This window comes from Paraburkholderia sp. FW306-2-2C-D06C, from assembly GCF_058781505.1.
Genome location: NZ_JBYSWU010000012.1, coordinates 1 through 115,343, shown reverse-complemented (window position 1 = coordinate 115,343; position 115,343 = coordinate 1). Strand labels below are relative to the sequence as shown.

Sequence of the window (115,343 nt, the reverse complement as noted above, 5' to 3'; positions counted from 1 at the left end):
CTGACCAATCCGTCCGACCTCCGCGCATCGGTGCGAGGAAGGAACATGGTTGGCAATTTTTATTTCGCGACGGTTGCATCAGCGTCGCTGGCCTGTCCTGCATGATCACGGCGAGCCATCGGCTGAATCTGACACTCTTCGGGCTTCTGACGTATGTCGAGCCCGTGCTGCTTGTTCTGGTGTCGCTTGCTCTCGGCGAGCGGATCGCCCATAACCAGTGGCTCACATACATTTCGATCTGGGTTGCGATCGCGGTGCTGGTCGTCGAAGGCGTGTTGAACTTACGATACAGGCAGGCGCTATGATCACCTTTCCCCAGCCGGGCGATCATGCAGATAATGAGGCCAGTAGTCGATACGAGTAGCGCGTTGGCGTGTGGAAGCCGCCGGCGCGCGTTCGCAGTCGACAGACGGACGTGGCGGCTTAGAGCGTCGCGTAGCTACTAACGGGTCCCAATACGCAACCCCAGCAGCCTGGGATAGCAGCGGCACTTCGCTGAAGGATTCCAGCCTGAATTCCACGCTCTTCCGCTTCTTCGCAGCCGAGAATTCCCCACTGAACAAATCTGCCGCCGACGAAGCGGAACGGTTCAGGTCGCAACGATGGTACTCAAACGACCAGTGACTTTGTGGCGGGTCATCACGACTACCTCAGTCGCTTGAAAGCGAAGAAGACCTGGCGCCGTCGAGATGATCTTAGAAAGAGACTATTTACGTCACAGTCTGGTGCATCCGCTTACATCAAATAGGCTGAAGCGGTTCGCGAAAAAACATCCCGTGAAATAGTCGCGTCTCTGCTCTTCTATGGCGTCTGCGATTCCGAGTGATATGCAGCAAGGTCACTATGCGTTCGGTGAGGCATTCGCCAAAAACCCTTGATGCAGAACACTCGTGCACCCGGTGCAGCAATCAACTATTCCCCGACGGGCATTAAACAAGCAAACTGCAGAGAAGGGTGGCTGCAAAGCTCTACGACGACGGAAAGGCGGAGCGAACCACTGTCGCAGAGTTCGCGAGCCTGAAGCGGGCCACCGACTGCCGGGAAGGTTCTGCATACCAGCGTGCAGTGTAAAGCGCGATTTCCGGGTGATTGAAGGCGTCTTATAGCTTTGCGACGTTTGTAGCAACATTCAGCAGGTCTAGCGCCATTTGATTATGCCCATCTTGCGACGGGCGGAACCCCTACCTACTTCTCCCCGGATGCTTCTGCGTAACGAAAATGTTCTGCCTGATGTGTGCTTTGGCCCGTGGCAAACTTATGGAGAAATCTGCTGCGGACAAAACGCACACCCCCCAACTGGACCTTATGGTTGCCTTGGTCTGATCATGATCGCGAGAGCAGGCGCCGCAGATGTGGCTCCGCATCATCTGGATCATGATGTTCTTTATATAGGAGCATCGCGCTACGTCGATAGATGCGGGTACTCCCTACGCGTGCCGTTGCAGTCTTACAGGAAGCGCGGTGAGAATCACGACATCGATCAATTGCGCATATCTGTCTGGTTGTCAGAATGGACTTCATTCGGGAGAAGAGTTCAACCCTCCGACTGGGCGACGCTGCAGTTATGCGAAAGTCTGGTTATCTTTGAGTATGTAAAGCGATTCGGACGCTATCCGATGCTGAACTAGTCACTCCACGGTGAAGAGGACCATAATAGGCGGCCGCCGCGGCGCATGTACCGCAGCGCGAGCCACCGGTGTTGCAGTTGGGATCTCATGGGTTGCGGGTTACTCCGTGGTAGGTCGAGACACCGGAGACAAGCATGCCGTATTCGGAGATTGTCTTGCGGGCAACGAAGACTGCCCGCCGGCCTCGTGGATGCATGTGATCGGCGGGCAGTCTTCTGTGTCGGTGGAAGGTTTGACGCATGTGAGGCCAATCGGCGATTTGTGTCCGGCAATCTCCAGGTTGTTCTAATCGTGATGGGTATCCCGTCTAGCTCGCCGCATGGCGTGTTCTGAGCCCATCTGCGCTCGGAGTCACGAGCCATCTCCGCATCCCAGGTCAAAGGTGGCGTTGACTATCGGTTTCCACGCCACCATCTGCTCCAGTACTGCTTGCGTGACCTCAACAGGGGAGACTTCCCGGTCTTTATAGAGGCGCCTGAGGGTGGTTGCAGAAAGCGCGTGAAGTGAGGTCATGTCGATCCTGGGCTTGTTGAGCAATATGCGTCCGAGTTGAAGGCGACGCCAGCTCGGGCCACAAATTTTGAAAATGACACGGCGTCGATCTTGAATTTGCTAGCCGATCAGTCGGTAAAGAGACCTCATCCCGCACGATAGTCAACGCGAGCTAGCAACATCCCATGTTCAGATTCTGAGGAGAAATCGCCAGGCAAAAATTCCTAAAAAGCCTCACGTTCCCGACTCATGCATTCGATGCAGGAATGTTGTGCATGGAACGCTTTCATACTCCAACCGATCCGGAAGATACTATTAATTCCATGCTCGCAGTGTGATTTCAACGTAGCTGTGACGCGATAGTCTGCGTAAAAATACAGATCTCCGACGAACGCTTGCGTTTTTACTGCATTGGAATATGTACTCGGTGCAGTTTCCCACGCGCGCGAAGAATTGGAGGCCAAGGTACCTGAGAGTGAGTCGCCTGACCCAAGGCGCGACGTGTTGATGCTGGTCTCAGTATCGGCGAATGGTTGGTTCTTCCAAACGGGATAGTCCTTTTTCCTGAAAAGGAAGCTCATGCCGCGTGCGAGGAACTTGGAAGACGGGAGGAGCAGATATGACAGGGACGATAGTGCACGATGTCGATACGCGTCGGCGCGCATTGACCTTTGGACTCGCGTGGTTGGCGTCGCCAGCAATCTGAATCAAGAATGAAAAGCCACTGCGGGACAGATCATCCTCAATTCTCCAGGCGCTTATGAGGCGAATGCGCGCGAACACATCTGGCAGCCTTTTGAGGCCGAGACTGGAATTCGGGTGCAGCCCATCCCCGTCACCACCGAAAAAAATTCATGCGATGGTGAAATCAGGACGGCCAGAACTCGATGTTATTGTCAACGTCACAGGCGTGCTGCTGAATTTCGCGCGCATGGGTTTTGGATACAGCAAGAAATCCTTTGGCAATAAGAAGGTTCCTCAGAACTGGCACCAGTTCTGGGACATTAAGGCATTCCCGGGTCCGCGATCGTTGAGCAGTATGGCGCCCGGGGGAGCGCCACTGGAAGTGGCACTCATTGCAGAGGGCGTACCCTTTGAGAACTTTAGAAGAGGTGAATTATGAATGCATCCCGCGATACATCGCGTGAGTCCGCTCCGTCGGTGAAGCTGCTGATTAACGGTAGCTTCGTCGATTCTGGAACGCAGCACTGGCGCGACGTCGTGAATCCGGCCACGCAGGAAGTCCTCGCCCGGGTGCCTTTTGCGACCGAAGGCGAAGTGCGTTCAGCGATCGAGGCAGCGCATAGCGCGTTTGCAAAATGGAAGAGCACTCCGGTCGGCGTGCGCATGCGGATCATGCTCAAGCTTCAGGCGCTGATTCGGGAGAACCTGAAGGGCATCGCGCTCACGCTCAGCCAGGAACAGGGCAAAACTCTCGCAGACGCCGAAGGTGACGTGTTCCGCGGGCTGGAAGTCGTCGAGCACGCAGCGTCGATCGGTACGTTGCAACTGGGCGAGTTCGGCGAGAATGTTGCGAGGGGCGTTGATACCTATACGCTGCGCCAGCCGATCGGTGTTTGCGTCGGAATCACGCCATTCAATTTCCCGGCCATGATTCCGCTTTGGATGTTTCCGATGGCCATTGCATGTGGGAACACTTTCGTTCTCAAGCCATCGGAACAGGATCCGCTTTCCACGATGCGACTAGTGGAACTTGCCATCGAGGCCGGCGTGCCGGCGGGCGTTCTGAACGTAGTACACGGCGGGAAAGAAGTGGTGGATGCCTTGTGTACACATCAGGATGTAAAGGCTATCTCTTTTGTCGGCTCAACGGCCGTCGGTACCCATGTGTACAGGCTCGGCAGCGAGCATGGAAAACGTGTGCAGTCCATGATGGGTGCCAAGAATCACGCAGTTGTGTTGCCGGACGCCAATCGCGAGCAGACACTGAACGCGTTAGTCGGCGCCGGGTTTGGTGCAGCAGGTCAACGCTGCATGGCGACTTCCGTCGTCGTGTTGGTTGGAGAATCGGGTCAGTGGCTGCCGGACCTTGTTGAGAAAGCCAAAACTCTCAAAGTGAACGCTGGTACAGAGCCGGATACAGATATTGGCCCAGTCGTATCCCGGTCTGCGAAAGATCGCGTTCTGAGCCTCATCGAGATGGGGGCGCGGGAAGGTGCAACGTTGTTGCTGGACGGACGGGGGGTGCAGGTAAAAGGATTTGAAAGCGGCAATTTTATCGGACCAACGATTTTCTCTGATGTCACGACCGAGATGGGCATCTACAAAGAGGAAATCTTCGGTCCGGTTCTCCTCGTTTTGCAGGTCGACTCGCTTGCGAAGGCAATTGCCCTAGTAAATCGCAATCCGTTCGGTAACGGCGTGGGGATTTTCACTCAAAGCGGCGCGGCCGCTCGCAAATTCCAGAGCGAGATCGATGTTGGACAGGTCGGCATCAACGTTCCAATTCCGGTTCCTGTTCCGCTCTTTAGTTTCACGGGTTCCCGTGGTTCAAAATTGGGCGAATTGGGGCCGTACGGCAAACAAGTAGTGCAGTTCTACACGCAGACGAAGACCGTTACTGCTCGTTGGTTTGACGACGAGACCACAGTGAAAGGCGTCAATACCACGATCAGCCTGACTTGACAAGTGTCCATGTGGATCCAGCGCGTGCGTTTGCCTCCTGGGGCGTAGGGCAATCGGGCCCGCGGTAACAACGAAAACTGGAGTGCTCAAGTGCCAAAAGGATATTGGATATGCTCGTATCGTGAGATACGGGATGCCCAGAAGCTCGCTGCATATGCAAAACTCGCGGCGGAGGCGGTCGCAGCCGGCGGAGGACGTTTTCTCGCCCGAGCTGTTGCCTCAAAAGTCTACGATGCGGGGCAAATGGGACGAACCACGGTCGTAGAATTCGCGAGCCTACAGCAGGCTCTCAACTGCCGCGAAGGTGCCCCGTATCAACGTGCTGTCGCAACGCTCGGCGATGCCGTCGAACGTGATTTCCGGATCGTTGAAGGCGTCTGATCGCTTTGCGAACCTTGTAGCCTAAAGCAAAGGACCGCTGGTGGTTCAATGGCTCAATGCTTGGATCGGGCAGCTGCCTTTCTGGTGACAGTCCTCTCGCGCGACGAGATGCTGGCCTGGGCTGGCGGCTCCCTTCCTGTTTGGCCTGATTTTTGTCGATTATTGGAGCCTTCATCCGTTGCTTGATTGACGAGACACTCGCATTCGAATATTTGACCAGAGAAGGGAGGGCGAATGCTCGGAAATCTGGTCGAAAGTATGGTGGGCTTGCGATTGGTTACACCTTCTTCTGGGCGGTTACGTATTACATTCTGCTGGTTCGGATGCCGAGTCGTTTCAGGTGGTTCCAGAAAGAAATTGAAGTGAGCTCGTGTCGACTCAGATTCTCAGATTTGCATTAAGGAAGGTCTGCACAAGCTGTTTCGTGCACGTCGCGCGGTTTGCTGCCCGCGTTGTAGTGTCGGCGAAGATGCTGGGACCTTGATCACAGTTTTATTCGAACCATGGCGACACGCGTTTGAGACTCATGGCGTCTGTGGAGCGTGTCTTAGGCTTTGCGCAGTGCCTTGCGCGTCATCCACAGATTACCCAGCGCAAACAGCGTCGTGATCTGGGCAGTGTTTTTCATCAGGCCACGGCATCGTGTCTTCGTATAGCCAAACTGGCGCTTGATGATCCGGAATGGATGCTCCACCTTGGCGCGGGCACGGGCCTTCAGGCGTTCGATCTGATCGTATATCGCCTCCAGACGGCCAATCAGGCCCAGTTTTCTGCGTTTGCCGGGTCCCATTGCGGCATGCCCGCGCACCGAACCGCCCGCGCATCGCTTCTGAATACCCTGATATCCGGCATCAGCCTACACATCCGCCTCTTCGCCGTGTAGCAACGCTTCGGCCATATTGATGTCCTGAGCGTTGGCAGCTGTACCGACGACCGTGTGAACCAGTCCAGATTCCGCGTCCACGCCAATATGCGCTTTCATCCCGAAGTACCACTGATTTCCCTTCTTCGTCTGGTGCATTTCCGGGTCCCGCGTACCTGTGGCGTTCTTCGTCGAGTTGGGTGCAGAAATCAACGTGGCGTCGACTACCGACCCGGCCTTGAGCATCAGACCTTTGCCGCTCAGGATCTCATTGACCAGCGCAAGCATCTGTACAGCCAGGCCGTGAGCTTCGAGCAGGTGACGAAACCGCAGGATCGTGTTCTCGTCGGCAATCGCGTCGTGCCGTCGTCAAGCCCCGCAAAGTCGCGATACAGCTGTACGTCATAGAGCGCTTCTTCGATCGCAGGGTCCGACAGACCAAACCACTGCTGCATGAAGTGAATCTGCAGCATCGTGGCAATCGGAAAGGGCGGCCGTCCCGTTTTACCCTTCGGATAGTGCGGCTCAATCAGGGCAATCAGCTGCGACCACGGCACCACGCGCCTTATCTCTTCGAGAACTTCCCGCTTGCGTGCGGATGAACAAAAAGAAGTTATTGCACCATCTGCTCTAGGCTGCTTCGTGCGGTGGGGGGGCGAGCGACCGTCGATGACGCTACACTCCTAGTTGTGCCTAAAAATCCGATTCTGGATATTTTCATTTGACCATCGAGTCAAGTGCGAAGGTTGATTGCCCGGCGCGGTCAAGAACACCTTGCGAAGAAATGGACCGGCCTGTACCAACACCATACGCGATGACCGATTCATTCGCATCAGGCAATTCGGCAGTGGATGCCTTGTGGGGAAGCGATGAGCAAGGGATGTAGGTGCACGCTGCAGGTTGCCTGTACATTGCATCCGTACATGTCCTCGTGGACGCGCTAGCGCGGTGGAAAACTATCCAAGTTGAAAATTCAGGGACCGGGACGTGGCTACAAGCCAGGTCAGCATCTTGGGACCCGCCGGGACGACGAAATGCGATGGAGCGCACGGCTTCGCCAAAAATGTCCATTTGGGTAGCTAGGTCCGTCAATGGCGCCCCCTTCGCTTCTTCGTCATCTTCTTTCCACGTCAGCCTTATCGAGCGTAACCAGCACTCGACTGGACCTTCATCGAGACGCCTGGTCGACGTGCAATGCAAGGCGATATGGAATCCTATCAATAATTAAGACATGAATTGTGATTGACGCGCCGCAGGTGCAGATCGGTCGAGGTCACTACCCAATGCTTTTGGGGAATGGGGTCATGAGAAAGAATCACTTCGCATGGAATTTTTTAATTTTTACCATGGACTCAATCTAAGCCATCGGTCCGTGCACTTCTGGTGACGGCGCCGATGCGAGCACTACGTATCTATCGGAGGATGAATTTGGAACAGTTGATAGTAAGAAATGGCCGCGTTCTTGACCTCGTCAAAGGAAAGTTATCAGAGCCGCTCAACATCCGCGTCGAAGGGCACCGGATTACCGAGATTTCGAATCGACCAGTGGACGAAAAGGTATCCAAGGTCATAGAGGCGAGCGGGATGACGGTCATGCCGGGCCTGATCGACTGCCACGTGCACGTTGTGGCTTCGCACATGAATCTTGGAATAAACGCCCGCCAGCCAAATGTGCTCGCAACAATCCGGGCGCTGCCGATTCTTGAAGGAATGCTTAGACGCGGCTTCACGAGTGTTCGCGATGCTGGGGGAGCCGACTGGAGTTTGATGCAGGCAATCGACAGTGGACTGATCCGGGGACCGAAAATTTACCCGTCTGGCCGCGCACTTTCGCAAACGGGCGGCCATGGTGACTTCCGCAAACGCGGAGAGACATTCGAAGCCTGCTCCTGCTCGTATCACGGAGGTGCGATTGCACGAATTGTTGACGGCGTCGACGCAGTCAGACTTGCCGTTCGCGAGGAAATTCAGAATGGTGCGACGCAGATCAAGATCATGGCGTCCGGCGGAGTTGCGTCACCCACAGACCCTATCGGCAATACCCAGTATTCGGAAGAAGAAATAACAGCGATCGTGCGCGAGGCCGAAGCGGCGCAGACATACGTCATGGCGCACGCCTACACACCTCGCGCAATCAGCCGAGCAGTGCGGTGTGGAGTAAGGACGATTGAGCACGGGAACCTGGTTGACAAAGACACCGCAGAGTTGATGGCGGAGCACGGCGCGTTCGTTGTGCCGACGCTAATTACCTACGAAGCGACCGCCGAAATGGGGGCACGTTACGGAATGGATCCTGAGTCGCTGCTGAAGGTCGGTGTCGTCCGTGAAGCGGGGCGTCGTTCACTGGAGCTTTATGCTGCAGCGGGGGTCAAGATGGGATTCGGATCGGACCTTCTTGGAGAGATGCATCACATGCAACTGCGAGAACTGGAGATCAGGGCGTCCCTGCTTGGCAATCTGGAGGCATTGCGATCCGCCACGAATGTTGCGGCACGCATCGTAGCCCAAAACGAGAAGCTCGGCGTGGTCGATGTGGGCGGCGTCGCTGATCTCATCGTAGTGGAGGGTAATCCGCTCGATAACATTCGTGTACTTTCAGACGGCGAGAGAAACATTAAGCACGTGATTCAGCAGGGCCGGCAGGTGGAAGGCCTTCACTAGTCGGATTCGGCGGGGGCCTTAGCTCTGCAAACCAGGGGAAGGCCGCGGGTGCAATGGGGTGTCCAAGACTTGATGGAAGTAACGATCGTGGATGCTGAGAAAAAACGACTGCGTTTCTTTGCTTTAACCAATTCGGAATCCATAATGAAAAATCGTATTGGAATAAGTGTTGCGGTTGCGGGGATGATTGCACATCCGGCGTTTGCTCAATCGCAGGTTACGTTGTACGGTGTCGCTGATGACGGATTCTCGTTTACCAACAATCAGGCTGGCGGACACGCCTACCAGATGGTGAACGGCGCTCTTGGTAGCAGCAAGTTCGGATTTCTCGTCAAGGAGGACATTGGTAATGGCTACAAGGTGATCTCTGTCCTCGAGAACGGATTCGACATCAACAGTGGGAAGCTTAACAACGGCGGCCGACTGTTCGGGCGCCAGGCGTATGTGGGCGTAGACGGACCCTACGGTCAGGTGAGGCTGGGACGACAGTACGACCTTGTGCTCGACTCTCTGATCCCGCTCGCGAGTGGCGCGAAATTCGGTGGCATTCTTGCCACCAGGGCAGGCGATGTCGACAACGCCTGGGGTGACTATTCGTTCAGCAACTCAATCAAGTATCTGTCGCCCTCGCTTGGCGGCGTTCGGCTAGGGGCGCTCGTAAGCTTGGGGGGTGTATCGGGTGACTTCGGAAATGGACTGAAGTATTCATTCAACGCCGGATATACCGGAGGGCCCGTAACTATCAATGCTGTCTTTTCCCGCGTAAATAACCCGGCCACCTCAATTTACGACGCGACAGCCGGCCCAACAGAGAACGGCACGTTTGCTAATCCTATAACGAATCCAATCTACAGCGGCTACGTGTCGGCTAGGCGTTATCAGACGATAGGCGCCGGCGGGAACCTGGCGCTAGGCGACGCCACCTTGGGCGTTGTCTATACCAACGTTCAGTTCATTGACGTGGTACGGACCAGCAGTACGCCGTTTTCCGGGACCGCTCATTTCAACACGACCGAAGTAAATGCGACGTACCGGATAACACCGGCGCTACTTGTCGGAAGCTCATACAGCTTTACGTTTGCGGGCGACGCGGATTACGGTCAATTGAACGCAGGCGCGCAATATTCCCTCTCCAAACGGACGAGCCTTTATCTGGTGTCTGCATGGCAACACGCGATCGGCATCAACTCGTTAGGCAAGCGGGCCGTCGCGGCGTTGACTTTTGTTTCACCATCGAGCAACCAGAATCAGGTTGCGGTGAGGCTGGGTATTCGACAGACCTTCTAAAAACTACGCAATCTGATTGGCTATTCATTGAGGACATCATGTCTACCGTTGCCGCGCGTTTGGAACGCCTACCGTTCAGCAGATTCCACCTGAAGTTACTGGTCATGGGTGGCCTTGGATTTACGTTTGAGGCCGCCGATGCCGGTCTTATCGCATTTGTTTTACCGGTCATCCGCGCGAAGTGGCATTTAACAAGCTTCGAAACGGGCATGATCGGCAGCAGCACCTACATTGGATTCCTTTTTGGTGCGCTCTTTGCGGGCATGTTGGGCGACAGATTCGGACGTCGAGTTGTCATGTCGTGGGCCCTCTTGATCTTTTGCGCGATGACACTCTGCAATGCGTTCGTCAACGATTGGCACACGTTCTTCGTGTTCCGTATGCTGGCAGGCGTCGGGATGGGGGCGGAAGGTGCCATCATCGCGCCCTTTTTGTCGGAGTTTGTAAGTCGCCGTTACCGCGGAACGTTTACCGGCGCACTGGCCGGCTTCTTCTCGTTTGGTTTTGTTTTGTCGGCAGTAGTCGGGTACTTCTTGATTCCGAGCTCTCCGGACGGATGGCGCTACGCATTGATTCTCGCGGCCTCACCTGTTTTGATGCTTCTGTGGTGGAGAAAGTCTTTACTCGAGTCCCCACGCTGGTTGGAGTGCCGCGGTCGCGAGAGCGAAGCCAACAGCATTGTGGAGAAAATTGAGATCGAGATCGAACGCTCCGGGCGTACGTTGCCGCCGATCGACTACTCAGCGGTCGCCATGCAACGACCCGCTGCGCCGCTCGGATTCGTCGCCGTGCTGAAGGCTCTTTGGACTAGGCCATTGGCGTACACGACAGCAATGATCTGGATCTTTTGGCTGGCAATCACCTTTTGCGCCTACGCTTTTCTCACCTGGATACCGGGTTTGCTGGTGCAGAGCGGCTTGACAATGTCCAAGAGCTTTTCCTACACCATAGCGATCTACCTGGCCCAAATCCCGGGCTACTATTGCGGCGCCTTTACGAATGAGAAGCTGGGACGGAAACGCTCCATTGTGACGTTCATGGTGTTGGCGTGTCTCTCGGCAATATGGCTGTCGACAGCGAAGGACGCTCACACTATGCTCTTTGCGTCCATGGCGTTGTCGTTTGCAATGAACGGTGTGGTAGCCGGTCAGTATGCTTACACTCCGGAGGTTTTCCCCACCGAAGTCCGCGCTACCGGGATGGGCGCTGCCTCGTCATTTGGCCGGATAGGTGCCATCGCCTCCCCAATGCTGGTGGGCTATATTTTCCCGATTTTGGGCTTTGCAGGTGTGTTCGGGATGACGACCGCCGTGTTAGCAATCGGAGGGCTGGTCGTCCTCATCTTTGGAAAGGAAACGAAGGGATTGAGCCTTGAGACAATTGCGGTTGAGGAGTTGTCAGTTAACAGTGGCGTTCCGGGCAACGAGGCACTACGAAAGGTCGATTGAGTTATGCATACCGCTATTCAACATCGCGTGATTGGTGCGTTCTCGCAGCAGCTTCAAAATGAATTGTTCGAGCCCGGTCTTATCTGGCCAGCGTTGGATGAGGCGATGAAACAGGCTCTCGGGCATATCATTTTCAGCGTGCTCGCTTATGACCAGGATGGGCAACGCATGGTGCGCCTTTATAGCAATCATCCAGATCGGATTCCTGTGGGCGGCATAAAAAGCGTGACCGACAGCGAATGGACTCGGCGAGTTCTGATGGAAGGTACGCTGTTCGTGAACTCTAACGAAGGCGATATAAGACGCGTATTCCCGGATCACGAACGTATCCTGTCATTCAGATGCGCGAGTGCCTTGAACATACCAGTCAAGCTGAGGGGCGTCGTTGTGGGTTCGATCAACCTCCTCGACCGGCAGGAATTCTATGACTATATAGATCCTGACGTTGCATGGACCTTCGCTCAGTTGATAGCGCCGGTGTTGGCCGAGGCGGTGCGGAGCCTTCCACCGGGCACGGCCGAAGCGGGAAGTGTCGAGCGCGTTTAAAGAGCGTTGAAGCGCGAGAGAGCCGCGGCGGTGAGCCCTCTCGTTCGGTGACCGTCTCAGGCTCAACGTTCTTGTGTTTGTCCCGCAGCATCGAGAACCCAGTCCGTGAACATGCGGGTCGCTCGATTCTGTCGTCTTTCTTTCGGTGAGACCAAATGATAGGCCCCGCCGAATGAATACGACTCATGTGTCGCCCGCACCAATAATCCTTGGCTGATGAGCCCGTCGCTTATGTGACGCCACGCCAGAAGCACGCCAGCTCCATAAATTGCCATCTGCACCAGGTGTGTGTACTGGTTGCTGGTCACCGAGTCCGAGGTGTGGTCGAGCTTCACATTGAATGCACTCAGCCAGTCCGACCAGGACATCCATTGCCGCTGAATATCTTCGTGAATCAGAAGGCAGCAGTTCGTCAGTTCGCTTGGTGCGACGATTCTTCCGCCAAGATAGGCCGGCGAGCAGATAGGAAATACTTCTTCTTCGAATAGTGGGCGAGCGTTGAACGCGAGGGGTGTGTCCCGTCGCGCATAATAAATACCGACATCGAACTCGGCGGCGGTTAGCGTGTTGAGCCCGTCCTTCACAATCATCCGTATTCGAATATCAGGATGAGCTTGTTTGAAGCTGTTAAGGCGAGGCGTCAACCATAGCAAAGCAACTCCCGAGGAGCATGCGATAGTGATTTCGCTCTCGCCCGAGTATTTCATCACGTCTGACGTTGCGTCTGAAACGCCATTGAGCAGCCCGGTGACTTGGCGTGCGTACTGCTCGCCGGCCATGGTCGCCTTGACGGTTCCCTTTTCGCGTGTAAACAGACTTCGCCCGAGAAATGCCTCGAGTTGCGAAATCTGACGACTCACTGCGCTTTGGGTGATGTTGAGCTCAGCGGCAGCCTTTGTGAAGCTTCCCAACCGCATGGCGGACTCAAATGCGACAAGGCTGTGAAGCGGGGGAAGTGGAGAGATTTTCACTATGCCAACCTTTTGCTTACAGGTGCTGGCTGCCATGCGCGTCCGCAGCCTCTCATGGCAACGCCAAAGGATCAGCGTATCAGATAATATTCAATACATTTAGTATACGAAAAACATGGCCCGTACTCTGATCATAGTCTTGTTCCACGCGGTGAGCTGCTTCGCTATAGCGAACGTCGCGGTGCTCCGTCTCATCTTAGCGTCCTCGCATCTGTACCTTCAGCGCCATTCTACGTCTACGACATCGCACAAAATAGTATACGAAACGCAAATATGGTATCGTATGCGTTAGCGCATCTGAATCGTCTTATCGACTAGAAGGAGTGAACCTATGCCTATCGTACGCATTGAACTGTCACCGGGCCGCACCCACGAGCAAAAGGCGAAGTACGTCGAAGAAGTGACGCGGCTGACGTCTGAAGTATTGAAATGTCCGGTCGAATCCGTCGATGTGATGTTCATCGAAATTCCTCCGGCCGACTGGGCCCACGCAGGCAAGTTCTACGCGCAGCCAAAATGAGATAGTTGTCTCGATCCGAGATTGACTTGTGGGGGAGCCCGTCTTCGCGCCCCGATCCGGGCGCTACATGCGGGCTCAGGACGCCTTGATACCGCGTTGATTGTTGCGGAAATAGCCTTGCACTTCGCGTTGCGTCTGCTCAATATGTTTACGCAGCAATCGCACGGCATTTTTCACATCACCACCCTCGCACGCTTCAAGGATGTTCAGGTGTTCGTCGTGCGAGCGATCGTGCTGCGCGGCCATAGTCACGCGGAGTCGCAATAGACGGCCCATGTGCTCCTGAACGGAGCGAATGGTTGCTAGCAGGCGCGGACGATCTGACGGCGCGTAGAGTGTTTCATGGAACTGCACGTTCAAATCGCTCCACTCTTCGTTGTTCATGGCCGAGTGGTACGCTGACAGCAGTTCACGCGCGCGGGCAAAGTCCGACGATGCCATATTGGGCACTGCGAGTTCGAGCGCTCGACATTCAAGTGCAAGTCGCATGTCGAGCATTTCGATGTAGTCCATCACCGTGAGAGTCGCAACGACCGCGCCGACATTCGGCGTGAACTTTACGAGCCCCTCCGACTGAAGCCGCATAAGCGCCTCCCGCACCGGGATCTTGCTCACTCCGAGTTGAGCTGCAACCTCGTCCTGACGAATCGGCGAGCCCTCGGCAAGCTCGCCGTCAAGGATTCGGCGCTTCAGTTCAACGTAGGCGCCTTGAGTAGCGCTCATAGTTTTTTTGAGTACTTTTGTCTGGGCCATGTTCAGCTAGTCCTATCTTTTTCCGCCTTGCTTCGGATCGCGCGTTTCACGCCGCTGGGCGGATGCGACTTCTCACCTGGATACAGCGCTGTGGGGGGGATTTCATATACGATAATTATACTATCGGATACCCGTTGGCGTATGCTAGCGTGCGGTCTCTGAATTTGCCTGGCAGCCGGCCGACGGCCGCTAACAAATGAGTGCGGTGATGTGGCGAGTGCTCTGGGAGCGCCGCGCGAGGCGCAAATGGACGAGACATCCGCCGCGGAGCGATAGGTGGGCGCTTTTGTCAGACATGCGTCCGCATCAGCGGACCAGTCGGCGTGGGAGCATGCATTTAACTTCGCAAAGAAGGAAAATGCGGCGCGCCGGGCTCCGAGGCGCGCCGTCAAGCGTGCGTTCAGCCGTTCACAGGCGGCAGTTGGCGTTCGGAAATCATCTTCGTACGGAGATAAGCCTCCAGCCCCTCTACGCCGCTCTCATGACCGTAGCCAGATTCGTTGACACCGCCGAATGGCGTTTCAACTTCATGCACTGAAGTGCTATTGACGCCGATTTGCCCGGCATTCAGAGCCTCGGTTGCTCGCGCGGTCGTCGAACCATCCCGGCTAAACACGTAAGCTGCGAGTCCAAGCGTCAGGGAGTTTGCTCGCGCAACAACTTCGTCAAACGTATCGAAAGGGGAAATGGGGGCGATTGGACCAAACGGTTCCTCTTGCATAACCCGTGCGTGATCCGGGACGTCGCGCAGCACTGTCGGCGCATAGAAGTAGCCCGGGCGCTCAACCCGCTGCCCGCCAGTCACCACGCCTGCGCCATTCGAGACGGCGTCACGGACCAGCGCATCTATCGTATCGAGGCGGCGTTCGGTAATCATCGGACCTACCTGCACGCCGTCTTCGAGTCCATTGCCAATCACCAGTTGTTTCGTTCGCTCGGCAAACTTGGTGATGAACTGCTCGTATATATTGCGATGAACGTAGAAGCGCGTTGGCGACGTGCAGACCTGTCCGGCGTTGCGGAACTTTGATGCGACCAGCGCGCTGACCGTGTAGTCGATGTCGGCATCCTGAAACACCAACACCGGAGCATGGCCTCCCAGTTCCATTGTGCAACGCTTCAAGGTCTCCGACGCGAGACGCTGCAAGAGCTTGCCGACGGGAGTCGAGCCGGTCAGGGAGACTTTCTTCGGAATCGGCGACCTGATCAGATGTTCCGAGATGGGAGCGGGTGATCCAAAAACGATATTAAGTGCGCCGGCCGGCACGCCTGCATCTTGGAAACAGCGTCCGATTGCAACGGCCGTACCGGGTGTTTCATCGCTCGGCTTGATAATGACGGTACAGCCGGCGGCCAAGGCAGCACTAACCTTCAGGGCGACGTTGCCGGCAGGAAAGTTCCAGGCCGCGAACCCGAGCGCAGGGCCGACGGGTTCTTTGAGCGTCAGCTGGCGAACTCCAGGTGTGCGAGCTGGAATGACGCGTCCATAGGCACGGCGAGCTTCTTCGGCATACCAGCGCACTGCATCGGCGGAAAATTGCACTTCACCGGCCGCCTCATTCAGGGGCTTGCCGTTTTCCTGGGTCAGCGTGCGCGCGATCTCAGATTTCCGTGCCTCCATGAAGTCTGCCGCACGGTTAAGCACTTCATAGCGCTCAACGGCAGTCAGCAGCTTCCACTGTAGGAACGCGCGCTGGGAACTGGCAAGCGCGCGATCGAGATCTGCTGGGCTTGCATTGGGGACGGACGCGATGATTTCGCCTGTCGCAGGGTTGTAAAGCGGAGACGTTTGGCCATCGCTACCGGCAGTCCATTCGCCGTCGATGAGGAGCTGAAGTTTTTCGGAATACATGGGCAATCTCGCTGAATGGCGCGCGGCGAACATTCACCCGCCGTGCAATGGGTCGATAGGTTGAAGTGGTTATGCGGCGGCCCGCTCAGTCGCGGAGTTATACCAAGGGGCGGCGGAGGGGGCGAGCGGTGTTCGGCCACGCACGTCATCCGCAATCTTCTCTGCCATCATCAAAACACAGGCACTCAGATTGCCCGTGACAATACGGGGCATGATCGATGCATCAGCGACGCGAAGCGCGTCGACGCCCCGCACGAGCCCTCGCGGGTCTACGACTGCGTTGTCGTCCACACCCATTCTGCATGTACCAGACGGGTGATAGGACGTTCCGGTGCTGGACCGCACAAATGCTCTCAACTCGCCATCCGTCTGCGCGTGTGCGCCCGGTGCGAGCTCTTCGCCGCGGACAGCGTCCCATGCGCTCTGCTTGATAATCCTGCGCGCCAGGCGGATGGCATCAATCATGTCTCTCATGTCGTCGGCTTCGGCCAGATGATTGAAGACAATGTCAGGGGCCGCGCCAGGATCACCTGAGCGGAGACGTACATGCCCGCGACTCTTAGGTCGCGACAGATCCAACCAGAACTGAAAGCCTGGAATTGCCACCAGCCGGCCATTCTTCAAGAGGCGCGTGAGCGGCAGGAATTCGAACTGGACGTTCGGATAGTCGAAATGCTCGCTGCTGCGCAGGAAAGCCCCGCTTTCGAAGAAGTTTGTAGTGCCAAGACCGCGCTTGAACAGAATCCAATCCAGACCAAGCTTGACCTGGCCTAGTGGGCCAAGTTGAGAAACGAGTGAATTTTCACGCGTTGTCGCGTACTGAAGATTGACGCCAGGGTGATTTTCGAGATTTTTGCCGATCTGAGGCAGATGGATCTTCACATCGACACTGTGGGTGCGAAGCTCGTTGCCGTCGCCGATGCCGGACAGCATCAGAATTTTTGGCGAATTAAATGCCCCCGCACAAAGAATTACCTCGCGGCTAGCGCGCGCAACCGTACGCTCATCTCTGCGCTGATATTGCACCCCGGTGGCGCGATTGCCTTCGAGCAGGACGCGCTCAACCAATGCGTCGGTCGCTATGTGCAGATTGCTACGCTGGCTCGCTGCATCGAGGTAGCCCCGCGCTGCTGACCAGCGACGACCCTCGTGAATATAGGCCTGCGCGACATGCAGTCCTTCCTGCCGAAAACCATTGTGATCGGGCGTGATTGCGAAGCCAAGCTGCTCACCTGAGCGCATGAAGCACTCGTGGAGCTTGTGGTCGGCCTTGCAGCGGGAGATCCGCATCGGACCATCGCCGCCTCGCCAATCGTCTGCGCCACCGCTGAAACTCTCAAGGCGCCGAAAATAGGGAAGGCAATGTGAATACGACCAGTCGCCGAGTCCATCTGCCGCCCAGCCTTCGTAGTCGAGCGGATTGCCACGGTTATAAATCATCGCGTTGATGGTCGTGCTGCCGCCAATACCGCGACCCCGCTTTTCGTCAATCGAGCGCCCATCCAGATAGGGCTCCGGCCCGGCTTGGTAGTGCCAGTTCAGACGCTTGCTGGCATACGCGAAAGGGAGCGCAGCAGGCATGTCCACGATCAGGGAGCGGTCAGAGCCGCCGGCTTCGATTAGCAGCACCTGCACTGAAGCGTCTTCCGACAGCCTTGAAGCCATCACACAACCCGCCGCACCTGCTCCGACAACGATGTAGTCGTATTCCATTCTCTAACCTTTCAATGGCATTGCCGCCTCCGCCGGACACCTGCGCGGAGCTCTGCTCAGCAGCCTTCCAATTTTGTCGGGCTGTGCTTCTTAAGTGAAGTTATAGTATTCTTATATCCAGAATCGTATACCAAACAAATCTTCGGGGCTACACCGGAGAGCTAAAAATGGCAAGGGTAATCCAAGGACTCAGTGTCACGCATCGCTCCCATCGCTGGTCCGGCAACCGATTAGCTTCGATCGCCGTTGGCAGCGGAGCGTCACTGCTAACGATGCAGTCGGCCGAGGGTTGCGTGCGCTTGTACTTTTGACCCGCTTTGCCGAGGCAGCGGAGACATATCAAGGAGGAACTGCACCAATGTCGGATTTTGGACATTTCAAGAAGACCCTGTCGCTCGTCGATCTCACAATGATCGGTATGGGTACGGTATTTGGCTCCGGCTGGCTATTCGCCGCTAGCCACGTGGCGTCGCTAGCTGGACCAGCGGGGATTTTTTCGTGGGTCATCGCGGCAATAGCCGTGCTCACGTTAGGGGTCGTCTATTGCGAACTTGGAGCGGCGTTGCCCCGTACCGGCGGCGCCATCAGCTATTTGCACATTTCGCACGGACCGCTGATGAGCTACCTCATTGGCATGATTACGGTGATTTATCTGTCCAGCATGGTCGCGATCGAGGTCGTGGCTGCCCGTCAGTATGCTGCTGCCTGGATACCGGCGCTTAGCGTACCGGGAACCGGCAATGCAACGGCGCTCGGGTGGCTCGTGCAGTTTGCCTTTGTCTCGCTGTTCTTCTGGCTGAACTTCTCGAGCGTGAAAACGTTCGCGAGGGCCAACAACATCATCAGCGTTTTTAAGTTCGCAGTACCTGCGCTCATCGTCGTGATGCTGCTCTTTCATTTCAAGGCCGCTAACTTCCACGCTGCGGGATTTGCACCCTCCGGAATGTCGGGCGTTGAAACTGCCGTTTCGTCAGGTGGCGTCATTTTTGCCTTCCTTGGGCTCACGCCAATCGTCTCGGTGGCGAGCGAAGTACGCAACCCTCAACGCACGATTCCATTCGCGCTCGTCTTTTCGATCATATGTTCGGGGGTCATCTATGTCCTGCTTCAGGTTGCGTTTCTTGGCGCGATACCGACCAATCTCCTCGGCAACGGCTGGGCAGCTCTTGGTAAAACGTTCACCCTGCCGTTCCACGACATCGCGCTGCAATTGGGACTGACATGGCTGAGTTTTGTGGTGGTTTTTGATGCCATCATATCGCCGGCAGGTTGCGGGAATATCTTCTTCAATGCTACGCCCCGAGCAATCTATGCATGGGCAAAGTCTGGAACGTTCTTCCGGCTATTCACCCGGGTCGATGCGGAGTCTGGAATTCCGCGTCCAGCTATGTGGCTCGCTTTCGCCCTCTCGATCTTCTGGACCCTGCCGTTTCCCTCGTGGGAGGCAATGATCTCGGTCGTGTCCGCAGCGCTTGTTGTGAGTTACGCCGTTGCACCCGTGTGTGTAGCGGCGCTGCGGAAGAGCTGCCCGGAACTGAACAGGCCGTTCAAGGTAAAGGGGCTGGCTGTATTCGGCCCCCTTTCCTTCGTCGTGGCGACGTTGATTGTCTATTGGTCTGGATGGAGCAATCTCTACTGGCTTTTGGGTGTCCAGATCGTGCTGTACGTGGGCTATCTGTTCGTGATGCGTCGTATGCCCGTCGGCAATCTCAGCATGTTGCAGCAAGTACGGTGCTCACTGTGGCTTGTCGGTTATTACGCTCTCACGTTATTGGCCTCGTATCTGGGACCGTTCGGTGGAATCGGCGTCGTACCGCATCCGTACGATTTCCTCATGGTATGCGCGGTTGCTCTCACAGCCTATTACTGGGGCGCCAATACGGGCGTTCCACGTCAACTTGTTCGTCTCGAGGAAACCCCCGATGACCAAGAGATTGGCAAGCGCGCATCCCGTGGGTTCGCCCACAACTGGTCGTCATAAGCGGAGCCGCCCGTGCGGACGCCGTAATTTTAGGCACCCTTTCCCGTGCCTGATTTTCTGATTTTTTTTGGATCTATTCGAGGTAAATAACCATGCCAGATTTACAAGCGCAGAAATTCGACGTTGTCGTCATAGGCGGCGGCATTCTCGGATCCAGCGTCGCCTATAACCTTCTCGTGCAGGCGCCAGCGATGCGCGTCGCGGTAGTCGAACCGGACCCGACATACGAGTTCGCGTCTGCGCTGCGCTCTTCCGGTGGCTGCCGGGTGCAGTTCTCCTCGCCAGAGAACATCGCCATGTCGCTCTACAGCATTGATTTCATCAAGAATTTCGAGAAAACGATGACGGCTGGCGGCCGTCCTGCGCCGGTGGACTGGGTGCAAGGCGGGTACCTGTTCCTGGTGCCCCCGGAACGGGTCTCGCTGCTTGAGGGAAATGTCGAAATCCAGCGCAAGAATGGAGCGAAAGTCGATCTGCTGTCGCCTAGCGAGCTCAAGAACCGTTTCCCGTCGATCAACATTGAAGACCTCGGCGCCGGTGCACACACGCCGGACGATGGGTGGTGCGATCCCAACGGATTGTTGTGGGGTTTCCGACGTAAAGCGGTGGAGTTGGGCGCCGTCTACATCAAAGATAAAGTGGTGGCCGCCGAAGTCGCCGGGAGCAGCGCAAAGAGCGTCATGCTGGAGAGCGGTGCGACGCTCGCGGCCGACGCTTTTGTCAACTGCGGTGGAGCGTGGTCGGGCGCGATTGCAGAAATGTTCGGCATGGTGCTTCCCATTGTCCCGATGCGCCGGTTCGAACACTACTTTACCTGTGGTAACCCGATTGAACATCTGCCCTACGTTAAAGACCTTAGCCGTCTGGCGTTCCGCTCGGAGGGTAATGGATTTTCCGGCGGTCTCGTCGACAGTAACGAAAAGCGCGGCTTCAACTTTGAGGTGGACCACGACTACTTTGAGAACGTCGTTTGGCCGGCCGTCGCCCATCGCTTCCCGCCGCTCGAAGCTGCAAAGTGCCATCGGACGTGGTCAGGCTTGTATGAGCAGAACGACCTTGATGGCAACCCGGTTATTGGTGCATGGAATTCCCGGCTGGAAAATCTTTACACAGTAGCGGGCTTCTCGGGTCACGGAATGATGCACTCGCCTGCGGCCGGTCGAGGCATTGCAGAATTGATTGTGCACGGAGCATATCAAACCATAGATCTCACGCGGCTTGGCTATGAACGCGTCGAAACGAACACACCTTATCGCGAGGTCGGCATCCTTTGATTCGACTGTCTCAGCGAGTCACCGTCAGCGCTGATGGCTGGCTCGCCCTCCCTTGTCGAATCGATAGCGTAGCCCGGCCTACCTTGCGCACACAGCCCTGTCCGCGAAATGGTCTACGCCGTGTCGATGATATTTCGCAAACGCGAACCTGGGTGAGCGTCGTCCTTGATGCGCCGCAAATCTGGCGGCCATCGCTGGCGCAACCCCAGGGGCCTGAAAGGATGGCTATGGCTTACCGGTAGGTAAGCCTTGAACGAGATGACCTCATCGTTGAATGATGGTCGACCAAAACGTACTTGATTTAGGAAGAATGCAATGAATGATGTGGTGATTGTCGGTGCCGGAGCAGTGGGCTCCAGCATCGCCTTGTTTTGTAAGCGGCTGGACCCGGCATTGGATGTCACAGTGATTGATCGTGCGCCGTTGGGCGCCTTCTCATCAACAGCGACTTCCGGGTCAGGCGGCGCGCGACGCCTATTTCGCTGCCCGGAAAACATCGCGATGTCCAGCTATAGCATCGAGTTTGTGAAGCAACTCGATTCGCAGGCGGCCGATGATCTGGCGAAAGTAGACTGGCGTGCCCAAGGGTATCTGTTTATCGTTCCGCCGGAAGGTTTGAATCTCCTCGAATCGAATCTCGAAGTGCAGCATCGAATGGGCGTAAATGCGGAGTTACTGACCCCAGAACAGATTGCTACGCGATTCCCGTTGTTACGCGCCGATGATCTCGGTGCCGGCGTGCATTCACCTGAAGACGGTTGGTTTGACGCTCAAAAATATCATTCGGTTATCGTGCAGCGAGCCCGCGAGGCGGGTGTCAGGTTTGTCAAAGATGAAGTGACTGGATTCGAAGAAAACGGGCTGAGCGTAACGGCAGTGCGTCTGGCATCGGGCAACGTGATGTACAGCGATCATTTTGTGAACGCCGCAGGACCTTGGGCGCAGGAAGTCAGCCGCATGGTCGGCATGGCATTGCCTGTCAACCCGATGCGGCGCTTCGAGCACGTATTCACTGCTGACGTAGCGCAGCCGGACATGCCGTATGTGAAGGATTTGAAGGGGCTCGCGATACGTTCCGCCGGTGACGGATTTTCGGGGGGCCTGGTCAGTACCAAGGTGGAGCGCGGCTTCTCGTTGGCAATGGATGTCGAGTGGTTCGATCGCGTGGTGCGGCCGGCCGTAGCGTGGCGATTCCCTGGGATAGGGCGACTCGAACTTGCGAAATCCTGGTCAGGTCTCTACGAGCAATGCGACTTCGACGGTAATGCGATTATCGGCAGGTGGACCGACCGTCGTGAGAATTTCATTGTAGCCGCGGGCTTCTCTGGGCATGGCCTCATGCATGCGCCGGCAGCTGGACTTGCTGTCGCGGAGCTCATCGTAAAGGGGCGCTTCGAGACTCTTGACCTCGAGCGCTTCGGTTACGAACGCGTACAGCGCAACGAGCCGTACCGGGAGCGTGGCATCATTTGACGGGAATATGCGCCCGCCCTGCAAATGAAGCAGGGTGAGGCGCGATTAAAATGCTTCAGTGGATTCTTGGAGCATCAGTCATATCCAAGGATCGCGAGATGAGAAACATCAGGTCGCGTTTCCCGACTGTCCATCAGCGACGCCGTTGGTTCCTTCAACGCATCTGCATAGCGTGACCTCGACCCTCTAGCATTACTTCCGACCAGAGCCGTTGATGCGGAGGAGGTGCCTTCGATGCCGTTGGTGCGCTGGGCGGCTTTAAATGCAATATCAGTTTGCTTCACCTGGATTCCTTTTGGTAGGTCGAGGGCTGAATTTTCGAGCTCAATCATTGAGGTTCATGCTGTGTATCCCGTCGCTGCGTGACACGTTCCCGTTTAGCACGCGGCGACGGGCGCGTTTTGTAATGCCGATGACCATCAGAACGACCGGCGCTATCAAAAGGCCCTCAGCGAGCTCCGGAGCCACCGGTAAATGCAGTTCATGCATGGCGCGAAACGCTGCACCGGCGAGCGACAGGACGTAGTAGGAAATAGCCGCGACCGAAAGTCCTTCGACCGCGTGCTGTAAATGTAGCTGATGGCGTGCGGTTCGCTCCATCCCAGCAAGCATGGTCGTAACGTCCTTTTCCTGACTGAGGTTCACGCGTGTGCGCAATAGGTCCACGGCCCGCGCGACGCGTTGCGCAGTTTGTTCGTGCCTGTTCCAAACGCTGCGGCACGTCTGCATCGCCGGCGCGAACCGACGCTCCATGAACTCTGCAATCGTTGGCATGCCTTCAATACGTTCTTCACGCAACTCCTGAATCCGAGTGTGAACGAGCATCTCGTACGCGCGGGAGGCGCTGAAGCGGCTGCCATGACCTGCCAGCGATTCAATGCGAACGGCCAGATGTGTGAGTTCCACGAGCAGTCCGGCATCGTCGGTGAGTGCGCCGGTCTCCTCCATGCGCCGCATGAGCGCTTGTAGCAACGAGTTTATGTCGTCCAGATCGCGAGCCATCTTTCGCGCAACCGGTAACGCGAGCAGTGCCATCATCCGATAGGTTTCGATCTCGTGGATCCGCTGCAGCAGTCGACCACTCTGCGCTTCACGAAAATCGTCGTCGACAACAAGAAAACGCATGAATCCGTCTGAGCGAACAGTCCAGTCACAAAATACCTTGCCGCCGCCCATTACTCTGCTTCCGACGACGATCGGACCGTCGAACCAGCGAGACAAATCATCGCGTCCGACACCAGCCTCGCCAGAGGTGAGCAGTTCCATTCGCACAGCGACGATGCGGGTTCCAGCCATCCTCTCTAGCCACGCGCTCGGTAGGGTCGACGAAGTTTCCCCAACGAAATAACGGTTGTGATGTCGTGGAGCGACGAATGTGAAGGTTGAGAACTCCGTATGGCGCTCCCACTTAAGCTGACGGCCACACCTTAGCTGTGCCGCGTAGTGCGTGACGCCGTCAGCGGGGCTCGGTATGCCTGCGTCGTGGCACAAGGTTTGGAGCAACGCTTCGTGAAATTGGGTATGCGAGTCGTGTTCAACGAGCACCGCAAAGTGCTCAAGCGAAACCGCGGTTGATATTTTGAGAAAGGGCCGGGCGTGCAATTCTCCGGAGAGCGTGCTCCGAAGTGGATGATCCATCTCGGAACCCTCACGGGTGTGCAGGCCAGGTCGCTGTTGCGTCAGCAATTGCATTGGCGTACTTTAAAGTATACGATTGATATAAATAGTAGTCTAATAGATGAATCCTGTCTGATGTTTTTTTGAGACACCAGAGCGCTCAAGTTTGAATTGGTATAAGTCATGTCCTTGAAGCATCAAGCCGTCCTGCTGGAGCAGGTTGGTCCCCGAGAGTCGATGGAATACGACGTTGTGATCGTCGGCGGCGGCCCGGCTGGCCTGTCCGCAGCGATCCGCCTGAAGCAGCTGGCGGCGGAGAAAGGCGTCGAGCTTGGTGTGTACGTACTGGAAAAAGGCTCGGAGATCGGGGCGCATATCCTGTCGGGCGCGGTGATGGATCCGCGCGCCATCACCGAACTGATCCCCGACTGGAAGGAAAAAGGCGGGCCACTGACGGTGGAGGTGACGGAAGACAAATTCCTGTTCCTGACCGAAACCGGTTCGAAGAGCGTGCCAGTCTGGGCGCTGCCGGATAACTTCAAGAACCACGGCAATTACGTGATCAGCCTCGCGAACGTCACGCGCTGGCTGGGTCAGCAGGCCGAGGCGCTGGGCGTCGAGATCTTCCCGGGCTTTCCGGCCGCGGAAATCCTCTATAACGACGATGGGTCGGTCAAAGGCGTCGCCACCGGCAATCTGGGCATTGGCAAAGATGGTCAGCCGACCGAAAACTTCCAGCTCGGCATGGAATTGCACGCGAAGTACACGCTGTTCTGCGAAGGCGCGCGCGGGCATCTGGGCCGCCAGTTGAACGACAAATTCAAGCTGCGCGAAGGCGTCGATCCGCAGGTCTACGGGATCGGCATCAAGGAACTGTGGGAAATCGATCCGTCGAAGCACAAGCCGGGTCTGGTGATGCATACCGCCGGCTGGCCGCTCGAAAACGACACGTACGGTGGTTCGTTCCTGTATCACATGGACAACAACCAGGTGGTGGTGGGCTTTGTCGTCGGCCTCGGCTACACAAATCCGTATCTGTCACCGTTCGAGGAATTCCAGCGCTACAAGACGCATCCGGCGATCCGCGCGATTCTGGAAGGCGGCAAGCGGGTATCGTACGGCGCGCGGGCGATCACCGCGGGCGGTCTGCTGTCGCTGCCGAAGCTGGTGTTCCCGGGCGGCGCGCTGGTGGGTGACGATGCCGGCTTCCTGAACGCATCGCGGATCAAGGGTTCGCACGCGGCGATCAAGACCGGCATGCTGGCGGCTGAGGCGGCGTTCGATGCCGTGCAGGCAGGCCGCACCAGCGACGAGCTGACGGCCTATCCGAAGTCGTTCAAGACCTCGTGGCTGCACACGGAACTGCATCGTGCGCGCAACTTCAAGCAGTGGATGAGCAAGGGCCTGTACCTCGGTACCTTGATGGTCGGCATCGAGCAGAAGCTGCTGGGCGGCAATGTACCGTGGACGCTGCACCACCAGCACTCGGACCACGAAATGCTCAAACCCGCTTCGCAATGCAAGCAGATCGCGTATCCGAAGCCGGACGGCAAGCTGACGTTCGACCGGCTCTCTTCGGTGTTCATTTCGAACACGAACCATGAAGAGAACCAGCCGGCTCACCTGACGCTGAAAGATCCGTCGGTGCCGGTGAACGTGAACTGGCAGACCTATGCCGGCCCGGAAGCGCGTTATTGCCCGGCCGCGGTGTACGAGTTCGTGAAGAACGACGACGGCAGCGAGCGGCTGTTGATCAACGCTCAGAACTGCGTGCATTGCAAGACCTGCGACATCAAGGACCCGACGCAGAACATCGTGTGGGTCACGCCTGAGGGCGGTGGCGGTCCGAACTATCCGAACATGTAGTGACCGCCCACCGGCACTTACAGGACATATCTGACTGCAACTGAGGTTCTACACCGGGCGTCTGCGCGCCGAGGCACAAGCGTGGCTCGTTGTCACCGACTTGCTGGCAGCCTTGCATCAGGCCTGTCACATACCCGGCTTGTCGCGTGAATGGAACTGTAACCATAGGCGGATGGCTCACGACGCGGTGACCAGCGCGGAGGGGATCAATTTATAGGAATTGGATTCCTTCCGCGCGTAGTCCTCATGTCAGCGTGACCTATGCAGATTTGCCGAACTCTTCGCCCATTTCGATTGCTCGCGAATGCGCTGCGAGGGCGCCCTTCACGATTGCCGCCTTGATGCCGGAAGAATTGAAGGAATCCAGAGCCGCTGCCGTTGTCCCGCCTTTCGACGTTACCCGTTCACGCAGCACGCTTGCCGGTTCCCTCGATTGTGTCGCCAGCTCTGCAGCGCCAGCGAAGGTTGCTAGAGCCAGCTCTCGTGCTTGGGTTTCGTCCAGCCCCAACTGAAGGGCAGCGTCCTGCAACGCCTCAATGAAATAAAACACGTATGCGGGTCCGCTTCCTGAGATAGCGGTCACTGCGTCAATTTTGCTTTCATCATCGACCCATACCGTCCTTCCGGCACTGTCGAGGACCTGTGTCGCGAGTGTCCGACTGCATTCATCCACGCCCGCGGTTGCAGCCAGGCCGGTTACGCCTTTTCCGATTAGCGCCGGTGTATTGGGCATGGTACGAACGATACGGGTGTGTCCCTGAAGCCAGCGAGATAAATCAACCGACCGGATGCCGGCGACCACACTGATGACCAGCTGATTGGCAGAGATCAAAGGCGCGAGCGATGTTGCGACATCGCGCACGATCTGGGGCTTTACTGCGAGCACGATTGCATCGAAATCGGCAATCCCCGCGTCCGGGGCAGCTGCGGTCGCAATACCCAAAAGCTGGGCGTTGCGTTCACGCACGTCGTCGTTGGGGTCAAACGCGCACAAGTCTGCACTTGATACGCCCCGGTTGATGAGTCCGGCAATGAGGGCTGACGCCATATTGCCACCACCGATGAAAGCGATTTTCATAAGTTGCGCAAGATCCAGATTAAAAGTTCTTTGTCAGCCTAATGCTGCAATCAGCTCGGGCACGCAGGCGAACAGATCGTCGACGAGACCGTAGTCCGCGACGCTGAAAATAGGCGCTTCCGGGTCCTTGTTGATCGCCACAATGACCTTCGAGTCCTTCATGCCGGCCAGATGCTGGATCGCACCCGAGATGCCGACCGCCACGTACAGTTGCGGCGCAACGATCTTGCCGGTTTGCCCCACCTGATAGTCGTTCGGCACGAAACCAGCATCGACCGCAGCGCGCGATGCGCCCAGCGCTGCGTTCAGCTTGTCTGCCAGCGGTTCGAGAACCTTCGTGTAGTTCTCGCTACTGCCCAGCCCGCGACCACCCGACACAATGGTCTTTGCCGATGCCAATTCCGGGCGGTCCAGCTTCGTAACCTCGCGGCTAACGAATTGCGAAATCCCGACGTCTGCCGGGGCTTCAATCCTCTCGACAGCCGCACTGCCACCTTCGGCGGCAAGTGCGTCGAAGCCGGTCGAACGCACAGTGATGACCTTGATGGAATCTTGAGATTGAACCGTCGCGATTGCGTTGCCTGCGTAAATTGGGCGTTCGAACGTGTCGGCGGAATCCACAGCCATGATGTCGCTGATCTGCGCGACGTCGAGCTTCGCGGCGATGCGAGGCGCGACGTTCCTACCGTAAGCGGTCGCCGGCGCGAGAATGTGGGTGTAGTCCTCCGCGATGTTCAGAACGGTGGCCTCAACGTTCTCTGCAAGACCCGCTTCAAGTTGCGGTGCGTCGGCGAGCAGCACTTTGCTCACGCCTGCAATCTTCGCTGCCGCATCCGCAGCAGCCTGTGCGTTGTGACCCGCGACCAGCACGTGAATATCACCGCCGATCTTCTGAGCCGCTGCAATCGTGTTCAGCGTCGCGGCCTTGATCGACGCGTTATCGTGTTCAGCAATTACCAGATTCGTCATTTCGTCCGTCTCCTCACAGCACCTTGGCTTCGGTCTTCAGCTTCTCGACCAGCGTTTTCACATCCGGCACCTTCACACCGGCGGAGCGCTTCGGCGGCTCAACGACTTTCAGCGTCTTCAGGCGCGGCGTCACATCAACACCGAGGTCTTCCGGCTTGATGACTTCCAGCGGCTTCTTCTTCGCCTTCATGATGTTTGGCAGCGTCACGTAGCGCGGCTCGTTCAGGCGCAGATCGGTCGTGATCACGGCCGGCAGGCTCAGCGACAGCGTTTCCGCACCGCCGTCCACTTCGCGCGACACCGTAGCCTTGCCGTCAGCGACGACAACCTTCGAGGCAAACGTTGCTTGCGGCAGGTTCGCCAGCGCAGCCAGCATCTGACCGGTCTGGTTCGAATCGTCGTCAATAGCCTGCTTGCCGAGGATGACCAGTTGCGGCTGTTCCTTGTCGACCAGCGCCTTGAGCAGCTTGGCGACCGCCAGCGGCTGCAGCTCTTCGCCCGACTCGATCAGGATCGCGCGGTCCGCGCCGATTGCCAGCGCCGTGCGCAGCGTTTCCTGCGACTGCGTCACGCCTGCCGAAACGGCGATCACTTCGGTCGCCACGCCCGCTTCGCGCAGACGAACGGCTTCTTCAACCGCGATTTCGTCGAAGGGATTCATCGACATCTTTACATTGGCTGTTTCCACACCGGTGTTGTCAGCTTTTACGCGTACGCTGACGTTGTAATCAATGACTCTCTTTGCTGCGACCAGTATCTTCATTTCGGGTACCTTGACATGTGATGCCTTTACCAGGGTTCAGTTGACGATTTAGATCGTCATCAAGCGATAGTCATGAGGTTTGCATTGCCGCCGGCAGCGGCAGTGTTGACGCTCACCGAGCGCTCTGTGAGTAGGCGCTCCAGGACGTAGTCGGCTTCGGTTCCACTGCCAAGGTTTGATGGAACTGCTTGAACTGAGAGAATCGGGCCGGGCCGCTTGGCAATTTCTTGTGCCAACGTGATGAGAGTGTCGCTATCGCCTTCAAAAAGGACGGCGTCGCAAGGTGCGTCCACCTGCTTCGTGGTTGCTGCGAAGGACTTCAACGACGAGGGCAACACGGCAAACAGTTCTTCGCCAGCTTTCCCGGAAAACACGCTGCGATTGCCAGTAGCAAGAACCGCGGCGAACTGCTTGAGCGCGCCTGTTCTGGTCGAGGGGATGCAAAGCACTGTGCCGCGGCTATGAAGGCTGAAAGTATTTCGCTCACCTGTGGGGCCTAGGAGCTCGACGGAGGCTCCAACTACAACGTTGTCCAGATATGTGTCACAACGGGCGGCCAAGGCTGGTTCATGCTCCGCGATCAACCAATCGCGCAACGTCGATAATGCATATCGAGCTGCTTCTGTGGATACTGCCCCGTCGCGACCGCCTTTGACAGGCAACATGTCGCCTAACGACTTTGGCAATCCTGCAGGACGCGTAGCCAGCAGACGCTGCAGATACAACGCGCCACCCGCTTTCGGACCCGTGCCCGACAGACCTTCACCACCGAACGGCTGAACACCCACCACCGCGCCGATCACATTGCGGTTCACGTAAATGTTGCCGACATGCGCACGGCTGATCACGTGAGCGATCGTTTCGTCGATCCGCGTGTGAATGCCAAGCGTCAGGCCGTAGCCGGTTGTGCGGATCTGTTCGAGCAGCTTGTCCAGCTGGCTGCGGCGGTAACGCACCACATGCAGCACCGGGCCGAACACTTCACGCTTCAATTCGTCGATGCTGTCGAGTTCGATCAGCGTCGGCGGAACAAACGTGCCTTGTCCCGCACCTTCCGGCATCGGCAGTTGCTCGACCTTGCGGCCTTTCTCGCGCATCGCCGCGACGTGCGCGTCGATACCGCGCTTCGCGTCGAGGTCGATCACCGGGCCGACGTCGATCGACAGGCGATCCGGATTGCCCACCGACAGCTCGCGCATCGCGCCCGTCAGCATTTCGAGCGTGCGGTCCGCAACATCTTCCTGTAGACAAAGAACGCGCAACGCGGAACACCGTTGACCGGCGGAGTCGAACGACGACTGCAGCACGTCCGCGACCACCTGCTCAGCGAGCGCCGACGAATCGACGATCATCGCGTTCTGGCCGCCGGTTTCGGCGATCAGCGGGATCGGCTTGCCTTCCGGATCGAGACGGTTCGACAGCGTCTTGTTGATCAGACGCGCAACTTCGGTCGAACCGGTGAACATCACCGCACGGGTGCGCGGATCGGCCACCAGCGCTGCGCCGACCGTTTCACCATTGCCCGGCAGCAGTTGCACCGCGCCCGCCGGCACGCCGGCTTCGCGCAGGATACGCACGGCTTGCGCGGCGATCAGCGGCGTTTGTTCGGCCGGCTTCGCGAGCACGGTGTTACCAGCCGCCAACGCTGCAGCCACCTGGCCCATGAAAATCGCCAGCGGGAAGTTCCACGGGCTGATACAGACCACCGGACCAAGCGGGCGGTGCGTGTCGTTGGAGAACTCGTTGCGGATCTGCGTCGAGTAGTAGCGCAGGAAATCGATTGCTTCGCGGATTTCCGCGACCGCGTTCGCCAGCGACTTACCGGCTTCACGCACCACAAGACCCATCAGCGTGTGCATCTGGGCTTCGAGCAGATCGGCCGCACGCGCGAGGCAATCGGCGCGGGCATCGACCGGCGTCGCTTGCCAGATCGGCGCGGCGGCGACTGCGTGGGCCATTGCGGCGCTCACATGTTCCGAGGTCGCTTCCACCACAGTGCCGACGAGGTCGCGATGATCGGCCGGGTTGCGCACATCACGCGCGACGCCCACGGCGATCTCGTTGTCTTCGAGCATCGGCGCGGCGCGCCACGGATGATGCGCGCTCGCCAGCAACGCCGACGACAGCGAGGCCAGACGATGTTCGTTCGACAGATCGAGGCCCATCGAATTGAGACGCTCGGCGCCGAACAGATTGCGCGGCAGCGGAATTTTCGCGTGCGGTGCGCCGAGCGGGACGATCTTCGAGGCTTCGTCGACCGGGTCGGCAATCAGGTCCTTGATCGCGACGTTTTCATCGGCGATGCGGTTCACGAACGACGTGTTCGCGCCGTTTTCCAGCAGGCGGCGCACGAGGTATGCGAGCAGCGTTTCATGCGTGCCGACTGGCGCATACACGCGGCACGGACGGTTCAGCTTGTCGCGGCCGGTGACTTCCTCATACAGCGGTTCACCCATGCCGTGCAGGCATTGGAACTCGTACTGGCCGGGGTAGTAGTTATTGCCCGCGAGGTGATAGATCGCCGACAGCGTGTGCGCGTTGTGCGTGGCGAACTGCGGATAGACCGCGTCCGGCGCGCTGAGCAGCTTCTTCGCGCAGCCAAGGTAGGAGACGTCCGTGTAGATCTTGCGCGTGTAGACCGGATAGCCTTCGAGGCCGTCCACTTGTGCGCGCTTGATTTCGGTATCCCAGTACGCGCCCTTCACGAGGCGGACCATGATGCGGTGGCGGCTGCGGCGCGCCAGATCGATCAGGTATTCGATCACGAACGGGCAGCGCTTCTGATACGCCTGCACCACGAAACCGATGCCGTTCCAGCCAGCCAGTTCCGGATCGAAGCACAGCGCTTCAAGCAGATCGAGCGAGATTTCGAGGCGGTCGGCTTCCTCAGCGTCGATGTTCAGGCCGATGTCGTAGCGGCGCGCGAGGATCGCCAGCGAACGCACGCGCGGCAGCAACTCGCTCATCGTGCGTTCCTGCTGCGAACGCGAGTAGCGTGCGTGAAGCGCCGACAGCTTGATCGAGATGCCCGGGCCTTCGTAAATGCCGCGGCCGCCGGCCGCTTTGCCGATCGCGTGGATCGCCTGTTCGTACGAGGCGTAGTAGCGTTGCGCGTCGGCTTCGGTGGTCGCCGCTTCGCCGAGCATGTCGTACGAGTAGCGGAAGCCGCGTGCTTCGTACTTGCGGCTATTCGCCAGCGCTTCGGAGATGTTCTCGCCCGTGACAAACTGTTCGCCCATCAGGCGCATCGCCATGTCGACGCCCTTGCGGATCAGCGGCTCGCCGCCCTTGCCGATCAGACGCGTGAGCGCCGACGAGAGGCTCGCCTCACTGTTGGTCCCCACCAGTTTGCCGGTAATCATCAAGCCCCACGTTGCGGCGTTGACGAACAGCGACGGCGCCTGGCCGACGTGCGACTTCCAGTCGCCCTTGCTGATCTTGTCGCGGATCAGCGCGTCACGCGTGGCGCGATCGGGAATGCGCAGCAGCGCTTCGGCGAGGCACATCAGCGCGACGCCTTCCTGGCTCGACAACGAGAACTCGTGGATCAGCCCTTCGACGCCACCGCCACGGCTCTTGGTGCGCAGCGTTTCGACCAGCTTGCCGGCCATCGTCTGTACGTCGCCCGCGAGGTTGGCCGGCAAACGCGCCTGGCCGAGCAGGAACGGCACGCATTCCGGCTCGGGACGGCGATACGCAGCGGTAATCGCCGCGCGCAACACCGATTGCGGTTGCACGTTCTGCGCGAATTCGAGGAAGGGATGAGAAGCGCCATCCTCGCTATGGTCGATGGGTTCCTGTTGTTCAGGCTCGAGGGCTTGCGCGCCAAGGAGTTCCTGTGGCACGACGCCGTTCTCAATCTGCTCAACGTACGAAACCATCGCCTGCTTTATCAACCAGTGCGGTGTTCGTTCGATGCTCATTGCTGCGCGCTTTAGGCGCGAACGAAGATTATCGTCAACCTTGACGCCCAAAGTTGTGCCGGGCATAAAAAGTCCTCTGAAAATGGCAGCCAAAAGATACTATAGTAGTGACATCGTATACTATTGAGCGGCGGGGTGCAACCTCGTTTCAAAAAGTTGCACCCCTCCGGGTATCGCGTGGTCTCTCTGAGCTGGTCTCTTCAATAGACGAAGGCGACCGACTGCGTCGCCCAAGGGAAGGGACGTGCAGGCGCGATACGTTAGAGACAGTCTGGGGTTCGACAGGGAGGAGCCGATCTCGCAGCCAAGCCACGTCTACAAAGGCTTGGAGACGCCACATCCTCGCTTCTGAGCCAATTAACTGGGGAAGATCCCAGGGTCAAATTGTATTTTTGAAACGGTGCGCACGCTGGAGAAAACGGATACTATGCATCGTAAGAGTATACGATGTAACATGAATCGGATGCTTGTGAGCGTCCGGTTCGCGGCCCGGCGGCGCCCCAACCCGGTGATGGAGGGGTGGCAAATCGAGTTCGACACGACTGCTGCTGAAACGACGCGTCGCGCATCTTTAACAGTTGCTGGCGACCCGTTGCGCACGAGGTTCACGTTGTAAGTGAAGACAAATTAGGTGTTGGTCTATACGCGTGAGTACGCGGAAATCGTCGGAGATGACAATGAAAAAGCAGTCTGGAGTTTGTATTGCGGTCGCAGCTTTGGGGTTGATGACGGCTGTTGGAGCAAGCGCACAAGAGGTCGTGACAATTGGTCTTTCCGCTCCGCTGACCGGTCCGCAGGTGGCCGGAGGAAAGGATGTCGAGAACGGTGCGCGGCTGGCAATTGACGATTTGAATAAGGAAAACCTGAAGATTGGCGGGAAGGCTGTCACTTTCAAGCTCGCGGCGGTGGATGACCAAGCAGATCCGAAAATCGGCGTCCAAGTCGCGCAGAACCTTGTTGACCGCGGTGTCATCGCCGTTTTGGGACCCTACAATTCTGGCGTAGCGATTCCGGCCTCGCAGATCTATAACGGCGCAAGCATCCCGCTGCTGCCGACCGCTTCGAATCCAGCATTGACAAAGCAGGGTTTCAAAAACATCTTCCGTATCGGGGCCAGCGATTCGTCGCTTGGCAGCACGATGGCCGATTTCGCTTCGCAAACGCTGAAAGCGAAGACAGCCGTGGTAGTCGATGACCGCACAGCATATGGTCAAGGGGTAGCGGAAGAGTTCGAAAAGACGGCGAAGGCCCGTGGGATCCAGATCGTCGGTCAGGAATTCACCTCATCCCAGGCAACTGACTTCCGCTCGATCCTGACAACTATCAAAGCCAAGAACCCCGACGTGATTTTCTACGGCGGATACGATGCTCAGGGCGCCCCTATGGCCAAGCAGATGCGGGCGCTCGGCGTTCGCGCGAAGCTGCTGGGCGGCGACAGTATCTGTACAGCTGAAATGGGCAAGGTTGCAGGCGATGCAGCCTCGATCGTTTATTGCGCACAAGGCGGTGTTGCCCCGGACAAGACTGCGGAAGGACGCGACTATGTGAAGAGGTATCACGATACCTACCGCACGGATTTGCAAGTGTACGGCGTCAGCTACTACGACGGTGTGAAGCTGCTGGCCGACGCTATGGTGAAGGCTGGTACGACCACCGATAAAGCGAAGCTGATCGCGCAACTCGCGAAGACTAGCTACAAGGGAATCGCCGGAACTTACGCGTTTGCCGACAACGGCGAATTGAAAGGTGCTCCGACAACGGTGTACGTAATCCGCAACGGCGCGCCTGTTCCGTACGCTCCTTAAATCTCGTTAATAGCCTCCATTGCAACGTCCATGAAAATCAGTCGTTCTATTTCAACCGTAGAGGTACATACCAGCGGTGAGCCCTTCCGTATCGTGACGAATGGATTGCCACGGGCGAAAGGTAGCACCATCATGCAGCGCCGCACGTGGATGAAGGAGAATGCCGACGATATTCGCCGCGCGCTCATGTTTGAGCCGCGTGGTCACGTTGACATGTACGGAGGCTACCTGACCGAGCCGGTGTCACCGAGCGCGGACTTCGGCGTCATATTCGTGCATAACGAGGGCTATAGCGATCACTGCGGACACGGGGTAATCGCCATAGCAACTGTCGCAGTCGAACTCGGGTGGGTCGAGCGCACGGTGCCTGAGACGCGCGTGGGCATTGATGCACCGTGCGGCTTTATCGAGGCTTTTGTGAGCTACGATGGCGAGCATGCCGGCCCGGTACGATTTGTGAACGTACCATCCTTCATCTGGAAGCGAGATGTGTCGGTTCTGACACCGTCGTTTGGTAGCGTGACAGGCGACATTGCGTATGGCGGGGCGTTCTATTTCTACGTGGACGGCGCGCCTTTCGGTTTGGAGATTCGTGAACACGCAGTCGGAAAGTTGATCGCGTTCGGGTCCGAAGTGAAGGCAGCAGCCAACGCTGCCTATTCTGTAGCTCACCCGGAAATCCCCGAAATCGACCACATCTACGGAACTGTAATCGCGAATGCTCCGCGACATCCCGGTTCCACTCAAGCGAACTGCATCATCTTCGCGGACCGTGAGGTCGATCGGTCGCCGTCGGGCTCGGGCACGTCGGGACGGGTCGCACAACTTTACCTGCGTGGCAAGCTAGCTTTTGGGGAAACGTTCGTCAACGAGTCGATCGTCGGTACGACCTTCAGCGGACGCGTCGTCCGGACGACGGCTGTCGGCGATATTCCGGCCGTGATCAACGAAATCGAAGGCTACGCGCACATCTGTGGTTTTGCAAACTGGATTATCGACGAGCGGGACCCGCTTGCACACGGCTTCCTCGTCCGATAAGCCGCAACGGTCTGCCTGGCCTCGATGTCCGGTTGACGTGACAAAACCCTGCCACACACTTTGCGGCGCACTAACTTCCCATTCCGCAGCCGTCACGAGCTGCCTATTCGATCGATGATTAGCTAATCGAACAATCGGTACGGCTCGTACCGAGCTGGACAGCTTCTTCATAGGTGACACGGTGGCGCAAGTCAAATTCGAATCCCTGGCCGAGCGATTACAGAACATCCTTGAGAGAGCCGGTTGCTCAACGCGCGTCGCTAGACTGATCGCTACGAATTGCGCGTCCGCGGAACGCGATGGTGCGAAAAGCCACGGGCTCTTCCGGATGCCGGGCTATGTGTCGAGCTTAGTCGGGAACTGGGTCGACGGAAGGGCCGAGCCCATCGTCGACGATGTCGCACCGGGATTCATTCGCATCGACGCGGCTAACGGCTTCGCGGTGTCCGCGTTAGATGCGGGTGCGAAACTGGCGATCGAGAAGGCGAAGCGAAATGGCATTGTCGTCGTCGCGATTCGCAATTCCCATCATCTCGGAGCACTGTCGCTCGACGTCGAGCCATTCGCTGACGTTGGCCTCGTCGCGCTGGCGGTACTCAATTCGATGAAGGGTGTCGTACCGTATGGCGGCAAGTCGGCCGTATTTGGTACGAATCCGATGGCGTTCGCCGCGCCGCGCGCGTCGGCACCACCGTTCGTGTTTGACCAGGCGGTCTCGACCATGGCGCGCGGTGACGTCAGCATCGCGATGAACGAAGGGCGAACGCTAACGTCCGACGTCGGTGTCGACAAGCATGGTCTCCAGACCACCGACCCGGCCGATATTATCGACGGAGGCGCGCTACTGACTTTCGGCGGTCACAAGGGGACGACGCTCGCGCTGATGATTGAGATCTTGTGCGCCGCACTCGTCGGTGGCCAGTTCTCGTACGAGTGCGTGCTGGAAACGATGCCGGGCGCCGCGACGCCGCGAACCGGCCAGACGTTGATCCTGATCGATCCGACCGCCGGCAGCACAGGCCTGCCGCACTTCCAGATCCGCGTCGACGAACTAATGCAGGCCGTGATAGACGCTGGACTGCAGCGTGTTCCAGGCGACAGAAGGTTAATTGCACGGGCTCGTGCGATGGAGGACGGAATCGACGTCAGCAGAGAGGAGTTCGACATGCTTGCGTTGCTGGACAGAGACACCGGAATTCATTGAATCTAAGTTGACTGACGGACCGGTCGATTCTGCGTCACTCGTTGTTCGGTGCGGATGTTCATTGTCTCCGCTGCCCGGGTCGTAGGAATGTGAGATTCCAGATGTGGTTTGGCCGCGAAGATGGGCTTTCTCACATGCGATGAAGTCAACCGGAACATCAAAGGAATCCGGGGGGCGTACGAAACGAAACATCTATTTCGCGCTGAGGGGTTATCCATCAAGAACGTTTGGATCTGCAACCCGGCGAGGATTCAAATCGACAGCAAATGAGCTAATTGGCTGGCTATAGTGCCTCACCATCCTGCACAACACCGAAATCGGCCTGTGCGATTGCCCCGAAGAACCTACGGAGTCGCAGGGCATCGATGCTTGTCGAGCCGGTACGAGGATGGCTAACTAATTATTGGGGATGCCGTCATGAAGAGCTTTGTTATAAGCAAGACCGCGTTGATATTGTTGACCGTCGCATTCGATGCATCGTCCTTTGCGAAAGCTGAGACGACGCAGATTGTGAAGTTGGGTGCCGTTGCTCCGCTCACCGGGGGCCTGGCGCATCAGGGACGAGACTCGGAGAATGGCGCAAAACTGGCGGTGGACGAAATTAACGCCAAAGGTCTGGTAGTCGGTGGCAATAAGGTGGTTCTCTGGCTTGAGCAAGAAGACGACGCCGCCGATCCCCGAACGGCAACCCAGATTGCGCAGAAGCTCGTTGACGATAAGGTGGTCGCGGTGATTGGTCACCAGACTTCCGGAACATCGATTCCCGCATCTCGGATCTATCGGGATGCGGGAATTGTTCAGATTACACCGGCTTCCACAAATCCGCTTTACACACAGCAGGGATTCAAGACGACATACCGTCTGATTGCAACGGATGCCCAGCAAGCACCCGCTTTGGCAACGTATGCCGCCAAGAACATGAATGCGAAGACCATCGCGATCGTAGATGACGCCACTGCATATGGCCAGGGGCTAGCAGATCAATTCTCGAACAATGTCCAGGCCCTTGGCATCAAGGTGCTTTCACGCGACGCCAGCACTGATAAGACGGTCGATTTCAAAGGAATTCTGACGAAAATAAAGGGCGAGAATCCGGACATCATAATGTATGGCGGAAGTGACGCTGCGGGAGCTCAGTTGGTGAGGCAGGCCGCTCAGCTCGGGTTGCGCGCAAAGGTCCTTTCCGGGGACGGATTGTGTACGGAAAAAATGGGCGAGATGGCCGGAGACGCTTCGAAGAATCTGGTGTGCTCTGAGGCCGGTCTTCCGCTGGAGATGATGCCCGGCGGCGAAGCCTTCAAGAAAAGATATGTACAGAAGTTCAATCAACCGATTCAGAGCTATGCTCCATTCGCGTATGACGCCGTCAATGTGGTTGTCGACGCGATGAAGCGTGCGAACTCCACGGACCCCGCAAGGATCCTCGACGCCATGCAGGCGACGCAGTATAACGGCGTGATCGGCAGGATCGCGTTCGATTCGAAAGGCGACCTCAAGGAGACAGGTATTTCGTTATACCAATTCAAGAATGGAAAGAAGAATCTGCTTCAGGTAGTCAGGATGTAAATCTCAATCGCCCCGGGGATGTTGAGGAAGGACCGCTTCGGCATGGAAACGTGCAATACGCGAGCGGGCCTCCTCGCCATTCCATATCCCGAGCTGATGCGGTAGGCGGGAGAATCCGCAGGAATCGGAATTTTCTCTTCATGGGCTTACCAGCTGGTTGCGCTGCCGATATCGAGCGTCACGTGAACTGAGACTTGACGTGCTACGAGACTTGGCATCCAAGGATCAGGCATGCAACTGTGAGGGCATGTCGGTGACATGTCTTTCTATCGATGGGGCTTTGGGGTTATTTCAAGATTTGACGTTTTGCGCCTGATCTCTTTCGCGATCAGGCGCTCCAATTCATTCGAAGTGGGACGGCGTACTCGCACGGTGCGGACGATCGGGTGCGGTCTCGGCTAGCGGATCGTTTCGACACCGACGGCGATTAGGCGGGTGCACGTGCGATGCGCGGTTTTGGGAACAAGAGCATGCCGGGACCATTTCGTGTCAGCGGACAAGGACGCGACGATGGCATTTAACGATGTTCCAATATCTGCCCGCACGGCGAGTCCATTTTTTGGGTCTGCCGTGAACATGCCGGGACGATCGGACCTTACCGGTTTTTATCTAGTATCCGCAGTGTCGTCGAGACGACGTGATTCCTCGCTTACTCGCGGGCTGCAGCCTTCTGCGGTTGCACGGGCTAAGGAGCATTAAATGGATATCTTCATCCAGCAGGTCCTCAACGGGCTGGTGCTTGGCAGCGTTTACGCCATCATCGCACTGGGCTATACGATGGTTTACGGCATCTTGGGCATCATCAACTTCGCGCACGGCGATGTGTTGATGGTGGGCGCGATGGTTGCGCTCTCAGCCATAGGCGTGCTTCAGAACCACTTCCCCGGCCTCGGCAATGTGCCGACGCTCATCATCGCGTTGATCATCGCGGCAGTGGTTTGCTCGCTGGTCGGCTACACGATCGAGCGCGTGGCCTACCGGCCGTTGCGTAAAGCACCGCGCCTCGCCCCGCTGATCACCGCGATCGGCGTGTCGATCCTGCTGCAAACCCTCGCGATGATGATCTGGTCGCGCAACCCGCTGCCGTTCCCGCAGCTGTTGCCTACTGACCCGATCAACGTGATCAAGGCCACCGACACGACGCCTGGCGCCGTGATCTCGATGACCGAAATCGTGATCATGGTCGTGGCGTTCCTCGTGATGGGCGGTCTGCTGTTGCTGGTTCACAAGACCAAGCTGGGCCGCGCGATGCGTGCGATCGCTGAGAACCCGGGTGTCGCCAGCCTGATGGGCGTGAACCCGAATTTCGTGATTTCGGCGACCTTCATGATCGGCTCGGCGCTGGCCGCTCTTGCCGGCGTGATGATCGCGTCCGAATACGGCAACGCACACTTCTATATGGGCTTCATCCCGGGTCTGAAGGCCTTTACCGCGGCGGTGCTGGGCGGGATCGGCAATCTCGGCGGGGCCATGGTGGGCGGCGTGCTGCTCGGCCTGATCGAACAGTTGGGCGCCGGCTACATCGGCAACCTTACGGGCGGTGTGTTCGGCAGTAACTACCAGGACGTGTTCGCATTCATCGTGCTGATCGTCGTGCTGGTGTTCCGTCCGTCGGGCCTGCTGGGCGAACGTGTTGCGGATCGAGCATAAGGAGTAGACAGACATGACATCAATTCAACCGATCGAGCCGTCCACGACGCTCATCCCTGAAAAGAACCTGACGAAGACGCTGACCGTCGGCATCATCACCGCGATCTTCGTGATCGCGGCGCCGATGATCATCGGTGCCGCTGGCGGCAACTACTGGGTCCGCGTGCTCGACTTCGCGATGCTGTACGTGATGCTGGCGCTGGGTCTCAATGTGGTGGTCGGCTTCGCCGGCCTGCTGGACTTGGGCTACATCGCGTTCTACGCGATCGGCGCGTACACCGCGGCGCTGCTGAGTTCGCCCCACCTGACCTCGCAGTTCGAGTGGATCGCGCACCTGTTCCCGGGCGGCCTGCATACGCCGATCTGGATCATCGTGCCGATTGCGATGGGGCTCGCCGCGACCTTCGGCGTCCTGCTCGGCGCGCCGACCTTGCGTCTGCGTGGCGACTACCTCGCGATCGTGACACTGGGCTTCGGGGAGATTGTGCGGATCTTCATTAACAACCTCGACCGTCCGGTCAACATCACGAACGGGCCGAAGGGGATCACCGGCATCGCTCCGGTGTCGGCAGGCGGCTTCAGCCTCGCGCAGACACACACGTTCCTCGGGTTTTCGTTCCCGTCGGTGTACATGTATTACTACCTGTTCGTGTTGTGCGCGCTGTTCGTGATCTGGACCTGTACGCGTTTGCAGCACTCGCGGATCGGCCGTGCATGGGCCGCTATTCGTGAAGACGAAATCGCCGCCAAGGCAATGGGCATCAACACCCGTAACGTGAAGCTGCTGGCCTTTGCAATGGGCGCGTCGTTCGGCGGCCTGTCGGGCGCGATGTTCGGTTCGTTCCAGGGCTTCGTGTCGCCGGAATCGTTCACGTTCTGGGAATCGGTCGTGGTGCTGGCGTGCGTGGTGCTCGGCGGTATGGGCCACATCCCTGGCGTGATTCTCGGTGCGGTGCTGCTCGCCGTGTTCCCGGAATTCCTGCGCTCGACCATGGGTCCGTTGCAGAACATGATCTTCGGCCATGAAATCGTCGATACCGAAGTGATCCGTCAGTTGCTGTACGGCCTCGCGATGGTCGTGATCATGCTGTACCGCTCGGAAGGCCTGTGGCCGTCGCCGAAGCACGAAGACAAGATTGCGAAACTGGCGAAGCGCGCTGGCAAGAAGCCGGTGCGCGCCTTAGGCCCGCAGGGAGAAATCATATGAGCGATAACGTAAACAACGGCGTCGGCAGCGATCAGATCCGCCTGTCGGTTAAGGGCGTCAACAAGCGCTTCGGCGGCCTGCAGGCACTGTCCGACGTTGGCCTGCAAATCAAGGCGGGCCAGATTTATGGCCTGATCGGCCCGAACGGTGCCGGCAAAACGACCTTCTTCAACGTGATCACGGGTCTGTACACGCCGGATTCGGGCGAGTTCAAGCTCAACGGCACGGAATACACGCCGACTGCCGTCTATCAGGTGGCGAAGGCGGGTATTGCGCGTACGTTCCAGAACATCCGTCTGTTCGGTGGCATGACCGCGTTGGAAAACGTGATGGTTGGCCGTCACGTGCGTACGAAACACGGCCTGATCGGCGCGGTGTTCCAGACGCCGGCCGAGCGCAAGGAAGAGCGCGAGATCAAGGAACGCGCAGTCGAACTGCTGGAATACGTCGGCATTGCGCAGTACGCGGACTACACGTCGCGCAATCTGTCGTACGGTCACCAGCGCCGTCTGGAAATCGCCCGCGCACTGGCAACGGATCCGAAGCTGCTCGCGCTGGATGAACCGGCTGCCGGCATGAACGCAACGGAAAAGGTCGAGCTGACCAAGCTGCTCGACAAGATCCGCAGCGACGGCAAGACGATTCTGCTGATCGAGCACGACGTGAAACTGGTGATGGGTCTGTGCAACCAGATGACGGTGCTCGACTACGGCAAGGTGATTGCACAAGGTCTGCCTTCAGATGTGCAGAAGGATCCGAAGGTGATCGAAGCTTATCTGGGTGCGGGGGTCCACTAATGGCAACGGCAATGTTGAAAATCAAGGGCCTGCAGGTCAATTACGGCGGCATCCAGGCAGTCAAGGGTATCGATCTCGAAGTTGCACAGGGCGAACTGGTCACGCTGATCGGCGCGAATGGCGCAGGCAAGACCACGACGATGAAGGCGATCACGGGTCTGAAGCCGTACTCGGCAGGCGACATCGAGTACATGGGTGAGTCGATCAAGGGCATCCCGGCGCACGAACTGCTCAAGCGCGGTCTCGCGATGGTGCCGGAAGGCCGCGGAATTTTCTCGCGCATGTCGATCGTCGAGAACATGCAGATGGGTGCGTATCTGCGCAACGATACCGACGCCATCAAGGCAGACGTCGATCGCATGTTCGGCTTTTTCCCGCGCCTGAAGGAACGGGCCACGCAATACGCGGGCACGCTTTCGGGCGGCGAACAGCAGATGCTGGCGATGGCACGTGCGATCATCAGCAAACCGAAGCTGTTGTTGCTGGATGAGCCGTCGATGGGTCTGTCGCCGATCATGGTGGAGAAGATCTTCGAGGTGGTGCGGGCGATTTCCGCTGAAGGCATGACGGTGCTGCTGGTCGAGCAGAACGCGCGTCTCGCGTTGCAGGCGGCGAATCGTGGCTACGTGATGGACTCGGGTCTGGTGACGATGTCCGGCGACGCGAAGCAGATGCTGGATGATCCGAAGGTGCGGGCGGCTTATCTCGGAGAGTAAGCACTGATCTGACCGTTCTTCAGATGATTTCGATCTCGTAACCTTTGGTCGATTCCGTGCTCCGGATATCTTCTGCGCGGCGGTGCTGTCACCATAGAGTCCGGCTGGACGCTAATGGTAGTACCAATATCGAGTCACGCTATACAACCTCTCACTGATTCTGCCGTTCACTGCCATCCTCACCGTGTGCCGATACACAATCAGTTGTTCTTTTTCAAGAACTCCTAAGCGGGAGGGCACACAGGTGCTTTGACTTCATTCACGACGAATGACGTGTACATTTCCTTGACGCTAGAGCAGCCGTTAATGTGTTGGCGCGCAAACTCGCCAAATGAAGACAGCGTCTCGGTCACAATTGTCAGTTGATAGTCATACTGTCCCGAGATGTTATAGCAGGCTAATACTTCGGAGAGCGGGCGGACTGCGGCCTCGAACGCTCTCATGTGTTCCATGCTCCTCTGAACCAATGTGACCAGAACCAGTGCAGTCACCTCATAGCCAAGTTGCTTCAGATCGACACGTGCGTGATATCCGGTGATTACGCCGAGCGACTCCAGCCGCTTTACCCGGCGCCAGCACGGAGATGTGCTGAGGTTGATTTTTTCCGATAGTTCAGCACTGGAGAGCCTCGCATCCGCCTGCAAAGCGGCAAGAATTTGCTTGTCTAATCGATCCAATGTTGGTACTGGACGATGCATTTCGTAACTCCATGGATGTGAAATGATTTGTCGCGTGTCGGGCATTATTGCGGAGCCAATTTCCGCAAGCAATACCAACTTATTCCGGGTAGCGTACCAACCAATGCAGCCTGAACCAGATGCAGCACCGGACAGGGCAGGGGCGGTACATGCCGATGTAATGGCTGTGTCACACCGGGAGGGGGCGGGAGGACGTTCTGGGATGCACAGGCTACGCGCCAGCCGGGTCATGCAGTCAACTAGATTCCGGCATAGGTAACATACCGTTCGCCTCCGACCAGGGCGATCGAGCGGCATGGTGCTCCGACCGCTTCGAACATGGGGAGTTACCGCAGATCGGCGGTTCGTGATCATTCAAGATGCTTGATTAGGGGCCAGCAGGGGGATGGCCCGACTTTTACCTTCCCGCGAAAAGCTCGGCAGTCGACAGCCTTGTATCACCTTCGAACGCTGCCAGCACTTGCTGGTCGATCTCATCCAGCGTCGGCATTGAACGATTCGTTTCGCTGTTCCGGTCGTACGAGCAGATTTGTTGCACGCCAGCCAATATTTGGGTACTAAGAACAGCAAGCAATGCCGGACCGTTTCAGTATTCTCTTGGTGATCGCCATGCATTGCGAAAACGAGTCCAATTCCGCGCCTTTGCAGAGGCTAAGTAGCGTGACAGGTAGTGATAGATGCGCAACAAATTTTCAGCTGTTTGTGGATTTGCTGCGATCGAACATAAATAGGAAAGGTTGGTTATATGAACACGTTGGAATCAAAGAGCAATTTTCAGGATATCTTTCCGATTCAACCGCGAGATACCGTCTCCTCTCTGCCAACCTCGCTAATTAGAGAGGTGGCGGATGGGGCCATGAATCGTTCGGACATTCTGCCATTTTGGTTCGGCGAATCCGATCAGGTGACGCCTGACTTCATTCGGGATGCTGCTATCGAATCATTGCGCTCCGGCGAGACCTTCTATCCACAGAATCTTGGTAGGCCCTATCTTCGATCTGCACTATCGTTATACCTTACGCAACTTCATGGGTGCACGATCGATTCAGATCGACTCGCTGTCGTAAGCGGCGGTATTTCCGGGTTGATGCTTACAGCACAGACCATCATAGAGCCCGGTGACAGAGTAGTGGCTATCACTCCACTTTGGCCGAATATAGCCGAGATACCTAGAATCCTAGGCGCGAACGTCACGAGAGTTCCGCTGTCAGTCGTTAACGGTGCATGGGCGCTCGATGTCAACAAATTGATTTCGGAACTTACTGCCGGAACGAAGGTGCTTTTTATAAATTCGCCAAACAACCCAACCGGATGGATGATGACGGAGCGCGATGTCGACGAGATTTTGGTGCATTGTCGGAAACATGGTATTTGGATTGTTTCGGATGACGTATATCAGCGCCTAGCATACGATCAAGCAGTATTCTGTGCCCCATCATTTTTGGATCGATATCAAGATGGAGATCGAATAATCTCGGTAAATAGCTTCTCCAAGTCTTGGTTGATGACGGGTTTTCGGGTTGGATGGGTCGTCGCTCCACCGTCGATTGTAAAGGCGCTAACTAAGATTATTGAATACAACACCTGCTGTATCCTTGAGGCGAGCCAAAGAGCCGCACATTCTGCACTGTTGCGTGGAGAAGATACTGTTCAGTCGTTACGTGCCGATTTACGCTCGAATCGAAAGGTCCTCGTCGACGGATTGTGCGAATTGCCGGGCGTAGAAGTGCCGGGGGCAGGCGGGGGCATGTATACATTTTTCAAGATTGCGGGGATATCGGATACAACGGCGTTGGCGAGGAATTTGATCGATGTTTCGGGGCTGGGGTTGGCGCCCGGGGCGGCGTTTGGGCCGGAAGGGAGAGGCTGGCTAAGATGGTGCCATGCCGTATCAGGAGTTAAACTGAGCGAGGGGTTATCTCGGATCACTCGCTTCTTTGAGCACAATCGCATTGTGTGAATGACGGTGAGGTCAATTCGATCACTGGAAGGTCAAAAGCGAATAGTGCGCCTCTACAGGCGAGCGAATTAACGACACTTCGACTTGCACCCGGAGCGTCGCCATGACGCTTCGGTCTATCGTCGTCTGGACTGATGCCGAAATTGTTATTTTCTAAGTGCAATCCGGTATTCTCAGGTACGAAATCGAAGTTTGATAAAAATCAAGGATACCTAATATAATGTGACGGAGCCGTCTTTGTCGTGCTTCGACGATTGTTCACCCAGTCTGAAACATCCGCCTGAAGTCACACTTCTCCTGGGCCAGCGTAGCAATGGACGATATTAGTGTGCTTTTTCGGTCGCTTTTCCAGATGGCGGCATACGTTGCCAGTGGCAGGGCAGGGATCACCGTGAGTTCCTGCAGCGCCCCAGAATCGACCATTGGTGCGAGGCACTTCTTGGGCAAATAGCTGATTCCCATGCCCGAGACCGTGAGTCCGATGATGGCAACCACGCTGTTGCTGAACAGGGTGTTCTCATGGTTCACGCCGATTGAGCGGAACCAACGGTTATAGAGCTGACCTGTTCCCGAGCGGCCATCCTGAGTCAGCAACCGGTGCGCTGCAAGCTCGTGCATGCGAAGCCGATGTGGCTGGCCGACAAGGCCGGGTTTGCACATCCAGACATTCTCGACCACGCCAACGCGTTTCGACAAGAACCGCTGTTCGTTGAACACATCGGGAACGATCATGAGGTCAATCTCGTCGGCAAGGAGCTTGTCGCGAAGCATGACGCTGACTTCGACGTACGGCTCAATAATCACCCGGGGATATTTGGCCTGGATCGCGCCTACCAGACGCGGTAGCCAGGTCATGGCCGTGAGTTCGGTGACCCCAATCCTGACGTGACGCTCCATGACCTCCGGGCGCTGGAACTGTTCGACCGCTGCATCCCGCTGCTCGAGCAGCCGCTTGGCGAGCAAGAACATCTCCTCGCCCTTTTCCGTCAACCGCGCTGAGCGTAACGAGCGATCGAACAAGGGCGTCTCGAACAGCGCTTCCAGCTCTTGCACCCGCTTGGATACCGCCGACTGCGTGGTATGCATCTTGTTCGCGGCGTGCGCGAACCCGCCTAGTTGCACGACCCAAAAGATTGTCTCCAGTTGCTTGAACGTCATCACGGCCAATCCCTCCGAACCCTCATGTATCGCGTCACGGAATGTATATCGATCGTATTTTGTCGCTTTTTTTGATCAAGGTCGAGTACCAGAATAGCTGCAATTCACCGTCGACTCCCGACGGCGACATAGAACGCGATAAGTGCTGCCGCACAGCTTCTCGCTTATCACCCGCTGCCGCCGAGTTTTCGTTGATCTGTTGCGGTGGCGCCTGGGGCGGCACTTTGTTGACTCACTCCCGGGAGCTCCAGCCTTCCCTGCCCGGTATAGCCGCAAGGCTGCTCGGGCCTCTTTCATGGAGATTTATGTATGTTGCTGACTGAAGAAGAATCCCGGATGTTGGTCGGGGACAGGGGTCCTGCAGTGAAAAAAGCCATGGAGATTCTGGTGGCATTGGGCGAGAGCTTCAGTGCCGCAAGGCTTGTTCCGGTCAACAACGTCCATATGGCGGGTTCTTCGGTGGTGGTCGCCGAGGAAGCCGGCACGAAGTTCGTTGAAGATATCCGAAAGCAAGGCGGCACGTTCGTCACCCGAGTCACTACCAATCCGACCGCTGTCGATCCCACTCAGTGGCAGGACATCGGCATTCCCGAATCGGACAGCGTCCTGCAGACCCGGCTGACCGACGCCTATGCGGGGATGGGGGCTAACACGTGCAATACCTGCATCCCTTACTTGGTGGGAAACACCCCGCGGTTTGGCGAGCACATGGCTTGGGGGGAGTCGTCAGCCGTCGTGTTTGCCAACTCTGTTTGCGGCGCCAGGACCAATCGAGAGGGGGGGCCTAGCGGACTTGCCTCGGCCCTCACCGGCCGCACCCCTGAGTATGGTTTCCATCTGAAGGAAAACCGCTACGGCAAATTCCTGATCAAGGTGGAGACGCCTCTCAATGACATGACTGACTATGGAACGCTCGGATATTTCGCCGGCAAGATCGCGGGACAGGATACGCCGGTATTTACAGGCATTCCTACGGATCCGACCTTAGAACAACTGAAAGCCCTGAGCGCTGCCTTGGCGGCTTCCGGCGCTGTGAGTATGTTCCATGCTGTTGGGGTGACGCCCGAGGCTCCTACGCTAGGCGAGGCGTTTGGTGGACGCGAGCCGGAGAAGATTCTCCTTTTCGGTCAGTCAGAGAAGGAACAGGCAGAGGCTGCGCTGAACAAGGAGTCCTCCAGCCATGTGGACTGGATTCTTGTCGGCTGCCCGAATGCTTCGGTGCAGGAGATCCGCGAAGTCGCCGACGCCTTGCAGGGCAGGAAGGTCCATCGGGACGTCTCCCTATGGGTCACGACGGCCGGCGCGATGTATGCCATGGCTGAGCGCATGGGCTATATCCGGACCATTGAGGACGCTGGTGGCATTGTCGTGCGAGAGACCTGTCCGTTCTTGGCCCGCAGCCGGGTCATCGCTCCAAAGAAGGGATATAGAACGCTGACCACCAACTCGGCGAAGATGGCATTTTATGCTCCTGGTCAATTTGGACTCCCTACCCACTATGGGAATCTGGATCGAGTGATGAAAGCAGCAATCAATGGTGTCTGGAGCTGATCAACATGACGGCAAATCAACTTGTCCTGAAGGGGCGAAAAATCGTCACGGGTAAGGCCAGCGGCGAGGCCGTCGTTACCAAGGAAGCCATTAGTTTTAATGGGGGCGTCGATAATTTCACCGGGTTCGTCACCGAGCCCGGGCACGAACTGGAGGGTGTCAATATTGCCGGGAAAGTCCTGGTGTTCCTCACCGGGAAAGGGTCTACGGGTGGATCGTACAAGATTTACGACATGGTATCGCGCGGGACCGCCCCAGCGGCCTTTATCCAGGCGCATCCAGAGCCCATCACCACGATCGGAGCGATTATCGGAAATATCCCGGTCATCGCTGGCCTGGACCAGGATCCGACGCTTGCAATTTCCAGCGGCGATTTTATCGAGATGGATGCGGATGCGGGCATCGTTTTGGTGACCCCTAAACAGCCGCTGCAAGAAGCCGTACTTCCTGTTCCGGCTGTATAGCAACTGCAGATCCGTTGGCGGTGATCCGACGTCGCGTCTTTCACGTTGCTCGCGCCGCCCGCTCGCCAGTGAGCTTCGTATTCCATGCGAGCGATTGATTTTCGAGAAATCTCGCCAGTCTCGATCTGATACGCGGGCAGATCCTGGCGGTGATTTCGTCCTTGGTGGAGGTATTGGCATTCGTCGACGAACGAGAGCGAACTGGCAGATAAGCTTTTACCGGTGCGTGGATATGACGCTCGAGGAGAAAAGCAAGCGCGCGCTGCCAGGCGATCGGCTCGCAGTGATCAAGCTCTGGCAATGAAGCGGCCGCAGATGGCTAAGTTGAAAAGCGAGATAAGCAATTAGAAATTTGCAAATCATTAACGGGAAACGAGAGTTTGTCGAATTTGTTAGGAGATTAACGTGAATGGCCAGCCTTCTTTGCTTGGGCGCCTTGCCGCGCTCGACACCAACACCGTCTCAGACGCACTTGATTTCCTCGGCCTCCCGGGCGCCACGCATGGCCTGCGGCCGCTATGGGACTGCCCGAAGATTGTGGGCCGCGCCAGCACCATCCAGCTCGGTCCCAAAACCGATGCGAAGCCCACGGTGCATCTCATTTCGCCGGTGATCGATGCCGTCACCAGCGACGACCGGGTGCTGGTGATCGCTGGCGGCGTAGATGGCATCTCGTGCTGGGGGGACATTCTGGCTAATGCAGCATGCGCCAAGAAGATCAGAGGTTCCGTTATAGACGGGTACAGCCGCGACATCGAGGGCAGCGAGTCGATCGACTATCCCGTCTATGGACGCGGCGTCACCATGATCAGTGCGCGCAATCGCGTGATCCAGACTGGCTCGGGCGAACCGGTGCAGGTCAGGGGCGCGACGGTGCACCAGGACGACTATGTGATCGCCGACCGCTGCGGCGCAGTGTTCGTGGCAGCTGCACGTATCGAGGAGGTGCTCGAACTCGGCGAACGCATCGCACGCCGCCAGGACGGCATGGTCGCCGCCGTGCGCGCAGGTCGCTCGGTCGCCGAAGTCATGCACGACAAGGAGTTCGAAGCCATCAATCAAGGAGACGCGAAGTGAACACATCCGCTATTAGCGCAGAAGACCAGGAACTGGTCGCCCTGTTCGAGGGGCTGGATACGCCCGGAGTATCCGATGCTATGGACAAGTTGGGTCTGCCCGGCCAATGCATGGGCATCGCTCCGCTCGACAACTACAAGGGCACGATCGTTGGTACCGCATTCACCGTTAAATACGTCTCGGCCACCACACCGGCCGGTTCCGTGGGTGACTTTATCGACGACGTGGCCGAGGGCGACGTCATCGTGATCGACAACGACGGCCGAACTGACTGCACGGTATGGGGCGACATCATGACCCAGTACGCGTGCTTGCGCGGCATCCGTGCGACCGTCATAGATGGGGTGTGCCGCGATGTCTCCAAGGCGCTGGGTGATGGATATCCGCTATTTACCAAGGGCCGCTTTATGCGTACCGGCAAGGATCGCGTACAGGTCGAGGCCGTGGGCGTGCCGGTCTCCATCGGCACGGCCCGTGTGACCGCGCGCGACATCGTTGTGGCGGACGCCAACGGCGTCGTGGTGGTACCGCGAGATCGCGCCCGCGAAGTGGCAGACGTGGCGCAGCAAATCGAAGGAGTGGAAGCCGAGATCCGTGCGCAGATTGCGCAAGGTAAGACCCTGGGGCAGGCGCGCAAGGCGCTGGGCTACCACACATTGCAAAGGAAAGCATAATGTGCGCACTCCACACCTTCAGCGTCGCCACCCTTGAACTCGCTCGCAAATTGGGCTCGTCCACGCTCTACGAGGCTTCAGGCCTGCCGACCAGCGCTGTCGATCCCCTCGTTCGTACCATCTGGCCGGGCGCCTCCGTGGCGGGCCCCGCCTACCCCGTGGAATGTGCTCCGGGCGATAACCTGGCCATCCACATCGCTATGGAGAAGGCGCCGCGCGGAAGCATCCTGGTAGTGTCCACCCACGGCTTCGTTGCTGGCTATTGGGGCGAAGTGCTCACGGTCGCCGCCGAGGCGGCGGGCATTGCTGCCCTGGTAATCGATGGCGGTGTGCGCGACATCGCGGCGCTGACCTCGCGCCATTTCCCGGTGTTCTCGCGCGGGATCTCCGTGCGAGGAACTATCAAGGCCAGCGTTCCGTCGGTGGGGCAATCACTGAGTTTCACCGGCACGCCCATTGTCCCTGGCGACCTGGTAGTGGCCGACGATGATGGCGTAGTCGTCATTCCCACCACGCATGTCGAGGCGACACTGGCCCTAGGCCAGGCTCGCTTCGACAAGGAAGCGCGGATCATGGACGAACTGCGCCAAGGCCGCACGACCCTTGATCTCCTGGGTTTGTCGCGCTGGAGAGAACGTACTTGACGGCATAAGTCTGCTTGCGGGATCGGATTCCTGCCACGACGTAGGAGGCCGTGAATTGTGAGGCCGCGGGCTCGGCGGCCGGGATAACGGCAATCTCGTTGAGCCTAGGACGAGTAAGTTGGCAACACAGGCCAGATTGCAGTCAGCGTGGTGAACTCCGGCGCCAAACGTGGCTGACGCTTTCCCCGCCAACTTTCTACCTCGCGGCGAATGGTCGAGAGCGCGGAGAATTTACTGTCAGCGCATACGATGGCGATCGATCCACGCGGTGAATTTTGACAGCATCACCAGCGAGGTCAAGGTAAGGTGGCGACGCATCACTGCATCTAGTTTCTTGTTGACGACAAATCCCTAGTAACTGGCCCGGTCTTGTGATATGCCGAGGCTTTTCTCGCCCTAGACCAGATCAATTCTGGCCTCGCTCGGCTATTTGCGAATACAGGACCTCGCTCTGAGGGCTGCAGACCATCTAGAGATTTTCCACGACCTGAATCTGGCATCTCAACGCTTGAGGTGCCGTGCCGACCCGCAGTTGTGACAGGTTCTGGTGATGGACGAGTACTTGCTGAGCAGCAACAGCCAAAGAATCAAAGTGATCCACACGCGGCGGGCTGGGCGGAGGGAGCCGGCTTCGCGTAGGGGTACGGCCACCGAGAGAATTGGCTTGTCGAACGTGAGAAGCGAGCCTCCCTGTCGCTGCGTGAGCGGATGCTTTCATCCGATCCCTCAACCGCGTCCTCATGCTATTCCGTGATAGACAGATCGGAAAATGTCATTCGACCGTCAGACCCACGCATATTTAGAATGACTTATCGAAACCCGTGGCGCACAGGGCGCCAACCCGGGATTTGGTTACGCCTACAGGAGACATGGAACATGGCTGTTCAAGGAAATTTGATTGGGGGCGAATGGGTCGGCGGCGATGCGACCTTCAATAGCCTGAATCCGTCGGACGTTCGCGATTGCGTTGGGACTTTCGCACAAGCCGACGCCGGACAGGTGCGGCAGGCCATCGCGGCAGCGCGTGCCGCGCAACCAGGCTGGGCGGCGCAGACGATTCAGACCCGCAGCGATCTTCTGCAGAGAGTAGGGATCGAGCTGGCAACGCGACGGGAAGAGATCGGTGAACTGGTCTCCCGCGAGGGCGGCAAGACGCGCGCTGACGGCATCGGCGAGGTAATGCGTGCGAGCCATGTTTTCCACTTCTTCGCTGGCGAGGCGCTGCGCTATGGTGGCGAGAACTTGCCATCCACGCGCCCGGATATCGGGGTCCAGACCAGCCGGGAACCGGTTGGCGTCATCGGATTGATCACTCCATGGAACTTTCCGATCGCCATCGCCGCCTGGAAGATCGCGCCGGCGCTGGCATTCGGCAACACGGTGGTGCTGAAGCCGTCGGAGGAAACTCCCGGCATTGCCGCTGAGCTGTTCCGCGTAATGGAGCGAAACGGGCTGCCGGCCGGCGTAGCGAATCTGGTCAACGGTGCCGGTCCTGTCACTGGAGCCGCCCTGATGGATGGCATTGACGCGCTGAGCTTTACGGGAAGCGTGCCGACAGGACACCTGCTCGCGCGTGCCGCCGTGGAGAATATGGTTCGCGTTCAACTGGAATTGGGTGGTAAGAACCCGCTCGTGGTGCTTGACGACGCGGATCTCCCCGCGGCCGTAGAGTGCGCATTGAACGGCGCCTACTTCTCCGCTGGGCAGCGTTGCACCGCGTCCAGCCGGCTCATCATCGCGGAGGGCGTGCACGACCGGTTCGTCGAGGCGCTACGGGCGCGCATGCGGTCCTTGAAGATTGGCCATGCCATGAATCACGACACGCAAATCGGGCCCCTGATCAACCAGCGCCAACTTGATATGGTGCAACGCTACATCGAAGCCGGAAAGCGCGAAGGCGCGGAGTTGGTGGAAGGCGGCCAGTTGATCGAACGCGAGACGCCTGGTTTCTACATGCAGCCCGCATTGTTCACGGCAACCCGCAACGACATGCAGATCAACCGCGAGGAGGTCTTCGGCCCATTTGCAGCGGTAATTCGTGTCAAGGACTACGACGAGGCGCTGCATACCGCAAACGACACGGCGTTCGGACTGTCGGCGGGCATCTGCACGACGTCGCACAAGTACGCCACGCATTTCCGCATGAATATCAAAAGTGGGCTGGCAATGGTCAACCTCCCGACGGCTGGGCTTGACTATCACGTTCCGTTGAGTGGCGCCAAGTCTTCGGGCTACGGGCCGTGCGAGCAAGGTAGCTATGCTGCCGACTTCTACACTCGCGTAAAGACTGCCTACGTCGGTCAGTAATCGTCAATCAAAGGAGACATACTCAAATGGACAAGATCGGATTCATCGGCTTGGGTCGCATGGGCAAGCCCATGGCCTCTAATCTGAGCAAGAAAGGGTACGAGCTGGTGGTGCATGACGTGAACGCCGCTGCCGTCGACGAGCTGGTGTCACTGGGCGCACGAAAGGCGGTCAACTTGGCCGAGATCGCGAAGGAATGCGGGATCGTCATCACCATGCTACCGAGTTCCGTGGAGGTTGAGCAGGTGGCGCTGAGTCCAGAGGGAATCTTTCCCAACGCAAGGCCGGGCGGGATTCTTCTGGACATGAGCACCATCGATCCGCTTGCGACTGAACGCCTCCACGTGGCGGCACAACAACGTGGCCTGTCTGTCGTGGACGCGCCGGTCGGCCGGCTCGCCCAGCACGCTGACCGCGGCGAGTCGCTGTTTATGGTTGGGGCGAGCGATGAGGATTTCAAACGCATCGAACCGCTGCTGTACGCGATGGGAACGACCGTCTACCACTGCGGTGGGGTCGGGGCCGGCGGCCGCACAAAGCTGGTTAACAACTATATGGTGGTTGCACTGTGTCAGATGAACGGTGAGGCGCTGGCGCTGTCCCAGCGCTTCGGCCTGGACATCGCGAAGACACTGCAAGTACTCTTCGGCACCTCCGCGAGTAACGGGCAACTGCGCATGAACTTTCCGAACAAGGTGTTGGTGAATGATACGACGCCGGGTTTCACCATCGACCTGGCGCACAAGGACATGTCACTGGTTCTTGGTGCCGCGCACGCCTTGAAGGTGCCGATGCCCCTGGCGGCCGCGGTCTTCGAATCATTCAGTCTGGCGCGTGCCAGCGAGTATGGTCGCATCGACTTCACTGGTATCGCCGATGCCATCTGCGATCTGGCAAAGATCCCTAGAGCCCGGGTTCCGGAGGGTTGGAAAATCGACTAAGAAGTACTGGCACAACGAATTTTGAATTTGCCGCAAGCAGTTAACGCAAGCGGCGGTTTTCATGAGCGCCTCGTGTATGGCCGCGAGGCGTTCGAACCGGACACGCAAGCGCCTAAAGTTGTGCAGCCGAACAAAGGTACGCTTGAAAGCCCGCCGGATTCGGCCGCGGCCTCGCCGTGTGACTCACCCGGACGGGCGACCTGCGTGATGCTGGTGCCAGCATGCAGCGGCCTGCGATATTTGTCGTGGTCGTAGCCGTGACCAGCCTGCACGTCAACGAGCTGCGACAGCGGCCATCGACGCTCGCCGCGAATGTACGAGATTGCCTGATTGAGGGGAAGGGTCTGGCCAGCAACTCACGCCCGAACCGCAACGCATGTCCTGCGAGGATGCATCTCTCAGGGAATGTCGGACTACAGCTCGAACAGAACGCCGGTCAGCACGAGTCATCGCCGAGCCTTCGTCCGGCTTATCGAGCCCGGCGTGGGGCGTGGCTTCGGCGGTGACAAGAGTTGGCTGAATGAGCGTCCAAAATCCGTATAGATGAACGCATCCCATTTTGCGCCAGCGTTTCGTGTGTACAGATAGACAGAACTCTAGTCAAATAGCGAATAGGTTGAGAGTGCGATGCGGGTTAGAAGTCCCCACGATTCTTTTTATTAGAGCACCTTCAGTGCCCAAAAAATGGAGACAGCACATGACTGCACCGAACAGACTGCGGCCGCTCGATTGCGCCCAGAGCCTCACTCGAGGCATCCACGTCCACATCAGTTCGCGCGTGCTTCCTATGGATGCGAAGGGAGATGCGGCATGAGCACCCGAGCAGATAAGAGGGAAAAACTCAGCCCAATGGCACGTCGAGCGCTGGGAGCAGGTATCGTCGGCACGTTGATTGAGTGGTACGACTACGGTTTGTACGGTGCTGCGTCGGCGTTGATATTGCCGAAGCTGTTTTTCCCGAGCAGTGATCCGGAAACGGCAACACTGGCCGCATTCGCCACCTTTGCAGTCGGCTTCTTTGCTCGACCGGTAGGTGGACTTCTGATTGCGAACTTTGGGGATCGTTACGGGCGTAAGCCAGTCCTAGTCGCGACGCTCATACTCATGGGTTTGGCAACAACGTTGATGGGATTGTTGCCCACATTCGAGCGGGCTGGTCATTGGGCAATTGTACTATTAGTAATCCTTCGAATGCTACAAGGCGCTGGCGCTGGTGCGGAGTTGGCCGGTGCGATGACATTGGTTGCTGAATACGCGCCACCAAGCCGTCGCGCATTTGTCACAGCCATTCCAAACGGTGCGGCGTCTGGTGGTGCACTTCTGTCTACTCTAGCATTCCTTGCTGTGGCTTCTATGCCAGAACAGACTCTGCTTTCGTGGGGCTGGCGAGTCCCATTCTTACTTTCGGCCATATTATTTTTGGTAGCACTGTTCATCAGGCATCGAATCGAAGAATCTCCTGAGTTTGCGCGTGCACATCAGGCTGCAATAGAGAGAAACGCAAAGAGTCGAGTGCCGTTATTTGAGCTGGTGAAGTCCAAGCCGCGGACTATAGTACTAGGCATGCTTTCTGGAACAGCCCTCAATGTTGTCTTCTACGTTCTGGTGGCCTTCTCCATGTCTTACATGACAACACGCTTGGGAATTTCAAGATCGGACTCTTTGGTTGCCATGGCCGTAACGACATTGGTTGGATTTGCGTCAGCTCCGATCATGGGCAATATCGCTGACCATATCGGGCCTGGCAATTCGTACCGCATCGGTGCATTCATGCTAGTGGTGGCAGGATTTCCGCTTCTTATCGCGATGCAAAGTGCCAATCTGCTTATCATCACTTCGGCGATGGCACTTTGTGCCTTCTTTGTCTATGGACCGATCATCGCAGGTCAAGGCGCCTTTCTATCGAACCTGTTCCCTACTGAGCTTCGCTTCACCGGCATTGCTGTGACACGAGAATTCAATTCAATTTTCGTTGCAGGCCCGACTCCCTTCATTGCGGCATATCTCGTCCAAGTACAAAACGGAAAGCCTTGGCTGGTATCCACCTATATGTGCGTGGGTGGCCTGATTTCCGTTATTTCCATCTCTCTGCTCATGCGCGACGCGCGACATACCTCAGCGTTGAGTCAGAAGCAAAAAGCCAAAGCCGAATTTCAATCAACCAACCGATAGAGATATTAAGAATGAATACGATGTGTATTGTTTCCACAACTGTCGTCGATTTGGAGGCTAAACACAGCGATATCGTCTTCAGCCTTGAAAAGAGGCAACGTACCTTTCACGAGCAGCTCCCACACGCGCGTTGTCAAGGTTCGGCAGAAACCACTACCTAGATTGCGGCTCGATCCTTTCACCTCTCTACAGGTCAGAATCCATCGGCTTCGGTAACCTATGGCGCCGGCTTCAGCCAACGGAACGGACTGCCGTTGTTGGCTGAAGCCCGACTTTGTTCGGGGAATCGAAGGTAGCAGCAATGGTACATCGAGTGGGCGGCTACCGATTTGATCGCAGGTTTCCCGATAAAATCCAACCTGGAAACGAATCGGCGGAGCCTGGACACCGCTTGGTTCGCTTCGGCCCCGCGCCCGCAACCTAGTCGCCTATCCACGTCGCTTCGCGCCAGTCGTCGGTCGCCGCACATACGCGCACACTTGCTACGAGGAGGTCCGTGGCATTCCGTACGGCGGGCGTCGCGCCGCGTGTCGTGGGGCGCGCCAGCACGATGCGGCGCGCGAACGCCGGGTCGTCGATCGGTGCCGCGCAGAACGCGCCTGTAGTGAGTTCCTGGCGCGCGGCAACGCGCGGCATGATGCCCCGCCCATATCCCTCGGCGATTAGAACCTTCTGCACGGCCATGGTGTTGGCTTCGTCTGCGGTGGCGATCGTCACGCCCGCCGCCTTGCAACGCCTCTCGACCAGCAGTCGCAGACGATGCGGGTATCCTGGCAAGATCAAGGGCGTACGTCCGAGTTCCCGAAGCGGCACGGGCGCATCTTCGCGCAGGTCGCCTGCGCCGCTCGCCACGAGGCTCAATGGCTCGATGACGAGATTCTTGATATCGATGCCGGGTGTCGGGTCGGGCTGATAAAGCAGCGCGACATCTATTTCGCCCGTCTCTAGCCAACGCGTCAGATGGTCCGTGTAGCCGACCGAAAACGTCGCACGGACCGCGGGATAGTGCGCGTGCAACAGCCGCAGGAATTCCGACACGATGATCTCGCAACTACTAGGCAGCAACCCGATACATATAGCGCCCGCCACCTGGCCCGGGACAGGGCGAATTTCGCTTTGCGCCTGATTGATTTCCTGCAGCGCGCGCCGCGCGTGTTCGAGAAAGATGCGCCCCGCGTCAGTTAATTGCATCCCAGTGCGGTCGCGGTCGAACAACGGCACCCCAATTTCTCCTTCTAGCAGCTTCAATTGCCGCGACACGGCCGATTGCACAATATGCAGCAGCTCCGCTGCGCGGGTTGTGCTTCGCGTGTCGGCGACGGCGAGAAAGGTGCGAATCTGGCGGAAATCCATGCTTCTCCTAGTGGTGTCAGCGCTCGTGAATGAAGATGCTAAACCGACATGCCTTGATCTGTTTAAGTCATTCGACAATAAATTTCCATCTATTTTAAGATCAACGCAAGCGCGGTTCGCAGCACGCACTTCACTGCCTGATGTTGCTGCTTTCAACGGGCGAATACCAGTACGATTAAAACATGAAGGAGACACGATGCAACAGAAATCCGCCCGCCTGCGGCGCATCCAATGGATCGCCATCACGTTCCTGATGTTGGCAGGAGTCGTCAATTACCTCGATCGCAGCACACTCTCGATTGCCAATCATTCGGTTTCTCATGAGTTGGGATTGAACGCCGCGCAAATGGGCATGTTGCTCTCGGCGTTTTCGTTTGCCTACGCACTCGTTCAGTTACCCACGGGTGTGTTGCTGGACCGTTTCGGCGCGCGGATCATGCTCGGGCTTGGGATGTTCCTTTGGTCGCTCGCGCAATTCGCCGGCGGTTTCGTTAATACCTTGCAGCAGTTCTTGGTCGCGCGCGTCTGTCTTGGCGTGGGCGAAGCACCGCAATTTCCGGCTGGCGCAAAGGTGGTAAGCGAATGGTTCGCGCTTCGCGAGCGCGGACGTCCAACCGGTATCTTCATCGCGTCTTCGACGATCGGCCCCGGTCTCGCGCCGCCGATTCTGACTATGCTGATGCTGGCATTCGGATGGCGCAGCATGTTCGCCATCATGGGCGGGCTCGGCATCGCAGTTGCGCTCGCGTGGTATGGCATCTATCGCAATCGCGCCGAAATCTCGCTCACGCGCGATGAGGTGGCGCATCTGGAAGAGGGCGATGTGACGGCGGAGCAGGAGAGCAAGCTGACGTTCGCTGAATGGCGCCGTGTTTTCGCCTATCCGATCACGTGGGGCATGATCTTCGGCTATAGTGGGGTCATTTATATGATCTGGCTTTTCCTGACGTGGCTGCCCGCGTATCTCGAACATGAGCGGCACCTGAGCATCGCGAACACGGGGTGGGTCGTGGCGATTCCTTATTTGTTCGGCACTGTCGGCATGGTGGGCAGTGGCTTCGTGTGCGATGGCCTGCTCCGGCGCGGCGCCTCCGCGATCACCAGCCGCAAGTGGCCAATCTGCGTCGGCATGGTCGGTGCCGCGCTCTTCACCGTGCCGGCGGCTTACACACCGAATTTGCCCCTCGCAATCGCATTCATTTCGTCGGCCATGGTGTGCCTGAATCTCGCGTCGGGCGCCGCGTGGTCGCTCGTCAGCGTAATTGTGCCGCGCAGGCTTGTCGCCTCGATGGGAAGTATTCAGAACTTCGGTGGCTATATCGGCGGCTCGTTCGCACCTGTGATTACAGGGTTGATCGTCGACCACACGGGTTCGTTCGTCAATGCGTTTCTGGTCAGTGCGTTCCTCGCGCTCGGCTCAGCGCTGATCTATCTGGTGTTCGTGCGTGGCGAATTTGGCGAATATGACGTTGTGGAAAAGCCCGTTGCTGCAGCATGAATCTCGGGTTGGCTGTGGTGCAAATAGCGACCAACGAATGGGTTGGAGTGTCGTGCTGACCGATGTGGAACATCGTTTATCTGGTGTGCTCGGTCAACACGCTGCGCGCACGGGGTCGTCACACCGACGAGGCGCTGCTCAAGCACGTGGCGCTGGTTCACCGGAACCACGTTGGATGTTGCGCGGACAAGCGCCCCGGGCTTGCGACACGCGAGATTCGTTCTTCTGTTTGGGGCCTGCTTGAAAGCCGCTCTTCTCAGTGTTTGCGCCTGAATATTCGCCGTCGGATCCGATCTCCGCGTCGTTGCCGGCGACATACGTGAAGCCTTCCGAGACGATAGCGAAGGGGAAAGTACGCATATCGCTTGCGAGCCTGTATCGATCCGTAGCGTACAAGTTTTAGTGCGTTGTGCCGCTAGGTCCGAGCAGCAGCCGCGAATTTCCTGCGTGGCAATTCGTTGACCCGGCTCCTGAACTGCTGTAGGCCATCCTTCTCGCCCTCCAGGGCGTTGAGAACAGAAGTCCATCCGTGTCCCGATGACCTCGCTCGAGCGCTGGGCCTATGATCTTCCCTGTTCCGAACATGTTACTGCCGCCAGCGTCGCGGCGTAGGCGAGCGGTCCACCATCGATGTGATTAGGCCGGACGGGAAGTGTCGTCCCGACTTCGATCTTGACAGTGTATGACTCAATGACTGTCGACGGGTGGTCAACGTTTGTCCAGCGTAAACTGATGAACCAATTGTTCAGCAGGGTGGCTGGATCGGCGCACCCTCGCGGCGCTCCACACGAATGCCGGCGACGCGCAGCCACGGGCTTTAGAGGTGGTGATTGCCGTCGTGGGACGGGGGCCCCTTCACCAGCATTCGCCATAGGGATAACTGGGCCGTGCCTACGGAAAGAGGATTCTGTTTCGGCGGCCTCCTGATTGGGGTTATCGTACTTTCCGTGCAAAATCGGGCGCTTTGATCCTGAAAACCCATATTGATCAAGAGCTTGCGCAATCGCTGATTGCGCGAAAGCTACGGAACGGCCGAGCTTTGCTGCAATTGGCTGTGCGCGCGGGTACCGCCAGATTTTGCACGGAAAGTACGGCAACCCCGAAATGGTGTCGCTCATGTCGAATAGAGATACTATATGTCACTAAAGGTATACGATTTGACGGCGGAGGAGCCGGTCGTAGCTGGGACGGGTGTTGGGGTCCGACTGTTTCATCTCGCCGGAGCAGCACTGAAACGACGTGGTCGCGCATCGGTTCGGTCACACGTGTTCAGTCGCGCCACGGGCATGTCAGGTCGGAATTGTGTGCAAGGAGCAGGGCACGAGGGCGTGGCAGCACACGCCCCTAGATGTTGGACATTTGGTCTGGTGCAGGTCTTTACGCGTTAGAGCGCGGGAACGTTGGAGATGACAATGAAGAAGCATTCGGGAATGTACGCCACCGCCGCGGGAGTCGGCTTGCTGGCCTCGGTTGGTGTATGCGCGCAGGAAGTCGTGACGATCGGTCTGTCTGCGCCGTTGACGGGGCCGCAGGCTGCCGCCGGCAAGGATGCGGAGAATGGCGCTCAACTCGCGATCGACGATTTGAACAGGCAGAACCTGCAGATCGGCAGCAAGCCTGTGACGTTCAAGCTGGCATCCGTTGACGATCAGGCCGATCCGAAAATCGGCGTGCAGGTCGCGCAAAGTCTCGTCGATCGTGGTGTCGTCGCGGTCGTGGGGCCGTACAACTCGGGCGTCGCGATTCCTGCCTCGCGCATTTACAACGGTGCGAACGTGCCGTTGCTGCCGACCGCGTCGAACCCCGCACTGACGACTCAGGGCTTCAGGAACATTTTCCGGATCGGTGCCAGCGACTCGTCGCTCGGCGGCACGATGGCCGATTTCGCGGCACAGAAGTTGAAGATCAAGACTGCGGTGGTCATCGACGACCGTACGGCCTACGGGCAAGGTGTCGCCGATGAGTTCGAAAAGGTTGCCAAAGCGCGCGGAATCCAGATCGTCGGCAAGGAGTTCACCAACTCGCAGGCTACCGATTTCCGTTCGATCCTGACCTCGATCAAGAGCAAGAATCCCGACGCCATCTTCTACGGCGGCTACGACGCGCAAGGCGCGCCGATGGCCAAGCAGATGCGGGCACTCGGGTTGCGCGCGAAGCTGCTCGGCGGCGACAGCATCTGTACGGCGGAGATGGGCAAGGTTGCTGGGGAGGCTGCATCGATTGTCTATTGCGCGCAAGGTGGCGTGGCGCCCGAGAGCACCGCCGAAGGCCGCGAATACGTGAAGAAATACCGCGACACGTTCCACACGGATCGTCAGGTGTATGGCGTCAATTACTACGACGGCGTGAAACTGCTGGCCAACGCGATCGTTAAGGCGGGCAGTGCCACGGACAAATCGAAGGTGATCGCACAACTCGCGAAGACGGACTACAAGGGCATCGCCGGCACTTACTCGTTTGCCGACAACGGCGAATTGAAGGGCGCGCCGACCACGGTCTATGTGATTCGCAGCGGCACTCCGGTTCCGTACACGCCTTAAGCAATCAGGTCGTTACGTCGCGTAGCCGGCTGCATATCGATGTACCTGCGGCCGGCCATGTGCGCGAATGTCTGGAGCCTGTTACCGCGAAGCAGGGGTGCAATTTCTCGGCTTCGCGAATCAACGGGCAGCCGAGTGCTCAAGTTTTCCGAGAACTTCACTTTTGCGTACGTCGCCTTCAGAGGCAACTGTTCTAACCTCAGCTGTATCAATACTTCGTGTTCAATCAAAACCGCGCCGCTGCTTTTTTACTGTCTGCGATGCTGCTTGTGGGTTGCAATGTCGGGATCGGCAAGACGCTGGTGGAATTTTTGCCGGTGCCGATTTTTGCCACGCTTCGCTTCGTGATTGCAGTGGTCGTTCTGGGGCCGCTGATCAGGCTGTCGAAACTCAGGCGCGTCGCCCTTGCGGATTGGGGCAATCTGTTTCTGCAAGCGCTGTTTGGCACCTTCCTCTTCACGTTGTTGATGCTCAACGGCGTTCAGCGCACCGATGCGCTCGACGCAGGCGTCATTACCAGCGTGATCCCGGCTGTGGTTGCGATTTTCGCGTGGATTCTGCTGGGCGAACGACCCGCGCCACGAACCATTCTGTCGATCTTGCTGGCGACAGCCGGTGTCTTGCTCGTGAACGTATCGCACGCAAATGACGCGGGCGGCACGACGCATCAATCATTGGCGGGGAATCTGTTCGTGTTCGGCGCGGTGTGTTGCGAGGCACTGTACGTGATCTTCTCGCGGCGCGTCACGGCAACGATTGCGCCGATCGATGTTTGCGTCTACACCCACAGCATTGGTCTTCTGCTGATACTTCCAATCGGAGGAAGCGCCGTTTTTAACTTCCATTACGCAGATGTGCCATCCGACATGTGGCTTCTCGTGATGTGGTACGCGCTGTCGGCCAGCGTGTTTTCGTTCTGGCTATGGATGCAGGGAATCAAGCGTATTTCCGGCAGCGTTGCGGGCGTCTTTACCGCAATGGTTCCCGTCGCCGCGGCGATTTATGGCGTTGTCGTGGGCGGAGAGCGCTTCACGCTTACCAGCGCGATTGCGATGGTTCTGGTGATCTCGGGCGTAGTCGTCGCGAGCAGCTCCAAGACGGCGCAGAAGCTTTAAGAAGTATCACCGCCCGCATGCGAACGGTGGTGGAGAGAGATCAAAAAAGATACGTGAAGGATATTTCGTATACTATATATCGATCGATGAGAGTGGATCCGGGCACTTGATCTTGGCTGTAACGACGCGCCGGCGAGCATCCTGGCGATGCGTGAAAACCATCACGCGCGTCAGTTCCTGCTCGCAGCACCTATCTTGATGTTGCGAAGGAATGAACAGTGAGCAGCACCCATAATCAGATGACGTTGGTTGGAGAGCGACTGCAGATGCCGCAGTCGCTATGGGCGGACACGGCAATCAAGGCGCCGTCGCTCAAGGCCTTGAGCGGAAATGTGTCCTGCGACGTAGCAATCGTGGGTTCCGGATTCACGGGCCTGTCTACTGCAATTCACCTCGCGGAGTTGGGACTCGACTGCGTAGTGGTGGATGCTGCCGAGCCGGGTTGGGGTGCATCGGGCCGCAATAACGGGCAGGTGATCGCGGGGTTGAAACAGGACCCCGACGTGGTCGAAAAAATCTGGCCGGGCGCAATGGGCGAAAAGCTAGTTCGGTTTGGGAGCCAGGCGCCGGGCAAAGTGTTCGACCTCATTCAAAAACACTCGATTAATTGCGCCGGGATCAACCGCGGTTGGATTCAACCAGCGTACACGCGTTCGGGCGACGCCGCCGTGCGGCATCGATGCGAGGCGTGGAGAGCCAGAGGCATTGACGCGCGCCTGCTCGAAGGTCAGAAACTGTTCGATCTGCTGGGCACGCGAAAGTACCACATCGGTTGGATCGACCCGCGGGGCGGATCGATTCAGCCGCTCAGCTATGCGCGCGGTCTCGCGCATACCGCATTGCGGCTCGGTGTGCGCATTCACAACCGCACCAGCGTTCAGTCGATCACCGGCAGCGCGGGCAACTTCGTTCTGAAAACAGCATCAGGCAGCGTTTCCACGAAGAGTGTGATCGTGGCGACCGGCGCCTATGCCGAAAACCTTGTGCCTGGACTGCGAACCTCCTTCGTTCCAGTGAGAACGGCACAGGTTGCGACTCAGGTTCTCCCGCTCGACGTGCGCTCGGCCATTCTTCCGAAAGGCAATGTCGCGTCGGATACGCGACAACTCCTCACCTCGTTCCGTCTGTCTCCGGACGGCCGGTTAGTGATGGGAGGATCGGGTGCGACTGCCGGCCTCGACCATTCGCGCATCGTGCCGTACCTTCATCGCGCGGGGCAGGAACTGTTTAGCCACTTGGGAAAGATCGAATGGAGCTACGCGTGGAGCGGTTATTTTGCCGTCACGACCGATCATCTCCCGCACGTTCATGAGCCTCGATCGGGGCTGCATATCGCCGTCGGCTGCAATGGACGAGGCATTGCGATATCGACGTCGATGGGCATCGAGTTGGCCAATCGTGTCGCGGGCGCGCAGGCGTCCGACCTGTCGATTCCAGTCACTAGTTTGCGCAACGTGGCATTCCATCGCTTCCGCGCACTAGGCGTGGCGGCGGCGACGCAATACAAGCGGATGCAAGACCGCCTCGGATAACCGGCACAGTTGCGTGAATTTCATTTACCGCAGGCATGAGACCAATTTTTTGGATCTTAGCCGATCAAATGTACTTGCCTGATGTCGAGGCCCGGTCAACGTGTCGAAGCCGCCGAGCGACGAAGTCGTTGTGACGAGTGCGACTGTAGTCGGGGATCTCACATCGGCAAGTACGCCATTACATATCACGGAAGCTCATATGACAGCCAAAGTAGGAAGAGTCGACCACCCGGTCGTTGCCGTTCACGATCTTCAGGCAAGCCGCCAGGTTTTCGAAAAGCTGGGTTTTCTTGTGCCGCCGAGTGGCAAACACCAGGAATGGGGCACGGAGAACGTGTGCATCATGTTCCCGGAGGATTACATCGAAATCCGCGGCGTCGGCGATCCGAACAAGTTTCTGGCCGGCCTGGACAAGTTTCTGGTGCATGGTGAGGGACTAAGTGGTGTTGCATTCAACGCAAAATCCGCTAAGGAAAGCTACGAGTCGGGGATTGCATCGGGTCTGGGCATTCGCCAGCCAAAGCATCTGAATCGTCTACTCGTACTCGAAAACGAAACGCTGGATTTGCACTTCGAGACCGTCATGCTGGCACCGGATCTGTACCCAGGTCTCACCCACGCAAACTTGTGCGAGCATCTGACCGCCGATACCCTGCGTAAGCCCGAGTGGCTGAATCATCCGAACGGCGTGTATTCGTTTGGGCGTATCGTCGGCGTGGTCAGCGATATGGAAAGCGCGCGAGACACCTATGTGCGCCTGCTGGGTGCCGAGGCCGTGCATTTCGACGGCGAAAAGATCCATATCGATCTGAAAGAGGGCGCCGATATCGAGTTGATTTCGCCGGCCGAGGCAGAAAAACGTGGTGACGCTCACCCTGCTCGGGGCGATGCGTACATTGCAGCGGCCACGTTGCTGGTCGACGATCTGCAGAAGACGAAGGCGGTGTTCGATCAGAACGGTATCGCTTACCGCGCCGCGGGCGAACTGATTGCAGTCGATCCGGCGTTCGCGTGCGGCACTCACTTTTATTTTGAAGAGCGGAAGCGTTAAGCCATAACGGCAACAGCATGCGGCGACTGACGTTTCATATCATCGCCGCGGCGCGATTGGTACATAACAGCCTACTCGAGCGGCGGATTGCACCCGCCGCTTTGATCTCTGCAGCACGCTGCCCGTTCCGGCAGCGTGCTCACGTCTCGAATCTCGAGTTTGACGCTGGCACTTTCTGTTGAAGTTTGGGCCAAGGAACGGTAGCCTGATTGCTTTGCTCGGCGGTGCCAACCTAAAACAAGCGGTTTGAAAAGTGGAACCTCGTCATGCCGCAGTTTTTTATATTTCGTGACGGGGAGGGGTTGCGTCGACACGGCGGAGCCTCAGAGAGACGCAGTCGAGGCACAAAGATCTCGTTCAATTGCGCTTATCTCGTCTTGGCGCCCACGATCTCGTGCGGGCTGAATCGACGTTCAAGGCCATTTCATTTTCGTCGCGCCAGCTTTCGGGCTTGCGTTATACAAGCAGAAATCGATTGTCGCCGCGGTATTGCACACGTAGCCTTTGAAGGAAATCCAGACCGAGCGTGAGCTTCATTTCACGTGGATGTGTGTGAAGTCTTGGGAAGGCCGCGCGAGCCTTCATTACCATGGCGACTTCGCTTCCAAGTTTTTCGGGATAGGATGCGAGGTACCAGATTTGAAATACTTGCATGTTGAACGAAAGCCCCTGGCCTAGTTGGCCACATTCGATTGTTGCAATGAAAACTACGTGGTCGTTTTCCTCCTCCTCAAACGAAAGTTGAGCACTCGGGTCGCGGTCTGCGTGCTTGAGAAAGTTTTGGGCGCTATTCAGACTTGCCAACGCGTCCTTTTTGGAAAGACCAGATTCCTCAATAAGCCTCGTACGCCATGACTCTCCGGGGCTGCTAACCCAACGAGATCTGCGAACAGGCCATGTGCGGCGGCCGCGAGCGTGCGGATCGCAAGTGGGTCGTGATCCGAAAACAACAGCTCGATTGCTTCGTCGAGTTGCCGCGTAGCCGCTTCAACTTTGTCAACGGTGATCTTAGTCATAGGCGTCTGCCGGAAGAATGCGATGAACTTGCATCTTGATAGAGTGTTGCCGCAACTCATGCCAAAGCTACGCCGAGAGTATCGAAGACCCAGGTCGCTTCTACGTGGCGGATACCTTCAAGCAGATACCCGGAGTCGGTGTTTCCTGCTCCGAACATCTCGTGCTCGAAAATGGCATCGCGGATCGGTGTGTCGACGGTCGGTTCGGTCATCCATCAGTTCACTGTCGGCTGCCGGCCGGAGCGGGCGTGCTGCGGCTGCCGCACGGTGGAGGGAATTCTGCCACACCGCGAACGTGTCTTTCCGTCCTTATTCGCCAGTTCCTTGAGCCATGCAAACGAACATCAACCAGTGAGTGCCTCCCGGAAGAGCTCACCGTTCCACGTCTTTCTCAATTCCATCAATGCAACTAACCGTCTTGCACGAAACCGTAACCCACAAACGTCAAGCCCGGTCTGCAGAGGGCCGGGGCGATGGCCTGCCGTCCGCATGCGCGCGGCCAAATCCGCAGTCTGTAGCAGCCGTAGTCTGTGACCATCCGCGCTCTGGTAAATTTAGAGCGAGGAACAGCAAAAGTTCGCAAGTGAATCCACGAGGTGTGTGATGGACGTTGTTGATTTCGCCGCAGGCGTGTCGTCAGACGGAAGCGCAATTGCGTTCCGGTTGTCCGGCCGGATTGGCGACGCCGAGTGTGCGATTACGCGCGAGGCACTTGAAGTGCATTTCTGGCTACCAGTGGGCGCGGATGCCAGTCGCATGCTCAGGACGTTCGCTGATGGTCGAAATCGAATTGTCGCAGTCGCTGAAAGAAAAATGCGGGCGCGGCCCGGCCAGCCCGTTCGACTCAACAGTCATGATTTCAGCGCAAAGCGTTAGGTAGACCTCAACCCGCGCATCGCGAAGTTCCAAACTCGTAGCCGGCCGCGATCACAATCGTCCATCAGCAAATCCGAACATAAAAGTACGACCGCTCATGTCGAGGCCATTCTGAAATGTCGTAGTGGCAGCCAAATAGATGGAATGGTCGCCTCCCGCCTTAACGGTCTGTCCGGCGCCGCGGTCTCGCTTCCGGAACGTGCGACATTGCGGGTTCGGCAGTCCTGCCGCCAAGGAGAATCAGATGGAACCCACGATCATTGCCATCGATCTGGCCACGCGCGTCTTCCAGATCCATTTCGTCGATTCTGACACCGGCGCAATCCACAGCAAGGTTCTCAAACGCGCGCAGCTGCTACCGTTCTTTGCCAACCGGTCTGTGTCGCGTGTAGTGATGGAAGCCTGTGGTAGCGCTCATCACTGGGCACGGCAACTGGCTCGGCTTGGCCACGATGTGCGGCTCATTGCAGCGCAGTTCGTGCGGCCCTTCGTCAAGTCGAACAAGAACGATGCAGCGGACGCGGCGGCAATCTGGGAAGCTGCGCAGCCTCCGGGCATGCGCTTCGTGACCGTCAAGACGGAAGACCAGCAGGCCATGCTCGCGCTTCACCGGATGCGGCAGCAACTCGTACGGTTCCGCGTCATGCAGGTCAATCAGATGCGCGGTCTGCTGTACGAGTTCGGCGTGGTCCTGCCGCAGGGTCGCCGTGCCTCGATCGAGGCCGCCAGAGCGGCACTCGCAACGCTGGCAGACCATTTGCCGACGATGCTCACGGAAAGCCTCCAGGACCAGCTCTCACGAATGCTCGTGCTCGACGACCAGATCAGGCGCATCGAGCAGCGCATTGTCGAATGGCGACGCAGTGACGAAGCCTGTCGACGTATCTCAGAGATTCCTGGCGTCGGTCTGCTTACGGCCACCGCCGCAGTGTCTGTCATCGGTCAGGCGAAGAACTTCCGTTCTGGGCGTGAATTTGCGGCTTACCTCGGCCTGGTGCCAGGTCAGAACAGCTCAGGCGGCAAGATCAGACTCGGCGGCATCAGCAAACGTGGCGACGTGTATCTACGGACGCTACTGATACACGGTGCCCGGGCTGTCATCTCAAGTTCGAAGCACCTGCCCGAGCGATTGCGCCTCCTGTTGACGCGACGTCCGACGAACGTGGTCGCTGTCGCACTGGCCAACAAGATGGCGCGAACGATCTGGGCATTGCTGGCTTATGGGCGAACGTATCAGGCAACGCCAGTGCAGTAAGCATGCATCAAGGCATTTAATCTCATCCACGGTTGCACAGGTGTATTGAACGATGGCAAGACAGGTTGGACCGCGCAAAGGCAAGCCTGAGACATTTCTCGGACCTTGAGTCCGCTCATTTAGATTAGGACCTTTGCGGTGAAATCCATCGGGGCCGGCGGGCACGTCCCGCGATCGAGTCCGGATATAAGTCCGCAACCACCCTCCTCGCCACGCACAATCGCCTTGCAAATGGGAGGCGACCATATAAGAAATGTCGTATCCGGGGTTGGGTTTGACGTCAGGTTTGCGCCTGTCTTTAACGGTTTGAATCTCACACAGCGTTGAAGGACAGCGTGTGAACGGGCAGGGCGTGTCAGTCCGTTCAGGCAGATCCTGCAGACCGACGGCCAGGTTTGCGTGTTTGCTTCGGCTGCCTGCTTTGTGACAATTCCGTGATCACATCGTTGATGTCATCCTGTGTGAATTCACGCTGCTTCTTTGTGCCCTGCACGCGTTCCGTTTCCCGAGCCGGTTGTCCCTGATTCGTGCGCGCAGGGGAGCCGGAGATGCGCCGGTTGTCGCGTTGCGCCTGGATCGCCTGCGCGACCTGCAGTACGTGACTCAGGCGTTTGTGTTCAACGACCGCGCCCTGATCGATCTCGGCCAGCCGGTCGTACTGCCTGTACGGCAACACACGGCCATCGGCGCGAATCTCGATGCGTCCGTCCGGGTACTCCCACACGTCGATGTAACGGTGGATCAGTTTCCGGTTCTCCGCCGTGTTACCCAGCAGGTACATCACGCGGTCGTACTGGATGGTCAGCGATTTCGTCACCCGTCGCGTCTCGCGCCACGTCATCAGCAGGTCGAGATTCTCATCACCGCGCAGCGGCCGGTGCGCGTCGAAATCGCTCTTCGGCGGCTTTGCGAAGCGTACGTTATAGGCTGCGATGAAGGAGGGCGCATACGCATTGCCCTGCGCCACCGTACTGATGCCACGCAGCCTCAGCTCCTTGACCAGACGATCCTGCAGCGTCAGGTGCGCGCGCTCGACGCGACCCTTGGCTGAGCTGCTGTTCGCACAGAACGTGTCGATGTTCAGCTCGAACATCGCCCGGCCGAAATGCGTCACGCGGCTTCCCGTTTCATGGGCTTTGCCACTGCGAAACACGCTCGCCTTGTCGCTGTAGAACGCGCCAGGCTTGCCGTGGCATTCGATGTACGCACGCGTCGCCTCAAAGTAACTGAACGTCGATTCACTCGCCGTGAAGTGCAGATGCATCAGCCGGCTGGTCGCATCGTCGACGTACACCCGCAGTGTGCAGGCCGGCGCCCGTTCCTCGAACCAGTGGTGATCGCTGCCATCGATCTGCACCAGTTCGCCCAGACACGACCGGCGGCTTCTCGGCTGGTAGACCTTTGGCGGACGCTGCCGGCGTGGAATCCACAGCCCGGCATCCGTCATCAGCCGCCGCACGGTCTCAGCAGCAAACTTCAGCCCGTGGCATTCGGCCAGCTTCTCGCAGGCCAGCGTCGGCCCAAAATCCGCGTAGCGCTCGCGGATGATGCCCAGCGCACGGTCGGCCATGCCGGTCGGCAACTGGTGATTGCTGGCGTGCTCGCGCCGGCGGGAAACCAGTCCGCGTGCGCCTTCGGCCCGATACCGGTTGGCCAGCCGCTCGATCTGCCGCCGGCTGAGGCCCAGACGTTCCGCCGCACCCCCAGATACGACATTACTACTTGGGGCCTACAGCTCATGTCAAAGCCATTTCAAGATGTCGTGGCGGCAGCTATTTAGAAATGTCGTGTTTTTAGAGGCTAAAAAGTTTTGTCTCTCATGGGTTACTGATCACGCAGTGTCGAAGGAGGGCGCCTGAACGGGCAGGGCGCTTACGCCTGTTTCACTGTCCCTTGCAGACCGTCGGCCAGGTTTGCGTTGTTGCTTCGGCTGCCTGCGTTGTGCCAGTTCCGTGATCACACCGTTGATGTCATCCTGTGTGAATTCACGCTGCTTCTTCGTGCCCTGCGCGCGTTCCGTTGCCCGAACCGGTTGTCCCTGATTCGTGCGCGCAGGGGAGCCGGAGATGCGCCGGTTGTCGCGTTGCGCCTGGATCGCCTGCGCGACCTGCAGTGCGTGACTCAGGCGTTTATGTTCAACGACCACGCCCTGATCGATTTCGGCCAGTCTGTCGTATTGCCGGCTCGGCAACACCCGACCATCGGCGCGGATCTCGATGCGTCCGTCCGGGTACTCCCACACGTCGATGTAGCGGTGGATCAGTTTCCGGTTCTCCGCCGTGTCATCCAGCAGGTACATCACGCGGTCGTACTGCACCGTCAGCGCCTTCGTCACACGTCGCGTCTCGCGCCACGTCATCAGCAGGTCGAGATTCTCGTCAGCTCGCAGCGGCCGGTGCGCATCGAACTCACTCTTCGGTGGCTTCGCGAAGCGTGCGTTATAGGCCGCCATGAAGGAGGGCGCATACGCATTGGCGTCAGCCACCGTGCTGATGCCGCGCAGTCGCAATTCCTTGACCAGCCGGTCCTGTAGCGTCAGGTGCGCGCGCTCGACGCGTCCCTTCGCGGAACTGCTGTTCGCGCAGAACGTATCCACATTCAGCTCGTACATCGCCCGGCCGAAATGCGTCACGCTGCTGCCGGTTTCATGGGCTTTGCCACTGCGAAACACGCTCGCCTTGTCGCTATAGAACGCGCCGGGCTTGCCGTGGCATTCGATGTACGCACGCGTCGCCTCGAAATAGCTGAAGGTCGATTCGCTTGCCGTGAAATGCAGCGCCATCAGCCGGCTCGTCGCATCGTCGACGTACACCAGCAGCGTGCAGGCCGGCGCCCGTTCCTCGAACCACCGGTGATCGCTGCCATCGATCTGGATCAGTTCGCCCAGACACGCACGACGGCTTCTCGGCTGGTAGATCTTCGGCGGCCGCTGCCGGCGCGGCACCCACAGTCCGGCGTCCGTCATCAACCGTCGCACCGTTTCCCTGGCGAGCCGGATGCCGTGAGATTCGGCCAGCTTCTCGCAGGCCAGCGTCGGTCCAAAATCGGCATAACGCTCACGGATGATCGCCAGAGCCCGCTGGGCCAGACTCTCGTCCAGACGCCGGTTACCTTGCCGGCCACGCTTGCGCGAACTCAGTCCGCACGCACCGGACTCGCGGTAACGGATCACCAGACGTTGGACCTGCCGTACGGTCAGGCCCAGACGCTCAGCCGCGCGTCCGGGCTTGAGCCGCATGTCCACCACGGACTGGATTACCTTCAGACGGTCGAGCTCTCGCATGTTCAATGTCACCAGTGCAACTGGATGCATGGCCGGCTCCGTAGTCCCGCGGGGAACCGGCAAGCATACCGAGACCAAAACACGACATTTCTAAATGGCTAGAACACGACATTTCTATAAAGCTACTACAGCTCAAATGTTGCTAATTCCTTTTATGTAAAATGCAGGAATCCGAAATTTATCGGCAGACGAAATCAATAATGCAACGACCTCTTCGGCAAGTGCTCCACCTGAATCACAATCTGCCAAGGCTTGCCGATACGTCGATTACGGGATCGGGGAATGGTCCGTTCCCGTCAGAAAAACCCTCAACTGCCGCTCCACTTCGAATACTTCGTGAAGAGGAGCCCTTGCGACTTGGGCGTCATACAGCGCCAGCAGCGCTTCAAAGCCGCTGATTAGCTCAGACGCGAGCCGCCACTCTCCCGTCTCATGAGCGCGCGCCAGGGTGTTCTCAACGGCATATTCGGCGATCTTGAACCGCTCCACCAGGAGGTTGCCACAACCAGCACGCTGCAGATACCAGCTCAGGTACACCGCGCGCATAAGTTCATTGACCAGATGGCTGTTGCCATGTCCGTCGCGGCATGCGACCAGCGCAAGATGACAGGACAGCGACCGTTCACTGGCGGAGGCGCGATCCATCGGCAATAGAAGTGCTTTCGTCAGCGGCCTGCGGGCTCGGCTGGGGGACCTGTTTCGCCTGGAAGACATTTTTTCGACATTGCGACGCCGGGAAGCGATTGATTATAGCGAAGCCATATCAGAGATACGGCCGCGACGACAATCAAGGGCCGAGTTCGACCCGATTTCTGCCTGATCCCCGGCTACGGTTGATGTGCCCTCATCCGGTCGCCATTCGCCCGTGTCCCGGCCGCGGTCGAAATGGCGGCTTCCGCGACGACGAGTTGCTCGTACCGTGGCCGCGCCGTAGCCTGCCTCGGCGATAAAGCCCGTCAGGATCATGGTCTGGAGAAGGGTCTGTGCGTTACGCACGCTGCCGACACCGGCCCCGCATCGTTGCGAGCGCAAGGTGTACCCGCAGCGCGAGCTCGTCGGCGGTAGCGCGCGGCCTCGGCAACAGCATCGTTTTGGCACGTCTTGCTCGTGCCGAGTCGGGGTTGCGAACGAATCGGAGAGTTTTGGGCATCAGGGTTCATTGGTGATCTCTTGAACGGGGATAGCGGCCACGGGCGGAAGTTGCTTAAACGTTGCCTTCTGACGAAGCGGCCCCGCGATGTGCGATGAATGCTTCGACATGCCGGATCGCCTGTTCGCACTGGTCGAGTGACAGGTTGTGGATGGACGCCGGCACCGGATCGAAGCCGAGTTCAGATGCGACCCAGCGGATCGCTTTCGCCCGGGCCTCGAACGGATTGACGTGATCACGCCTGACCTTGCCCGAGACCAGTGGCTCGAGCGCGTCGTGCAGGCGGCTCTTCGCGTCGCGCAACGCGCCGTCGGCGAGACGTCCCAGCGGCACGTTCCGTGTGCTGCGCGAGTGGATGCCGATCCACGCCTGACACGCTGTGCAGACCCAGAGCGCGCCGTGGTCGTTGCGGTAGGGATACGACGCTTCACCGTATTTCACGAACGCGGCGTGAGCGCCGCAGTAATCGCACAAGGGCTGGGGTACTGCCTTGATCGGGCGACCTACACGCACCGGACACTCCTTCTCTCTGAATTCAGATCACATTAACCGCGATCGTCGGGAAGCGAAAGCTGTACGATTGTCGCGATCATTTGTAACTGAGACCGTGCGTCCCTCGCCCAGCGCAACCTCGGTGAATGGCCGCGGCCGAGCAGGTACCACCGCCTCTTGTCGATCCATCTCGGTCGTACGATCGGGACGACGGTCTGCGGCTGCTTGCGAGGTACAACGGTCGCTGAAAGCAAGGACGGATCGCGACGACTCGGCGATGGTACAGTTGATCAACCCGCCTTCTTTGAGGCTACCAATGCCTAAGGAGCTGCGTCCTTGATAACGGGGGCTATCGACGGTGGCCTCCCGCTAGGAGTCGTCAATAATGGGTATCAAAATCGGTGGCTCGACAGCTATATGACCGGCCCGTAACCGGTCTGCGTCGCCGAGCTTTTCAGAGACAGGAATCGACGACAAAAGGGCGAACGCTTCCTAGAACGTGTGCCGAATGCCGACGGCAAATGTGTTGCCGATGGGATGGCCGCTCAGCTTGTCGATAGAGTAAATTGCGTAAATGTCCGTCCGCTTGGACAGCAGATGGTCGTAACCGAGAGCGGCAGTGTTGCGAAGGCTGTTGGTCGTATGCGTAGGTCCGGACCGTTGCGTACGCGCCCACTCTGCGAGCAAGAAGTCGGCAGGTGAGAAGGGGATCGACAAACCCGCCTCGTAGGTGTGGCTGCCCGTAGGGGTACTGACGTCACTTGTCATCGCCCACGCCCCGTAGAGCGTTACGACCTTGAAGTCGTATGCTGCGCCCGCGAGGTAGGCGTACTGCGCGCCTACGGGCCCTGCTGCGGTGTACCGCACGCGCTGGCCGGACAGCACTGCCGTGAGACCGTGAGCTTGGTAATTGAAGTGAAAGCCGAGATTAGCGATGCCAGGCGAACCCGCAACGCCACCAAGCCCGTAGATTACGGTTGCACCGAAACCCTTGAAGTTCGGAGTCGTGTACTTGGCGGTGTTATTCCACACCGTATCTCCAATGATCGTGCCCCCATAGTTGGCCACGAATGTCTGGACGACGAGCGGAGAGAAGACGACAGATGATCCTAATGGATTGACGAGAGATTCTGCCGTATAGGTCGGATTTCTATGCCGCCCGAGGGTCAATTGGCCGTAGTCGCCTGCGAAGCCCACGTACGCATTGCGTGACCAGAATGGGTCCGTTGCACTGCGACCCAGCGCGCCGTTTTGGGGTTGGAAGAAGCTCTCAAGAGCGAAGATGGCGCTGACGCCGCCGCCAAGATCTTCCTTGCCGCCAATTCCCCAGAACGAAGTGGTGAGCCCACCGCTCCCCATTAGCACCGTGGATTGCGGCGTGTCGCTACGTTTGACACTCCCGACATAGGTGCCGACGATCCCATAAAGTTGAACCTGGGAGGCGCTATCTGCGTGTGCGCCGGCAGAAGTCAAGGCTAGGACGGAGCAGAGAATTGTCGGGACTCCAAGCGTGCCGACGACTTTCCGCAAAGGAGGGCAGACCATTATCCGTTGTGCCTTTTTCATTTCGGTTGTCTCCATTCATATTTTTGTGAGCGACCTTTTCCGCGCCATCCACTAAGTACTACTGATTGGATACCGTGGAGCGTTGGCGCTTGTTGCGGACATGTCGCTGAAGCTAACGGTGCGACGAGCGAGGAAGCCCCTTCTCCTGAGTCATATCAGGAGAAGGAGCCGATAGGGAGGCGAGTGGCTACGGGGAGATCTCTTCGAGCGCGCGATTGGTCGTCTCCACCATGCGCGCAGCGACGAAGAAGCCCACTGCGCTAACCACAGCAAACATGATGAATACCGCAGCGATGCCTTTTGCTGTTAATACGACGCCGACGATCGCTGGCGCAGCAGCAGACGCCGCTCGCAACCAGGAAGTCGCGAGACCAGTACCGATGGCGCGCATCCGGGTCGGATAGATTTCAGGGGTGTAAAGGTACAGAAGGACCGTTGCGGTTGCCATCACAGCATAGGCCGACGATCCCAGGAACATCACAGACCATGCGCTGCCAGCGCCATTAATGCCCAAAACTGCGAGCAGGACTCCACTGATGACGAAGCAAGCCATTGCCCAGCGGCGGCGCCCGACTCGATCAATCAGCAACGCGCAAGCCAGCACGCCGCACGTACTCAGGACGTTCGAGATGGACGCCATGTGAAGCGACTCTTGCAGAGGCAGATGGTAGACCGTCCTGTAGAGACTCGGCAGCCAGTTGTTGATGCCATTGGCGATGAAATAAGAGCTCGCCCAAAGCAACCACACGACAACGGTGCGACCTCTGTAGAACGGTGAGAAAAGCTCCTTCCACGTTCCCTTCTGCTTCGACTGGAGTCCGCTCAGAAGGCCAACCACGCGCTCGTCGACCTCGGCCTTTTGCGTCTGGGCATCAAGGGTGCGCTTCGTCGTGCTTGCCTCCAGCCGCTCGATGATGCGTTCAGCTTTATCGAAACGCCCACGTGAAATGAGCCAGCGCGGCGATTCTGGAAGGCGCGCGATCAGGATCGTTACGGCGATGCCGGGAATGCCGCCGATCAGAAACATATATTCCCAACCGAAGCGGGGGACGATGAAAGCGCCGAGCTGCGCGGCCGCGAGGAGACCCAGTGGGAAAATGAGTTCGTACAGGATAAAGAAACGTCCTCGGCCATGCGCTTGAGACAGCTCGTTGATGTACGTGGCCGCCACAGGCACTTCTCCCCCTACGCCGATGCCTTGCAGGAAGCGCATCAAAAACAGCATATGCAAGCTGCCGGTGAAGGCGCATACAACGCTCATTGCCGACATGACACCGACAGTTATTGTGGCGCTCGGCACCCGCCCAAGGCGCTCGGCCAACCAACCGAAAACCAACGCGCCTACGACTTGACCAAGATAGCCAGCGGCGATCAGCACACCGATCTTCGCGGGAGAAAGATGCCAGAGACCCACTAGTACAGGCAGTACAAAAGCAAGTGAAAGTGCGTCGAATGCGTCAAAGAGGGTCGCGCTGCCCATGACGATACGTGCCTTGGTGTGCCACTTGCAGAACGGCACGTTCTCGATGCGGAACAGCAGGTTCGCCGCACGCAATTGCTCGCTCACGGGGCGCGCTTCGCTCGGGGATTGACCAAGGTCGACGCCGTAGGCGGTGGAAAGGGTGTTCATGCTGTCTCCTGAAAAGCTGCATTTTATGGGCCCTCGGTTTTCTTCTTGTTTTGAAGCATCGAATCGCTTTTCTTTCTTATTGTGTCGCGCCGTCGAAGCTTTTTCGGTCGTTTCCCGATCCCGTTATGGGCGACGCGCGGCGCGAGGTTTCGCGGGCCGCCGTTACTGCTCAACGCTGACAGCGAAGCGGGGCGGCGCTTCGCTATCGTCGTAACGGCTTTTGGTTCGCCGCTCCCGCGTCAGTCGACGAGGCCCGCCGAACGAAGCGCGTCTGCGATCTCGACGTCCGCGCCTTCCGCGAGCGGCAGCAACGGCGAGCGCACCGTGGCGTGCTCGAGGATCCCGCGGGCCACGAGGCCATGCTTGAGTGCAACGGTGCCTTCCATGTGCGAGCCACGGTGGTACACATTGCGCGTCACGGGCAGCAGGCGATCATGGATCGCGCGAGCGGCCTGGTAGTCTTTCGCCTTGCCCGCTTTGATCAGTTCGATGAGTGGCTCGGGAGCGAGGCTGCCGTAGCCGACGAGCGCGCCGTCGACGTCAAACATCGTATGGAGCAGATACTCGTCGTGGCAGGTCAGGATTTGCAGTTCCGGACGCTCGCGACGGATGATGGGAATCTCAACGTCCCAGCGACGCATGTTGCGCACGCCGTTTTTCATGGCAAAGACGCCCGGTTGTGCGGCGATTTCCAACTGCGTTTCGAGGTTGTAGGTCGCCTTGGTGGCATCCGGGTACTGGAACAGGATGAGCGGCAGGCCGCTGCCTTCGTAGATAGCGCGGTAGCGGTCTTGCGGTGCGCCCTTCTGGTAACCGAAGCGCAGCCAGCCGTGAGACGGATACACCAGACCTGCCGACGCGCCGGCCTCGACCGCGCGCTTCGCCTCTTCCACCGCCACTTCCGTGCCTTCGAGCGTGATACCGGCGATGACCGGGATCTTGCCGTCAACGGACTTCACGAAGCTCTGGATGACTTGAGCCTGTTCTTTCTGCGTGAGGAACGTGCCTTCGCCAGCGTGGCCGAGAACCGTCAGACCTTTAACGCCCTCGATGCTGCCGAGCCAGGAACCCAGCCGTTGAATTGCTGCGTGGTCCACCGCTCCCTCGCGGGTGAAGGGGGTTATGGGTGCCGGGACCAAACCGCGTAGATCGATCGTTTTCATGACGTCTCCAAATGTGAGCTTTTCCGCTCCTCTTTCCGAGAGGAGAGCCCGCTGCTCGTTTCGCATCAAGCTGGAACAACGGTGCATGCGTTGCAGTGTAGGGAGGGACGACTCATGCGGGAACTGCGAAACGGTACATTTCAGATATACTGATCTGACATATCTCGTTGGGGGGCCTTGCGGTGGACTACGCTGCCTGGAAGTTATTCATCGATGCCGCGGAACTCGGGAGTTTGAGCAAGGCTGCCGTTGCTTATGGGACAAGTCAGCCTCACATCAGCCGCCAGATTGTTGAGCTCGAGCAATACTGCGGTGGCCGTTTGTTTCAGCGGACCGGGCGAGGGGTGGTATTGACCGAGCTGGGGGCGCGTATCGCCCCGCGCGTAAGGACGTGGCTTGCGAGTACGGAGCAATTGTCAAACGACATCCGCAGTACTGCGGGAGAGCCGATCGGCGTTGTCAGAATTGGAATCCTGCCCTCAACTGCCCATCCGCTTGTCAGCACGCTTTACCACCGCCTTCGAGAGCGTTATCCCCTAGTGCAACTACAGGTGCGCGAAGGTCAAGGTGCGTTGCTGGAAACGTGGCTGGAACACGGTAATGTTGATCTCGCAATCCTTTTTCGAAACAGCCCGACGCCGAGAAATGGTGACGAGTATCTGGTTGAGGCGGCGACCTACCTGGTCAGCGCAGAAGGCGATCCTTTGACAAAGCAATCCGCAATTGCTTTTTCAAAGCTCGACGGGATTCCATTGGTCTCTTTCTGCCGCCCCAACAGCTGGCGCGACCGGCTCGAACAAATTGCTGGTGAACAACGGGTCTCCCTTAACTTCGCGGCAGAAGCCGACTCTTTGAGTCTACAGGCGCATATCGTGGCAGATGGCGGAATCTATGCGTTGCTTGGACCTTACGCGATTGCCAATCTTGAAAAGGAATGTCGGTTGCAGTCGTCGATGGTGGTCGACCCTCCAGTGCCTCGCTTCATTGCGCTTGCTATGTCTCCCCACGGCGAAATGACGCTCGCTTGCCGCACAGTCATGCAGTTCACTAAGGAGATAGCGCGTTCGCGGAACCTCTCATCCGACCTCCAACCGGGCGTGTCCGCAGCCTTCCTGCGATCGATTTGAAGGGTTGAAGTGCAACGGCGAAACGCGTCGACGTTGAAAGGATCGCACCGCGCCGGGCTCAACGAGGGCAACGGCCGCAAGGACCGGGCAATGTCCGGTGGCCCTTTCACAGGTGAAAAAGCGCGGTGCCCCGTCACCAGAAACCGCACCATTGATAATCGCATTATCAGGGCGTGGTGCACCCGATCTTCGGGCGACTCCTACGTGGATGTACCGGCCATCCAGACGTCTCGTTACGGCGGCTGGCGAGTGTCAACTCGTGGCCGATCGCTGCCTCATGCAAATCGCATGGACTGCTTGGAATCTCGCATCGTCGCGATCGGCAGCACGCGACCCGTTGCGGCCGGTCACGCCTTGATAGCGCCAACGTCCGATAACTGGGTGAAGCGGTCCAGCTACAACTGCCCACAGGTAATACTTCGGCCAAAGTAACGGCACATCTAGTGATGGGACATCCCGTTTAATCTGGCGCCCTCACCGAACAACGAAGTCGGAGGATACTAATGATCCCGTAGAGCACGCTGTCCGATATGGCTTCACGCGATAGTGGGTCAACTGGTGGCTGTTAACGATGAAAAATCCGGGGGGCCGTCGCGATGAAACAGGAACCCTGCTATCACGTATAAGCTTTTTTCCGCCAACATCGAACTAATCTGGTGGCGGCTCCGCCTGATGCTCAGAGTCGAGATGCCCATACGCACGCTGCACTCGTGCGAGATGTTCCCGCATCAATTGCAGGAGAACGCGCGTGGCCGCCGACAGCGGTGCATCGTAACGATGAATGAACGCGAACACTTCGAAAAGCGGCGGATCGATGGGTGTCCAACCCAATTTCTTCTCATAGCCAAGACGGTGGAGTATAGGTCGCGAAGCGATCACATCGCCCAGGCCTCGCGCAGCCAGTTCAAACCCGGTCGACTGATGATCGACCTCGATGATCGGGTTCAGAATCACGCCCGCCTTTTGCGCGCGAGCGTTCAGCGTCGATCTGATCGAGTCCGATGAACTCCACTTCGCTTCGGTAAGAATAAGCGGCGCTGCCGCGAGGTCTTCAATCGTCTTCGGTCCCTGCAAGCGAGCCGGGTCAGCGCTGATATAGCCCACTCGTGCCGACCACACAGGCTCGCTAACAGCGAGATTACGCTGGGTGAGCGGAATCATGACCAGACCCGCCTCAAGCTCACCGTGGCTGACGGCGTCCGCCACTTCGGACGAGTTGTTGCCGGTAATCTTCAACTTCATGTCGGGATGCCGCGAACGAAATTCCTCGATCAGATCCGCCAGAAAGTAGTGATGCGCCGTGCCGAAGGTGCCGAAGCTCGCAACACCGCCCTTCAGGTCCCGCACCGACTGGACCGCTTCGTAGCCTTGTCTCGAAGCGGTCGTTGCAGCCAGAGCGAAAGGCTGCAAGCCGCGGCCGGCCTCAGTCAGCATCAGCTTGCGATTGGTGCGGATGAAGAGTGTCGTACCGACCGACTCCTCCAGCCGGATGATCTGATCGGAGAGCGTCGGCTGCGCGACGTTGAGTTGTTCAGCCGCCTTCGAGAGCGTGCCATGCTCGATCGCCGCGAGAAAATAATGGAGTTGCTGTAGTGTCATCGCGCACTCTCGAAAGAGTCGTCCTTCTGAAGGAAGGTTGGAATGTCGTGTCGGCTGGACAGGGCCAGCGAACCGGTCGGTCGTGTACCCATGCGAACCGAAGCGCCTCAGTGACGCACTGGTCAGGCCCGGCGTATATCATTGTGCGCGCTATTTTAATGCTTCAATGCGGTGAACAGAATTCACCGGTTGACCGTTAGTGCTCCGCAAGCAGGCGACTCCCTATCTTTCGATCGGCAAAGTCTGCCAGCGCATCGTGAAGCTGACTGAAAACGCGTGGCCTTTTATTGGTTCGTTTTGCGTTCCGGGTGCTCACATCGGCACTGCGGCCAGTTCGATACAGATCACGCAGCGCGACGTGGCGGCTCGCCGCGAATCAATAAGGCGGCGGTCTCAAGCCATCGCGCCTCGCGGCCCGTTGATCTGCAAATCGCAGATACGGCAGCATGATCCGCATTGCCGCTTTCATCAGTTGTGGCGCGTTCCCACGAGATTCGAGTGGCAGCGTGAGCGCTTCAGGCGGCGTGCCCGTCGCCCAGTCGGCCAGCACTTTGCCCACCACCGTGCCGGTGGCTACGCCGCGCCCGGAATACCCGTTCATGGCGGCCACTCCCGGTGCTAGCCCGAACAATCTTGGGAATAGCCTCGGTTGCATGTCGAGGCGCCCATGCCAGTAATTCTCCCAGCGCAACTCCAACAACTGCGGCAATAACCAGCGAAAGCGCGTGGTGAGGAGTTCCTTCGTATAGTCTTCGTCGCCGCCCCGGCGCCCTTCCAGCATGATCGAAGTGATCAGCCGGCCGTCACGGTCCAGTCGATAACTCGCCGGATCATGGCGGGTTTCGAGAACCGTATTGCGGCGCGGCAGGATTTGGTTCTGCACCTCGATCGGAAGCGGCTGGCTGGCCAGTCCGATAATCGGCAGCAACGCGTAGGTTTTCTCCATGCCTTGCCAACAGGAAGGTGCAAGATAAGCACCACCTGCATAGATGACTTTGTCTGCCACGATCTGTCCATTCGGCGTGTCGACCCGCCATGCCGACCCCGCAGGCGCGATTTTCAGAGCAGGCGTTGCCGTATAGATGTCCCCGCCGAGTTCGATCAGCGTGCGCGCCAAGCCGCGGCAGTATGCGAGCGGATTGATATTTCCTCCTTCGGGATGAAACCATCCGCCGAAGTATCGCGGCGACCCCGTCAACTCTTCGACCTGGTGCGCAGTCAGCAGACGGGTCTGCTTGCCCAGTGCGTTGTAGTCAGCCACCTTCTTCTGTTGCGCCTGAAAAGCGGCCCTGCTGTGCGCGGCTTCGACGTAGCCACTCTGTATCGCATCACACTCAATGCCGTACTTGCGAATCAGTTCAAACAGGAAATTAGTGGAATCGCACTGCGCGCGGACCATTCGGGAGCCGAATGGCTCACCGATCATGCGCCGGAACTGCTCCAGTTCAAACGAGTGAAAGGTCGGCGTGCAGTGCCCGGAATTGCGGCCTGATGCGCCAAAGCCGGCCTCCTCTGCTTCGACTACGACAACCCTTCTGCCCCGCTCGGCAAGATGAATGCCTGCAGACAGCCCGGTAAAGCCCGCGCCGATGATGCAGACATCGGCGCTAACCGCCGAATTCAGCGACCCCGTTTCCGGTGCGGCGGGCGCAGTCTTGTACCAGATACTGTGTTGCAGAGGGTCGCCAATTCTTACGGTCCGACTTGCCAGGTTAGTCAATTTATTTCTTCTCTGGAGTTGAACAATCAAGTTCGAAAATTAAGGCGCGTTTCAGCACCTCCGTGCGCGTGCAGCGTCAATACGCGTAGCGCCGCAGCATCCTGGTCTCGACGACACCGACCAGACGCGTGAGCGGAAAGGCCACGAGAAAGTAAATCACACCGACAGCCGTCAGGAACTCCAGAGGACGCGCGGTGTTGTTCGAGATGTTCTGCCCGACGAACATCAGATCCGCGACGCCGACGCTCGAGATCAACGCGCTTTCCTTGAACAGACTGACGACGTTCGACAGCAATGGCGGCGTCGCCCGCAACAGGGTCTGCGGAAATATCACATACAGAACCTTGACCATCGGAGTAAGACCGAGTGCGGTCGATGCGTCGTGCTGTTCCCTTGCGATAGACCTCAACGCGCCGCGAAATGTCTCACTGGTGATCGCAATCATGTACAGCGTGAGAGAAAGCAGCACCGACATGGCTGGCGGAATTGATACTCGGAACAACACAGGCAGGCAGAAGTACACCCAGAACAACTGGATCAACAAAGGCGTGCCGCGAAAGAACTCGACGTACAACCCCGTCGCGCCTTTGACCACCTTGTTCGGCGACATTCTTAGCAGGCTCAGCACAAACCCGCCGAGGCTTCCTGCAATCGCGCATCCCAGCGTGAACGCGATCGTCAGGCCGAGTCCGCGAAGCAGCACACCTATGTAAGGGAGAACGACGGAAAGATGAGACATGATATTTTTCCTCAGCGCTGCATGGCAAGATCGTGACGGCGTTCGACCAGACGCACCATCTGTGAGATCGGAATGGACAGCGCGAAATAGATCAGCGCCACCAGCGTATAAGTCTCGAGCGGCCGGTACGCCTCGGTCGCGAGTTGGGTGCTCACGTACATCAGGTCGCCGACTGCAACGACAGCCACCAGAGCGCTTTGCTGAAGCGCACCAATCCCGTTGGTCATCAGGCTCGGGGTAGCCGTTCGCAACGCCTGCGGCAGCACGACGTACAAAGTACGCTGCCACGGACGAAGGCCGAGCGCGACGCATGCATCCAGATGCTCTTTCGGCACCGCCTGAATACCCGCACGATAAGCCTCGGCGTTAAATGCCGTGAGGTTCAGACCCAGCGCGATGATGCCGAGCGGAACCGGCGCGATGAAGAAGTCGAACATCATTGGGATGCAATAGAAGAACCAGACGATCTGCAATAACGCAGGCGTACATCGAAAGAACTCGATGAACATCTGCGCCGGCCAGCGCAAAAAACTCCAGCGGCTCATCGTCGTGAGGCACAGCAGAAATCCAAGCGTCAGTCCCAGCAGGTTCGACGCAACGGTGAGTTCGAGCGTGATCTTGATGCCGCTCAATAACGCGTCCACGTTCCCGTGAAGAAAACTGAAGTCGAAGTGGTAGCTCATCGTATGGCCTCAGTCGAGGTGTAGAACCTTTTCGAGGAACTCGCGCGTCCGCGCTTCCTTAGGCTGCTTGAACAATTGAATCGGCGGACCTTCTTCGACGATCGAACCATTCGCACAGAAAACGACCCGGGTTGCAATGTCGCGAGCAAAGTGCATGTCGTGCGTGACGATGATCATCGCCATCTTCTGCTCGGCCAGTTGCAGCATCACATTCTGGACTTCGACCACCATTTCCGGATCGAGCGCCGACGTCACTTCGTCAAATAGCATCAGCTTGGGTTCGAGCATCAAGGCGCGCGCAATCGCGACACGCTGCTTCTGACCGCCCGACAATTGACTCGGATACGCATTCAGCTTGCTCTCGAGTCCGAGTCGAGCGAGATACATTCTGGCCCGCTCCGTCGCCTCGGCTTTTGAAAGACCGCCAACCTTGACCGGCGCCAGAACCAGATTGCCCAATACCGATAGATGCGGAAATAACGTGTAGTGCTGGAACACCATGCCGATCTGCCGCTGCATCTTGCGATCGATCCGGCTAGGCTGGCCGCGTGCCGCACTATGGATATAACGCTTCCCCTGAAAGCCGATCTCGCCACCCTGAATGCCTTCCAGGCCCATCATGCAGCGAAGCAGCGAGCTTTTGCCGCTGCCGCTCGGACCAATGATCACCAGACGGTCGTCCGCACGCATGTCGAGCGTCATGCCATTCATCACGACCAGATTTTCGCCGTACGATTTGTAGACGTTTTTAAACTCGACGAAGTTCCGCGAGACGGGACGATCGTCGACCGCATTCGCCGCTCGTATGTCGAGCGCTATTTGGGCATTCATGAATGACATCTCCCACATTGGTTCAGCGTGGTGCCGCGTGTTGCGTTAGCGCTGCACTATTCAAAGATTTACCGGCTAGCAGGCGCCAACGGCATGACATGATCAGACGACCGGGGGTCGCCCTATTGCGCCGGCGGCACGTGTAAGCGTGCAACGCCGGGCTTTAAACGGTCAACGCAAACGCCGGCCGCTTATTTCTCCGACGCTACCGTGGCGTCGACCGCCTGCTTCGTCAGCTTGTCGAGCGCGCCCGAGCTACGCTGTTCTTCGATGTACTTGTTGAGCACAGCGACGTCGGCATCGGATATCTCCTTGTTCAGACCGAAGCAGGCCGGCTGGGGTACGAGCGCAGGGGCGGGCTGAAAACCGACAAGCGTGTCCGGATGCGCTGCGGTCACGATCATGTTGGTGGCGATATCGTCGGCCATCAGGTCAGCCCGTTTCGACAGCAACGCGAGCCGGGTTTCGTCCGAACCCGGAAGGCGCATGATGGTCGCCTTTTTCAATTCGGCAGTGGTCGCCTTGTCGGCGATCGAGCCGGACATCACGGCTATCGTCAGGTCGGCGTTATCCAGGTCCGCCATCGCTTTCGGCGCGGCTTTCAGCTTCGGGTTGTTCTTGTTGTACACAAACGTGACGCTCGAATTGGTCACCGGCGTGGAGAACCTGATCGCTTTCGCGCGCTCTTCCGTATAGCTGAGCGACATGGCCATGTCCCACTTGCCGGATTGCACACCGGCAATCATGTTGGGCCAGCTCGTATCGATGAATTCTGCCTTCACCTTCAGCACGTTTTGAGCGAAACCCCGGCAGATTTCAGTGAATACGCCGCTGTACTGTTGAGTTTTCGCGTCACGAATCACATACGGCGGAGTAATGCCGGCGCCGCAACGCAGTACGCCTCCCTGACGGACCTTTTGCCACGTGTTGCCCGCATCCACTTCCGCGTGAGCGGTGCTTTGCATGGAGAGTGTCGCGAACGCAAGTGCCGCGATGACGGTGCAACGCTTGAGCGGGTTGCTGCTGATTATCGACGAGGCTTTCATGATTGCTCCAGACTTAACGGATGTGCATGGATATTGGTTTGAGCGATGCAGTCAGGCCGCCCGATTGAGGCCTGGCGACCATCAAAACTTGTGAACGATGCCAACGCGCACGGCGACCTGTTTGTCCGTCGAGGACGCATTGCCGATCACGCCGTCGAAAATCGACGCGGGTTGCGATCCGCCTGCCGCGAGCTGGTAGGCGGCTGACACATAGGCCTCGGTACGCTTGCTCAGCTTGTAGTCCGCGAGCAGGTTGAATTGGTGGTATTTGGGTCGCTCAGCCGAATAGCCGAGATTGACGTTGGAGTACGTGTATCCGCCCACCAAGGTTGCAGCGTCGGTAAATGCATACGATCCCCACGCCTCGTAGTTATCGAACTTGACTGTCGACGTCGTGCCGTTGGCATCACCGAACTTCACGTTCGAGTAGTCGAGACCGATGTGCGCGCTGCCGATCGTATAGGTCCCGCCCACGCCGATGATCTGCTGCTTAGCCGGATTGCCCACGAAGCTCCACGGCCCGGACGCGCCCACCGCAGCACCTGTGGTATTGGCCAAATAGTCCCCGTCGGGAAAGAGGGTGGCCGGTTGTTTTGCATAGAAGTACGCCGCGGCGAGGTTCAGGCCACCTGTCTGGTAAGCCACCCCCGCGCTATACATGCCGATCTTGCTGGTACCTTCGGCGTTCGAGTTGCTGAGTCCCAGCACGCCGCCGAACGTGATGCCGTAAATATCCGGGCTTGCGTACTTAATCGAATTGTTCACGCGGAACGAGTTGGCCGAGTTGTCGATGTCACTCGCGTGCCATGCAAGGCCGCCCCAGGTTCCCGCCATCGTGACGCCTTGGAAGTAATCGACCACCGAATCGTACTGACGACCGAGTGTCACCGTACCGAACCGCGCATCGGACAAACCGACCCACGCCTGCCGGCCAAATTCCCGCCCACCCTGGCCCAGCGTTCCGTTGTTCAGGTTAAAGCCGTTCTCCAGTTTGAAGACTGCTTTGAGACCGCCGCCCAGATCTTCCTCTCCTTTCAGGCCCCAGCGGCTGCCATACATTCCGTCATACGTGCCGTCCTGCATCTTGAAGAGCTGCTTTCCGCCACTGTTGTTGGTGAAATCGAGACCTACGTCAATGACGCCATACAGTGTCACGGACGACGACTGCGCATGCGCAGCGCCGGATGCAACAACTGCTGCCGCGACCACGATCAGCTTGCGTTTGTAATTCACATCACTCTCCAAACCTTTCGAACTGCGCTGGTTATAGGTAACTTCTATATGCATCGGATACCGAACTATTTTTTCTACATCGGCAAATAAAACGATCGACTGTTTTGCCGCCTGCGTGAGACTCCGGGCGGTGCCCGGAGCATCCCGTTACTCGTCCGCGATTGCGTAGGTTTCGACTTCGACCTTCTGCCACGGACGCAACATGGAGTCGACCTGGACCAGCGTGCTCGCCGGCCGCACTGCATCGAAAGTTTCCAGATGGGCTTTGGCGACCGCTTCCGCGTCGTTGATATCGCGGACATATACGACCGTGCGAACTACGTCCGCGACGCTCATCTGAGCTTCGCCCAGCACTTTTTCGATCACGGCCATGATGGCGCGCGCCTGAGTATAGGCATCGCTCTTTTCGTGAACAGCCGGTGCGCAGGTGCCGGAAATGTGCAGGTGTGCGCCTACCTTGACGGCGCGGGAGTAGCCGAACACATTTTCGTAAGGACCACCCGACGGGATTTTTTGGCGGGCTGCGAGGGTCGAACTCATGAATGAACTCCAGTTAAAAAGAAAGCCGGTACAGAATTGAAAAATGGAATGGCCTGACGGATCGGCAACCCGCCGTCACAGCTCGTCACATCGAGCGAGCGGCGCGACCGGGACGTGACCAACGCGTGACCGACGCGGGTTAGCGCATGAAGATTCCGCCCGCGATACACACGGTCTCGCCGGTGATATACGACGGGTTGCCTGCAAGATTCCACGCCCACGTCGCAATTTCATCGACAGACGCCGCGCGTTTGAGCGGAATACTGGGGATCGCGGCCTCGATGCGGCCACCGCGCCGCGTACCTTCGGTATCCACCCAGCCCGGCGCGATCGCGTTGACCGTGATGCGGCTTTCGGCCAGTTCAATCGCGAGAGAGCGGGTCATCGCCACGACGGCCGCTTTCGACGCGCTGTACAACAACTGGTTGCGCGACACCGCGAAGGCGTCCACCGAAGCGAAGAACACCATCGCGCCACCTTCGTCCGCGCCGATATGCTTTGCACCAACGCGGGCGGCGTTGAGCGTGCCCAGCACGTTGACGTCGAAAATGCGGCGGTAAAGGGCGACGTCGTAGCTATCGAGCGACGACGTCGGGAAGATGCCCGCCGCGTTGACCACGGCTGCGAGCCGGGGCTTGCCGTCGAGAGCTTGCGCAACGCCTGCGGCCAACGAAGCTTCGTCAGTGATGTCGGCGACGACCGACGTGAGGTTCTGCTCCACGCCATGGGTCGACTCAGTGACATCGACTGCGACCACGTGCCAGCCTTCAGCAGCGAAGCGCAGCGCGGTTGCGCGTCCCATACCGGAATTAGCACCGGTGACCAGTACGCTTCTGGAGGCTGCCTGTTGATTGGGTGTTTGCATGTTCTTTCTCGTTTAAAGCTCAGGTGGTGATATCGGATTCGGTCTCGACCGCAATGGCGGGTTGCTGCGCAATGGCGTCGAGTTGCCGGGTAGTCTCATCGAGGTTCTGTTGCCACACACGCCGCACGATGTCGATGCGCGAGTCCGCCGTCTGCAGACCTGCAAAGCGCTCGGCCAGATCGTCGGTGCCCTGCTCGCGCTGCTTCATGAAGCGTGCAATCAGGCGGCTTTGCGTGCAGTACACCGGCCATTGCGCGCCGCGTGGCGCGGTAAGGCCCACGAAGTACAGCGATTCGAGCGTCGTCGGCAACGTCATCGCCGCCGTGCGCAACGGCACCCCGTCGCGCCACTCCAACAGCGATGTGTCGAGGAACGGCAGCGTCGTCTTGAAGCCTGTGGCCCACAGGATCGTGTCGAACTCGCCTTCCGTGCCGTCCGTGAACGTCACCCGCTTGCCGTCGATTGCGCGCAGACCTGGCGCGACCTTGATACGCCCGTGCTGAATCCAGTAAAGCAGCAGCGAGTTGACGACCGGTGGCTGCTTCTCGAGATCGTAGGTTTCCGGTGCGGGCATGCCGGGGTAATTCTCGTGCGTGCCGAATACCGTGTTGATCAGCGACATCGTCGCCATGTTCGCCAACTCCGGCGGCAGCGCGTTGAGCGCGGCCACTTCTCCACGCGGCACGCCGAAGAACGTTTTCGGCTGGAACACCTGACCGCAGCGCATCGCGATCGTCACGTCCATGCGGCTTTGCGCGGCATCCACCGCGAGATCGCAACCCGAGTTGCCGAAGCCCACCACCAGCACCCGTCCTTCGATCTCGCTGGTGTTGCGGTACGAGCCCGAATGGATCGACCGGCCCGTATAGCCTTTGCCCACCGCAGGGATGTTCTGGTCCCACAAGTGCCCGTTCGCGACGATCACGCCGGTGTAGTCACGCACCGCGCCGTCCGACAGCGTCACGCGCCAGCCGTCGCGGCCACGCTCGCCCAGCGGCTCGATGCGCTCGACGGCGGTCCGGAACGTGATCATCCGGTTCAGGCCGAAGGTCTCGGCGTAGCTGCACATGTAGGCTGCGATCAGCTCACGGCTCGGATACATCGGGTACGAAGCCGGCAACGGGAAGCCGTCGAAAAACGAACTGCTCTTCGGCGTGATCAAATGCAGCGCATCGTAGTCGTGATGCCAGTGGCCGCCGACCTGCTCGCCCTTTTCAAAACAGTCCACCGCGAAGCCTTCGTCGGTCAATGTCTTCAGCGCTGCCAGGCCCGCAGCACCCGCTCCAATTACGCAATAACGCGCCTGTTTCGACATCGTCTATCTCCGTCTTTCCGATCACGAGGCGGTATGCCTCGTACTGATCCGCATCAAGTTGAGGCCAGTATCGGAACGCCAAAAAGACTAGTGAAGTATCCCCAAACCGATGTTTCCCATAGCAATGTCCTATGGATGAATTTGAGTTTGCTGGGACAGATGGAACGACAAGCCCCCTGCACGTGGGCCGAGGCGAATAACAGCGCAACGTAGGATGAACAAAGCGCTGCGTTACATCGCTTTGTTCGATGTATGGATTACCCGTAGTCGCGTCGCGCGGCTTGTTTTTCGACGTGAAGCGCCTTGAAAAAAAACAATGGCGCTCGATGAAACTGAGCGCCATTGCTGTTCGATTAAAGTGAATTGAAGTCGGAGAGTCTGAAAACGTGCAGGCTATTGCCAGTTGGTTAGCGACGCAATTGCCCCCTTATCTCCATTGCAGAGACAACCTCGTTAATGACTCAGGCCGCCAACGGCCCGAGTGCAATACGCGCCTTTTCGATCTTGTCCGCGTCCGGATTCTGGAACGTCGGCCCCATTGATTTCGTGAAGCCAGTCGCCTTCGATACGCCGATCATCGCTTCGAGATATTTGATAGCGACGGTCGTCGAGTCCACGACGGGAATACCAGTGCCGGACACATGGGTGTAGCCCGCGCGACGAACCAACGGACCGTAGTAAGCGCAACCGACCAGGATCACATCGGCGCCCTCCGCAATGCACTCGCGCGCCACCGCTTCGAATCGCGCGATGAAGCCACTGTTCGGATCGGTGACGGCGCCAAGCAGCAAATCTCCATCGGACTCGGGTGAAATCGATCTGACCGGCCGGGCAATTGCGCGCTCGCGCAGGCCATACGCGAGAAGATCACGCTCGATGGCGACCGCCGTTTTCTGCGACACCGTGACGATGGCAAAGCGTCGCCCCATTGCGAGTGCCGCGAGCATCGACTGTTCACCGACCGATCCAACCGGAATCTTGAGAACCTCTCTGGCTTCCCAAAGCGCGTCATTCCAGCAGCCGAGAAACACGCCGTCGAAGCCGTCCTTCTCTGCCTGGATAGCCTGATCGAGCATGAGCACCGAATTCAGATGCTCGGCGTAAGAAGATCGGGTGAAATTCGCACTGCCCGTCGAAAACCGATATTCGATTTCGGTCCCCGGCGACACGATCGGCGCTATGGTCTGTTCGATCGTCGTCCACAACGGAGTCAGTGCAGACGTTCTGGTCGTCGGGTGAACCCAGCAAATTCGCATCTCAATATCCTTGTTTGAGCGTTGCTTATGGCACGGCGACCATTCGCTAGCCGCCGCACAGGTCCTTTTGATACCGTGATGAAGAAGCAAAGCTTCGGTTTACGGCTTTGCGATCACATTGGCAAAGGTTTGCCGGTCAAGTCCTTGACGAACTTCAGCGCGACGAGGCCGAGTACGGCGCCACCAATCATGTACCACGCAGGAATCAGCGGATTGCCGGTTCTGTGAATCAACCATGTATTGATGAGGGGTGCCGTGCCGCCGAGAAGCGAAACCGATACGTTGTAGCTGATAGCGAGGCCACTGTATCGAACCGGGGCTCTGAAGAGAGAAGTCAGTGTCGCCGGCATCGCGCCTTCGAACATCAATTGCGCCAGCACCAGTGTCATCAGCGCACCGAAAATCACCATCACGCTGGAGCTTTTCATCAACATGAAGGCCGGAATAGCACCGACGATAATCAGGAGGCATCCGAAGCGAATCATCTTCACGCCACCGAAGCGATCGGACAGCATTCCCGCAAACGGTATCAGAGCCAGCATCACCAGCGTGGCGACCATTGCCAGCAGATTGCCGAATTCGACGGGATGCCCCGCGACATCCGACAGATAGCCAGGCAGGTAGCCGAGCGCGACATAGTAGGTAATGTTGAAGACTGCCGTCAGCCCCGCGCATTTGAGAAGCTGCGGCCACTCCGCGATCAGCAGTTGCACGAGACTGCGCTTCTGCGCGAGCCCTTTCTGATGCGACTCGTTCTCCTGCATTTGACGGAACACCGGCGATTCATCGACATTCAGCCGCAGATAGAGCGCAACCAGCCCGGCGAAGCCCGCAATCACGAACGGAATGCGCCATCCCCATGCAGCCATGCTCTCGGTGCCCAACGAGAAAGTCAGCACATTCACGACTGCGCCGCCAATCAGAAAGCCGGAGATGTTGCCGAATTCGAGCCAGCTCGTCATGAAAGAACGCTTCGCGTCAGGAGCATGCTCGGCAATGAACGTACACGAACCGCCATATTCACCGCCCGTCGACAAACCTTGCAGCATCCGGATGCACAGCAGAAGAATGGGAGCCGCGATGCCGATCCTGTCGTAGCCCGGCAGAAAAGCGATACAGAACGTCGCGACCGACATCAGCGTGATGCTGAGCGTGAGCGCGGTTCTACGTCCGTAACGGTCGCCGATCGGACCGAATACCAGACTGCCGATTGGGCGGATCAGAAAGCCGGCAGCAAACGTGGCGTAGATCGACAGCAACTGCGTTGCATGATCCTGGTTTCTGAAGAACACGTGGCCGATGATGGTCGCCAGCGAAGAGTACAGCGCGAAGTCGAACCACTCGATCATGTTGCCGCAGGTCACGCCGATCACGGCGCGTCGCAACGAGGACGTGTCCGTGTGCGCGCCTTGCGGCGATGCGTTGAAACCATGAATGTCGTTAGTCGACAAGCTTTTCGTAACCATTTGAACCTCTCTCAACTTCTGTCCACAGGTAGGGTCGGAGAGGCGCGCATCTCACGCGCCTGCCGGCAAATGTCGGCGACCACGGCAGTGTCGTTCAGGATTGCGGCAATGGGCGGCTCTCACGTTCGCCGCAACAAACCTGCCCGCCATCCTTCCCGACGTCCGACGCGGTAGCGCGCCCCTTTCAAAAACTGGCGTCCGTCAATTGCACGCTCTTCTATACGGCGACCCGTTGGTTGAGTGTCTCCAACTTTTTATCACGCCCTTATTCCGGCGCGTTGTCAGACCACGAAATCGGATTCGGTCTCGACCGCAATGGCGGGTTGCTGCGCAATGGCGTCGAGTTGCCGGGTAGTCTCATCGAGGTTCTGTTGCCACACACGCCGCACGATGTCGATGCGCGAGTCCGCCGTCTGCAGACCTGCAAAGCGCTCGGCCAGATCGTCGGTGCCCTGCTCGCGCTGCTTCATGAAGCGTGCAATCAGGCGGCTTTGCGTGCAGTACACCGGCCATTGCGCGCCGCGTGGCGCGGTAAGGCCCACGAAGTACAGCGATTCGAGCGTCGTCGGCAACGTCATCGCCGCCGTGCGCAACGGCACCCCGTCGCGCCACTCCAACAGCGATGTGTCGAGGAACGGCAGCGTCGTCTTGAAGCCTGTGGCCCACAGGATCGTGTCGAACTCGCCTTCCGTGCCGTCCGTGAACGTCACCCGCTTGCCGTCGATTGCGCGCAGACCTGGCGCGACCTTGATACGCCCGTGCTGAATCCAGTAAAGCAGCAGCGAGTTGACGACCGGTGGCTGCTTCTCGAGATCGTAGGTTTCCGGTGCGGGCATGCCGGGGTAATTCTCGTGCGTGCCGAATACCGTGTTGATCAGCGACATCGTCGCCATGTTCGCCAACTCCGGCGGCAGCGCGTTGAGCGCGGCCACTTCTCCACGCGGCACGCCGAAGAACGTTTTCGGCTGGAACACCTGACCGCAGCGCATCGCGATCGTCACGTCCATGCGGCTTTGCGCGGCATCCACCGCGAGATCGCAACCCGAGTTGCCGAAGCCCACCACCAGCACCCGTCCTTCGATCTCGCTGGTGTTGCGGTACGAGCCCGAATGGATCGACCGGCCCGTATAGCCTTTGCCCACCGCAGGGATGTTCTGGTCCCACAAGTGCCCGTTCGCGACGATCACGCCGGTGTAGTCACGCACCGCGCCGTCCGACAGCGTCACGCGCCAGCCGTCGCGGCCACGCTCGCCCAGCGGCTCGATGCGCTCGACGGCGGTCCGGAACGTGATCATCCGGTTCAGGCCGAAGGTCTCGGCGTAGCTGCACATGTAGGCTGCGATCAGCTCACGGCTCGGATACATCGGGTACGAAGCCGGCAACGGGAAGCCGTCGAAAAACGAACTGCTCTTCGGCGTGATCAAATGCAGCGCATCGTAGTCGTGATGCCAGTGGCCGCCGACCTGCTCGCCCTTTTCAAAACAGTCCACCGCGAAGCCTTCGTCGGTCAATGTCTTCAGCGCTGCCAGGCCCGCAGCACCCGCTCCAATTACGCAATAACGCGCCTGTTTCGACATCGTCTATCTCCGTCTTTCCGATCACGAGGCGGTATGCCTCGTACTGATCCGCATCAAGTTGAAGCCAGTATCGGAACGCCAAAAAGACTAGTGAAGTATCCCCGCGCTGGTGCGTCCCATAGACGCATGCTATGGGAGAGCGGTAGACCTGATTCGATCAGACGGCGAAGTCACATCGTAAAAAACTGGTCTGAGTATGACACCGCAACGGGGGAGCGACATCTCCGTTCTGCGCGTGAGGATTCAAGGCGCGTAGCGTTACCGCTCTCCTGAGCCGAAAAGCTGGGCTCCAGGCAGGCAGCAAACGCAGCGGTTTTCGCCGGAAAAGGTCACCTGCCGGGTATCTGCTCAATCGTCGTTTCGTCCCGCGTCCGCGCCCCGAAACTGTGCAAAATGTCAGTGCTCTGCGAGCGGCCGTCGCGCTGGCGCGGTCGCTATAAGTGAGCGGATCGCAGTACTCGTTCTCTCGCAACGACATCTGACTTCTGAACCAACTACAGCGCGAACGGCGGCAATGTGCCTATGAATCGCCTCACCGCAGCAGATACTCCAACGGCAGCAAAAGCCGATGAAGGAGCGTTCGTCTTTGATAATCAGATGACCGCTTAGGGAGCGGACCCGACGCCTGAATGTCCGACTGACGACCCATTCGAACGGCGGTTTGTGGCCGAACCCGGAAGCCTGCTACCGCGTGCTGTCGACTGCGGGCCGTAGCCGGCACCGTAAAAAGTCCTGACTTCCGAGGGCAAAATATTGGCAGGACCTGAGAGAGCGGCTACGCGTCACGGACCAGATTGAACGTTTCCGTACCGGTCGTTCACACCTTTCTTCGTATCCGGTCCAACGCTACGGCACTGGTCCGTGAAATCGCTACGGGCATTCGAAGTGCCTGTCTCATCGAAGTGACCGTGGTGGAATTTCACGATGGAAAAGTAACCTGTCATATAGTTTTTACAGTCCCCGCCGGCACTGCCGCCGGCGATTAGACCGGCAAGACACAAGACGGCACCGCAGGCGGACGGGTTGTCGTCGTCGGCCAGCGCCACTGTCTGGGTGGCGACCGCGCCGCAGATTAATATTGCGATCAGTCGTTTCATGAGATCTCCTGTCAGGTGGTCAGAAGGCGCAGTGCCGCAAGGGCTCCGACTGTGAGCGCCGCGGAGCCAAGCGTGGCGCACACGGTCCATGCGGCCAATTCGATTCGGCCGATACGACGACCGCGGCCGCGCTCTTCGCGCAAGACCTCGCGCAGCAGATCGCGGCTTCGTCCGTTGGCTTCGTCGTACTGCCTGAGCGATATCTCGCCAAGCAGTTGATCGCGGGCCTCCGAAAACCGTCCCGCTTCGGCCAGCACATCGGTGCTCGATGCAGCGAACTGGTTGAGGAATTGCTCGTAGCGGGACGTGAAGCGCAGCAGCGTAAGTTCACCGTCGTCCTTGAACTGCTTGCCCGTGGTATCGAGCAGCTGGGACAGACCCTTCACGTCCCGTCGCAACAGCGATAGCTCACCCAGTACTGCGCCGATCAGTTCCTCGCGGATCGAATCGTCCGATGCGCCCATCAATGCACCACGAGTTCGAAGACTGCGTCCAGTTCGGTGGTTACCCGTGCGGCCAGACGTTTGATTGCAACCAGTTGGCGAATCTGTGCAAGATGTTCCTCGGGCTCTCCGCTCTCCATTGCTTCGGCGTTCATCGCGACATAGTCGGTCGGATCGTTGCGAATATCGATGATGGAGCGATCGAAAGCCTTGATCTTTTCGTAGATAGGGTTCTCATACATCACCGCATCGCGATTCAAGACGAAATTGCGGTTTTCCGCGTAGTAGTCGAAAATTTTCGAGAAAATCTTTGACACGTCATCTTTCGGGGTGACCGTGTTAAACACAACGCGAATGCGGTTTGCCGGCACACCGATTTCTCCGGTGAGTGCGCGCAACGTCGAAATTGTATCGACCTGTTGTTTAAGCGCAGGAACGGTCGGTACGACGAAGGCATCGAAGTCTTCGTGAGAACCGTGATAGTCACGCATCAGCGAGACAAAGTCTTCGACATTCGATGCCCCGATATCGACCACGGCATGCCGCAAGGTCATGAGTTTGTCCTGCAGTTCCCCAAATTCCTTCCCACGCATCGCCGATCCTTTTTCGCTGTCGTCTGAGTTGATCGACTCGACAGGAATCACCTGGGCACCTTCCAGCCGTGGCGCGAGAAGGTGATGTGCAACGGTACTCTTTCCAACATTGCCTGAGAAGTTGATTACAGCGATCTTCATGATGGTTTGCTCCTGTTGTTCGATTTGACGATGACGGTCGCGAGGTGATCGCGGCCGCCCGTTGTTCTCCCCCGCCTTATGGTTCCATTTCGAGCGTCGGCCCGTCGTGTTCGGCGGTCTGCGACTGCAGGTCCTGTCCGCGCTCCGGCGTCGCCTGTTGGGTGCCCTGCTGTGCTGCGTGAGCCTGGCCTCGCTGCTCCCGCTCGATCTGCTCGCGCACGGCCTCGATCGTTGCTTCGCTTACTTGAGGCATAGGCACGTCCAGTGGCCGGTTAGTTGCGCGCGCCTCGGCCACGGCGCTTTCGAACTCCCCCATCAGCTTCTCCTGCTGCTGCTCCGGCAGACCCTTGATCTCGTCACGCAGCACCTCGCGCGCGGCCTGCGCCTTGATGCGCTCGCGTGCCTCATCGAGCGTCTTCCGCTGTTCCTTCGAGTATTTCCAGTCTCCGTTCAGGAACCGCTCGCGTGCCTCATTAATCTGTCGGCGCTCATCGGCGTCGCGGCGCGCGCTGGCCAGCGCTTCGCGCTGCTCGCGCGTGGGCAGGCCCGGCACATCGGGCGAGAACACCAGCCATTCGTTACGTCGGCTCTCGACTGACTTTGGCGCGAGTTCGGTACCCTTCTCGTCGAACTGGCGCTGCTGCGCTGTTACCGTCTTGCTGCCGCCCTTTTCCAGCTCGATCCGCTGACCGGGCTGCACACCGCTTTCGCCGATCGCGCGCTCGATGTCCAGTCCCCAGACGGTGTGCTCGCCATCCTCTGTCCGCACCGTCGCGTAGTAGCTGTCGTTCTGCTTTTCATCGTGGTTGAACGGGGCGGGACCGTGCGCCACCAGCACCCCCGCCGTGACACCGGCCAGCGTTGGCGCGGTCTGAACGGGGCTCGCCGGCGCAGCTGCAGACGGTTGCGTGGCGGGCGTCGGGTTGCCTCTGGGCGCGGTGTTTTCACGTCCCGGAGTGGCCGGTTTCGCCGACTCCGGCGCGGCGGGTTTTTGCCCCACTGCGTCTGCTGCCTCCATCTTATTCGTGCGCGCCTTGTCCGTATCATTGGATTTGTCACCGGCCCCGATGCGCATCGCCTCGCGCGCAGCGGTCAGTACTGCCCGATCCTGCGCACCAGGCTTGAAGCCACGCGTCGGCACGCCAGCGAGTTCGGCGGCGATCCACGCCTGCCGCCGAAACTCTTCGCTGCCCTTAAGCTGCAGCTCACCCCAGTTCTTCGCCTTCGCGACTTCGACCATGTGTGCGATCACGTCGCGGTCCTCGCTGGCCGTCGACAGCGAGCGGCCCTTGTCCTCGAAGTGCACCGTCTCGCTTTTGCGATCGAGAAACTTGCCTTCATGCGCGACATACTGGTTAGTGACCGACTTCGGCACGTCATAGCCAGTCTTCTCGAAAACCGGTTTCGGGCGGATGGTGTTCTCCGGCCCATCGCCCTTCTTCCCGAGTGGCTTGCCGGTGCCGGCGGCCGGCTTCACCGACTCGTCGGTGGCTGTGCTGGTCGCTGCGTTGGGCAATGGGTCGCGTTTGAGAAGCTTCTCGACCTTCTCCCGATCGGCCGCGCGGATCTTCTTCAGGCGCTCTTCGGTTGCGTCATCGACCGGCGTTTCCGGACTGCCGGGCACGGCGCCCGCGTCCGGCTCGTTCGCCGGCGGCGTGACGCGCGCGCGGATGGTCGACGCATCGTCCGCGTTTGCCGCGTCGCGTTCGCGGTAGTCGATCCGGTCGGCGGGAAATTCGATCTCGTTCATACGGTCACTCCTTGCGGTTCAGGCTGTGATTGAGATGCTGCGGTTTGCGCCGACACGGCGGCGGCCGCGTCCGGCAGGACTTCTCGCAGATAAGGCATCAACTGGAAAAGCGACGCGCGGATGCTGTTACGGTTGGCGAGATGAACAGGCGCGAGTACGCCGATCTCGTGCTCCCGGACGTCACGCGCCAGACCGGCCGACTGTGTGGCTGCGTCTGCGGCCGCCGCGGCCTGCTGCGCGCGGCGGGCCGCGTTCTGCGTCTGCCACCACTGCTCGACGTCGATCTTTGGCACGGGTGCGCACAGTTCGCGCGCGACGAACGCGGCGTGTTTCATCTGTACTTCATTGGGAAACTTCGGACCGAAACCGAACCAGGCGCGCCGGCGATTGGTTTTCTCCAGCTTCGCCATCACACCCCGCAGGTAAGGGCTCTGCCGCACGAGCCGGTCGACGAGCTCGGCGTCTTCATAGAAAAACGCCTTCTCGCACAGGATCGGCTCGCACCCCTCGATCGTGATGATCTGTTTGTTGTGCTTCAGCGCCCGCAGCTCCTGCGGCATCATCAGTGCCCTGCCGTGCTCCGACTCATTGGTGCTCGTCGACGAACTCCGCCCGCGACTGCGGTTACGCGAGCGCGCCATGTACGTGAAGGTCCCCAGCATCTTCGAGTACTCTTCCGATTCCTTGACCGTACGCGGCGCATACAGGCTGCGCATCTTGCAGTTGATCGCCAGCGTTTCGGCGCCGTGCTTGCCGTACAGCTTCGGATCCTCGATCTGGGACATGCCCTGAAAGATCAGCATCAGCCGGAGGTTGTAGCCAGCAATGAACGGGTTGGCCGTATCGATGATGTCGATCTTGCCGGGCGCTGCAAATTCGTCCAGGATCAGCGCGCACTGGTATTTGAGCGCAGGATTCTCGGCAGGCAGCTCGCGCGTGTTCAGGTCGATCAGCTGCGAGAAAAAGAGATTGACCAGCAGCGCGCCGGCCTTCAGGTCGCCCGGCTTGATGCCCACATAGATCGACATGCGCTTTTTGCGCACATCGGCCAGATCGAAGTCCGAGCGGCTGGTTGCCGCGTCGACCACCGGATTGCTGAAGACGTTCAGCGGCGCGGTCATCGTCGATACGATGTTCGCGAACGCTTCCTTCGACTGCGACAGGAAGCGGTTCAGCGCATCGAGACATTCGAAGGTGAGCGCCGGCAGCCCGTCAGTCGCATGCGCTGCATCGGCACGCGTGCTGACGATCGACGAGACGTGTTCACGGATCGCCCTGCCCTTGCCGGAGGCCTGCCGCAGCACCTCGCCGAACGTGCATGGCAGCGAGGGCGTTTCCAGCAGATACAGCACGATCCCGATGAACAGGTTGCGGGCGTTGTCGTTCCAGTACTTCAGCCGTGCATCGACGTTGGACGGATACAGGTGTTCGCCGATCGTCATCACGTCGCCAACGCGCGCATAGGCGGGTCGGCTGGCGATGTATTCGAGCGGGTTGTAAGCGTGCGAGCGGCCGTCTTCCGAGAAAGGCGCCCACAGGTAGGTTTCGTGGCCGCATGCCCGCCGGTAGCCGGACGTATAGTGGTAGTTCTCTTCCTTGATGTCCTCGACCACGGCCGAATCGGGATAGGTGAGAAGATTCGGGATCACGAGCGACGTGCCCTTGCCGGAGCGGGTGCCGGCGGCAGCCATCAGAAAATCCTGGCCGTAATACTTCAGGTATTCACCCTTGTACTTGCCGACAATGAACGGCGGATACAGATGTTGTGAAATGGTCATGGTTATTTCCTCTCCAGCAGGCCTGCTTTCACAATGTCGTTACGGGTTGCGAACCGGGCCTCGCCAAACTGGGCGAGGCGCTTGCGGCCCGACACGAGCGCCATCGTGATCACGACCACTGGCAGGCCGGTGATGACCACCGACAGCAGCGTGCACACCTTGAGCGCGCGCACCACCGCAGGCACGTCACCGTAGGCATGCCAGTAGTCGTACAGCGTGAACACGCCCGCGCTGCCCTCCGGCAGCTTCTGCATCTTCGTGAAAAGCTGGCCGCCTGCGAACTGGCCGAGGAACGCGAAGCCGCACAGGATCAGCAGGAAGACCGCCATGGGGATCAGAATTCGAAACGGCTTCGGCATGGTCGGTCCTCAGTGGGTGGCTGCATCGCTATTGACCTCAAATTCGGCCGCGTCAAATCCGACGATCGGCTTCGCAGGGAACCCGCCGGCCTGATCGGCGGCCGCGATCAGCACATGCAGGCCTGCGGCCGTCTCGTCGTCGCAGTGTTCGAGTACGCGCTGCGCGGCGCGAAGGACCGGCATGCGGGCACGAAGGCGCTCGGCGCTCGCATAGGCATGGCGTGCGAAATTGAGCGGTCTGTCAGCAAGGAGCCGGTCCAGCACCGCGCGATCGTCCTCTCCGAAGGTGAACGTCAGCGGCGGCTGGCCGGTCTCGCCCACCGTCTGGCTGTTCTGCCAGGTTGTTTCCGGCGTCATGCGCTCGGCGAGCTCGAGCAGCCGCAGCCCGATTTCCAGCACCGTGCGTCGACGGACCGAAAAGTTAGCGGCGACACGGCCGCCCGGTTTGCCACTCGCCTTAACGTCGCGCACCGCGAACGTCACGTGATCCGGGTGATCCGGCGCATAACCGTTGCCGTCCTCGATGCAGATCCACTTTTCGCCAATGCGGAATTTCAGATGCGTTGTCATGCGGCCATCTCCTGTTGTTGCAGATGCGCGGTGAGGTCGCGATGCAGGCGCATCGCGTCGCGCACGTTATCGAAGGGTCCGTGGAACTGGTTGCTGTTGGCCGCCGTACAGCGATCGATCGGCTCCCACAGCAGGTAGCGCCACTCGTCATAGACTGAGTACCGCGCGATCGTCCAGCCCGACGGGTGGACCAGCCCAAAGTCGCCGGACGGTCGCCATTTGCACTGACTGTCATCGGTCGCGTCCGCGGCATCGACAATCGCGGGAACCGGAAGATCTGCCTTCATTGCGGGAACTCTCCGGGTGGATCGGCGGACAGGATCCGCAGGGCGTCGCGCTGCGCGTCGTCCAGCCCGGCATCGGTGATACCCTCGCGGCCGTGCACGATCACGGCGCCGTAGAGCCGCGCCAGCGCTCGGGCCTCTGTGCTGGCAGCAAATGCTTCGTCCGACGGCGAACGCATGCGCCATCCCTCGATCGCCGCCTCGATATCGCTGATCGCGAAGTTCATACACGGTCCTCCCTGCGGACGAGCCAGTGCGCCGTGAAACCGCGCGCCCACGACGCCGTATAGACAAAGCACAGCGCGAGCACGCCGTACTGATGCGCTCGCCACGCCATGTCGAACCAGAACGGCTGCGCGGCCAGCCCGAAGATGCAGGCCCAGCGTCGCCAGTGCGCACGCCGGTCCTGCGACAGAAACACGGCGAGCGCACCGCACAGGCTGATCGCGATCTGTTCGATCATCTGCGCTGCGGCATCGGCGCTCATGAGACACAACCCAGCAGCTGCGCCTTGCCGATCGGGTCGTACCAGAGCTCGGTGAGCCGCTTGTTGCGCATGAAGAGAACCAGATCAACCGTTACGCGCACCTGTTCCATGATGAATTGCCAGTCGAGCGTCTGGCCGACGGCGCTCTGCTTGACCAGCGTCGCGATGCGCGACGGTGCCGAGCGCGCATCGTTGCAATGCACGGTCGTGATGCCGCCGGGCGTGCCCGTATTGAGCAGCGTCATGTAGTCCCACGTCTCGTCGCCGCGCAGCTCGGCAAGGAACACGCGGTCAAACTTCATGCGCAGCGTGGAGCGCACCAGTTCCTTCGCCGGCAGCGTGTCGCTGAAAAACATATGCACGCGGTTCGTGTGGTTCGGCAGCGACAGCTCCGGCGTGTCCTCGATCGTGCCGATCCGCTCGTCGGACGAGACGAGGTCTGAGAGCGCCTTGTTCAGCGTGGTCTTGCCGGAGCCGGTGCCGCCGGCGAGCACAATGTTCAACCGGTTGGCAACCGCAAGCTCGAGCATGCGCGTGACGTTGCGCTGACCTTTCGCCTCGAGCATCTCGAGCTCGAACGGCTGCAGGTCCAGCGACTGGGACATGTCGCGGCGCGGCGACACGTCCCGATAGCCCTCGAACCAGCCGTTGCGCTCGTACTCGGCGACCGAGAAGCGCACGTCTGACGGGATCCGGATCGTTATGGATATCGTGTCCTGCTCGCAGGCCGGCTGCATCAGCACGTGTCCACGTTGGCCCTCGGGCAGGACCACCGGATGAATCGGCTCCTTTGTCGAGAACTTGCCGCCCTTCATCACCGTCAGCGCGTTGGCGAGCTTGAAGCACGCATCGAGCGAGCAGGCCGGTGCATCGTGCCGTCGCCATCCGGCACTGCCCTGTGTCCAGATCTCACCGGGACGGTTGATCGCAACTTCGGTGAGGCTCCCGTCGAAGAAGTTCGAGATGCCCATCTGTTTGAGAAAGCTGCGGGCGATCGTGCCCTTCTCGATCACATCGATTACGACTGCGCTCATTCGCACTCCTTTCTGGTTCAGGGTCACATCCGTTCAACATGGTGCCGCGCAGAATCAACGAGGCGTGGTGCCCGTATCCTGCGGCTCGATCTGCACTGACACGCGATACGGGCGGCGATCATCCGGCACGCTGCTGGCCAGCTCGCGGAGCGTTTGCGCCGGCGACGTGGAAACCACGGTTGCGCTCAGAGGCGCGGCCGGCCGGGTCAATCTCCAGGCAGCACCGCCAATCGCCGCTGCGCAGAGCCCCGTTGCAAGCAGGATTCGTGATGTGCGTGGCGCAAGGCGTTGGGGAATCGGTGCGGGTTCGGCCGATTGACGGTTAGTTGCGTATGATTCCGTTGCGTTACCGACCGCGTGATTGGCTGGCTCATCGAGCGACGGCAACGCGCTGTCGCCCCACTCCGAGATCGTCAGCCCGATACGCGCCCCTACAATGCGCAACAGGTTGCGCCGGAGCGGCGCTGACATGTCGTCGATCCGGCACCCGTCGAGGGTCATGCAATCCTCGAACGCGTGCTCGTCGGCAATCTGCCGAAGTGGCAAGGCATCGGGAACAACACGCGCACGCCGTGCATCGACTCGGTCGGCCAGCTGTCGGACCGTGTTGCCGTAGAAACAGAAACGCAGTGCGTTGCGTAGTTTGGTCTCGAACATGTCGCGATCGAGACCATGCAACGGGAAGTCGTTCGGGTAGGTGATCTTCAGGTTCATGGGTCCGCTCCTCATTGCTGCCCGTTCTGGCCAATAGGGTTGCCCTGCGCGTCGACGTTCTCGTACACGCCGGTCAGGTCAATGTCGCGCGCCACAAAGATATTGATTACAGAACCCTGGTTTGAATAAGCCGTCGGCGGGATGTTGATGGTGTTACGCAGCGTCTCCGCGGCCACATCCTGCGTGGCGTTCGAACTGTTGGAGAACGTGATCTGCTGGCCAGACCCGGTTGCCTTGTTCGCCAGCGCCTGGCCGAAGTCGCCAATCAGGCTGACCATCAGCGCGCCCTTGAACCGCAGCCAGAAGTGCTCGTCAACATAGGCTGGAATACCCGCGGCACCCAACGGATCGGTAGCCGGCGAGTTCAGTGGAATGTGTACGTCGCCGTCGTCGATCTCGTCCCAGATCGCGCCGATCACGCCCTGCCCCTGGATCACCGCATCGCGCTGCTCGCCCTTCGCCATCGCACCCTTGCGAACGAGCAGCGTTGTGCCATCGTCGGACCACACGTCCTGCGCGATCGGGCACCCGATCAGGCCCGGCCGGTCGGTACGCATCGCCGTCGACTGACCACAGCGGATCATCGTGTTGCGACCGAGCAGGTAATGCCGGTTCGGTCGGAACGAGGCCTGCATCGGCTGCAGCTTTGACGGCTGCAAGGACTGGTCGATCGCGGAGCCCTTGCCGTCGCCCGCGTCCGCCTTGCTGGTTGAGCTGGGCGCACCGCCTGCACTGCCGCCGCGCAGCGCTGACAGACCCATCGACTTCGCCAGACCTGCCAGACCAGACGCATCATGGCCGCTGGCCCCGGCGTTGCCGCCGCCGGTGTTGCCACCGCTGTCACCTGGAGTTTCATTTGATGCTACGGGACCATCGTTGCTCTCGCCGGAATCGTTATTGCCGCTCGCAACGAGCACGCTGCCCTGCAGGCGGCGCTCGGCCGGCGTGAGCGGCCGCGGCTGGTTGCTCACGGCCACCGCCTGTCCGTTCGTCTGCGATGCCGCGCCGGCCGGCGTCGCGAGGTGGGAATTCGCGGCAGCGGCGGCCGCAGCCTCCGACGCTGCACGGGCCTGATCTTCCGCGCGCTTGATACGTTCCTTCTGCGTCTCCAGATCCGCACCGGCGTCACTCGCGCCACTGTCTTTCGGTTTTGTCAGCGCCGCCTGTTTCGCGTCCTGATGCTGCTGGAACAGGCGCTGCAGATAGATCGTGACGCCCGATGCACCCAGCGCAATAACGGCGAGCGCGAGCAGCACCAGACGCAGCTTGCCCACACGCGTTTTCCGACGGCCCGGCAGGTCGAGCGAAGGCTGCGGGCCGACGTCGGTCGACGCCGCATGTTCCATTTCGTTTCGTTCAGTCATACCCTGTTCGCTCCCTGATCAGTTCGTCGATGCATCGGTATGGTCACGCGCGATGCGCGCGCTGCCCGGTACCGACGAGCCCGCACGGTTGTAATGACCATCAGGCGAATAGCCGTCGTTGCGGATACCCAGCACCGACTGACCGTAGCGGATGACAAACGACTTCGACACTTCGTGCACGACGACCGTATCGCCCTCCATATGAAAGTTCGCCGTCGCCTCGCCACCGTCGGGAAGCTTCGTGAAGATCGTCGGCAGGTCACGCGCGGTTGAGTACTTGAAGTACGTGAATCGGCCGTCGTCCCAAAGTGCAGTCGGTGCGAGTGCGTGGTCGCCACGCATCATGTATTGGATATTGGCCGCAGGAACCGACGCCACAGGCGTGGATTTCGCAACGCCAACGCTGTTCGCGATCGATGCTGGAACCGCTGGCCCATTGCCCTGCTGACCGCCCAGCGCTGCGCTAACCGCTTCCTGCCGGCGCAGCTGCGCGCTCGCCGCCTTGGCACGCGTGTCCGGATAATCGAAACGCAGTATCCATGTCGCCGGCTGTACGGCCGACACGTCAACAAGCGAGAGCGGATAGGTGCGCCGGTTGGTGACCAGCAGAAGATTGGTTTCTGGCTGCGGCGCACCCGGTTTGAGCATCGCGCCACTGTCGTTGATGGCCACGTGCCAGGCCTTGCCGTCTCCGATGCCCTCGCCGCTGTTGATGATGTGTTCGCCTGGCTCGAACTGGATCATCACCGCACGCCCCGGCATGGTCGCCACACGATAGGCCTGGTCCGGATCGTAAGTCGCGCACTGGATGTGCGGGTCTGAACCGCAGCTGCGCGGCGTTTCGAGCGCTCGCGCGTGGATCGGCGCCAACGCGAAGCTTAGTGCGACCGCCGCTGCGCCCGCTGACATCCGGATCGTTCGTCCTTTCATGCTCCACCTCCGGCTGCCGCAGAGCCCGACGCCGGCGCAGCATCGGCAGGCGCCCGGGTCCAGTCGCGCGTGACCTCGTAGCTGGTGCAGCGAAAACCGTCCGCGTTGAGATCCTGCTGGTCCTGCTTTTCCGGAACGTTCACACGCTCGAATGCGACCGTCGCAATCCAGTACGTCGGATCCGGACGCTTTACGGCCGCGTTGAGCCAAACCAGTTGCCGCGAGCAGAACACCTGTGCTGTCGTTCCCACGAAGGTGATCGAGCCGACGTGTGCAATGACCCGCGCCTGATCCTTCAGCAGCTTGAGTGGGCCCGCAGGGCCGCGCACGAACCCGTCATAGGCTTCCTTCTCGTGGTCGTCGCTCATGAACATCACCGCGGCGTGCGTGTCCGAAATCGTTTCCCAGTCGTAGCTCTCGCGCAGTTCGACGTAACGGTGCAGATCCGCGCGATCGGTCTTCTCGGAAAACGTAACGTGTCCGTTCGCGGTCGTCGGCAACACATCCACCTTCCCTGTCGTGTCGTTCACGCGCAGCACAGCCGGCGGGTTCGGCCGCTTTAGGAGTCCTAAAGCCCCCATGCCAGAAACAGCGGCGAGAGCGACAACGCCCGATAACACCGAGCGCCGGTCCGCAATACGGGCCTTCTCTTCCGCTGCTTCGACCTTCGACTTTTCGAAGGCCTGTGCCTGTTTCAGGTACCAGCTGACCGCATCGCGCTCACCTGACTCAACACCGCTCACCGGCGCGTCTGCGCGCGTGGTCGACCCGGCCGGGATCCCCTTACGTTTCCGCGCGTTCGCTCCCGACGCAAACCATTGCCTGATAGTCGATGCCATCCTGTTCCTCACTTCGGTTCCGTATGGCCCGACTGCTGGGCCAACGGTTGATTGACGGGTACCCACTGACCAGTCGGCTCGGGTGGCTTTGGCGCCGAGCTGCACGCCTGCAGCGCGAAGGCCATCAGTAAAATAGCGACAGGAGATTTCATGGTCTCCGTTTCTCCTTTGGATTGAGCAAAACAGGCGTATTGCGTGGCATCTAGTAAAACAGCTTGATCGATACCATCGCGCCGATCGTTGCCACCACCGCCGCGATAAGCCACCAACGTGCGATTGTCTTGAATAACCTGATCATTTTTTACGCCTCACTCAAGCTACCGCCGGTCTTCGGCGATCCGCCGCCGCCCATTTTTCCAAGCGAGCCAGCAAATCTCGCGACGCTACCCAGGTTGCCCACCATCGTCGAGATACCGACACCGCCCGCGAGAGACGAAGCCAAACCCGGCAGGTTAAGCGAAATAACCCAGAAGGCCAGCCCCATGATGTCCAGGTCAATGACCTGCGCGATAGAGGGGGATCCGTTCAGCGGTACCACGCCCATCGCGAAATTGACTTCGAGTGCACATGCAGCCGCGAAGAGCGCGACCAGCAGGGTGTAGTTCATGCATTGACCGACCCAGTTCCAGAAGAACTGTCGCGACGGCGGGAAGAGCGCCGCTGAGATGAACAACGGACCGAGTGCGAGCAGAAGCCCAAGCGCAAACTTCGCCAGAATGATGTACGCAATGGCTATCGCCATGAACGGGCCACCGAAAATGATCATCAGCGCGATCGTCCAGATGGCCGCAATAACCTTCAGGCCGGACGCCTGTGCATAGATCGCCTGCGCTGCGTTGATGTATGCATTGAGCAGGTTGTCGAGGCCGGACACCGGGTTGCTACCGTTGGTCAACGCGCCGGCCATCTGTTCGCCAAAACCATTGAAGAATGGAACGACGTACTCACTGTAGAACTGGATGTTCATCCCGCAGGTCAGGATGAGCGCCCACGTTGCCATGCGCATCAGGAAATCGTTGATCGGCTCGTCGTTGCGCCCCTGCCAGTACGTCCAGAGAATCAACAGGACATAGATGCTGAAGCAGGTGGCCATCAATGGCGAGATCAGCGCAATGATGTTGCTCGAACCGGTCGAGATCGTGTTCAAAACGTTCTTGTCGAACGAATTGGTCATTGAGGTGAAAAGCTGGACGTCTGCCACGGATATCTCCTGCTTCGGTCAGTGATTGTTGGACGAGCCGGATTACTTCAGCCCGGCCGCGCGGGCTTCGGCATCGTCGCTTGCAGCGTTGATACCCTTCGCCTTACGCTCAGCGGCAAGCTTCTCGGGCGTCGTGCCGAGAAACGCCGCATCGAACTTCAGATCCTGCTGCTGCTGTTGCTCTTCCTGCAGGTTGTGCTGGTGACGATCCCACGCGAGGTATCCGAGGTAGCCGGCGATCGCGACCAGCAAAGCGATTATTGAGCCTAGAAGTGTCTTATTGACCATTGGTTTTCCCCAGGAATGCGTTGTCGAATTCACGGTCGCGCTGCTGTTCGGCAAGCTGCAGCTCTGTTTTCTGCAACTGCGCGGTGAGCTGCAGGCGCGTCTGGTCATTTGTGACCATCGCCTCTTCCGCGGCCATCCGGTTCTGCAGATCAGCCTTTTGCGCCGGATCCTGCGTCATGTTGGACTGCTGCATTAGCGCCTGGATGTTGTTCAGGCGCGCCATCGTCGCGCTGTACGCCTGCTCGTTCATCGCCTTGTTGGCCGCGAGCGTGTCGTAATAGCGCTGCTGACCGGGCGTGCTGGCGCCGGTCATGCTTTCCTGCTGCTCGATCGACCGCATCGACGAACTGATACCCGAGAGACTGCCGTTCTTCGCCTGGTCGTAAATGTTTTGCCACTGTTCCGGAAGGTAGTTACGCAGCGACGCATCGTTCATGATGTTGCCGAAACTGCTGTTGCCAGTCAGCGCACGGTACTGGTCTTCCTGATTCTGGATCTGCTGCCCCAGCTGCTCGACCTGCATCATCTGTTGCGCGAGCTCCGCCGGAGAGATGGTCGGCACACCCTGCGCGTGAACCTGTGAAAACGCACACGCGCACAACAACGCGACCAGACTACGACGAGGCCAAAGCGTAATCGCCGGCAGATAGGCAAAGGCGCTCATGCCGGCGCGCGTTGATCGTGCCCGCAGCGCCTCGCGAAGGTTCCAGATCGCTGGGTCAACCGGCCGGCGCACGGCCGGATAGACATCGGTGCTGTTCATCGTTCCCTCCTTGGGTTGCAGCACATCAGGCAAAAACTTCGTCATCCACCGGCTGATGCGCCGGCGGATAGATCTGCGCGAGCTCGGCGCGCTTGCGCTCGAGGCCGCGCTGCAGTTCGGCGGACCACAGCCGCTCATCGGCGCCGTGCTTCGCCGCAAGCCGCGTGCGCAGCTTGCGTTCGAACACGCGCTCCAGATACACCGGCAACCACACATCCGGATCGTCGCCAACCTCAGCACGGACCGCGTCGCAGATCAGCACGTTCTCGCGATCGCCAGAGAACACCGCAATCGCGTCCTCAAGCCCGGACAGGTCGAAACTGGCAAACGCCGACTGGTTACCCTGCTTGATCAGGAAGCGGCGCGACTGTGGCGTGAGCTTTTTGAACTCCCGGAATTCCTTGCGGGTCATGCCATCGCGCAGATACGCTTCTTCTTCGGCCGCCGGGTCAGCGAGCCACATCTTCGTCGCGACCAGACTGCGGAGCGCAGGAAACAGGTCCGCCGCGCGTTGCGCCTGTTCCGGCTGCTGTGTGATGAGCCCCATGAACTCCCCTTCCTTACGCCCGCTGGCGAGCGTTTCCTCGATCTGCTCGCGGATCGTGCGAAAACGCAGCGGCAGCCAGTACTCCTCGATCACGGTCTGCATCAGGGTGCCTTCCCGACGCATCAGTTTTTTGAGATGGAACAGGTAGGCAAAGGCCGGCTCCGACGGCTCGTAGTTCTCGACAAGAAACGCCTCAACATCGAACCCGATCCAGCGTTGCTCGCTCATGTTCAGCGAGAGATTCGGCGGGTTATCGAAGACCCACCAGAACCGGCCGCCCTCCGACTTGCACCAGATCGACAGACGTGCGCGCAGGCCGTCGTCGCCCTCGTCCGGAATGCTGTCCAGCAGCAGACTGAAGCGGCGCAACCGTACGTCATCTACTCCCATTACCGCATCGACGGCGTTGCGGCAGTGAATCTTCTCGCCGGCCGTCAGGTCGATCTTGATTGGCTTGCCCTGATGGTCGACGCCGTTCTTCCGGCCGCACAGTTCGACGAGCCCATAGAGGAATTCGCGATTGTCTGGCGTGTCGGCGAGCTCGAACGGAGCCCACCCGGTCGGCTTGCCTTTCTCCAGATAGACATAGGCGCCACCCATCACACGAATGAACACTTCCCAGCCCCGCCCCTTGTCTAGCACGTACAGCATCGGATCGAAGCGGGACAGCATGCCTGTCATCGCTACAACGACCGTAGATTTCCCGCTGCCCGTCGTGCCTTTCCCTTCAAAATGCCCGGCCACCTTCTCCGAAACATTGATATCGCCCAGCCGGCTCGCGTGCGAACTGTAGTTGTACACGCCCGAATCCGAGCGAAACGGAATGACGGCCGACCCGTCACCGATCGGGTTGCCCTCCGCCTTGCCTGACGAGTAGTCATGGCAGGTGTACATCGCCGCAAAATTGCGCGAGGACTGCACTTTCGGTCGCGGTTTGACTCGCGCGCCCGGGACCTGTGAGAAGTACGTGAACGGAGCAGACCCCGTCGCGGGCGACCATTCAACTCCACACTCGTTGCGCGAACGGGACGCAAACCTGTCGGCGTTCTCCAACGCCTCTTTCGCTGTTTCGCCGTAGATAACCGCCGCGCCGTGATACTCGCCGAACGACAGTTCACCCGTGTTCACGTAACCCTGTGCGTCGCGCAGTTCCTTGACCTGGTGCTTCGCCTTGTCACCGGCCGACTCCAGCTTGTTGATCGCCGAATCGATGGTCCGGTTTGACTCGAAACCCGTCATGCAGTTGAACGTATGCGTAATCGTGAATTCCATGTTCAACGTGATCAACGGGTCGAGCTGGCCCCAGCCCGGCTTCTCCGGGCAACTGCGAAGGTCGAGGCAGGTTGCAACGCGCCGGTACGCCGGCACGTCGCTCGCCCCGATCTCGAGCGTGTTGTACCCAAAGTGCAGATGGCTCGATGGGATGACATCGGTGCCGGGCTCCGCCGCGACCGGCAGATCGCCGGTCTTCCCATTGACGAGATAGCTGACGAGCCCATACAAAGGCGAGAACAGCATCTTCGTGCCGTTCATGTGCTTGCGCTCGTATACTTCAAGCAACTCGGCTTCATACTCGCCGAACTGCAGCAGCGCCTGTTTCGCAAGGGATTCGATTTCCTTCAGCCCGTCATCGAAGTCCTCGTATTTCAGGATCAGCGACAGGTAATAGCGGTTCTCGAAGAACTTTTCTTCTCCGAAACGTCGTCCGATGTACTCGCGTACGAACCACTGCATGAAGCGCTGTTTGAGCCGGTACACGCGATCAAAACTCACGCGCTGTCGCACAAACGTTGCGTGATAGCCAAAGCGGCCACCCAGGTCGCGACCCAGCTTGCTGTACGCTTCCGTATCGCGATCGAACATGCGCTCCATCGCGAGGTTCTCGTGCACTTCGAACGGCACGCCGCGCATGGCCAGCGTCACCATGAACCGGTTGCCCTCCAGGTGCTGTACGTGTTTTGTGACCGGATGCCCGTACTTCGGAATCCAGTCTTCCACGGCGCCGATCGCGCCGAGGATGTCGCTGGTGACGGCGGGTCTGCTCTGCATCAGGCCTCCGGATCGAGCTCACGCAGTCGGCGCTCACCCTTGGACAACGGTTTGAGGAAATCGCGGTAGACGCGGCGTTGCCGTCCGTATCGCAGCGGCGCGAGCGTGGCGGTGTTGCCGAAGCGCGGGGCCGCTCGCCCGGCATTTAGCCGCGCGCGGACCCGCAGCTGCCAGAAGTAAAAGCGGCATCGCAATTCCAGCCACATGATCCGCAGGCCCTGGTCGTCGGTTTCGCAGATGTGCTTGAAATACAGCAGCACCGGAAAGCCCAGGAAAACGAACAGCAGACCGCCCGGTCCGACGAAGAAGGAAATCAGCACGCCGACAAACATCGACGCGACGACGACAACCAGCATCGCCATATAGGGAACGCCCCAGATGGCCGCCGTGCGGCCAAGGCCGTTGAATCCGGGATAGCGGGTTTTTTCGTCCGACATGGCGTGCTCAGCTGAACATGTTCCACAGATACGGCGCGAGCACGCCGACCACCGAGCCCACCGCCGCCACCTTGCCGCACATCGTCACAAACTCGCTCCAGTGCGCGCGATCGGCCCAGCACTCCGCCCCTTTCCACATCAGCACGCAGGCCGCGACGACGCCAAGGAACGAATAGAGCCAGATCTTGAAGGTGGTCGCGCCCTGCGTCGCCGAATCGAGCCCACCACCCGCGAATGCAAGTTCCGGACCGATTGCGATGCCGAGGGCCATCGTCTGGCGCATACGGGTTGCGATTCGCCGCATTGATATGCGATATGAATAACCTTTCAGTGGTACTAATTTCATGGTCGCGAGCTTCGCATTGCGATTCATGTCTTCTCCTTTCACGTGGTTGAGATCAGGCCGCGTCGTCGCGGCTCAGGTCAGTTGCAGTCGTTGTCACAAGCGGAATCGCCGAATGCATCCCATGACGGGTGCGGTGCGTCCTGCCGTTGTTTTGGGCCACTGCGGCGCGCGGAAGATGTTTTGGCATCGGGCGCTGCTGCGCGTGCTGGTCTGTCGGACTGACTGTTCATCACAACAGGAATCGCAGGAACGACATTGGTTGAACCTGCCGCGATCTGGGCGTTGGCAACAACGCGCTGTACGTAACTGGTGCCGCCGGCGTCGGCTGCCTCGCCGCGCGTGAAATTACCGCTGTAGTAACAGCTGATAGCAGCACGCAATGCCGGTGTGCCCTGCCCCATTGCTGCGACCGCCCGCTGATAGCAGTCGTGCAGGATGGCGCTGCCCGCGCGCAGGTTTTCGCACGGGTCGAAGGCGGTTTCGTAGGTCAGTCCGTAGCGGGCAAGATTGGCCTTGTTGACCTGTCCAAGCCCCATGCTGAAATTGATGCCTTGCGCTTCGAGTGCCTTCGCCGTCGCTACGGCCTCTTCACGATCACGCGGCTGCCGAACAAGGCGGCCACCAACGACTCCGATCGCGTACGGATTGAAGCCGGACTCAGTCCTCACGACCGCCTGAAGCGTCGTGGGGTGGACGTTCGGCGCGCATTGCTGGGCTAACGGGATGAAATCAAGCATGACTTCCCCCCTCGCCCACGTTATGTCGCCGGCTGTGCCCGAACGATATAATGGCTTTAGCCATTGTCGACCTCTCAGGTTCCAACAACTGGTCAGGTCGGCGCCGATGCTCGCTACATCGACGCCGACCGCTCCTACTCCCTCACCTGCCCTTCCCTGGCTGGCAGTACCTCGCAAAGATCTGGCTCGTGCGCATCCTCACGATTTACAACGCCGTCTTTCAGTCCCAGCAAGACCGCCGCGTTGTGCGCGTGGCCGCGCTTGCCCTTCAGTCTTCCCTGCAACACGCCGTTAACGATGTTGCGAGGGATTCCGTGTCTTGCGGCCCAGCTCGAAACCGAGACTCCACACCGGTCGAACTCTGCGCGTACCTCTTCCAATGTTTTCAGTGCCATGCGGTGGCCCGTATACTGATCGGCTAAGACAAATTGCTACCAGTATGGGACATTTTTGTTCCATTCGCAACACAAAAGACCAATTTATATGCCATCTACGTTTGGTTTGCGCCTAGCCGAGGAGCGTGACCGGCTCGGACTTACTCAGGGAAACATCTCCGAATGGACCGGCATCAACCGCAAGACACAGTCTGCCTACGAAAAAGAACAGCGCTATCCGGACGCTGGCTATCTCATGACACTGCTTGAGCACGGCTTTGACGTGTCGTACTTGCTGACCGGGAAACGAGCTCCGCGTTACGGCGCCGTTGATGAGCAATTGATACGAAGCGTTTTCGCCATTATCGAAACAAGTATCTCCGCCGCTGGGCATTCCATGGACATTGAAAAGAAAGCCAAGCTGTTCGCACTCGTTTATCAGACCGCCTCCGAAACTGGTCAGGTGGATCCGCTTGTCGCGCAGAAAGCAATCGACCTTCTTTCCTGACTATTTAATTACGCAGTAATCCGCGCTATCGCATTAGAACGGTAGTGACACTATGACGCAGCGGCAATGGCGAATTCAAGCCACCGAATTAGTATGCACAAGCCTGAGACTACGTTATCCTAATTATTTTGTTGTGGCATGAATACTGCGGGGTACGGCAGCAGATTCAGTCAAGCAGGCCGTGGGCGGCCGCTTTTTCGACGGCATCTGTAATTCTCGTTGCGCCCGTTTTTCTGGTGATCCGTTGGTAGATTGTTTTATAGACAGTATGCTTTGACATTCCCAGTTGATCGGCGACATGGGATGCGCTTGCGCCATCGCGCAGCATCCGCAGGATCTGTGTCTCCTGTTCGCTGAGCTCATACTTCGCCAGCGCATTCTGGCGTACTTGCGACACGCGCCAGTCTAGGAGTTCCGACGAGATGGCGCGAAATAGCACCCGGTTGTCCCACAGCACACCCTCGCCAGCAGGCGCCCGGATTGAATTGCTCACATGTAGTAGCCCGACCAGACCATGGCCATGGATATGTGCCGGGGCAACGATCCCACTCGCAAAGCCGTGCATGCGCGCCTCTGTCACCAGCCAGTGATCGACCCGATGCACATTTACGTGCGACGCAAGCGCAGGCGCAACATTCGCTCTAGCGTATGTCACGTAGGGATCGTTCATGTACCACAGCCTTGCTATGTACTGTTGTGTCCAGGCAGGTCTGCAACCAACAAGGTAACGTGTCTCCACGGAATCGCCAGTGGCAGGATTCGCACCGTTAAAACGGATCCATTGGTAAGTGAACTGCATTCCGCCCAGACCCGCGATGATGGTGCGCACCTTGGACAGCAGCGCGCCTTCCGTCGCGCACATTGAAAGCTCGCCAATTAGTCTTACCGGGTCGCCCGTTTCTACCTGCCGCGGGCGATCACCCCCCACGGCTGCGGCGCACTTCTGCCGAATACGATCGTAACTCCCCTGCAGGTGGGTCTCATATGGATCAGCTGTGGCAAAGTCCGACAGATCGTCCAAGCTATCTATCGCGACAAGCTGGCTGAATGACGCGCCGTCGCTCCGGATTAACCTGCGCGTCAGGATGGAGTCCTGCGACAGACTCAATTCCACGCACTCATTGAAAATGCGGTATGCATCTTCATGCAGTGGCGCGGGTGTAGTCGGCTCGATCACTTTCTCCTGCATCGACGTACGCCTCTACATCGATGAACTCGTCGCGGAGAAGGCATCAGTAACAAACCGACCTTGAACCTCAGCTTCGGGGAATTGCGTGAGCCACGTGAACTGCTCCTTGCTGTCCACACCATGAACGAGCACGCTCAATTCCATCTCGTTACAGACGCCGACTATGCCTTTAACGAGTGCCCGGGAAACCGGCTCAGAAGGTACGCGCCCCACAAGCTCTTCGTGGATGCAAAGGCCGTCAACTTGCAGCTTCGCCAAATTCGGAAATGCCGAGTCGGTCGTAAGCGCAGCAAGAATCTGCACGCCTGTGGAACGTATCGTCTCCAGCTTGTCGAGAACATGTGCTGCGGTTTGATCCAGGCGGTTCTGGACAATCAGCCGCAGGGACGACGGCTCCATCGCGTGCTCACGCAAACATTCGGATACGCAGCCGGCAAGGTCACCGTCAACGAGCTGCGCATACGGCACATTCAAGGTAACGTGCTGAACAATCTGCCCAGCGGCACGCCACTCTTGCAACTGGCGGCACGCCTCGGTCAACTGGAACTCGCCGAGTTGGACGCCGAAGCCGGACGACTCGACCATTGAGAAAAGCGCCTCTTTTGAATTTTGAGTGGGTAGGTTTGGCGGGTCAAGGACGGGCGTAAGCCCGGCGTAGCGAATCCTTGAGG

General features: G+C 58.7%; 101 protein-coding genes and 2 pseudogenes (1 of these 103 running past the window's edge). 40 read left to right on the top strand and 63 right to left on the bottom strand.

Annotation, left to right across the window (positions count from 1 at the left end; translation table 11 throughout):
* Positions 1–105 carry the 3' portion of a twin-arginine translocation signal domain-containing protein gene (locus tag AC3WLT_RS11895; protein ID WP_154567060.1) on the top strand. Its footprint begins 372 nt before the window's first position, so the window shows 105 of its 477 coding nt (coding positions 373–477); the start codon falls outside the window, past its left edge; the stop codon is at positions 103–105.
* Positions 102–305: a hypothetical protein gene (locus tag AC3WLT_RS11890; RefSeq protein ID WP_199203101.1), complete on the top strand. Its 204-nt coding sequence runs from the start codon at positions 102–104 to the stop codon at positions 303–305. The genes AC3WLT_RS11895 and AC3WLT_RS11890 overlap by 4 nt, the downstream gene beginning before the upstream one ends.
* A 1,674-nt stretch (positions 306–1,979) precedes the next feature.
* Here AC3WLT_RS11890 and AC3WLT_RS11885 read toward each other — a convergent pair.
* On the bottom strand, positions 1,980–2,141 hold the full coding sequence (locus AC3WLT_RS11885; RefSeq protein WP_199203100.1) for a hypothetical protein: 162 nt from the start codon (positions 2,139–2,141) through the stop codon (positions 1,980–1,982).
* Positions 2,142–2,979: 838 nt separating this feature from the next.
* Between AC3WLT_RS11885 and AC3WLT_RS11880 the strand changes: the two genes are divergently transcribed.
* The 3 genes from AC3WLT_RS11880 to AC3WLT_RS11870 all read left to right on the top strand — a co-directional run bounded on the left by AC3WLT_RS11880 (position 2,980) and on the right by AC3WLT_RS11870 (position 5,147).
* On the top strand, positions 2,980–3,243 hold the full coding sequence (locus AC3WLT_RS11880) for a type 2 periplasmic-binding domain-containing protein (RefSeq protein ID WP_154567059.1): 264 nt from the start codon (positions 2,980–2,982) through the stop codon (positions 3,241–3,243).
* Positions 3,240–4,766, top strand: coding sequence for a CoA-acylating methylmalonate-semialdehyde dehydrogenase (locus AC3WLT_RS11875; protein WP_154567058.1), 1,527 nt, complete (start codon positions 3,240–3,242; stop codon positions 4,764–4,766). The genes AC3WLT_RS11880 and AC3WLT_RS11875 overlap by 4 nt, the downstream gene beginning before the upstream one ends.
* A gap of 90 nt (positions 4,767–4,856) precedes the next feature.
* Positions 4,857–5,147, top strand: coding sequence for a DUF1330 domain-containing protein (locus AC3WLT_RS11870; protein ID WP_168435998.1), 291 nt, complete (start codon positions 4,857–4,859; stop codon positions 5,145–5,147).
* Between the two features lie 547 nt (positions 5,148–5,694).
* On the opposite strand, the pseudogene AC3WLT_RS11865 reads toward AC3WLT_RS11870, so the two are convergent.
* A pseudogene (locus tag AC3WLT_RS11865) lies at positions 5,695–6,626 on the bottom strand (IS5 family transposase).
* 805 nt (positions 6,627–7,431) lie between these two features.
* On the opposite strand from AC3WLT_RS11865, the gene AC3WLT_RS11860 reads away from it, so the two are divergent.
* The 4 genes from AC3WLT_RS11860 to AC3WLT_RS11845 all read left to right on the top strand — a co-directional run bounded on the left by AC3WLT_RS11860 (position 7,432) and on the right by AC3WLT_RS11845 (position 11,951).
* The gene (locus tag AC3WLT_RS11860) at positions 7,432–8,670 is read left to right on the top strand and encodes a metal-dependent hydrolase family protein (protein WP_492591994.1); all 1,239 of its coding nucleotides are present in this window, start codon (positions 7,432–7,434) and stop codon (positions 8,668–8,670) included.
* Between the two features lie 72 nt (positions 8,671–8,742).
* Positions 8,743–9,957 (top strand): porin, encoded by a 1,215-nt coding sequence (locus AC3WLT_RS11855; RefSeq protein ID WP_492591993.1) that lies wholly within the window; start codon positions 8,743–8,745, stop codon positions 9,955–9,957.
* A 38-nt stretch (positions 9,958–9,995) separates the two neighbouring features.
* On the top strand, positions 9,996–11,405 hold the full coding sequence (locus tag AC3WLT_RS11850; protein ID WP_154566705.1) for an MFS transporter: 1,410 nt from the start codon (positions 9,996–9,998) through the stop codon (positions 11,403–11,405).
* A 3-nt stretch (positions 11,406–11,408) separates the two neighbouring features.
* Positions 11,409–11,951, top strand: a complete 543-nt coding sequence (locus AC3WLT_RS11845; RefSeq protein WP_154566706.1) for a GAF domain-containing protein — start codon at positions 11,409–11,411, stop codon at positions 11,949–11,951.
* Positions 11,952–12,013: 62 nt separating this feature from the next.
* On the opposite strand, the gene AC3WLT_RS11840 is transcribed toward AC3WLT_RS11845, so the two are convergent.
* A complete protein-coding gene (locus AC3WLT_RS11840) occupies positions 12,014–12,922 on the bottom strand; it encodes a LysR substrate-binding domain-containing protein (protein ID WP_168435983.1) in 909 nt (302 codons plus the stop codon).
* A 301-nt stretch (positions 12,923–13,223) separates the two neighbouring features.
* Here AC3WLT_RS11840 and AC3WLT_RS11835 point away from each other — a divergent pair, with 301 nt between their 5' ends.
* Complete coding sequence (locus AC3WLT_RS11835; protein WP_267905079.1) at positions 13,224–13,442, top strand: 4-oxalocrotonate tautomerase; 219 nt, start codon at positions 13,224–13,226, stop codon at positions 13,440–13,442.
* Positions 13,443–13,517: 75 nt separating this feature from the next.
* On the opposite strand, the gene AC3WLT_RS11830 is transcribed toward AC3WLT_RS11835, so the two are convergent.
* The 3 genes from AC3WLT_RS11830 to AC3WLT_RS11820 all read right to left on the bottom strand — a co-directional run bounded on the left by AC3WLT_RS11830 (position 13,518) and on the right by AC3WLT_RS11820 (position 17,760).
* A complete protein-coding gene (locus AC3WLT_RS11830; protein ID WP_154566709.1) occupies positions 13,518–14,195 on the bottom strand; it encodes a GntR family transcriptional regulator in 678 nt (225 codons plus the stop codon).
* Between the two features lie 400 nt (positions 14,196–14,595).
* Complete coding sequence (locus AC3WLT_RS11825; RefSeq protein ID WP_154566710.1) at positions 14,596–16,047, bottom strand: NAD-dependent succinate-semialdehyde dehydrogenase; 1,452 nt, start codon at positions 16,045–16,047, stop codon at positions 14,596–14,598.
* Between the two features lie 69 nt (positions 16,048–16,116).
* Positions 16,117–17,760: a choline dehydrogenase gene (locus tag AC3WLT_RS11820; RefSeq protein ID WP_492591992.1), complete on the bottom strand. Its 1,644-nt coding sequence runs from the start codon at positions 17,758–17,760 to the stop codon at positions 16,117–16,119.
* 358 nt (positions 17,761–18,118) lie between these two features.
* On the opposite strand from AC3WLT_RS11820, the gene AC3WLT_RS11815 reads away from it, so the two are divergent.
* The 3 genes from AC3WLT_RS11815 to AC3WLT_RS11805 all read left to right on the top strand — a co-directional run bounded on the left by AC3WLT_RS11815 (position 18,119) and on the right by AC3WLT_RS11805 (position 22,488).
* Positions 18,119–19,741: an APC family permease gene (locus AC3WLT_RS11815; RefSeq protein WP_492591991.1), complete on the top strand. Its 1,623-nt coding sequence runs from the start codon at positions 18,119–18,121 to the stop codon at positions 19,739–19,741.
* A 92-nt stretch (positions 19,742–19,833) separates the two neighbouring features.
* Complete coding sequence (locus AC3WLT_RS11810; protein ID WP_154566712.1) at positions 19,834–21,015, top strand: NAD(P)/FAD-dependent oxidoreductase; 1,182 nt, start codon at positions 19,834–19,836, stop codon at positions 21,013–21,015.
* Positions 21,016–21,330: 315 nt separating this feature from the next.
* The gene (locus tag AC3WLT_RS11805; protein ID WP_492591990.1) at positions 21,331–22,488 is read left to right on the top strand and encodes an NAD(P)/FAD-dependent oxidoreductase; all 1,158 of its coding nucleotides are present in this window, start codon (positions 21,331–21,333) and stop codon (positions 22,486–22,488) included.
* A 74-nt stretch (positions 22,489–22,562) separates the two neighbouring features.
* Here AC3WLT_RS11805 and AC3WLT_RS11800 read toward each other — a convergent pair whose 3' ends face one another.
* Together AC3WLT_RS11800 and AC3WLT_RS11795 are read right to left on the bottom strand one after the other, a co-directional pair.
* A complete protein-coding gene (locus AC3WLT_RS11800; RefSeq protein ID WP_154566714.1) occupies positions 22,563–22,820 on the bottom strand; it encodes a hypothetical protein in 258 nt (85 codons plus the stop codon).
* Positions 22,813–24,126, bottom strand: a complete 1,314-nt coding sequence (locus tag AC3WLT_RS11795; protein WP_154566719.1) for a DUF3422 family protein — start codon at positions 24,124–24,126, stop codon at positions 22,813–22,815. Before AC3WLT_RS11795 ends, AC3WLT_RS11800 begins: the two co-directional genes overlap by 8 nt.
* Positions 24,127–24,288: 162 nt before the next feature.
* On the opposite strand from AC3WLT_RS11795, the gene AC3WLT_RS11790 reads away from it, so the two are divergent.
* Complete coding sequence (locus tag AC3WLT_RS11790; protein ID WP_154566715.1) at positions 24,289–25,971, top strand: electron transfer flavoprotein-ubiquinone oxidoreductase; 1,683 nt, start codon at positions 24,289–24,291, stop codon at positions 25,969–25,971.
* 259 nt (positions 25,972–26,230) lie between these two features.
* Here the strand turns inward: AC3WLT_RS11790 and proC are convergent, their stop codons facing one another.
* From proC to putA, 4 genes are read right to left on the bottom strand one after another with little or no spacing between them, the layout of a single operon-like run.
* Positions 26,231–27,049, bottom strand: coding sequence for a pyrroline-5-carboxylate reductase (gene proC / locus AC3WLT_RS11785; RefSeq protein ID WP_154566716.1), 819 nt, complete (start codon positions 27,047–27,049; stop codon positions 26,231–26,233).
* 33 nt (positions 27,050–27,082) lie between these two features.
* On the bottom strand, positions 27,083–28,018 hold the full coding sequence (locus tag AC3WLT_RS11780; protein ID WP_492591989.1) for an electron transfer flavoprotein subunit alpha/FixB family protein: 936 nt from the start codon (positions 28,016–28,018) through the stop codon (positions 27,083–27,085).
* Positions 28,019–28,031: 13 nt separating this feature from the next.
* The gene (locus AC3WLT_RS11775; RefSeq protein WP_492591988.1) at positions 28,032–28,781 is read right to left on the bottom strand and encodes an electron transfer flavoprotein subunit beta/FixA family protein; all 750 of its coding nucleotides are present in this window, start codon (positions 28,779–28,781) and stop codon (positions 28,032–28,034) included.
* Between the two features lie 59 nt (positions 28,782–28,840).
* The gene (gene putA / locus AC3WLT_RS11770) at positions 28,841–32,770 is read right to left on the bottom strand and encodes a trifunctional transcriptional regulator/proline dehydrogenase/L-glutamate gamma-semialdehyde dehydrogenase (protein WP_492591987.1); all 3,930 of its coding nucleotides are present in this window, start codon (positions 32,768–32,770) and stop codon (positions 28,841–28,843) included.
* 611 nt (positions 32,771–33,381) lie between these two features.
* Between putA and AC3WLT_RS11765 the strand changes: the two genes are divergently transcribed.
* From AC3WLT_RS11765 to AC3WLT_RS11730, 8 genes are all read left to right on the top strand, one after another.
* Positions 33,382–34,509, top strand: coding sequence for a branched-chain amino acid ABC transporter substrate-binding protein (locus tag AC3WLT_RS11765; RefSeq protein ID WP_154567539.1), 1,128 nt, complete (start codon positions 33,382–33,384; stop codon positions 34,507–34,509).
* Between the two features lie 30 nt (positions 34,510–34,539).
* On the top strand, positions 34,540–35,547 hold the full coding sequence (gene lhpH, locus AC3WLT_RS11760; RefSeq protein WP_154567540.1) for a trans-3-hydroxy-L-proline dehydratase: 1,008 nt from the start codon (positions 34,540–34,542) through the stop codon (positions 35,545–35,547).
* A 181-nt stretch (positions 35,548–35,728) separates the two neighbouring features.
* Positions 35,729–36,751, top strand: a complete 1,023-nt coding sequence (locus tag AC3WLT_RS11755) for an Ldh family oxidoreductase (RefSeq protein ID WP_168436025.1) — start codon at positions 35,729–35,731, stop codon at positions 36,749–36,751.
* Positions 36,752–37,153: 402 nt separating this feature from the next.
* Positions 37,154–38,317 (top strand): branched-chain amino acid ABC transporter substrate-binding protein, encoded by a 1,164-nt coding sequence (locus AC3WLT_RS11750; protein ID WP_414693526.1) that lies wholly within the window; start codon positions 37,154–37,156, stop codon positions 38,315–38,317.
* 699 nt (positions 38,318–39,016) lie between these two features.
* Complete coding sequence (locus tag AC3WLT_RS11745; RefSeq protein WP_492591986.1) at positions 39,017–39,967, top strand: branched-chain amino acid ABC transporter permease; 951 nt, start codon at positions 39,017–39,019, stop codon at positions 39,965–39,967.
* A gap of 13 nt (positions 39,968–39,980) precedes the next feature.
* Complete coding sequence (locus tag AC3WLT_RS11740) at positions 39,981–41,174, top strand: ABC transporter permease subunit (protein WP_154567986.1); 1,194 nt, start codon at positions 39,981–39,983, stop codon at positions 41,172–41,174.
* Positions 41,171–41,971: an ABC transporter ATP-binding protein gene (locus tag AC3WLT_RS11735; protein WP_266237511.1), complete on the top strand. Its 801-nt coding sequence runs from the start codon at positions 41,171–41,173 to the stop codon at positions 41,969–41,971. Before AC3WLT_RS11740 ends, AC3WLT_RS11735 begins: the two co-directional genes overlap by 4 nt.
* Positions 41,971–42,687 (top strand): ABC transporter ATP-binding protein, encoded by a 717-nt coding sequence (locus tag AC3WLT_RS11730; protein WP_093638918.1) that lies wholly within the window; start codon positions 41,971–41,973, stop codon positions 42,685–42,687. The genes AC3WLT_RS11735 and AC3WLT_RS11730 overlap by 1 nt, the downstream gene beginning before the upstream one ends.
* A 224-nt stretch (positions 42,688–42,911) precedes the next feature.
* Here AC3WLT_RS11730 and AC3WLT_RS11725 read toward each other — a convergent pair whose 3' ends face one another.
* Positions 42,912–43,385, bottom strand: a complete 474-nt coding sequence (locus AC3WLT_RS11725) for an Lrp/AsnC family transcriptional regulator (protein ID WP_492581781.1) — start codon at positions 43,383–43,385, stop codon at positions 42,912–42,914.
* Between the two features lie 745 nt (positions 43,386–44,130).
* Here AC3WLT_RS11725 and AC3WLT_RS11720 point away from each other — a divergent pair.
* On the top strand, positions 44,131–45,345 hold the full coding sequence (locus tag AC3WLT_RS11720; protein WP_154566406.1) for a pyridoxal phosphate-dependent aminotransferase: 1,215 nt from the start codon (positions 44,131–44,133) through the stop codon (positions 45,343–45,345).
* Positions 45,346–45,603: 258 nt separating this feature from the next.
* Here AC3WLT_RS11720 and AC3WLT_RS11715 read toward each other — a convergent pair whose 3' ends face one another.
* Positions 45,604–46,503 (bottom strand): LysR family transcriptional regulator, encoded by a 900-nt coding sequence (locus AC3WLT_RS11715; protein WP_154566421.1) that lies wholly within the window; start codon positions 46,501–46,503, stop codon positions 45,604–45,606.
* 309 nt (positions 46,504–46,812) lie between these two features.
* Between AC3WLT_RS11715 and AC3WLT_RS11710 the strand changes: the two genes are divergently transcribed.
* The 8 genes from AC3WLT_RS11710 (at position 46,813) to AC3WLT_RS11675 (ending at position 56,333) form a co-directional block, all read left to right on the top strand.
* A complete protein-coding gene (locus AC3WLT_RS11710) occupies positions 46,813–48,054 on the top strand; it encodes an aconitase X (RefSeq protein ID WP_154566407.1) in 1,242 nt (413 codons plus the stop codon).
* A gap of 5 nt (positions 48,055–48,059) precedes the next feature.
* Entirely contained in the window at positions 48,060–48,518 is a 459-nt protein-coding gene (locus AC3WLT_RS11705; RefSeq protein WP_154566408.1) for an aconitase X swivel domain-containing protein, read from the top strand.
* Between the two features lie 405 nt (positions 48,519–48,923).
* Positions 48,924–49,595: an RraA family protein gene (locus tag AC3WLT_RS11700; protein ID WP_168435972.1), complete on the top strand. Its 672-nt coding sequence runs from the start codon at positions 48,924–48,926 to the stop codon at positions 49,593–49,595.
* 11 nt (positions 49,596–49,606) lie between these two features.
* Positions 49,607–50,269 carry an RraA family protein gene (locus AC3WLT_RS11695; RefSeq protein ID WP_168435974.1) on the top strand — a complete coding sequence of 221 codons (663 nt, stop codon included), beginning with the start codon at positions 49,607–49,609 and terminating at the stop codon, positions 50,267–50,269.
* Positions 50,269–50,913 carry an RraA family protein gene (locus tag AC3WLT_RS11690; protein ID WP_154566409.1) on the top strand — a complete coding sequence of 215 codons (645 nt, stop codon included), beginning with the start codon at positions 50,269–50,271 and terminating at the stop codon, positions 50,911–50,913. The genes AC3WLT_RS11695 and AC3WLT_RS11690 overlap by 1 nt, the downstream gene beginning before the upstream one ends.
* Before the next feature lie 876 nt (positions 50,914–51,789).
* Positions 51,790–53,220 (top strand): aldehyde dehydrogenase family protein, encoded by a 1,431-nt coding sequence (locus AC3WLT_RS11685; RefSeq protein ID WP_154566424.1) that lies wholly within the window; start codon positions 51,790–51,792, stop codon positions 53,218–53,220.
* A gap of 26 nt (positions 53,221–53,246) precedes the next feature.
* Positions 53,247–54,161, top strand: coding sequence for an NAD(P)-dependent oxidoreductase (locus AC3WLT_RS11680; protein ID WP_154566410.1), 915 nt, complete (start codon positions 53,247–53,249; stop codon positions 54,159–54,161).
* Positions 54,162–54,971: 810 nt separating this feature from the next.
* A complete protein-coding gene (locus AC3WLT_RS11675) occupies positions 54,972–56,333 on the top strand; it encodes an MFS transporter (protein WP_154566411.1) in 1,362 nt (453 codons plus the stop codon).
* Between the two features lie 420 nt (positions 56,334–56,753).
* Here AC3WLT_RS11675 and AC3WLT_RS11670 read toward each other — a convergent pair whose 3' ends face one another.
* Complete coding sequence (locus AC3WLT_RS11670) at positions 56,754–57,686, bottom strand: LysR family transcriptional regulator (RefSeq protein ID WP_166618322.1); 933 nt, start codon at positions 57,684–57,686, stop codon at positions 56,754–56,756.
* Between the two features lie 196 nt (positions 57,687–57,882).
* Here AC3WLT_RS11670 and AC3WLT_RS11665 point away from each other — a divergent pair, with 196 nt between their 5' ends.
* The 5 genes from AC3WLT_RS11665 to AC3WLT_RS11645 all read left to right on the top strand — a co-directional run bounded on the left by AC3WLT_RS11665 (position 57,883) and on the right by AC3WLT_RS11645 (position 65,422).
* Positions 57,883–59,184, top strand: coding sequence for an MFS transporter (locus AC3WLT_RS11665; protein ID WP_154566413.1), 1,302 nt, complete (start codon positions 57,883–57,885; stop codon positions 59,182–59,184).
* A gap of 1,430 nt (positions 59,185–60,614) precedes the next feature.
* Positions 60,615–61,724 (top strand): branched-chain amino acid ABC transporter substrate-binding protein, encoded by a 1,110-nt coding sequence (locus AC3WLT_RS11660; RefSeq protein WP_154566425.1) that lies wholly within the window; start codon positions 60,615–60,617, stop codon positions 61,722–61,724.
* A gap of 218 nt (positions 61,725–61,942) precedes the next feature.
* A complete protein-coding gene (locus AC3WLT_RS11655; RefSeq protein ID WP_267905072.1) occupies positions 61,943–62,839 on the top strand; it encodes a DMT family transporter in 897 nt (298 codons plus the stop codon).
* Positions 62,840–63,057: 218 nt separating this feature from the next.
* The gene (locus AC3WLT_RS11650; protein ID WP_492591985.1) at positions 63,058–64,371 is read left to right on the top strand and encodes an NAD(P)/FAD-dependent oxidoreductase; all 1,314 of its coding nucleotides are present in this window, start codon (positions 63,058–63,060) and stop codon (positions 64,369–64,371) included.
* A 199-nt stretch (positions 64,372–64,570) separates the two neighbouring features.
* Positions 64,571–65,422, top strand: coding sequence for a VOC family protein (locus AC3WLT_RS11645; RefSeq protein WP_154566414.1), 852 nt, complete (start codon positions 64,571–64,573; stop codon positions 65,420–65,422).
* A gap of 791 nt (positions 65,423–66,213) precedes the next feature.
* On the opposite strand, the gene AC3WLT_RS11640 is transcribed toward AC3WLT_RS11645, so the two are convergent.
* Positions 66,214–66,438 (bottom strand): hypothetical protein, encoded by a 225-nt coding sequence (locus AC3WLT_RS11640; protein WP_154566415.1) that lies wholly within the window; start codon positions 66,436–66,438, stop codon positions 66,214–66,216.
* Between the two features lie 56 nt (positions 66,439–66,494).
* A complete protein-coding gene (locus AC3WLT_RS11635; RefSeq protein ID WP_154566416.1) occupies positions 66,495–66,650 on the bottom strand; it encodes a hypothetical protein in 156 nt (51 codons plus the stop codon).
* Between the two features lie 391 nt (positions 66,651–67,041).
* Here AC3WLT_RS11635 and AC3WLT_RS11630 point away from each other — a divergent pair, with 391 nt between their 5' ends.
* Both AC3WLT_RS11630 and AC3WLT_RS11625 read left to right on the top strand, forming a co-directional pair.
* On the top strand, positions 67,042–67,314 hold the full coding sequence (locus AC3WLT_RS11630) for a DUF1488 family protein (RefSeq protein WP_154566417.1): 273 nt from the start codon (positions 67,042–67,044) through the stop codon (positions 67,312–67,314).
* A 244-nt stretch (positions 67,315–67,558) separates the two neighbouring features.
* Positions 67,559–68,569, top strand: a complete 1,011-nt coding sequence (locus AC3WLT_RS11625; RefSeq protein ID WP_492591984.1) for an IS110 family RNA-guided transposase — start codon at positions 67,559–67,561, stop codon at positions 68,567–68,569.
* A gap of 364 nt (positions 68,570–68,933) precedes the next feature.
* On the opposite strand, the pseudogene AC3WLT_RS11620 reads toward AC3WLT_RS11625, so the two are convergent.
* The 7 genes and pseudogenes from AC3WLT_RS11620 to AC3WLT_RS11590 form a co-directional block, all read right to left on the bottom strand.
* Positions 68,934–70,268: pseudogene (locus AC3WLT_RS11620) on the bottom strand (ISNCY family transposase); the annotation flags it as partial.
* 132 nt (positions 70,269–70,400) lie between these two features.
* On the bottom strand, positions 70,401–71,882 hold the full coding sequence (locus tag AC3WLT_RS11615) for an ISNCY family transposase (protein ID WP_492591983.1): 1,482 nt from the start codon (positions 71,880–71,882) through the stop codon (positions 70,401–70,403).
* Between the two features lie 237 nt (positions 71,883–72,119).
* Positions 72,120–72,497, bottom strand: coding sequence for a hypothetical protein (locus AC3WLT_RS11610; RefSeq protein WP_154566905.1), 378 nt, complete (start codon positions 72,495–72,497; stop codon positions 72,120–72,122).
* Between the two features lie 559 nt (positions 72,498–73,056).
* On the bottom strand, positions 73,057–73,515 hold the full coding sequence (locus AC3WLT_RS11605) for a zinc-finger-containing protein (RefSeq protein ID WP_168435992.1): 459 nt from the start codon (positions 73,513–73,515) through the stop codon (positions 73,057–73,059).
* Positions 73,516–73,986: 471 nt separating this feature from the next.
* Positions 73,987–75,060, bottom strand: a complete 1,074-nt coding sequence (locus AC3WLT_RS11600) for a porin (RefSeq protein WP_154566904.1) — start codon at positions 75,058–75,060, stop codon at positions 73,987–73,989.
* A 187-nt stretch (positions 75,061–75,247) separates the two neighbouring features.
* Positions 75,248–76,690, bottom strand: coding sequence for an MFS transporter (locus AC3WLT_RS11595; RefSeq protein WP_154566903.1), 1,443 nt, complete (start codon positions 76,688–76,690; stop codon positions 75,248–75,250).
* Between the two features lie 239 nt (positions 76,691–76,929).
* Positions 76,930–77,853, bottom strand: coding sequence for a dihydrodipicolinate synthase family protein (locus tag AC3WLT_RS11590; protein WP_154566902.1), 924 nt, complete (start codon positions 77,851–77,853; stop codon positions 76,930–76,932).
* Between the two features lie 182 nt (positions 77,854–78,035).
* On the opposite strand from AC3WLT_RS11590, the gene AC3WLT_RS11585 reads away from it, so the two are divergent.
* The gene (locus AC3WLT_RS11585) at positions 78,036–78,980 is read left to right on the top strand and encodes a LysR family transcriptional regulator (RefSeq protein ID WP_168435991.1); all 945 of its coding nucleotides are present in this window, start codon (positions 78,036–78,038) and stop codon (positions 78,978–78,980) included.
* Between the two features lie 648 nt (positions 78,981–79,628).
* Here the strand turns inward: AC3WLT_RS11585 and AC3WLT_RS11580 are convergent.
* From AC3WLT_RS11580 to AC3WLT_RS11400, 37 genes are all read right to left on the bottom strand, one after another.
* Positions 79,629–80,579: a LysR family transcriptional regulator gene (locus AC3WLT_RS11580; RefSeq protein ID WP_154566900.1), complete on the bottom strand. Its 951-nt coding sequence runs from the start codon at positions 80,577–80,579 to the stop codon at positions 79,629–79,631.
* Positions 80,580–80,955: 376 nt separating this feature from the next.
* Positions 80,956–82,299, bottom strand: a complete 1,344-nt coding sequence (locus AC3WLT_RS11575) for an NAD(P)/FAD-dependent oxidoreductase (protein WP_166618352.1) — start codon at positions 82,297–82,299, stop codon at positions 80,956–80,958.
* A 76-nt stretch (positions 82,300–82,375) separates the two neighbouring features.
* Complete coding sequence (locus tag AC3WLT_RS11570; protein ID WP_154566898.1) at positions 82,376–83,038, bottom strand: amino acid ABC transporter permease; 663 nt, start codon at positions 83,036–83,038, stop codon at positions 82,376–82,378.
* An 11-nt stretch (positions 83,039–83,049) separates the two neighbouring features.
* Positions 83,050–83,721 carry an amino acid ABC transporter permease gene (locus AC3WLT_RS11565; RefSeq protein ID WP_492591982.1) on the bottom strand — a complete coding sequence of 224 codons (672 nt, stop codon included), beginning with the start codon at positions 83,719–83,721 and terminating at the stop codon, positions 83,050–83,052.
* 9 nt (positions 83,722–83,730) lie between these two features.
* Positions 83,731–84,432 (bottom strand): amino acid ABC transporter ATP-binding protein, encoded by a 702-nt coding sequence (locus tag AC3WLT_RS11560; RefSeq protein ID WP_233465179.1) that lies wholly within the window; start codon positions 84,430–84,432, stop codon positions 83,731–83,733.
* Between the two features lie 311 nt (positions 84,433–84,743).
* The gene (locus AC3WLT_RS11555) at positions 84,744–85,598 is read right to left on the bottom strand and encodes a substrate-binding periplasmic protein (RefSeq protein ID WP_154566895.1); all 855 of its coding nucleotides are present in this window, start codon (positions 85,596–85,598) and stop codon (positions 84,744–84,746) included.
* Between the two features lie 81 nt (positions 85,599–85,679).
* Positions 85,680–86,831 (bottom strand): porin, encoded by a 1,152-nt coding sequence (locus AC3WLT_RS11550; protein ID WP_492591981.1) that lies wholly within the window; start codon positions 86,829–86,831, stop codon positions 85,680–85,682.
* Between the two features lie 147 nt (positions 86,832–86,978).
* Positions 86,979–87,371 carry a Rid family hydrolase gene (locus tag AC3WLT_RS11545; protein WP_154564408.1) on the bottom strand — a complete coding sequence of 131 codons (393 nt, stop codon included), beginning with the start codon at positions 87,369–87,371 and terminating at the stop codon, positions 86,979–86,981.
* A 139-nt stretch (positions 87,372–87,510) separates the two neighbouring features.
* Entirely contained in the window at positions 87,511–88,236 is a 726-nt protein-coding gene (locus AC3WLT_RS11540; protein WP_154564410.1) for an SDR family NAD(P)-dependent oxidoreductase, read from the bottom strand.
* A 19-nt stretch (positions 88,237–88,255) separates the two neighbouring features.
* Positions 88,256–89,551: a flavin-containing monooxygenase gene (locus AC3WLT_RS11535; protein ID WP_154564412.1), complete on the bottom strand. Its 1,296-nt coding sequence runs from the start codon at positions 89,549–89,551 to the stop codon at positions 88,256–88,258.
* 461 nt (positions 89,552–90,012) lie between these two features.
* On the bottom strand, positions 90,013–90,807 hold the full coding sequence (locus AC3WLT_RS11530) for an aspartate/glutamate racemase family protein (protein WP_154564414.1): 795 nt from the start codon (positions 90,805–90,807) through the stop codon (positions 90,013–90,015).
* Positions 90,808–90,920: 113 nt separating this feature from the next.
* A complete protein-coding gene (locus AC3WLT_RS11525; RefSeq protein WP_154564416.1) occupies positions 90,921–92,273 on the bottom strand; it encodes an MFS transporter in 1,353 nt (450 codons plus the stop codon).
* Positions 92,274–92,554: 281 nt separating this feature from the next.
* Positions 92,555–93,850, bottom strand: coding sequence for a flavin-containing monooxygenase (locus AC3WLT_RS11520; protein WP_154564418.1), 1,296 nt, complete (start codon positions 93,848–93,850; stop codon positions 92,555–92,557).
* Between the two features lie 782 nt (positions 93,851–94,632).
* The gene (locus tag AC3WLT_RS11515) at positions 94,633–94,947 is read right to left on the bottom strand and encodes a TrbM/KikA/MpfK family conjugal transfer protein (RefSeq protein ID WP_154564420.1); all 315 of its coding nucleotides are present in this window, start codon (positions 94,945–94,947) and stop codon (positions 94,633–94,635) included.
* Positions 94,948–94,958: 11 nt separating this feature from the next.
* Positions 94,959–95,411: a hypothetical protein gene (locus AC3WLT_RS11510; protein ID WP_154564422.1), complete on the bottom strand. Its 453-nt coding sequence runs from the start codon at positions 95,409–95,411 to the stop codon at positions 94,959–94,961.
* Positions 95,411–96,124, bottom strand: coding sequence for a StbB family protein (gene stbB, locus AC3WLT_RS11505; RefSeq protein ID WP_154564424.1), 714 nt, complete (start codon positions 96,122–96,124; stop codon positions 95,411–95,413). The genes AC3WLT_RS11510 and stbB overlap by 1 nt, the downstream gene beginning before the upstream one ends.
* A 76-nt stretch (positions 96,125–96,200) precedes the next feature.
* Positions 96,201–97,874: an LPD7 domain-containing protein gene (locus tag AC3WLT_RS11500; RefSeq protein WP_492591980.1), complete on the bottom strand. Its 1,674-nt coding sequence runs from the start codon at positions 97,872–97,874 to the stop codon at positions 96,201–96,203.
* Positions 97,871–99,652: a type IV secretory system conjugative DNA transfer family protein gene (locus AC3WLT_RS11495; RefSeq protein WP_154564428.1), complete on the bottom strand. Its 1,782-nt coding sequence runs from the start codon at positions 99,650–99,652 to the stop codon at positions 97,871–97,873. The genes AC3WLT_RS11500 and AC3WLT_RS11495 overlap by 4 nt, the downstream gene beginning before the upstream one ends.
* A 2-nt stretch (positions 99,653–99,654) precedes the next feature.
* Positions 99,655–100,011, bottom strand: coding sequence for a hypothetical protein (locus tag AC3WLT_RS11490; protein WP_154564430.1), 357 nt, complete (start codon positions 100,009–100,011; stop codon positions 99,655–99,657).
* Between the two features lie 9 nt (positions 100,012–100,020).
* Positions 100,021–100,581, bottom strand: coding sequence for a hypothetical protein (locus AC3WLT_RS11485; RefSeq protein ID WP_492591979.1), 561 nt, complete (start codon positions 100,579–100,581; stop codon positions 100,021–100,023).
* On the bottom strand, positions 100,578–100,868 hold the full coding sequence (locus AC3WLT_RS11480) for a hypothetical protein (protein WP_154564434.1): 291 nt from the start codon (positions 100,866–100,868) through the stop codon (positions 100,578–100,580). Before AC3WLT_RS11480 ends, AC3WLT_RS11485 begins: the two co-directional genes overlap by 4 nt.
* Positions 100,865–101,092 carry a DUF3717 domain-containing protein gene (locus tag AC3WLT_RS11475; protein WP_154564436.1) on the bottom strand — a complete coding sequence of 76 codons (228 nt, stop codon included), beginning with the start codon at positions 101,090–101,092 and terminating at the stop codon, positions 100,865–100,867. The genes AC3WLT_RS11480 and AC3WLT_RS11475 overlap by 4 nt, the downstream gene beginning before the upstream one ends.
* Positions 101,089–101,352, bottom strand: a complete 264-nt coding sequence (locus tag AC3WLT_RS11470; RefSeq protein WP_154564438.1) for a hypothetical protein — start codon at positions 101,350–101,352, stop codon at positions 101,089–101,091. The genes AC3WLT_RS11475 and AC3WLT_RS11470 overlap by 4 nt, the downstream gene beginning before the upstream one ends.
* Positions 101,349–102,386, bottom strand: a complete 1,038-nt coding sequence (gene virB11 / locus AC3WLT_RS11465) for a P-type DNA transfer ATPase VirB11 (RefSeq protein WP_154564440.1) — start codon at positions 102,384–102,386, stop codon at positions 101,349–101,351. Before virB11 ends, AC3WLT_RS11470 begins: the two co-directional genes overlap by 4 nt.
* Before the next feature lie 54 nt (positions 102,387–102,440).
* On the bottom strand, positions 102,441–103,100 hold the full coding sequence (locus tag AC3WLT_RS11460; RefSeq protein ID WP_154564442.1) for a hypothetical protein: 660 nt from the start codon (positions 103,098–103,100) through the stop codon (positions 102,441–102,443).
* A gap of 11 nt (positions 103,101–103,111) precedes the next feature.
* Positions 103,112–104,464 carry a TrbI/VirB10 family protein gene (locus AC3WLT_RS11455; RefSeq protein ID WP_154564444.1) on the bottom strand — a complete coding sequence of 451 codons (1,353 nt, stop codon included), beginning with the start codon at positions 104,462–104,464 and terminating at the stop codon, positions 103,112–103,114.
* Between the two features lie 18 nt (positions 104,465–104,482).
* The gene (locus AC3WLT_RS11450; protein ID WP_325063538.1) at positions 104,483–105,373 is read right to left on the bottom strand and encodes a TrbG/VirB9 family P-type conjugative transfer protein; all 891 of its coding nucleotides are present in this window, start codon (positions 105,371–105,373) and stop codon (positions 104,483–104,485) included.
* 17 nt (positions 105,374–105,390) lie between these two features.
* The gene (locus tag AC3WLT_RS11445) at positions 105,391–106,233 is read right to left on the bottom strand and encodes a VirB8 family type IV secretion system protein (protein ID WP_154564448.1); all 843 of its coding nucleotides are present in this window, start codon (positions 106,231–106,233) and stop codon (positions 105,391–105,393) included.
* 8 nt (positions 106,234–106,241) lie between these two features.
* Entirely contained in the window at positions 106,242–106,499 is a 258-nt protein-coding gene (locus tag AC3WLT_RS11440) for a hypothetical protein (RefSeq protein WP_328807323.1), read from the bottom strand.
* Between the two features lie 35 nt (positions 106,500–106,534).
* Complete coding sequence (locus AC3WLT_RS11435) at positions 106,535–107,407, bottom strand: TrbL/VirB6 family protein (protein ID WP_154564514.1); 873 nt, start codon at positions 107,405–107,407, stop codon at positions 106,535–106,537.
* 69 nt (positions 107,408–107,476) lie between these two features.
* Positions 107,477–107,722, bottom strand: a complete 246-nt coding sequence (locus AC3WLT_RS11430) for a hypothetical protein (protein WP_097397545.1) — start codon at positions 107,720–107,722, stop codon at positions 107,477–107,479.
* Entirely contained in the window at positions 107,712–108,485 is a 774-nt protein-coding gene (locus tag AC3WLT_RS11425) for a TrbJ/VirB5 family protein (RefSeq protein ID WP_154564450.1), read from the bottom strand. The genes AC3WLT_RS11430 and AC3WLT_RS11425 overlap by 11 nt, the downstream gene beginning before the upstream one ends.
* 25 nt (positions 108,486–108,510) lie before the next feature.
* Positions 108,511–111,081 (bottom strand): VirB4 family type IV secretion system protein, encoded by a 2,571-nt coding sequence (locus AC3WLT_RS11420; RefSeq protein WP_154564452.1) that lies wholly within the window; start codon positions 111,079–111,081, stop codon positions 108,511–108,513.
* Positions 111,081–111,518, bottom strand: a complete 438-nt coding sequence (locus AC3WLT_RS11415; RefSeq protein WP_154564454.1) for a VirB3 family type IV secretion system protein — start codon at positions 111,516–111,518, stop codon at positions 111,081–111,083. Before AC3WLT_RS11415 ends, AC3WLT_RS11420 begins: the two co-directional genes overlap by 1 nt.
* 7 nt (positions 111,519–111,525) lie before the next feature.
* Entirely contained in the window at positions 111,526–111,891 is a 366-nt protein-coding gene (locus AC3WLT_RS11410) for a hypothetical protein (RefSeq protein ID WP_154564456.1), read from the bottom strand.
* A gap of 50 nt (positions 111,892–111,941) precedes the next feature.
* Positions 111,942–112,601 (bottom strand): lytic transglycosylase domain-containing protein, encoded by a 660-nt coding sequence (locus tag AC3WLT_RS11405; protein ID WP_154564458.1) that lies wholly within the window; start codon positions 112,599–112,601, stop codon positions 111,942–111,944.
* 134 nt (positions 112,602–112,735) lie between these two features.
* Positions 112,736–112,996: a helix-turn-helix domain-containing protein gene (locus AC3WLT_RS11400; protein WP_154564460.1), complete on the bottom strand. Its 261-nt coding sequence runs from the start codon at positions 112,994–112,996 to the stop codon at positions 112,736–112,738.
* An 88-nt stretch (positions 112,997–113,084) separates the two neighbouring features.
* Between AC3WLT_RS11400 and AC3WLT_RS11395 the strand changes: the two genes are divergently transcribed.
* Complete coding sequence (locus AC3WLT_RS11395; RefSeq protein ID WP_007731404.1) at positions 113,085–113,483, top strand: helix-turn-helix domain-containing protein; 399 nt, start codon at positions 113,085–113,087, stop codon at positions 113,481–113,483.
* Positions 113,484–113,649: 166 nt separating this feature from the next.
* On the opposite strand, the gene AC3WLT_RS11390 is transcribed toward AC3WLT_RS11395, so the two are convergent.
* Entirely contained in the window at positions 113,650–114,672 is a 1,023-nt protein-coding gene (locus AC3WLT_RS11390) for a helix-turn-helix transcriptional regulator (RefSeq protein ID WP_154564462.1), read from the bottom strand.
* 12 nt (positions 114,673–114,684) lie between these two features.
* Positions 114,685–115,343, bottom strand: a 659-nt coding sequence (locus tag AC3WLT_RS11385; RefSeq protein ID WP_492591978.1) for an EAL domain-containing protein, incomplete at its 5' end; no start/stop codon positions are given.

Bases quoted from the DNA above. Each gene is read 5' to 3' on its own strand.
- AC3WLT_RS11435 (WP_154564514.1), bottom strand. From the start codon at position 107,407: ATGACCAATTCGTTCGACAAGAACGTTTTGAACACGATCTCGACCGGT.
- AC3WLT_RS11885 (WP_199203100.1), bottom strand. From the start codon at position 2,141: ATGACCTCACTTCACGCGCTTTCTGCAACCACCCTCAGGCGCCTCTAT.
- putA (WP_492591987.1), bottom strand. From the start codon at position 32,770: ATGCCCGGCACAACTTTGGGCGTCAAGGTTGACGATAATCTTCGTTCG.
- AC3WLT_RS11855 (WP_492591993.1), top strand. From the start codon at position 8,743: ATGGAAGTAACGATCGTGGATGCTGAGAAAAAACGACTGCGTTTCTTT.
- AC3WLT_RS11825 (WP_154566710.1), bottom strand. From the start codon at position 16,047: ATGTATTCCGAAAAACTTCAGCTCCTCATCGACGGCGAATGGACTGCC.
- AC3WLT_RS11690 (WP_154566409.1), top strand. From the start codon at position 50,269: ATGTGCGCACTCCACACCTTCAGCGTCGCCACCCTTGAACTCGCTCGC.
- AC3WLT_RS11680 (WP_154566410.1), top strand. From the start codon at position 53,247: ATGGACAAGATCGGATTCATCGGCTTGGGTCGCATGGGCAAGCCCATG.
- AC3WLT_RS11460 (WP_154564442.1), bottom strand. From the start codon at position 103,100: ATGAACCTGAAGATCACCTACCCGAACGACTTCCCGTTGCATGGTCTC.
- AC3WLT_RS11670 (WP_166618322.1), bottom strand. From the start codon at position 57,686: ATGGATTTCCGCCAGATTCGCACCTTTCTCGCCGTCGCCGACACGCGA.
- AC3WLT_RS11625 (WP_492591984.1), top strand. From the start codon at position 67,559: ATGGAACCCACGATCATTGCCATCGATCTGGCCACGCGCGTCTTCCAG.
- AC3WLT_RS11615 (WP_492591983.1), bottom strand. From the start codon at position 71,882: ATGCATCCAGTTGCACTGGTGACATTGAACATGCGAGAGCTCGACCGT.
- AC3WLT_RS11710 (WP_154566407.1), top strand. From the start codon at position 46,813: ATGTTGCTGACTGAAGAAGAATCCCGGATGTTGGTCGGGGACAGGGGT.
- AC3WLT_RS11425 (WP_154564450.1), bottom strand. From the start codon at position 108,485: ATGAACAGCACCGATGTCTATCCGGCCGTGCGCCGGCCGGTTGACCCA.
- AC3WLT_RS11795 (WP_154566719.1), bottom strand. From the start codon at position 24,126: ATGGATCATCCACTTCGGAGCACGCTCTCCGGAGAATTGCACGCCCGG.
- AC3WLT_RS11730 (WP_093638918.1), top strand. From the start codon at position 41,971: ATGGCAACGGCAATGTTGAAAATCAAGGGCCTGCAGGTCAATTACGGC.
- AC3WLT_RS11645 (WP_154566414.1), top strand. From the start codon at position 64,571: ATGACAGCCAAAGTAGGAAGAGTCGACCACCCGGTCGTTGCCGTTCAC.
- AC3WLT_RS11600 (WP_154566904.1), bottom strand. From the start codon at position 75,060: ATGAAAAAGGCACAACGGATAATGGTCTGCCCTCCTTTGCGGAAAGTC.
- AC3WLT_RS11595 (WP_154566903.1), bottom strand. From the start codon at position 76,690: ATGAACACCCTTTCCACCGCCTACGGCGTCGACCTTGGTCAATCCCCG.
- AC3WLT_RS11450 (WP_325063538.1), bottom strand. From the start codon at position 105,373: ATGTCAGCGGGCGCAGCGGCGGTCGCACTAAGCTTCGCGTTGGCGCCG.
- stbB (WP_154564424.1), bottom strand. From the start codon at position 96,124: ATGAAGATCGCTGTAATCAACTTCTCAGGCAATGTTGGAAAGAGTACC.
- AC3WLT_RS11665 (WP_154566413.1), top strand. From the start codon at position 57,883: ATGCAACAGAAATCCGCCCGCCTGCGGCGCATCCAATGGATCGCCATC.
- AC3WLT_RS11520 (WP_154564418.1), bottom strand. From the start codon at position 93,850: ATGTCGAAACAGGCGCGTTATTGCGTAATTGGAGCGGGTGCTGCGGGC.
- AC3WLT_RS11610 (WP_154566905.1), bottom strand. From the start codon at position 72,497: ATGGATCGCGCCTCCGCCAGTGAACGGTCGCTGTCCTGTCATCTTGCG.
- AC3WLT_RS11455 (WP_154564444.1), bottom strand. From the start codon at position 104,464: ATGACTGAACGAAACGAAATGGAACATGCGGCGTCGACCGACGTCGGC.
- AC3WLT_RS11495 (WP_154564428.1), bottom strand. From the start codon at position 99,652: ATGACCATTTCACAACATCTGTATCCGCCGTTCATTGTCGGCAAGTAC.
- AC3WLT_RS11590 (WP_154566902.1), bottom strand. From the start codon at position 77,853: ATGAAAACGATCGATCTACGCGGTTTGGTCCCGGCACCCATAACCCCC.
- AC3WLT_RS11570 (WP_154566898.1), bottom strand. From the start codon at position 83,038: ATGTCTCATCTTTCCGTCGTTCTCCCTTACATAGGTGTGCTGCTTCGC.
- AC3WLT_RS11635 (WP_154566416.1), bottom strand. From the start codon at position 66,650: ATGACCGAACCGACCGTCGACACACCGATCCGCGATGCCATTTTCGAG.
- AC3WLT_RS11805 (WP_492591990.1), top strand. From the start codon at position 21,331: ATGAATGATGTGGTGATTGTCGGTGCCGGAGCAGTGGGCTCCAGCATC.
- AC3WLT_RS11745 (WP_492591986.1), top strand. From the start codon at position 39,017: ATGGATATCTTCATCCAGCAGGTCCTCAACGGGCTGGTGCTTGGCAGC.
- AC3WLT_RS11765 (WP_154567539.1), top strand. From the start codon at position 33,382: ATGAAAAAGCAGTCTGGAGTTTGTATTGCGGTCGCAGCTTTGGGGTTG.
- AC3WLT_RS11860 (WP_492591994.1), top strand. From the start codon at position 7,432: ATGAATTTGGAACAGTTGATAGTAAGAAATGGCCGCGTTCTTGACCTC.
- AC3WLT_RS11565 (WP_492591982.1), bottom strand. From the start codon at position 83,721: ATGAGCTACCACTTCGACTTCAGTTTTCTTCACGGGAACGTGGACGCG.
- AC3WLT_RS11705 (WP_154566408.1), top strand. From the start codon at position 48,060: ATGACGGCAAATCAACTTGTCCTGAAGGGGCGAAAAATCGTCACGGGT.
- AC3WLT_RS11410 (WP_154564456.1), bottom strand. From the start codon at position 111,891: ATGAATCGCAATGCGAAGCTCGCGACCATGAAATTAGTACCACTGAAA.
- AC3WLT_RS11540 (WP_154564410.1), bottom strand. From the start codon at position 88,236: ATGCAAACACCCAATCAACAGGCAGCCTCCAGAAGCGTACTGGTCACC.
- AC3WLT_RS11720 (WP_154566406.1), top strand. From the start codon at position 44,131: ATGAACACGTTGGAATCAAAGAGCAATTTTCAGGATATCTTTCCGATT.
- AC3WLT_RS11470 (WP_154564438.1), bottom strand. From the start codon at position 101,352: ATGAGCGCCGATGCCGCAGCGCAGATGATCGAACAGATCGCGATCAGC.
- AC3WLT_RS11515 (WP_154564420.1), bottom strand. From the start codon at position 94,947: ATGAAACGACTGATCGCAATATTAATCTGCGGCGCGGTCGCCACCCAG.
- AC3WLT_RS11740 (WP_154567986.1), top strand. From the start codon at position 39,981: ATGACATCAATTCAACCGATCGAGCCGTCCACGACGCTCATCCCTGAA.
- AC3WLT_RS11800 (WP_154566714.1), bottom strand. From the start codon at position 22,820: ATGATTGAGCTCGAAAATTCAGCCCTCGACCTACCAAAAGGAATCCAG.
- AC3WLT_RS11780 (WP_492591989.1), bottom strand. From the start codon at position 28,018: ATGACGAATCTGGTAATTGCTGAACACGATAACGCGTCGATCAAGGCC.
- AC3WLT_RS11820 (WP_492591992.1), bottom strand. From the start codon at position 17,760: ATGGAATACGACTACATCGTTGTCGGAGCAGGTGCGGCGGGTTGTGTG.
- AC3WLT_RS11405 (WP_154564458.1), bottom strand. From the start codon at position 112,601: ATGCTTGATTTCATCCCGTTAGCCCAGCAATGCGCGCCGAACGTCCAC.
- AC3WLT_RS11890 (WP_199203101.1), top strand. From the start codon at position 102: ATGATCACGGCGAGCCATCGGCTGAATCTGACACTCTTCGGGCTTCTG.
- AC3WLT_RS11545 (WP_154564408.1), bottom strand. From the start codon at position 87,371: ATGAGTTCGACCCTCGCAGCCCGCCAAAAAATCCCGTCGGGTGGTCCT.
- AC3WLT_RS11445 (WP_154564448.1), bottom strand. From the start codon at position 106,233: ATGGCATCGACTATCAGGCAATGGTTTGCGTCGGGAGCGAACGCGCGG.
- AC3WLT_RS11880 (WP_154567059.1), top strand. From the start codon at position 2,980: ATGGTGAAATCAGGACGGCCAGAACTCGATGTTATTGTCAACGTCACA.
- AC3WLT_RS11790 (WP_154566715.1), top strand. From the start codon at position 24,289: ATGTCCTTGAAGCATCAAGCCGTCCTGCTGGAGCAGGTTGGTCCCCGA.
- AC3WLT_RS11535 (WP_154564412.1), bottom strand. From the start codon at position 89,551: ATGTCGAAACAGGCGCGTTATTGCGTAATTGGAGCGGGTGCTGCGGGC.
- AC3WLT_RS11500 (WP_492591980.1), bottom strand. From the start codon at position 97,874: ATGAACGAGATCGAATTTCCCGCCGACCGGATCGACTACCGCGAACGC.
- AC3WLT_RS11390 (WP_154564462.1), bottom strand. From the start codon at position 114,672: ATGCAGGAGAAAGTGATCGAGCCGACTACACCCGCGCCACTGCATGAA.
- AC3WLT_RS11490 (WP_154564430.1), bottom strand. From the start codon at position 100,011: ATGCCGAAGCCGTTTCGAATTCTGATCCCCATGGCGGTCTTCCTGCTG.
- AC3WLT_RS11510 (WP_154564422.1), bottom strand. From the start codon at position 95,411: ATGGGCGCATCGGACGATTCGATCCGCGAGGAACTGATCGGCGCAGTA.
- AC3WLT_RS11815 (WP_492591991.1), top strand. From the start codon at position 18,119: ATGTCGGATTTTGGACATTTCAAGAAGACCCTGTCGCTCGTCGATCTC.
- AC3WLT_RS11580 (WP_154566900.1), bottom strand. From the start codon at position 80,579: ATGACACTACAGCAACTCCATTATTTTCTCGCGGCGATCGAGCATGGC.
- lhpH (WP_154567540.1), top strand. From the start codon at position 34,540: ATGAAAATCAGTCGTTCTATTTCAACCGTAGAGGTACATACCAGCGGT.
- AC3WLT_RS11830 (WP_154566709.1), bottom strand. From the start codon at position 14,195: ATGGCCCAGACAAAAGTACTCAAAAAAACTATGAGCGCTACTCAAGGC.
- AC3WLT_RS11530 (WP_154564414.1), bottom strand. From the start codon at position 90,807: ATGCGAATTTGCTGGGTTCACCCGACGACCAGAACGTCTGCACTGACT.
- AC3WLT_RS11660 (WP_154566425.1), top strand. From the start codon at position 60,615: ATGTACGCCACCGCCGCGGGAGTCGGCTTGCTGGCCTCGGTTGGTGTA.
- AC3WLT_RS11475 (WP_154564436.1), bottom strand. From the start codon at position 101,092: ATGAACTTCGCGATCAGCGATATCGAGGCGGCGATCGAGGGATGGCGC.
- AC3WLT_RS11415 (WP_154564454.1), bottom strand. From the start codon at position 111,518: ATGTCGGACGAAAAAACCCGCTATCCCGGATTCAACGGCCTTGGCCGC.
- proC (WP_154566716.1), bottom strand. From the start codon at position 27,049: ATGAAAATCGCTTTCATCGGTGGTGGCAATATGGCGTCAGCCCTCATT.
- AC3WLT_RS11845 (WP_154566706.1), top strand. From the start codon at position 11,409: ATGCATACCGCTATTCAACATCGCGTGATTGGTGCGTTCTCGCAGCAG.
- AC3WLT_RS11480 (WP_154564434.1), bottom strand. From the start codon at position 100,868: ATGAAGGCAGATCTTCCGGTTCCCGCGATTGTCGATGCCGCGGACGCG.
- virB11 (WP_154564440.1), bottom strand. From the start codon at position 102,386: ATGAGCGCAGTCGTAATCGATGTGATCGAGAAGGGCACGATCGCCCGC.
- AC3WLT_RS11640 (WP_154566415.1), bottom strand. From the start codon at position 66,438: ATGACTAAGATCACCGTTGACAAAGTTGAAGCGGCTACGCGGCAACTC.
- AC3WLT_RS11395 (WP_007731404.1), top strand. From the start codon at position 113,085: ATGCCATCTACGTTTGGTTTGCGCCTAGCCGAGGAGCGTGACCGGCTC.
- AC3WLT_RS11630 (WP_154566417.1), top strand. From the start codon at position 67,042: ATGGACGTTGTTGATTTCGCCGCAGGCGTGTCGTCAGACGGAAGCGCA.
- AC3WLT_RS11525 (WP_154564416.1), bottom strand. From the start codon at position 92,273: ATGGTTACGAAAAGCTTGTCGACTAACGACATTCATGGTTTCAACGCA.
- AC3WLT_RS11420 (WP_154564452.1), bottom strand. From the start codon at position 111,081: ATGCAGAGCAGACCCGCCGTCACCAGCGACATCCTCGGCGCGATCGGC.
- AC3WLT_RS11850 (WP_154566705.1), top strand. From the start codon at position 9,996: ATGTCTACCGTTGCCGCGCGTTTGGAACGCCTACCGTTCAGCAGATTC.
- AC3WLT_RS11725 (WP_492581781.1), bottom strand. From the start codon at position 43,385: ATGCATCGTCCAGTACCAACATTGGATCGATTAGACAAGCAAATTCTT.
- AC3WLT_RS11715 (WP_154566421.1), bottom strand. From the start codon at position 46,503: ATGACGTTCAAGCAACTGGAGACAATCTTTTGGGTCGTGCAACTAGGC.
- AC3WLT_RS11675 (WP_154566411.1), top strand. From the start codon at position 54,972: ATGAGCACCCGAGCAGATAAGAGGGAAAAACTCAGCCCAATGGCACGT.
- AC3WLT_RS11735 (WP_266237511.1), top strand. From the start codon at position 41,171: ATGAGCGATAACGTAAACAACGGCGTCGGCAGCGATCAGATCCGCCTG.
- AC3WLT_RS11555 (WP_154566895.1), bottom strand. From the start codon at position 85,598: ATGAAAGCCTCGTCGATAATCAGCAGCAACCCGCTCAAGCGTTGCACC.
- AC3WLT_RS11400 (WP_154564460.1), bottom strand. From the start codon at position 112,996: ATGGCACTGAAAACATTGGAAGAGGTACGCGCAGAGTTCGACCGGTGT.
- AC3WLT_RS11560 (WP_233465179.1), bottom strand. From the start codon at position 84,432: ATGAATGGCATGACGCTCGACATGCGTGCGGACGACCGTCTGGTGATC.
- AC3WLT_RS11810 (WP_154566712.1), top strand. From the start codon at position 19,834: ATGCCAGATTTACAAGCGCAGAAATTCGACGTTGTCGTCATAGGCGGC.
- AC3WLT_RS11875 (WP_154567058.1), top strand. From the start codon at position 3,240: ATGAATGCATCCCGCGATACATCGCGTGAGTCCGCTCCGTCGGTGAAG.
- AC3WLT_RS11685 (WP_154566424.1), top strand. From the start codon at position 51,790: ATGGCTGTTCAAGGAAATTTGATTGGGGGCGAATGGGTCGGCGGCGAT.
- AC3WLT_RS11485 (WP_492591979.1), bottom strand. From the start codon at position 100,581: ATGACAACGCATCTGAAATTCCGCATTGGCGAAAAGTGGATCTGCATC.
- AC3WLT_RS11775 (WP_492591988.1), bottom strand. From the start codon at position 28,781: ATGAAGATACTGGTCGCAGCAAAGAGAGTCATTGATTACAACGTCAGC.
- AC3WLT_RS11430 (WP_097397545.1), bottom strand. From the start codon at position 107,722: ATGGTCAATAAGACACTTCTAGGCTCAATAATCGCTTTGCTGGTCGCG.